General features: G+C 56.9%; 82 protein-coding genes, 1 tRNA gene and 2 pseudogenes (1 of these 85 running past the window's edge). 61 read left to right on the top strand and 24 right to left on the bottom strand.

Annotation, left to right across the window (positions count from 1 at the left end; all coding sequences use genetic code 11):
* Positions 1–392 carry the 3' end of a DUF4012 domain-containing protein gene (locus tag CSQ86_RS08830; RefSeq protein ID WP_100494768.1) on the top strand. It extends 1,849 nt beyond the left edge of the window, so the window shows 392 of its 2,241 coding nt (coding positions 1,850–2,241); the start codon falls outside the window, past its left edge; the stop codon is at positions 390–392.
* 31 nt (positions 393–423) lie between these two features.
* On the opposite strand, the gene CSQ86_RS08825 is transcribed toward CSQ86_RS08830, so the two are convergent.
* Together CSQ86_RS08825 and CSQ86_RS08820 are read right to left on the bottom strand one after the other, a co-directional pair.
* Positions 424–1,569 (bottom strand): acyltransferase family protein, encoded by a 1,146-nt coding sequence (locus CSQ86_RS08825; protein ID WP_100494767.1) that lies wholly within the window; start codon positions 1,567–1,569, stop codon positions 424–426.
* Between the two features lie 24 nt (positions 1,570–1,593).
* Entirely contained in the window at positions 1,594–3,444 is a 1,851-nt protein-coding gene (locus tag CSQ86_RS08820; protein ID WP_338069986.1) for a DUF6541 family protein, read from the bottom strand.
* A gap of 158 nt (positions 3,445–3,602) precedes the next feature.
* Here CSQ86_RS08820 and CSQ86_RS08815 point away from each other — a divergent pair, with 158 nt between their 5' ends.
* The 13 genes from CSQ86_RS08815 (at position 3,603) to CSQ86_RS09740 (ending at position 19,165) form a co-directional block, all read left to right on the top strand.
* Complete coding sequence (locus CSQ86_RS08815) at positions 3,603–6,785, top strand: RICIN domain-containing protein (RefSeq protein WP_165773823.1); 3,183 nt, start codon at positions 3,603–3,605, stop codon at positions 6,783–6,785.
* Between the two features lie 282 nt (positions 6,786–7,067).
* The gene (locus CSQ86_RS08810) at positions 7,068–7,784 is read left to right on the top strand and encodes a glycosyltransferase family 2 protein (protein WP_100494764.1); all 717 of its coding nucleotides are present in this window, start codon (positions 7,068–7,070) and stop codon (positions 7,782–7,784) included.
* Positions 7,785–7,920: 136 nt separating this feature from the next.
* Entirely contained in the window at positions 7,921–8,940 is a 1,020-nt protein-coding gene (gene rfbB / locus CSQ86_RS08805) for a dTDP-glucose 4,6-dehydratase (RefSeq protein WP_100494763.1), read from the top strand.
* An 88-nt stretch (positions 8,941–9,028) separates the two neighbouring features.
* Positions 9,029–9,187, top strand: coding sequence for a hypothetical protein (locus tag CSQ86_RS09790; protein WP_165773822.1), 159 nt, complete (start codon positions 9,029–9,031; stop codon positions 9,185–9,187).
* Between the two features lie 206 nt (positions 9,188–9,393).
* Positions 9,394–9,741, top strand: coding sequence for a GNAT family N-acetyltransferase (locus CSQ86_RS10145; protein WP_420838166.1), 348 nt, complete (start codon positions 9,394–9,396; stop codon positions 9,739–9,741).
* A 23-nt stretch (positions 9,742–9,764) separates the two neighbouring features.
* Entirely contained in the window at positions 9,765–11,219 is a 1,455-nt protein-coding gene (locus CSQ86_RS08795; protein WP_100494761.1) for a sugar nucleotide-binding protein, read from the top strand.
* A gap of 114 nt (positions 11,220–11,333) precedes the next feature.
* Positions 11,334–12,224 carry a glucose-1-phosphate thymidylyltransferase RfbA gene (rfbA, locus tag CSQ86_RS08790; protein ID WP_100494760.1) on the top strand — a complete coding sequence of 297 codons (891 nt, stop codon included), beginning with the start codon at positions 11,334–11,336 and terminating at the stop codon, positions 12,222–12,224.
* A gap of 156 nt (positions 12,225–12,380) precedes the next feature.
* Entirely contained in the window at positions 12,381–13,157 is a 777-nt protein-coding gene (locus CSQ86_RS08785; protein WP_207761572.1) for an ABC transporter permease, read from the top strand.
* Between the two features lie 2 nt (positions 13,158–13,159).
* Positions 13,160–14,410 carry an ABC transporter ATP-binding protein gene (locus CSQ86_RS08780; RefSeq protein ID WP_207761571.1) on the top strand — a complete coding sequence of 417 codons (1,251 nt, stop codon included), beginning with the start codon at positions 13,160–13,162 and terminating at the stop codon, positions 14,408–14,410.
* A gap of 2 nt (positions 14,411–14,412) precedes the next feature.
* Entirely contained in the window at positions 14,413–15,582 is a 1,170-nt protein-coding gene (locus CSQ86_RS08775; protein ID WP_100494758.1) for a polysaccharide pyruvyl transferase family protein, read from the top strand.
* 2 nt (positions 15,583–15,584) lie between these two features.
* Positions 15,585–16,832 (top strand): rhamnosyltransferase WsaF family glycosyltransferase, encoded by a 1,248-nt coding sequence (locus CSQ86_RS08770; protein ID WP_100494757.1) that lies wholly within the window; start codon positions 15,585–15,587, stop codon positions 16,830–16,832.
* Positions 16,825–17,823, top strand: a complete 999-nt coding sequence (locus CSQ86_RS08765; RefSeq protein WP_100494756.1) for a glycosyltransferase family 2 protein — start codon at positions 16,825–16,827, stop codon at positions 17,821–17,823. The genes CSQ86_RS08770 and CSQ86_RS08765 overlap by 8 nt, the downstream gene beginning before the upstream one ends.
* Before the next feature lie 28 nt (positions 17,824–17,851).
* Complete coding sequence (locus CSQ86_RS09740; protein WP_133119278.1) at positions 17,852–19,165, top strand: hypothetical protein; 1,314 nt, start codon at positions 17,852–17,854, stop codon at positions 19,163–19,165.
* 159 nt (positions 19,166–19,324) lie between these two features.
* Here CSQ86_RS09740 and CSQ86_RS08755 read toward each other — a convergent pair whose 3' ends face one another.
* Complete coding sequence (locus CSQ86_RS08755) at positions 19,325–20,356, bottom strand: glycosyltransferase family 2 protein (protein WP_100494754.1); 1,032 nt, start codon at positions 20,354–20,356, stop codon at positions 19,325–19,327.
* A 389-nt stretch (positions 20,357–20,745) separates the two neighbouring features.
* On the opposite strand from CSQ86_RS08755, the gene glf reads away from it, so the two are divergent.
* Positions 20,746–21,924: a UDP-galactopyranose mutase gene (glf, locus tag CSQ86_RS08750; protein WP_100494753.1), complete on the top strand. Its 1,179-nt coding sequence runs from the start codon at positions 20,746–20,748 to the stop codon at positions 21,922–21,924.
* A 137-nt stretch (positions 21,925–22,061) separates the two neighbouring features.
* Here glf and CSQ86_RS08745 read toward each other — a convergent pair whose 3' ends face one another.
* Positions 22,062–23,420, bottom strand: a complete 1,359-nt coding sequence (locus CSQ86_RS08745) for an RNA-binding domain-containing protein (RefSeq protein ID WP_100494752.1) — start codon at positions 23,418–23,420, stop codon at positions 22,062–22,064.
* A 296-nt stretch (positions 23,421–23,716) separates the two neighbouring features.
* Here CSQ86_RS08745 and CSQ86_RS08740 point away from each other — a divergent pair, with 296 nt between their 5' ends.
* Both CSQ86_RS08740 and CSQ86_RS08735 read left to right on the top strand, forming a co-directional pair.
* Positions 23,717–24,316, top strand: coding sequence for a DUF4190 domain-containing protein (locus CSQ86_RS08740; RefSeq protein ID WP_100494751.1), 600 nt, complete (start codon positions 23,717–23,719; stop codon positions 24,314–24,316).
* A gap of 107 nt (positions 24,317–24,423) precedes the next feature.
* Positions 24,424–25,245: a fumarylacetoacetate hydrolase family protein gene (locus CSQ86_RS08735; RefSeq protein ID WP_033889922.1), complete on the top strand. Its 822-nt coding sequence runs from the start codon at positions 24,424–24,426 to the stop codon at positions 25,243–25,245.
* A gap of 221 nt (positions 25,246–25,466) precedes the next feature.
* Here the strand turns inward: CSQ86_RS08735 and CSQ86_RS08730 are convergent, their stop codons facing one another.
* Positions 25,467–26,396, bottom strand: coding sequence for an AEC family transporter (locus tag CSQ86_RS08730; protein ID WP_100494750.1), 930 nt, complete (start codon positions 26,394–26,396; stop codon positions 25,467–25,469).
* A gap of 263 nt (positions 26,397–26,659) precedes the next feature.
* Between CSQ86_RS08730 and clpB the strand changes: the two genes are divergently transcribed.
* From clpB to CSQ86_RS08715, 3 genes are all read left to right on the top strand, one after another.
* Positions 26,660–29,329 (top strand): ATP-dependent chaperone ClpB, encoded by a 2,670-nt coding sequence (gene clpB / locus CSQ86_RS08725; RefSeq protein WP_100494749.1) that lies wholly within the window; start codon positions 26,660–26,662, stop codon positions 29,327–29,329.
* A gap of 364 nt (positions 29,330–29,693) precedes the next feature.
* Positions 29,694–30,707: a tRNA glutamyl-Q(34) synthetase GluQRS gene (gluQRS, locus tag CSQ86_RS08720; protein ID WP_165773821.1), complete on the top strand. Its 1,014-nt coding sequence runs from the start codon at positions 29,694–29,696 to the stop codon at positions 30,705–30,707.
* Positions 30,708–30,814: 107 nt separating this feature from the next.
* A complete protein-coding gene (locus CSQ86_RS08715; RefSeq protein WP_100494747.1) occupies positions 30,815–31,924 on the top strand; it encodes a glycerophosphodiester phosphodiesterase family protein in 1,110 nt (369 codons plus the stop codon).
* Positions 31,925–32,071: 147 nt separating this feature from the next.
* On the opposite strand, the gene rlmH is transcribed toward CSQ86_RS08715, so the two are convergent.
* The 6 genes from rlmH to CSQ86_RS08685 all read right to left on the bottom strand — a co-directional run bounded on the left by rlmH (position 32,072) and on the right by CSQ86_RS08685 (position 38,002).
* Positions 32,072–32,551 (bottom strand): 23S rRNA (pseudouridine(1915)-N(3))-methyltransferase RlmH, encoded by a 480-nt coding sequence (rlmH, locus tag CSQ86_RS08710; RefSeq protein ID WP_100494746.1) that lies wholly within the window; start codon positions 32,549–32,551, stop codon positions 32,072–32,074.
* Positions 32,552–32,871: 320 nt separating this feature from the next.
* Complete coding sequence (gene upp / locus CSQ86_RS08705; protein ID WP_100494745.1) at positions 32,872–33,513, bottom strand: uracil phosphoribosyltransferase; 642 nt, start codon at positions 33,511–33,513, stop codon at positions 32,872–32,874.
* A gap of 112 nt (positions 33,514–33,625) precedes the next feature.
* A complete protein-coding gene (locus CSQ86_RS08700) occupies positions 33,626–35,128 on the bottom strand; it encodes a ferric reductase-like transmembrane domain-containing protein (protein WP_165773820.1) in 1,503 nt (500 codons plus the stop codon).
* Between the two features lie 19 nt (positions 35,129–35,147).
* Positions 35,148–36,026, bottom strand: coding sequence for an FAD:protein FMN transferase (locus CSQ86_RS08695; RefSeq protein ID WP_100494743.1), 879 nt, complete (start codon positions 36,024–36,026; stop codon positions 35,148–35,150).
* Between the two features lie 37 nt (positions 36,027–36,063).
* The gene (locus tag CSQ86_RS08690; RefSeq protein WP_100494742.1) at positions 36,064–36,603 is read right to left on the bottom strand and encodes an FMN-binding protein; all 540 of its coding nucleotides are present in this window, start codon (positions 36,601–36,603) and stop codon (positions 36,064–36,066) included.
* 358 nt (positions 36,604–36,961) lie between these two features.
* Positions 36,962–38,002, bottom strand: a complete 1,041-nt coding sequence (locus CSQ86_RS08685; protein ID WP_100494741.1) for a LacI family DNA-binding transcriptional regulator — start codon at positions 38,000–38,002, stop codon at positions 36,962–36,964.
* Positions 38,003–38,335: 333 nt separating this feature from the next.
* Here CSQ86_RS08685 and CSQ86_RS08680 point away from each other — a divergent pair, with 333 nt between their 5' ends.
* The 4 genes from CSQ86_RS08680 to CSQ86_RS08665 all read left to right on the top strand — a co-directional run bounded on the left by CSQ86_RS08680 (position 38,336) and on the right by CSQ86_RS08665 (position 43,840).
* Positions 38,336–39,586, top strand: coding sequence for a sugar ABC transporter substrate-binding protein (locus tag CSQ86_RS08680; RefSeq protein ID WP_100494740.1), 1,251 nt, complete (start codon positions 38,336–38,338; stop codon positions 39,584–39,586).
* An 83-nt stretch (positions 39,587–39,669) separates the two neighbouring features.
* Positions 39,670–40,893, top strand: coding sequence for a carbohydrate ABC transporter permease (locus CSQ86_RS08675; RefSeq protein ID WP_100494739.1), 1,224 nt, complete (start codon positions 39,670–39,672; stop codon positions 40,891–40,893).
* A gap of 1 nt (position 40,894) precedes the next feature.
* A complete protein-coding gene (locus tag CSQ86_RS08670; protein WP_100494738.1) occupies positions 40,895–41,749 on the top strand; it encodes a carbohydrate ABC transporter permease in 855 nt (284 codons plus the stop codon).
* 63 nt (positions 41,750–41,812) lie between these two features.
* Positions 41,813–43,840, top strand: a complete 2,028-nt coding sequence (locus tag CSQ86_RS08665; RefSeq protein ID WP_100494737.1) for a glycogen debranching N-terminal domain-containing protein — start codon at positions 41,813–41,815, stop codon at positions 43,838–43,840.
* Positions 43,841–44,276: 436 nt separating this feature from the next.
* Here CSQ86_RS08665 and CSQ86_RS08660 read toward each other — a convergent pair whose 3' ends face one another.
* The 3 genes from CSQ86_RS08660 to CSQ86_RS08650 all read right to left on the bottom strand — a co-directional run bounded on the left by CSQ86_RS08660 (position 44,277) and on the right by CSQ86_RS08650 (position 48,656).
* Positions 44,277–45,110: a hypothetical protein gene (locus CSQ86_RS08660; protein WP_100494736.1), complete on the bottom strand. Its 834-nt coding sequence runs from the start codon at positions 45,108–45,110 to the stop codon at positions 44,277–44,279.
* Entirely contained in the window at positions 45,100–46,227 is a 1,128-nt protein-coding gene (locus CSQ86_RS08655; protein ID WP_100494735.1) for an NUDIX hydrolase, read from the bottom strand. Before CSQ86_RS08655 ends, CSQ86_RS08660 begins: the two co-directional genes overlap by 11 nt.
* Before the next feature lie 191 nt (positions 46,228–46,418).
* On the bottom strand, positions 46,419–48,656 hold the full coding sequence (locus CSQ86_RS08650) for an RNA degradosome polyphosphate kinase (protein WP_100494734.1): 2,238 nt from the start codon (positions 48,654–48,656) through the stop codon (positions 46,419–46,421).
* Between the two features lie 711 nt (positions 48,657–49,367).
* On the opposite strand from CSQ86_RS08650, the gene CSQ86_RS08645 reads away from it, so the two are divergent.
* Positions 49,368–50,669 (top strand): metallophosphoesterase, encoded by a 1,302-nt coding sequence (locus CSQ86_RS08645; RefSeq protein WP_100494733.1) that lies wholly within the window; start codon positions 49,368–49,370, stop codon positions 50,667–50,669.
* Between the two features lie 312 nt (positions 50,670–50,981).
* Here CSQ86_RS08645 and CSQ86_RS08640 read toward each other — a convergent pair whose 3' ends face one another.
* Positions 50,982–51,797 (bottom strand): IclR family transcriptional regulator, encoded by an 816-nt coding sequence (locus CSQ86_RS08640; protein ID WP_165773819.1) that lies wholly within the window; start codon positions 51,795–51,797, stop codon positions 50,982–50,984.
* A 292-nt stretch (positions 51,798–52,089) separates the two neighbouring features.
* On the opposite strand from CSQ86_RS08640, the gene leuC reads away from it, so the two are divergent.
* Both leuC and leuD read left to right on the top strand, forming a co-directional pair.
* On the top strand, positions 52,090–53,493 hold the full coding sequence (gene leuC / locus CSQ86_RS08635; protein WP_100494732.1) for a 3-isopropylmalate dehydratase large subunit: 1,404 nt from the start codon (positions 52,090–52,092) through the stop codon (positions 53,491–53,493).
* Between the two features lie 13 nt (positions 53,494–53,506).
* Positions 53,507–54,202, top strand: coding sequence for a 3-isopropylmalate dehydratase small subunit (gene leuD, locus CSQ86_RS08630; protein ID WP_100494731.1), 696 nt, complete (start codon positions 53,507–53,509; stop codon positions 54,200–54,202).
* Positions 54,203–54,242: 40 nt separating this feature from the next.
* On the opposite strand, the gene CSQ86_RS08625 is transcribed toward leuD, so the two are convergent.
* Both CSQ86_RS08625 and CSQ86_RS08620 read right to left on the bottom strand, forming a co-directional pair.
* The gene (locus tag CSQ86_RS08625) at positions 54,243–55,892 is read right to left on the bottom strand and encodes a PH domain-containing protein (protein WP_100494730.1); all 1,650 of its coding nucleotides are present in this window, start codon (positions 55,890–55,892) and stop codon (positions 54,243–54,245) included.
* Positions 55,892–56,515: a PH domain-containing protein gene (locus tag CSQ86_RS08620; protein ID WP_100494729.1), complete on the bottom strand. Its 624-nt coding sequence runs from the start codon at positions 56,513–56,515 to the stop codon at positions 55,892–55,894. Before CSQ86_RS08620 ends, CSQ86_RS08625 begins: the two co-directional genes overlap by 1 nt.
* A gap of 208 nt (positions 56,516–56,723) precedes the next feature.
* Between CSQ86_RS08620 and CSQ86_RS08615 the strand changes: the two genes are divergently transcribed.
* From CSQ86_RS08615 to CSQ86_RS08600, 3 genes are all read left to right on the top strand, one after another.
* The gene (locus tag CSQ86_RS08615) at positions 56,724–60,383 is read left to right on the top strand and encodes an Ig-like domain-containing protein (protein WP_165773818.1); all 3,660 of its coding nucleotides are present in this window, start codon (positions 56,724–56,726) and stop codon (positions 60,381–60,383) included.
* A 240-nt stretch (positions 60,384–60,623) separates the two neighbouring features.
* Entirely contained in the window at positions 60,624–62,228 is a 1,605-nt protein-coding gene (locus tag CSQ86_RS09940; RefSeq protein ID WP_243387792.1) for a CPBP family intramembrane glutamic endopeptidase, read from the top strand.
* A 193-nt stretch (positions 62,229–62,421) separates the two neighbouring features.
* A complete protein-coding gene (locus tag CSQ86_RS08600) occupies positions 62,422–63,528 on the top strand; it encodes a beta/alpha barrel domain-containing protein (protein ID WP_100494721.1) in 1,107 nt (368 codons plus the stop codon).
* 332 nt (positions 63,529–63,860) lie between these two features.
* On the opposite strand, the gene CSQ86_RS08595 is transcribed toward CSQ86_RS08600, so the two are convergent.
* Positions 63,861–65,219: an NAD(P)/FAD-dependent oxidoreductase gene (locus tag CSQ86_RS08595; protein ID WP_100494720.1), complete on the bottom strand. Its 1,359-nt coding sequence runs from the start codon at positions 65,217–65,219 to the stop codon at positions 63,861–63,863.
* 279 nt (positions 65,220–65,498) lie between these two features.
* Between CSQ86_RS08595 and murA the strand changes: the two genes are divergently transcribed.
* Complete coding sequence (gene murA, locus CSQ86_RS08590) at positions 65,499–66,824, top strand: UDP-N-acetylglucosamine 1-carboxyvinyltransferase (protein WP_100494718.1); 1,326 nt, start codon at positions 65,499–65,501, stop codon at positions 66,822–66,824.
* A 58-nt stretch (positions 66,825–66,882) separates the two neighbouring features.
* On the opposite strand, the gene CSQ86_RS08585 is transcribed toward murA, so the two are convergent.
* On the bottom strand, positions 66,883–68,286 hold the full coding sequence (locus tag CSQ86_RS08585; RefSeq protein ID WP_100494717.1) for an MFS transporter: 1,404 nt from the start codon (positions 68,284–68,286) through the stop codon (positions 66,883–66,885).
* Positions 68,279–68,938, bottom strand: a complete 660-nt coding sequence (locus CSQ86_RS08580; RefSeq protein WP_100494715.1) for a TetR/AcrR family transcriptional regulator — start codon at positions 68,936–68,938, stop codon at positions 68,279–68,281. Before CSQ86_RS08580 ends, CSQ86_RS08585 begins: the two co-directional genes overlap by 8 nt.
* Positions 68,939–69,224: 286 nt before the next feature.
* Between CSQ86_RS08580 and argS the strand changes: the two genes are divergently transcribed.
* From argS to CSQ86_RS08555, 6 genes and pseudogenes are all read left to right on the top strand, one after another.
* Positions 69,225–71,063, top strand: a complete 1,839-nt coding sequence (argS, locus tag CSQ86_RS08575; protein ID WP_100494714.1) for an arginine--tRNA ligase — start codon at positions 69,225–69,227, stop codon at positions 71,061–71,063.
* Between the two features lie 105 nt (positions 71,064–71,168).
* Positions 71,169–72,779, top strand: a complete 1,611-nt coding sequence (locus CSQ86_RS08570; protein ID WP_100494712.1) for a diaminopimelate decarboxylase family protein — start codon at positions 71,169–71,171, stop codon at positions 72,777–72,779.
* Positions 72,780–72,877: 98 nt separating this feature from the next.
* Entirely contained in the window at positions 72,878–74,194 is a 1,317-nt protein-coding gene (locus CSQ86_RS08565; protein WP_100494711.1) for a homoserine dehydrogenase, read from the top strand.
* 131 nt (positions 74,195–74,325) lie between these two features.
* Positions 74,326–75,058, top strand: a pseudogene (locus CSQ86_RS08560) (homoserine kinase); the annotation flags it as partial.
* A gap of 83 nt (positions 75,059–75,141) precedes the next feature.
* Positions 75,142–75,432: pseudogene (locus tag CSQ86_RS10160) on the top strand (homoserine kinase); the annotation flags it as partial.
* A gap of 261 nt (positions 75,433–75,693) precedes the next feature.
* Positions 75,694–77,154 carry a Maf family protein gene (locus CSQ86_RS08555; RefSeq protein ID WP_100494707.1) on the top strand — a complete coding sequence of 487 codons (1,461 nt, stop codon included), beginning with the start codon at positions 75,694–75,696 and terminating at the stop codon, positions 77,152–77,154.
* A 31-nt stretch (positions 77,155–77,185) separates the two neighbouring features.
* Here CSQ86_RS08555 and CSQ86_RS08550 read toward each other — a convergent pair whose 3' ends face one another.
* A complete protein-coding gene (locus CSQ86_RS08550; protein WP_100494705.1) occupies positions 77,186–78,133 on the bottom strand; it encodes an AraC family transcriptional regulator in 948 nt (315 codons plus the stop codon).
* A gap of 205 nt (positions 78,134–78,338) precedes the next feature.
* Between CSQ86_RS08550 and CSQ86_RS08545 the strand changes: the two genes are divergently transcribed.
* Positions 78,339–81,683: a DUF5107 domain-containing protein gene (locus CSQ86_RS08545; protein ID WP_100494703.1), complete on the top strand. Its 3,345-nt coding sequence runs from the start codon at positions 78,339–78,341 to the stop codon at positions 81,681–81,683.
* A gap of 84 nt (positions 81,684–81,767) precedes the next feature.
* On the opposite strand, the gene CSQ86_RS08540 is transcribed toward CSQ86_RS08545, so the two are convergent.
* Positions 81,768–82,997: a CdaR family transcriptional regulator gene (locus CSQ86_RS08540; protein ID WP_100494701.1), complete on the bottom strand. Its 1,230-nt coding sequence runs from the start codon at positions 82,995–82,997 to the stop codon at positions 81,768–81,770.
* A gap of 171 nt (positions 82,998–83,168) precedes the next feature.
* On the opposite strand from CSQ86_RS08540, the gene CSQ86_RS08535 reads away from it, so the two are divergent.
* The 6 genes from CSQ86_RS08535 to CSQ86_RS08510 all read left to right on the top strand — a co-directional run bounded on the left by CSQ86_RS08535 (position 83,169) and on the right by CSQ86_RS08510 (position 90,912).
* The gene (locus CSQ86_RS08535) at positions 83,169–84,365 is read left to right on the top strand and encodes a glycerate kinase family protein (RefSeq protein ID WP_100494699.1); all 1,197 of its coding nucleotides are present in this window, start codon (positions 83,169–83,171) and stop codon (positions 84,363–84,365) included.
* 204 nt (positions 84,366–84,569) lie between these two features.
* Complete coding sequence (locus CSQ86_RS08530) at positions 84,570–85,823, top strand: ABC transporter substrate-binding protein (RefSeq protein ID WP_100494698.1); 1,254 nt, start codon at positions 84,570–84,572, stop codon at positions 85,821–85,823.
* Positions 85,824–85,834: 11 nt separating this feature from the next.
* On the top strand, positions 85,835–86,839 hold the full coding sequence (locus CSQ86_RS08525; RefSeq protein WP_240542303.1) for a carbohydrate ABC transporter permease: 1,005 nt from the start codon (positions 85,835–85,837) through the stop codon (positions 86,837–86,839).
* Between the two features lie 74 nt (positions 86,840–86,913).
* Positions 86,914–87,747, top strand: coding sequence for a carbohydrate ABC transporter permease (locus CSQ86_RS08520; protein WP_100494800.1), 834 nt, complete (start codon positions 86,914–86,916; stop codon positions 87,745–87,747).
* 102 nt (positions 87,748–87,849) lie between these two features.
* Positions 87,850–90,141 (top strand): beta-galactosidase, encoded by a 2,292-nt coding sequence (locus CSQ86_RS08515; RefSeq protein WP_165773817.1) that lies wholly within the window; start codon positions 87,850–87,852, stop codon positions 90,139–90,141.
* Between the two features lie 99 nt (positions 90,142–90,240).
* Positions 90,241–90,912 (top strand): HAD family hydrolase, encoded by a 672-nt coding sequence (locus CSQ86_RS08510; protein WP_100494799.1) that lies wholly within the window; start codon positions 90,241–90,243, stop codon positions 90,910–90,912.
* A gap of 143 nt (positions 90,913–91,055) precedes the next feature.
* On the opposite strand, the gene CSQ86_RS08505 is transcribed toward CSQ86_RS08510, so the two are convergent.
* Entirely contained in the window at positions 91,056–92,000 is a 945-nt protein-coding gene (locus CSQ86_RS08505; protein ID WP_100494695.1) for an AEC family transporter, read from the bottom strand.
* A 378-nt stretch (positions 92,001–92,378) separates the two neighbouring features.
* On the opposite strand from CSQ86_RS08505, the gene dapE reads away from it, so the two are divergent.
* From dapE to CSQ86_RS09935, 5 genes are all read left to right on the top strand, one after another.
* Entirely contained in the window at positions 92,379–93,584 is a 1,206-nt protein-coding gene (dapE, locus tag CSQ86_RS08500; protein ID WP_100494693.1) for a succinyl-diaminopimelate desuccinylase, read from the top strand.
* A gap of 255 nt (positions 93,585–93,839) precedes the next feature.
* Positions 93,840–96,728: an Rne/Rng family ribonuclease gene (locus CSQ86_RS08495; protein ID WP_165773816.1), complete on the top strand. Its 2,889-nt coding sequence runs from the start codon at positions 93,840–93,842 to the stop codon at positions 96,726–96,728.
* Between the two features lie 216 nt (positions 96,729–96,944).
* Positions 96,945–97,253: a 50S ribosomal protein L21 gene (gene rplU / locus CSQ86_RS08490; RefSeq protein ID WP_033891261.1), complete on the top strand. Its 309-nt coding sequence runs from the start codon at positions 96,945–96,947 to the stop codon at positions 97,251–97,253.
* A 22-nt stretch (positions 97,254–97,275) separates the two neighbouring features.
* Complete coding sequence (rpmA, locus tag CSQ86_RS08485) at positions 97,276–97,527, top strand: 50S ribosomal protein L27 (protein WP_033891262.1); 252 nt, start codon at positions 97,276–97,278, stop codon at positions 97,525–97,527.
* A gap of 433 nt (positions 97,528–97,960) precedes the next feature.
* Entirely contained in the window at positions 97,961–99,547 is a 1,587-nt protein-coding gene (locus tag CSQ86_RS09935; protein ID WP_117434551.1) for a DUF5011 domain-containing protein, read from the top strand.
* Positions 99,548–99,952: 405 nt separating this feature from the next.
* On the opposite strand, the gene CSQ86_RS08475 is transcribed toward CSQ86_RS09935, so the two are convergent.
* The gene (locus CSQ86_RS08475) at positions 99,953–100,906 is read right to left on the bottom strand and encodes a CTP synthase (RefSeq protein ID WP_217625228.1); all 954 of its coding nucleotides are present in this window, start codon (positions 100,904–100,906) and stop codon (positions 99,953–99,955) included.
* A 302-nt stretch (positions 100,907–101,208) separates the two neighbouring features.
* Between CSQ86_RS08475 and obgE the strand changes: the two genes are divergently transcribed.
* From obgE to rplA, 12 genes are all read left to right on the top strand, one after another.
* Positions 101,209–102,918: a GTPase ObgE gene (gene obgE / locus CSQ86_RS08470; RefSeq protein WP_100494692.1), complete on the top strand. Its 1,710-nt coding sequence runs from the start codon at positions 101,209–101,211 to the stop codon at positions 102,916–102,918.
* A gap of 81 nt (positions 102,919–102,999) precedes the next feature.
* Positions 103,000–104,133, top strand: coding sequence for a glutamate 5-kinase (gene proB, locus CSQ86_RS08465; protein ID WP_100494690.1), 1,134 nt, complete (start codon positions 103,000–103,002; stop codon positions 104,131–104,133).
* 184 nt (positions 104,134–104,317) lie between these two features.
* Positions 104,318–105,526, top strand: a complete 1,209-nt coding sequence (locus tag CSQ86_RS08460; RefSeq protein WP_100494795.1) for a pyridoxal phosphate-dependent aminotransferase — start codon at positions 104,318–104,320, stop codon at positions 105,524–105,526.
* Positions 105,527–105,645: 119 nt separating this feature from the next.
* Positions 105,646–105,721, top strand: a tRNA-Trp gene (locus CSQ86_RS08455).
* A 39-nt stretch (positions 105,722–105,760) separates the two neighbouring features.
* The gene (gene secE, locus CSQ86_RS08450) at positions 105,761–105,988 is read left to right on the top strand and encodes a preprotein translocase subunit SecE (protein WP_100494688.1); all 228 of its coding nucleotides are present in this window, start codon (positions 105,761–105,763) and stop codon (positions 105,986–105,988) included.
* A gap of 29 nt (positions 105,989–106,017) precedes the next feature.
* On the top strand, positions 106,018–106,863 hold the full coding sequence (gene nusG, locus CSQ86_RS08445; RefSeq protein WP_100494687.1) for a transcription termination/antitermination protein NusG: 846 nt from the start codon (positions 106,018–106,020) through the stop codon (positions 106,861–106,863).
* A 785-nt stretch (positions 106,864–107,648) separates the two neighbouring features.
* Positions 107,649–110,378 (top strand): MSCRAMM family protein, encoded by a 2,730-nt coding sequence (locus CSQ86_RS08440; RefSeq protein WP_100494685.1) that lies wholly within the window; start codon positions 107,649–107,651, stop codon positions 110,376–110,378.
* Between the two features lie 77 nt (positions 110,379–110,455).
* Positions 110,456–112,078 (top strand): SpaH/EbpB family LPXTG-anchored major pilin, encoded by a 1,623-nt coding sequence (locus tag CSQ86_RS08435; RefSeq protein ID WP_165773815.1) that lies wholly within the window; start codon positions 110,456–110,458, stop codon positions 112,076–112,078.
* A 104-nt stretch (positions 112,079–112,182) separates the two neighbouring features.
* Positions 112,183–113,112, top strand: a complete 930-nt coding sequence (locus tag CSQ86_RS08430; protein ID WP_100494684.1) for a class C sortase — start codon at positions 112,183–112,185, stop codon at positions 113,110–113,112.
* Positions 113,099–113,548: an HTH domain-containing protein gene (locus tag CSQ86_RS08425; RefSeq protein ID WP_100494683.1), complete on the top strand. Its 450-nt coding sequence runs from the start codon at positions 113,099–113,101 to the stop codon at positions 113,546–113,548. The genes CSQ86_RS08430 and CSQ86_RS08425 overlap by 14 nt, the downstream gene beginning before the upstream one ends.
* Positions 113,549–113,805: 257 nt before the next feature.
* Positions 113,806–114,237 carry a 50S ribosomal protein L11 gene (gene rplK / locus CSQ86_RS08420; RefSeq protein WP_025222166.1) on the top strand — a complete coding sequence of 144 codons (432 nt, stop codon included), beginning with the start codon at positions 113,806–113,808 and terminating at the stop codon, positions 114,235–114,237.
* A 15-nt stretch (positions 114,238–114,252) separates the two neighbouring features.
* A complete protein-coding gene (gene rplA / locus CSQ86_RS08415; protein WP_100494681.1) occupies positions 114,253–114,945 on the top strand; it encodes a 50S ribosomal protein L1 in 693 nt (230 codons plus the stop codon).
* Positions 114,946–115,343 lie beyond the last annotated feature (398 nt).

The following is a 115,343-nucleotide window of genomic DNA, read 5'->3' as shown; positions in this document are numbered from 1 at the left end:
AGTACATTTCGTTCGACCAAGATTGGATTGAGCCTGGCGAAGAGAAAACGATAGCGTTCACCGTCCGCGTCAAGAACACGGCTACGCAACCACTGAATGTGATTACCACGCCGATTGTGAACAAAGATGGCATTGAAATCGGTTCGAACGGAAAGGTCACTGACGAGTGCCCGGCCCAGAGCACTTCCACTGGCGATGATTCCGCGAACGCTGACGCAAACGCTGGCCAGGATCAGTCCAACTCCGCTGGTCAATCTGGCACGAGTCAGCAGGATTCAACGGAGAACAGCAACACCAATAAGGACCTTACCGGTAGCTTGGATTCGCTGGATCAGATTCGTGGCCAGCTTTCCTGCCCGGTGGATATTAAGTCCATCGCATCCATAGCGTGAGCGTGATCGCGGCGGCTCTATGTCGGCTTAACTATGCGAGCAAAGCATTTGCCGCACGTTTGGCGAAACGAATGCTTGGGCGTTCCACCAATGCATAGAACACCGCCGCGAATACGATTGAACCCGCAACAGCTATCGCCATGGGAACCAGTGAGAATGCAATGCCAAGCTTGCCGGTGATCATGCGCATTGCTGAAATGCAGAGGAAATGGGTCAGATACAGGCTGAATGAAATCCGGCCGAGATAATCAATCGGACGTGTGGAAAGGAATGCGGAAAACCAGCCTGGCATCGCCGCCACGATGACTAGCAACGCCCCGCCGAGGCACATCAATGTATTGGCTGTGGCATTGAGCAGCTGATGCTGAGCAAGACTCTGGAATGACCCCACTATCGCCGGCAATTCAATGGCCAGCAAGGCCAGAAGCAGTAGGACGGTTACTGTGATGAATGAATGCTGCCGATTGCGTATGGTCTCAATATGCTTGGCGATGATCACGCCGAAGAAGAAGACGGTGACGAATCGCAATGGGAAATACCCGGAGACGAACGAAACGAAAATACAGACCGTCACCAATGCGCAAGCCAGCCAGTCTCTCGTGATATGCATCGCGAGAACGATGACGAGCGGCAGTATCAGGCTGAAGAAAAACTCCCATGTCATCGACCAGACAGGGTAGTCGATGCGGTTGGATGGCGAACCGCCAACAGTGGTGACGCCGTCGGATGCGTTGAAGATGAAATCGAATTGGGATAATACGGTGTACAGCCATTGCGCTGGACTGTTGCCATTTTGGGAGAAGCGCAGGCCGGCATATGTTGGATTGTTCTGCCCGACTGTATTGGCCACGACGATACCGACAAGCACTGAAAGCAATGTTGCCGCAGCCGTGGGGATGCCGAGTCGCAGTACGCGGCGAGGATAATATTTCGTCCACGAATATGCGGAATCGGCCAGCGGCACAACGCAGAGCACCACGCCCGAGAGAATGAAAAACATCATGACTGAGGGGATGCCCGGGAAGAGATTACGCGCCGCTGGAATGCCTGAGACATGGAAACATACCACGGACAATGCTGCAACGCCGCGCAGCCCATCCAGTGAGATGATGCGTCCGGATGTTGCCGATGGCGCTGCAGTCGTTATGTTCGCGGTTGCCTTGCTATGTTGTTCCATGCTGCCTCTCCTTGATAGGGTTCCTCAGTCGCCGCAGTTGAACTGGTACAGGGCCCAATCTTTGGTGTCCGAGCCCACTGAGCTGTAGTCTTTGACCTTGGTGAGCGTGCCGTTGTTCACGTACCCGTTGATGGTGGCGGCATCATGGAACGTATCGTATTGGGCCTTGTATGGGAAGGACTGAAGACTGTCGGCTTGCCCGCCCATGGTCAAGAAGTACTCTGGTTCCTTGGGATTGATGGGGCACACCGTCGTAAGCAGCCGCTGAGAATCGCCTGAAGCGAATGCCTGCTCGACGTCGGCGAAAATGTGGCCTTTGCCGCTGCTCTGTGGATTCATAATCGGGTACAGCATGGTTGCGTCGTACAGCGAAGTGGCATACATCGAACCGTTCATCGGATCGGAGATGATGGTGGCGTCAGTGCCGGTTCGAGTTACCACATTCTTCAGCACTGTGAGCTTCTCTTCGGTAAGCTGCTTGATTTCCGAACCATCGGATCCGGCGACGGTGGTTTTCTCCAATACATGGGTGGCGACTGTTTCGCGAGCGGGATTGACATATTGGGCGCTGATGGTGACGGCGACTAATGCGATACTGCAGAGCGCTGCCAGGCCGATAATGATTCGAGCGCGTGCGGATTGCGCCCAATGATTGACGTATGCCGTTGACGCGCGTAGCGTTTGGGTCGCACATGCCAGCAGTGTGCCAATGCCATAGATAATGAGTGGAACGATGGCCAGCGGAATCATGGTCACGATGCGGTTTTCATCCCGGTACCATGGTGCGGAAATGATGTTGGGCAGCGCCCCCACAAAAGTCACAGTCAGCACATAGACGAGTGCCACCAACAGCAGGGCGATGATAAGCGCGATGGCGTTGCGACGGGCTGATTGTTTGGTAAGCGCCACACTGGCTGCGGCGCAGATCAGCAGCAGTGCGCAGAAGACGATACCCACCATGCCATCCAATCCGTTCTGGAATACGAACAGCAGTGCCTGGCTCAAGGTCTTCGAAGGTTGATGCGAATGGAACCACGTCTCCGGGTGCAAATAACGCTCGGATTTAAAGGTGATGAGCATAAACGCCGCGAATGCGCCGCCTGCGCACATGATGACGGCGAATGCCGAAACGATGAATTTCCATGGCAGTCTCAGGATGATGAACGGCAGCATAAACAGTGCGTAAGTGAATGCAATGCGCGGATGGGCGAGCATCAGCACCAGACCGGTTGCTGCGGTGACGCACAGTTGTATGACCAGATTCCTGACATGAAAAGGTTTCACCATAATCGCGTCGATAAGCCGCAGCGATGCATACATCAGATAGGGAAGCAGCGAAGTGGCAAATCCATAGGCGATGAGCGGGCCCGCATCCAGCAGCGTGTAGGGGTGGCATGCCGAAGACACCGAGAGCACGGGGACGATAATGGTCAAGGCCACGCGCGCTGCGATAGGCAACTCAAGATCATGCAGAACATATGAGGCCAGCAGCAGCATGCCAAGTGGGAACAGAATGCCGGAGGAAATCAGCCAAGCAGCGCTGAACGCGGCATAGACGCTGATATGTGCTCCAAACAGGGAAGCGACAGCGGCTATGGATGAGGCAAGAATGTGAAACAGCGGTGGGTAGAATCCGCCATGAGGCCAGAGATGCATGGCGGCGCCAAGGCCCTGTTCGGATAGTTTCTCGATGAAATAATAGTGTGCAGGCGCATCGGAACTTTGCAGCGGCATCGACCATACGCTGTTTGGCATCCATGTGTAAACGATTGTCGCCGCGATACAGATTCCTATCAGACTGCTCAGTGATAAGGCAAGGCGTCGGCGGCCGGTATGCGTGATTCTTGTTCCCACAGTATTGCTCACTGAATTCATGGTAATGATGAGGTCAGAGAAGCGGAAGACCGCAGTTGCATCGGTAGCTTTGCAGGGCAATCAGTTGAGGGCGCTCGCTAGACTGACGGGATAAAAGCATATTGCGGGGATTGAAGAGATTGCAGAAAGACGTGTATCGGATGGCTGTGAAGAAGCATATGGATAAAGGTTGGGTGGGCTTTGTAGCTGCTGCTGCGAGCATTGCGATGCTTGGTGCGATTGGTATTGTGCCGGCGAATGCGGTGAATGACGTGAATGCTGACACTGCGGAGGCTGCTGCCGGCCCGTTCTCCACGCAGGCCGTTGATGATACCGCTGCGGATGCCATGCCGGACAATCCGAATGCCGCGTTGCCGGATAAGGTGTCCACCAATATCGCCGACAACGACACTGTTGTCTCCGAGAACTATGCAGTGAGCGGCAACGGCGAGCTGAAGGATATCGAAACCGGTGAAACGGTCACCGATGCGAAGCTGGTGGGTACTGAAGATCAGCAACCTGATCCGTTGGCCAAGACCGATGGTGAGTCGTTTATTCCTGTGCAGGCCGACGAGGTCAAGCAGAAGGTCGAGGAAGTCAAGGGTGCCGCTGCTGTTGACGGGGATGTGACGGCTGATTCGCCTTCGGCCGATTCGTCTGCGGCTGATTCGTCAAACGATGCAGCCGGTGCCGCCGGCTCGAATGGAACCACTGAAGGTGAGGGCGCCGCCGCCGATGATGCCGCAGCATCCGGTGCTGCCGGAACCGTGAGCGATAAGCGGTCTGCGAAGAACGACAAATCCGCGCAGCCAACCGTCAAGCTCGCTGCGCTGCAGAACAATGATTATGGCGCGCATTGGGGCACCTATAACGATACGGCGGCTTTCTTTAATGCGAATAACAGTCTGTTTGTGCAGCAGGCCAAGGGCGTGATTGATGTTTCCGTGCATCAAGGAACCATTGATTGGCAGGCTGCAAAGAACGCCGGCGTGGAAGGCGCGATTATTCGCATCAGCTATGGTTCGGGCAACGGTTTGGACGGCCAAGCGTTGCGCAATATTAATGAGTGCAAGCGTCTGGGCATCCCGTTCGGTATCTACACCTATTCATATGCCTATGATTCCGCTCTTGCAGCCGATGAGGGCAACGATATCGTGAGCTTGCTGCGTCAGACCGGCGTGAATCCTGGCGATTTGAGCTACCCAATTTTCTACGATCTGGAACATTGGACTTGGACCGGTCACTCCGTGCCGACCGATCCGAATGTGTACGAGGGCATCGTCAATACGTGGTACGGCAAGCTGAGGGCGGCCGGCTATACCAATCTTGGTGTGTACTCGTACACGTCATATCTCAATTCGGCCCTGAACAAGGCGAGTATCCACGCCAAGACCCGCTGGGTCGCGCAATACGGCGGCACGATGGGCTTCACCAACTGGTCCACCAACGACCGCGGATGGCAATACACCAGCGGCGGTTCGATTGCAGGCATCAGCGGCCGTGTGGATCTGAATGCGTTTGGGTACAGGGAATATGATTCTAAGCGCGACGATGTCATTAAGACATTGACGCGCTTAGATGACATTGCAGAAGGGGACTATTATCTCGGCTCTACGTTGTCTGGCAAGTATGTCGAAATTGCTGGAGGAAGTACCGATAATCTTGCTAATGTGGTTATTGGAAAGCCGACAAATGGATCCAACCAGTTGTTCCATATCAAACCTGTTGGAAAAGGTGCGTATACAATCGTCTCTAAGGCATCGGGGAAGGCTATAGACATTGAAGCCGCATCGATGAAAGATGGCGCTTCAATCATCCAATTCGATTCCAATGGTGGGGATAATCAGAAATGGTTTTTCTATCGGAATTCTGCTGGATACGTGTATATCGTCTCTGCCTATGGTGACGTACACAACAAGGTATTAGATGTTACAGCTGGTAATACTGCTGAAGGGACACGTCTGGAATTATGGACGGCGAACGGCGGTTTGCAACAACAATTTCGTTTGATGCAAAAGGTGCAGTTATCAGGAAACCAGTCTGTGTCTAGTGTTTACTCCTCAGGAAAGAATCTAGATGTGAAAGCGGCGAGTGTATGGGACGCAGCGGACATCGATGTATGGGCTTCATCGGGTGGCTTGAACCAGCGCTTTTTGTTTGAAGACAAAGGTAATGGACTATTTGCGATTAAGGCTGTTCATTCAAACAAATATTTGGATATTTACGGTGCCGATGCTGGAGATGGAGGACGAGTTATTCAATATCGGTGGACCGGCGCTTCAAACCAACTATGGTATCTACAAGGAGATCGCAAGGGTGATTACGCTATTCTTAGTTTGCTGAGTAATAAAGCTCTTGATATCAAAGGAATGAGTAAGGACGCAGGAGCAGCGGTTATTGCTTATCGGTATAAAGGACAAGAAAACCAGAAATGGTCAATTAAGCAGAGTGCTTCCCGCCCTGCTTCCATTAACTGGTCCCGTTATGGTAAGAAGTCAACAGATGTTGTCGATGGCGATTATTTTTTGGAATCTGCGTTGACCGGGCATTATGTTTCTACGATGGGCAATAAAGTGGTCATTGGCCGAGCGAAAAACAACTCGAATCAACTGTACCGCATAAAGAAAAATTCAAACGATACATATACATTGATTTCCAGGTCAAGCGGCAAAGCGTTGGCAGTATCCTCTACGAATGTCGTAAATGGAGATTCCCCTGTATGGCAGGATGTTAATGCTTCTGACTCGCATCAGCAGTGGCATATGTACAAAACATCAAATGGTTTGTACTACATTGCTCCGGTTCTTTCTGAGTCGAATGGCAAGGTTCTAGATGTGCCTGCAATGAACACTAAGGATGGTACTGAGCTAGATTTGTGGGGAATCAATGGCGGATCCCAGCAGCGTTTTCGTTTATTACAACAGGTCAAGCTTGATGGCACTCATGTGATTTCTAGTGACTTTGCTCGAGGTAATCGATTGGATATCAAAGCGATGAGTCCTTATCCAGGCGCGGAGGTTGACACTTGGGCCCCAACGAAGGGCAAGAATCAGAGGTTCTCCTTTGTCTCTAAGGGGAATGGACTGTATGCTATAAAAGCACGTCATTCGGGATTGCTATTGGATATACGTGCGATGGCTGATGCAGATGGGGCTACGGTTATTCAATATCCGTGGACCGGCGGTAACAGAAATCAACTGTGGTATTTGCAGGGTCATGCTGATGGGTCATACACCATTCTCAGCTCGATGAATGACAAGGCTCTCGACATATATGGTATGCAAACCACGCCAGGTGGCCATATCATCACTTATCGGAACAATGGACAAGGCAACCAGCATTGGAGAATTGAAAAGGAGTAGCGTTCTGGCTTAATACTCGTCCCGATTCGCATTTATGTAGTATAGGGCCTAGTTGTGATGTAACTAAGATTAGACCATATCCCTGTCTAATACGTTGGAATTACTCCGTCTAGAGCACTGCTGATGCGGGTTTCTTCCCGATAGCGTTTATTAGGTTCTTTCGCCATTGGATGCTTGTATGAAAACTGTCGCCATGGTGGCCGTATAGCTACTGGAACGGTTCTTATGGCATTGGTTGTATATTAAAAATGAGAGAAAAATGTCATTGAAGAAAGAGAAGTCATGCTGGATGGTAGAACCGTTTCTCTCGTTATGCCTTGTCGTAACGAGGCCTCGTTTCTTGAGGTACTTATTGATGAGATTCCAGATTTCTTTGATGAAATAATCTGTGTGAGCAATAAATCCACTGATGATACTGTTGAGGTAGGAACTCGCATACAAGAACGTGTTCCTCGGTTCAAGATGTTGCAGGATAATCGCACTGTTAATGGCATTGGCTATGGTTATGCGCATATGACGGGTATCGATGCCGCGGAAAGCGACATTATTGTATGTGCTGATTCTGATGGTACGTATCCAGTTGAGGATGTCCCTCGCTTATGGCACATGATGCAAGACAAGGACATATCTTTTGTTTCTTGTACACGCTATCCTGACAAGCAGATTCCGGCGAAACTGCAGCTCGGTGTTAGGGCGTTGAATATCGAAATTGCCTTGCTGTACGGTTTGCGAATTCATGATTCGCTTTCCGGCATGTGGATTTTCACTAAGGATGTCGTGGCGCAGCTTCATTTGACCGAAGGTGATTGGAATTTATCTCCGCAAATCAAGTTAAATGCTTACGAAGCTTTAGGAACAAAATTTAAGGAACTGAAGATTACGCAGAAAATGCGTTATGGAGAGACAAAGCAGAATTACTTTAAGACTGGCTTAAGGCATCTGTTTTGGATTGCGCGGAATCGATTTGTAAAAAGAAACGGCATTCAACCGTGTGATTAGCATGAAGTCATGCATTGATTGTTCGCCATCAGACGAATGTGATGATATCTAAAGAGTTTTGCCTACAGGAATTAGTTTATGAGAGAATCATCTAGGCAGAATTCATGTTTTCTTGTCGTTGACATAACATGATTGTATGTCTGAAGAATTTACTCCTCGTAATATTATTGTGACCGGTGGCTGTGGTTTCATCGGTTCGAATTTCGTTCATTACGTGTATAACAACCATCCGGATGTGCATGTCACGGTCCTGGACGCGTTGACGTATGCGGGCAACCTGGAGAACATCAAGAACATTCTTGGTGATCGGGTGGAGTTCGTGCATGGCAACATCTGTGACGCGGAGCTCCTGGATCGTATCGTGCCGGGTCATGACGCGATCGTGCATTACGCTGCGGAGTCGCATAACGATAATTCGATTGCGAATCCGGAGCCGTTTTTGAAGACGAACGTGGAGGGCACGTTCCGTCTCCTGGAGGCGTGCCGCAAGTACGACGTGCGCTATCACCACGTGTCCACGGACGAGGTGTACGGCGACCTGGCGTTGGACGACCCGGCGAAGTTCACGGAGGAGACCCCGTACCATCCCTCCAGCCCCTACAGCTCCACGAAGGCGAGCTCGGATCTGCTGGTGCGTGCGTGGCATCGCACGTTCGGCATCCGCGCCACGATTTCGAACTGCAGCAATAACTATGGCCCGTATCAGCATGTGGAGAAGTTCATTCCGCGTCAGATCACGAACATTCTGGAGGGGTTGAAGCCGAAGCTGTACGGCAAGGGCGAGAACGTGCGTGACTGGATCCACACGGACGACCATTCCACGGGCGTGTGGACGATCCTGACCAAGGGTCGTATCGGCGAGACCTATCTGATCGGCGCGAACGGGGAGCGCAACAACCTGACCGTGCTGCGTGACATCCTGACGGTGATGGGCAAGGATCCGGATGATTTCGACTGGGTGAGGGACCGTCCGGGCCATGATCGCCGTTACGCGATCGATTCGACCAAGTTGCAGACCGAGTTGGGTTGGAGGCCGACGCATACGGACTTCCAGAAGGGCCTGGAGCGGACCATCCAATGGTACACGGACAACCGTGCCTGGTGGGAGCCGGCGAAGGCCGCCACCGAGGCCCGGTACAAGCAGCAGGGACAGTGAATGGCATGGTGGCTGGCGGAGTTTGCCATCCACCATGCATCCGGTAGATGGACGAGGGTACACTGATGCATATCGAAAGGAGGAATTGATGGCGTCGTTGATTGATCTTTATTCGGTTGATGAGGGTTCTGCTGAACAGGATTATCTCCGTATGTGCGATGCGCCACTTCCTCAAGATGTGATGGAGTATCTTCAGGCTGACGGGGAGGAGTCCTTGGAGGATTCGGCTCGTTTGCTATACGCCTGAACTGAAGGTGTTTGCTATGCCGGACGGGAATTCCATTGTCTCTTTTCGCTTTGTGAGCAAAGGGGATGAACGGAAGTTCCCGTCTTTCACATGCACGGTTTCGGTTCCACGTAATCGTGAAATCGATGGACGTTGGGTTAAAGGCGAGTCCTTGCACCCGTATCCTTGGGAGCTCTTGGTGCAACGGCTGATTCGGCATAGCGCAATTGTATTTGAGCTCCGATAATTGGATTCGTCTAGGCGTTGCGGATGACGGCGAAATTGCTACGTATTGCGCTGTGGCAAGGAGAGCTCCTGATGTATTTGAAGTCGCGCTTATCGCAGTTGCGTCATCATATAGGGGCCGTGGTCTCGGGCGCGACGCGTTGGCTGATGCGATACGGTGTGCTCGTGCACAGTCCATTCGACAGGGACGAGAGGCTCATTTCGTGGCGTATATCGACATCCGTAACGAGCGGAGCATGAAGCTCTTTCATGATTTCGGATTTGAACAAATAAAACAGCTGGCTCCTGACCGGCGCGGTAACGTGTTCGTGATTTGGGCTCTTCGGTAAGGCTTGACGGAAAGGATTGATTCATGTCGTTTGAGTTTGAGAAGGATTTGAAGGTCACCGAGACCAACATCCCCGGTTTGCTGGTGTTCGACCTGCCGGTGCATGGTGATAATCGTGGCTGGTTCAAGGAGAACTGGCAGCGCGCGAAGATGACCGCGCTTGGTCTGCCTGATTTCGGCCCCGTGCAGAACAACATCAGCTTCAACGCGACCAAGGGCGTGACGCGTGGCATTCATGCGGAGCCTTGGGACAAGTACATCAGCATCGCCGCCGGTGAGATCTTCGGCGCGTGGGTGGACCTCAGGCCGGGCGACTCGTTCGGCCAGGTGTTTACGACGCGTCTGGACCCGTCGAAGGCGATCTATGTGCCGCGTGGCGTGGGCAACAGCTTCCAGGCCTTGCAGGATGGGACCGTGTACACGTACTTGGTGAACGCGCATTGGAGCCTGGAGCAGAAGAGGACGTACACGTTCGTGAACCTCGCCGACCCGGAGCTCAATATCCAGTGGCCGATCCCGTTGGAGGAGTCGGAGCGCAGCGAGGCGGACCTGCATCATCCGATGCTCAGGGACGCGAAGCCCATGGCTCCGAAGCGCACGCTGGTGACGGGCTGCAACGGCCAGTTGGGCCATGCGATCCGCCGGTACGCGGAGGCCCATGGTCTGGAGGGGTTCGAGTATACGGATATCGACGAGTTCGACTTCTCCGATCCCGCCGCGTACGACAGGTATGACTGGAGCCTGTACGGCACGATCATCAACGCTGGTGCCTATACGGCCGTGGACAGGGCGGAGACCGCGGAGGGACGTCCTGTCGCGTGGAAGGCGAACGCGCAGGGCCCGGCCCTGCTGGCCAGGGTCGCGAAGGATCATCACATCACGCTCGTGCACGTCTCAAGCGATTACGTGTTCGACGGCACGCAGGAGGAGCATACGGAGACGGAGGACTTCGCCCCGTTGGGCGTCTACGGCCAGACGAAGGCGGCCGGTGACATCGCGGTGGCGAACGCTCCCGAGCATTACATCCTGCGCTCCAGTTGGGTGATCGGCGAGGGCCATAACTTTGTGAAGACCATGATGGCCTTGTCCAGCCGCGTCAATGATCCGGAGGACAAGCTCGACCAGGTGACCGTGGTGGACGACCAGTACGGCCGCCTCACCTTCACCAGGGACATGGCCGAGGCCATCTTCCACCTCTTGGACAGCCACGCCCCGTACGGCACGTACAACCTGACCGGTTCCGGAGCCGTGAAGTCGTGGGCGGATATCGCGGCTGAGGTGTTCGACCTGACCAATGGCAACGGAAGCAAGGTGAAGCCGATCAGCACGGCGGAATACTTCGCGAACGCGAAGAACCCGGTCAGCCCGCGTCCGACCCATTCCGCATTGGATCTGTCGAAGATCAGTGAAGCCGGCTACACGCCTGCCGATTGGGAGGACAGCCTCAACACATACGTCACCAAAGAACTCAATAAGTAAGGAATCGTTGATTCCCGTGTGAAAACCGCACAGAAGACTCTGTGCGGTTTTCTGTTTTGCGGCGGTATTGGCTAAGCTGGATACGCTTGTATGAATATGGAGAAAGCAGGTCTCATGAAGGGCATTATCCTCGCTGGCGGTTCGGGCACTCGACTCTATCCGCTCACGACGGTGACGTCGAAGCAGTTGCTGCCGGTGTATGACAAGCCGATGATCTACTACCCGCTGAGCGTGCTGATGATGGCGGGTATCCGTGACATTCTGATCATCTCCACGCCGAAGGACCTGCCCAACTTCGAAAAGCTCCTTGGCAATGGTGAGCAGTACGGCGTGCATTTCAGCTATAAGGTGCAGCCCAGCCCGGACGGCCTAGCCCAGGCGTTCATCCTCGGCGAGGAGTTCATCGACGGCGAACCCTGCGCCCTCGTGCTCGGCGACAATATCTTCTACGGCAACGGCCTCGGGCGTACGCTGCGTAAGGCCGCGTCCGTGGAACACGGTGCTACCGTGTTTGGCTATTATGTCGATGATCCGGAGCGTTACGGCGTGGTGGAGTTCGACGAGAACAAGAAGGCCGTCTCCATCGAGGAGAAGCCCTCCCAGCCGAAGTCGCATTACGCGGTGACAGGCCTGTACTTCTACGACGAGCGCGTCACCGAGTTCGCCAAGCAGGTCAAGCCCTCCGCCCGTGGCGAGCTGGAGATTACCGACCTCAACAAAATGTACCTCGAGAACGGTTCCCTCAACGTACAGACGCTCGGCCGCGGTTATGCCTGGCTGGATACCGGTACGATGGATTCCCTGTACGAGGCGGGCGAGTTCGTGCGCACCGTGCAACGCGCCCAGGGCCTGCCCATCGCTGTTGCTGAGGAGATCGCGTACGAGAACGGCTGGATCAGCAAGGACGAGCTCCTCGAATCCGCCGAGCGCTACGGCAAGAGTCCCTACGGCAAGCACCTCAAAGACGTCGCCGACGGCAAGGTCATTGTAAAGCGTCAAGATTGATTTTGACTGTGATATGTGGGCAGTTCGATAAGTATTGAAGTATCGCTGTAACAATCTGTTTCGGCAGGGTTACTAGTAGGGTAAGACTACTATGCCAATGCTTCAGGCCTGTTGCACAAGGGAGGAACGTTGAAGCTGTTTAGTAAGAGGAACCGTGTGCTATTGCATGAGCTGACGGTCACCGATTTCAAGTTGCGCTATCAGCAGTCTGCACTCGGTTACCTGTGGTCAATTCTTAAGCCACTCATGCTTTTTGCTGTGATGTACGTAGTGTTTGCCAAGTTCTTGGCAATGGGCGGAGACATTCCCAATTATGCTGTTTACCTGTTGGCTGGTATCTCGTTCTGGACGTTCTTCGCTGAAGCAACGACACAAGGTCTTCAGGCTATTGTGTCGCGTGGTGATTTGATCCGTAAGATTAACTTTCCTAAGTATATTATCGTTCTTTCTGGAACGATTTCAGCGCTTATCAACTTATTCTTTAACCTTCTTGTGGTGCTCGTATTCGCGGTACTGACAGGAGTGAAATTCCGCTGGACTATCTTGTTGCTTCCATTCAACATTCTTGAAATGTACTTACTCGCATTGGGCATTGGCCTATTGTTGGGATCTTTGTTTGTGAAATATCGTGACGTAGGATATCTCTGGGAAGTGGCCCTGCAGCTGTTCTTCTATGGAACGCCTATTATTTATCCAATTACGATGGTAAGTGCTACGCATCCGTTTATGGCAAAGTTAATGATGCTGAGTCCGATGGCGCAGGTTGTTCAAGATATCCGATATAACTTAGTGACGGATTACACACAAACGTTGTGGTCTATGTGGGGGACTCCACTGATTGGCTTGATTCCTGTAGGTATTGTGCTGATTGTATTAGCTTTTGGAGCTTGGTACTTCGGAAAGAGCTCTAAAAAGTTTGCTGAGGTGATGTGACGATGTCTATCGATTCTAAGAATAATAAAGAAGTTGCAATCCAGGTTTCTCACGTTTCCAAAAGCTTTAAACTTCCGTTGGAAAAAGCATCTAGCTTGAAACAGGCTATTTTTAATGCAATAAGTGGGAAAAAAGGATACGAGGAACATCAGGTTCTTCGTGACATTAGTTTCACCATTAACAAGGGCGACTTCATTGGTATTGTCGGCAGGAATGGTAGTGGCAAGAGCACGTTGCTGAAACTGATGGCACAGATTTATTACCCGGAAAAAGGCGATATTACCGTTAATGGTGTTCTCGTGCCGTTCATTGAGCTTGGTGTTGGTTTTAGCCCTGAACTTACTGGTCACGATAACGTCTACCTCAATGGTGCTTTGATGGGTTTTTCCACAAAGGAAATCGATGCTATGTATGACGATATCGTCGATTTTGCTGAGCTGGGCGAGTTCATGGAACAGAAAATCAAGAATTACTCCAGTGGAATGTTAGTCCGTCTTGCGTTCTCCATGGCGATTAGAGCTCAATCAGACATCCTTCTACTCGACGAAATTCTTGCTGTTGGAGATGAGGCTTTCCAACGCAAGTGTTATGCGTATTTTGCTAAGCTTCGTCGCGAGAAGAAAACCGTTATTCTTGTGACACATTCCATGGATTCAGTTCAGCGTTTCTGCAATCGTGCAATTTTGATTCACGATGGTGATTTAAAAATTGATGGATCTCCACTGGAGGTTGCTCAAGCGTATCAAGAGCTCAATAATCAACGTCTTGATCTTGCGGATTTGGAGTCGCAATTCTCTGGTGCTAGTGATGAATCAGGACGTAATCATGAGCTAGAAGAAGCTAATCGGCAGCGTCGAGAAAATGTGGATATAGCCGTTTCTCATAGCATTAGTGCCGACAAGCTTATATTCGATATTGATTTGATGCCGAAGCGTACTTTGGAAGATGCCGTGCTGACGTTTGTGATTAATAGTGAAGTGGGTGAAATTGTTTTTCGTGTGGCGTCAGATGATAAAAACGTCAATCAACCTATAGATTTCACTGAAGGCCACGATTCGCACGTTCATCTTGAAGTCGATAATATCTTCCCCAACGGAATCTTTTCCGTACAGGTTGCCGTCAAAAAAGCGGACCGTAGTGACAATTATCTGATGGCGAATAATGTGCTTCTTTTTGAGGTGCATGCACCTGTTGATGTCAGCCAGAATTGGAAGCCTCCTTTCCAGTTCGCTGTTACTCCGAAAAAGGACTGATTATGAAGTACGGCCTTTTCTCTTATGAGACCGAAAACATCGGTGATGAGATTCAGAGCATTGCAGCCAGAAGATTTTTGCCACGCGTAGATAGTTACGTTGATCGCGATTATGTAGGTCAATGGGAACCGAAAGATGATATCAAAATCATCATGAATGGATGGTATATGCATTCTCCATATGCATGGCCGCCTAAAACTTCGTCAATAGACCCATTATTGATTTCGATGTATATTGATCAGGCTGATCAACGAGTGGGTGATGCATTTTTCTCAAGTGAAAGTATTGCTTATTTAAATAGTCATGGACCTGTTGGCGCAAGAGACCTGTCAACGTTGGATTATCTGCAGAAGCATGGTATCGATTCGTATTTTTCGGGTTGCATGACGCTGACCTTGCAGGCTGATCCTCAAGTAAAGAAACAGGATTTTGTCCTAGCGGTTGATTTGCCGAAACCGGTCGTCGCAATGTTGCGGAAGAAGACGAATCGCCCTGTAATCGAGTCCTCTCCATATTTTGATGCCAATATGAGCCGAGATGACCGTTTTCAGTTGGCGGAGTATTTCCTATTCCTGTACCAGTCTGCGCATGCAGTTGTCACTACTCGTCTTCATGCCATGCTGCCATCGCTTGCTTTGGGAACACCTGTTTTTTTGATTATGGATCATCTCAAATATGATCCTCGACGGTATGCAGGGCTCGATAATCTTGTTAATAAAGCTACAGATGTGGATTATTTGAATAATTATGAATTATTCAATGTAGATAATCCGCCAGCAAATCCTGATGAATATCTCTCATTGCGAGAGAAACTAATAGCTAACGCGTCTGCCTTCACCGGCTTTAACAATGATATAACATTCCGTACGGTCGACTTCTCAAACATAGCGACCAATACAGCATATGTGCGTCTTTTTACGCGTGGTTTCCATTCCCTGAATGAGGCATTGCTATTAGCAGGAGATAAAGCTTGGTTGCGAGAAAAGTATGCTGATTTGCAGACCCGCTATGCTGATTTGCAGGCTCGCTATGATATCTTGCAGCAGCGCGATGCGAATGAGAGCAGTATGCTACGGGCGCAAATTGATGCGATTTACCAATCTCGAACTTGGAAAGCAGGGCGGATGGTATCAGCGCCCATTCGTTTTGCCAGAAAAATTATTGGGAAGTGAATATGAGATATATTGTAGCTTTTTTCCAGTATCTTCGACATAATGGGCTAAAAGTAGCAGTGGCTCGTACTTTTAGTTTCGTCAAACGTAAAATCAAACGTACTCCCGTGGTCCAAAATGTTGTTGTCAAGCGTCCTATTGACGTGATGACGTCTGCTGAGGATGTTGTAGCAGCAGATTTTGTCGCTCATCCGTATCAAGCGCCTGCCAAGGTAGCGAAAGATAAACTCAATATCGGTTGGGTATTGTCTCCTATCAGCATTGGCAGCGGCGGTCAGCATACCATTGCGCGTTTTGCCAAGTCTCTGCAAGAACGTGGCCATAATGTCACATTCTTTATCTATGAGAGCATTGCTAAGCAGCCTGCAGAATACTCGCATCAGCTACTCAAAGAGCATTTTGATATTGATGTGAAATGTGTGCCGGTTAAAGATATCGACAAGATTGATCTCGACGTATTGTTTGCCACCGGCTGGGAAACCGCATATCCGGTATTCAACATGAAAACCAATGCGCACAAGATGTATTTTGTGCAGGACTATGAGCCGCTCTTCTACGGCATGGGATCTAAGTCAGTCCTTGCTGAAAACACCTATCGCTTCGGTTTCTATGGCGTAACTGCTGGCCGTTGGCTGACCAAGAAGGTCGGTGAATTCGATATGCCAGCTGATTATTTCGATTTTGGCGCAGATCTTGATATTTACAAGCCGAAGAGCCAAACATCTAAAAAGAAGCAGATCTGTTTCTACGGCCGCCCGGTTACTGAGCGTCGTGCTTTTGAAATCGGCGTGCTCGCATTAGCTAAGTTCCACCAGATGCATCCCGACTACAACATCGTGTTCTTCGGATGGGATGTATCTGACTACGACATTCCGTTCCCCTACGAGAATCGTGGCATCGTCAACCCGACCCAGCTTGCACAGATTTACCATGAGTCTGAGGCATGCCTTGTGCTTTCTCTGACCAACGCGTCTCTTCTACCGCTTGAGCTGCTCGCCGCAGGCTGTGTGCCGGTAATGAATGACGGCGACAATAATCGCATGGTCATAGGCGAGAACCCGGATATCGTATATACGCTCGATTCTCCGATTGAACTGGCTCACGGACTCGATGAGGTTGTTAACGATCCAGATATTGAAGCCCGTTGCAGGCGCATCTCCAAGCGAGCGGAAAGCTCCTCTTGGGATGCCTCGTACGATAAGTTCGAACAAATAATTCTCCGAGAGGCCACCACTCAGCATCATGACTGATATCAAAGCCACTGTTTTTATTCCCACGTATTACGGCGAAGACAATTTGGATGAGTTATTCACCGCGCTGTCCACGCAGAAAGTTGGTTTCGAATACGAAATTCTGGTGATTGATACCAGTTCCAAGGACCGTACTCCTGAGATTATCAAGTCTTGGGAGCCAAAGTTCAAACATTTCCGGTATGAGACCATTACCAAGCCGGAATTCTCGCATGGCCGAGTACGCCAGCAGGCGGCTGAGAAGGCTCGTGGCGAATATGTTGTCTACCTCACTCAGGATGCGACGCCAGCTCATGACCGATGGCTGTATGAAATCATTCAGCCTCTAGAACGTTTCCCCCAGGTTGTTGGTGTCATGGGCAAGCAGGACCCCCGTACTACTGCGTTGCCGCTGCTGAAAGAGGAAATCATTCGTACCTTCAAGCAGTTTGGGCCGGACTTTGGCACTACGCTGTTTTATGAGGATGATTTTATTGATTCGCAGCAGCTGTTCGATTTGGTAACGTTCTATTCCGACGTGAACTCCGCCGCACGTAAGTCTGTGTTGCTTGGTGATGTGCCGTATCAAGACATTCCATATGCCGAAGACCAGAAATTTGGTGAAGATCTTATTCGTCATGGTTATATGAAAGCGTACGCGCCGCGTGCAAACGTATGGCATACGAATGAAATCAAACTTCGTGACTATAAGAAGCGTATGTTCGACGAAATTGTTGGTGTCCGTCGTGTGGGTAAAACGATGGATCCGATTTCTATCCTGTTTGTCATTAAACAAGTCATTCGAGCTGTAACACTAGGAAGTCTGTTCATTCTGAAAGATCACCAGTATACGTGGAAGCGCAAGCTCTATTGGTTGGCTCTCAATCCGCTGTTTGTTATTGAAAAGTGGAAAGGCGTCCGTGCTGCAATTGCCGTTGATCTGGACGATGAACAAACGATTGTAAAGCAGTCGTTGGAAAGTAATGAGGCAATTGCTCACGGGAAGCAATGATTTCGTCGTGATGAAAAGGATGAGGATAATGAAAAAACTTGATAATTTCCTCAGGCGGTGGCCCATAACGGTTTTACCACTATTATGGGTACTATTCTCAATACTGAATGTGCTTGTAAATTGTATTCCAGATCGGTTGGTAAAAGGATCTATTGCGTCAGGGATCGCCCAGATAAAAACAGAAGGGGCACACCCATGGATTTTCTTCACACCGCAAAGTCAACTTGATAGTTTTACTGATAGCATTATGCTGCAGCAGTCGCAAAGAACGAGTAATTGGAATGCGGTAACAGCATATTTTACTAATCGAGAAAAATGGGTGAGTTTGGAAAGTAGCGCTATGCATAATCCGGTTTATGCCGCTTTCGCAAATCAAGGATATCCCAGATACTGGCACGGATATGCTATTATTTTAAAACCATTACTAGTTTTTTTCAATTATAGTGCTATCCGTATTATTTCTTTTATTATTTTAGCTTTCTTAATTTGTATTGCTTTTGGCGTTGTAAAAGAAAGATTCGGAATCATCGCTGCTCTTTGTTTTACAACTACGCTGTCTCTGATTAATATATTTGTTGTACCGATGTCGTTGGTGTTTAGTCCTGTTACATATATTACATTGTCTAGTATATGTATGATTCGGATTTTTGATTCACAAGATTATCGTGTTCTTGCTTTCATGGTAGTTGGTGCAATCACCAACTATGTTGATTTTTTGACATTCCCTCTTCTGACACTTTGTATTCCGCTCATTTTTTGCGTGATGCATGATGCGTTATATGCTACAACAACTTCATTCCGTCGTTTCTTTACAGTTATTTATTCTAGTTTAATGTGGCTAATTGGATATTCTTCAACATGGATAATGAAATGGGTTATTTCTAGTCTTGTTATCCGTGAGAATGTCATTTCAGATGCAATTCACAGTATTATGGTTAGAAGTGATACCGGTGGAGTTAATGAGGCTCATGGTGTGACTTTTAATAAAGTGGAGATTATTCAAAATAACTATAACTGCATTATGAGTAACGTGCCGAAAAGAATGGTTTTCCTTTTCTTCTTTGTAATTGTTTCTCTGCTGTACCTGAAGTTCATAAAAGAAGGGGGCAATATTAGAATATTTGGAAGTAATATATTGTCAGGGCTTCCCGTTCTGCTTATTGGTGTCGCTCCTATTGTGTGGTATGCAGTTTTAGCAAATCATTCCGCAATTCATATGGAATTTTATGCATATAAAGATTCTGCAATTACTGTCATGAGTCTTTTAATGTTTATTGTTCTCATGTTTGCTTCTCCGAAAATAAAGAATCAACATCAAGATATTAACTTTAAAAATGGTTGATATTTATATAGGGATGTTGCTTTATAAAACTTGTTAGAGTTTGGTAAAAATTTTATAATTTGCGATTCCTATTGGGGCTGATTTTCGTACATAAGATAGGTATTGTATAAGATAGGTATTATGTAATCATGGAGTGATTGTGCAATACCTATCTTATGTTTATTTCATATTCTTAATTCGCCTATCGTAAATGGCTTTTTCCGATAGGCGAATTTGGCGTATCATTGCGCATTTGATTCTGTTTGAATTAGAGAGTTGTCTAATAAGCTCTTGAACAAGAATTTTATCGGATTCATATTGCTGATGATTGTGCGGTTCTTGTATGTGTGGAGCCTTCGCTTCGGCGTGGAATTCACTGACTAGTGTGTAGTAGCTGCGCATTGGTGGTACATCATGATCGAGACAGAGTCGGAAATTCTCGGTTGCGGCAGTGACATGGTCATGATGGAAGGAGAAGTCGCGTTTCTGATGCGTTACAGACTCTGAGCGCTGCAGCCAGTTATAGAGATTAATATCGATGTCCGCGACCGTATTCATCCGAACGTATAGCTTTCCTGCAATCGCTGTATCCTGTGCGTACATGCCTTCCGGGAAGCGAATGCCGTCCCACAGTTCGCGCTTGTACAGGCGGCACCAGTTGGCTTCGTTGAAGTAGCGGGCCTCGGTATTGCGACCGAGTTTATCGCCAATCAGACGCAGGCTCTTGCAGAATACAGTTTGGTAGGCGGCGAGCGGATGCTCGAACACGGTGATCTTGCCGGGCGCTTCAGCGCCGGATGCGGCCTCCTGAGCCACGGTTTCCAGCTGGGAGACGCCGAACTGACGCCAGCGGGCCTTGCTCATATCAGCTCCGGTGCTTACGAGTGCGTGCAGCAGATACTCGATGTTGCGGCGGTCGAGGATGTCGTCGTTGTCCGAGAATGCGATGTATTCGCCATGCGCCGCGTCTAGGCCGGCGTTCTGCGCCTTCGAGATGCCACCATTCGTCTGGTGAATCACCTTCACTCGTGGATCCTTCGCGGCGTACGCGTCGCAAATGGCAGGGCTGGAGTCCTTGGCCCCATCATCCACCAGAATCACTTCCAGATTCGTATACGACTGCCCCAGAATCGAATCCACGCAGTAATGCAGGTAATCCTCGGCGTTATACACCGGCACAATAATGGAGACGAGCGGTTGGGACTGCGGCATAAGTTCCTCTGGTAATTCTCTGTTGATGTGGACATTCTCAGTATCGCACGATTATTCATCGTGATGTGTTTTGGCAATATAGGATGTAATGCCGCGGTGCAGCTGAGTTTGCGTCGTTTAGGTCCCGGCGTTACAAACTACTGTCTATTGCAAATAATTGACATATATGGCAAATATATTTAATAGAACCGCTATGTGCGCTTGATTTTGTCATCGTAGATGGTGTGGTCGCAATCCTTGGCTCTGCCATTCACCATTTCCAGATTGTGTGTGGTTGCCTAGGATTGAATCCGTTCGACGTGTATACGAGTAGTATTGATATGACTTGTGTTGTGAATGCTGAATATGCGCATCACTACGGAGGCTTTGACTTTAAAGGGAAAACGAATATGACCGAATCAATCGAATACCCAGATCTGGTAATTGTCGGTGCGGGACTGTTTGGCCTGACTGTGGCGCAGCAGGCGGTGGAGCATGCGGGCGTTCGCGTGCACATCATCGACGTGCGCGACCACATCGGCGGTAACGCGTACTCGTACTTCGACCCGGAGACGGGCGCGGAGATTCACCGGTACGGTGCGCACCTTTTCCATACATCCAACAAGCGCGTGTGGGAGTATGTGAACCGCTTCACCTCATTCACCAATTACGTGCACCGCGTGTACGCCACGCATGACGGCGAGGTCTATCCGCTGCCGATCAACCTCGGCACCATCAACCAGTTCTTCCACGCGCATTACACGCCGGCCGAGGCGCAGAAGCTGATTGCCGAGCAGGCTGGCGAGCTGGCCGGTACCGACCCGGAGAACCTGAATGACAAGGGCATTCAGCTCATCGGCCGTCCGCTGTACGAGGCGTTCATCAAGAACTACACGGGCAAGCAGTGGCAGACCGATCCTGCTGAGCTGCCGGCCTCGATCATCAAGCGACTGCCGGTCCGCTTCAACTACGACAACCGTTATTTCAAGGACACGTGGGAGGGCCTGCCCGCGGACGGCTACACCAAGTGGTTCGAGCGTATGATCGACGATCCGCGCATCACCGTGGAGCTCGGCGTGGACTTCTTCGACGAGTCCCAGCCGTACAACAAGAAGGCCCTGCAGGCCGCCGGCATCCCGGTGGTGTATACGGGCCCGATCGACCGCTACTTCGACTATGAGCTCGGCGACCTCAAGTGGCGCACGGTGGACTTCAAGGAGGTTCGTTACGACGAGGGCGATCACTTCGGCTGCCCGGTGATGAACTTCTCCGACGCCGACGTGCCGTACACCCGCGCCATAGAGTTCAAGAACTTCAACCCGGAGCGCGCGGATCAGCAGAACCCGGACAAGACCGTGGTGTGGGAGGAGTACAGCCGCTTCGCCGAGCGCGGCGACGAGCCGTACTACCCGATCAACACGGACGCGGACAAGACGCTGTACGCGCAGTATGAGGCGAAGACCGCCGCTGAGCCGAAGACCGTGTTTGGCGGGCGTCTTGGCACGTACAAGTACTACGACATGCACCAGGTCATCGACACCGCCCTGACCGCATACGAAGAACAAGTCGCCCCGCTGCTCGCGAAGTAGTCTGGGCTGATTAGGCGCACTCTATTCACTCTATTATTGAACGCGCCTAGTCAATACGTCGTTTTCCGGGGGCGTCGCTAAACAATGAAGTTTGCGTGGCCCCCAGAATTCATCGTAGAAAGACCTGTTGCGCAGATTCAGCAAACGGACTGATAACTCGTATGCGGCCCGTTCCCTGTACGTGTCAGCAGTTTCTTGCCGACTAGGGCGTTAATGATCTTTATTGCAGTCGATTGAGAGACTCCGGTTACCGACTGCGCCTGTCTGCGAGTAATGCTGCCATGCTCTTTGGCGTAGTCAAGAATCTGCTGTTGCTTTATTGGCAGATTCGCAGTTCGTGTCGGAGTGACTCCTTGCGTAATGGCTTGTGCAGATGAAGTTTGCACTGGGCTGACAGCATTGTCACGTTGATGCTTAGGAAGAATGAGCCGGAATGCGTGGTCGCTGATATCGAACGCGGGTTGGATGGTTTCGTTCTTATAGTCACCCATAATTCTGCGAATGCCAGTGCCATATGCTTCAACTAGCTTGAGGCGATAGAAAACGTTGGCCAATTTGGGATTGCGCTGTGAGGAAATTCCGTTCATCATGTCCGCGCGGGTAAAGTTCTCGGGCAGCCCACCAAGGTTCATAAACTCCATGTGGTTGCTGAAAACGCTAATAAGAGCCGGGCCTGAAAGGCCATAATCGCGGTGAACAATGAGATTCAGTATTGCTTCGCGTAATGCCAGTGGTGAATACTCGTAGTTATCTACACGCCGCATAGTCGCATCCATATATGAATGCACCGCATTGTGTCGCGATATGAATTCGCTGACTTGGCCGAATTGGGTAAGCAGCGAGCCTGTGAATTCTTGCCTGTTCAGAAAAACTTCCTTGACTTCGTCGGCAAACACGGCTGCTTTGATTGAAGCAGTGCATTGATCGGAGAGCAACCAAGCCAGATTGGTATAGACTCCATCTGCATTGATCATCCCGAGTGTTCGTTGCGCTTGTGGCGTAAACGGTAGTGCCGCATCGGCGAACGCTGCCTGAGCCGCGGTGAAAGTAAGCTCCTGGTTAAGGGAGACTGCGTTTTCAAATGAGTCGCCCGCTGTCTGTTTGATCATGTCGATAATGGCCGTCTCAGAGGCGGGGATGGATGCAGCCCCTGAACGAATATATACGCCAGCGGGTCGAATCCCTTTATCGGCTAGATAATAAGGGCGGTGGGCGCCGCGTTGTATATGCACGGCTACGACTGGTGTGTTGCGGATGCTTTCGTTCTTGACGGAGACGAAACTCATTACGTCAGGTCGAATGCCGTCAGAAATTGCTTGTGTTGCTCGACGCATGGTCTCGTCGATGTTGCTGACTCCAGTCACATCTCCGTTGTCCTCAATGCCGATGTAGATGGTTCCTCCGTCAGTGTTGGCAAATGCGACGGCCGATCGCTTGGCCCCATCGACCCATGTGCGCTTGAATTCCAGATGTGGGCCTTCGACTAATCCTGCCATCGTAGTGCTTTCTGCCAGTATCTTATCGCTATCTTCTATCTTATCGTATCTTATCTTCTATCTTATCGCGAGAGAGTGTTAGATACGGTAGATGCGCTGGTGGGGATTGGGGGACGCCTATGTCCCACTATGATTTGTGGTGTGCTGTAATTCGTTGCCTTGTAAGTATCTAATTTCAACTGTACTTACAATTGTGAGCTTTTATGGCGTTGGGTATGCTGGTGCTGAATGGCGATTGCGCACAAAGAAGCGCGGCGATATGAGGTGCCGGATGTGTTTTATGGAAGGGGAATTCGATGAGCGAGCTGAATGAGCGTGAAAACTTGGGCGAGACTTCTGGCGAAGGGCGTCAGGCCGAAGCTCAGAATCCGCAAAGCGAAGCAACTGCGAATAGTGCATCTCCGCAAGCGGGGCAGTATACGAATCCGGGTATGCCGCAGGGTAATCCGTACGTTGATCCGTACAATGCTTATGCCAATCCCCGCATCGCCCAGCGATACAACAGCTTTGCCGTGGGCGGTTTCGTTGCGTCATTCTTTGTCTCGATAATCGGCATTGTGTTGAGCGTCATTGGTTTGAGTGAAATTAAAAAGCAGGGCGGCAAAGGCCGCGGACTTGCTATTGCCGGAATAGTCATTGGCACGGTCAAAATCATCGCTGAAATCATTCTGATTATTGTTGTGATTATCGGCGCGGTTTCCTGGATCGAGCAAGAGTCTCGCAACGGTGGGCTGGATGGTTACTCATATGAGTACAACTTCGGGGATTTCGACAATGGCCATAACGGCAATCGTGACCACAGTACCGATGGACATGACCACGGTGATTTTGATGACTTTGATGATCTGTTCGGATATCAGTATCAAGGTGATAACACTGCTGCCGCTTTCGCATAAGCGGCGAACTGATTTGTGCTTCTGTGCTTTGCGATGCGGGGCAATAAAAGTACGTTTCGTGCAAAATTCGTCATGCCGGCCCGAAGTGCCGTAGTAGTGTTGGCCCTATGAGACTCGCACGATTTTCTTTGAATGATGCGCCGCGCTATGCCTTCGTGCAGAAGGACCCGGTTGACGGCAAGGATTACCTCATCGAACTGGACGGTCACCCGCTGGCCGGCGACCAGGTCAAGCCCACGGGCAATCGTTACGCGGTGGATGCGGACGGTGTGCGCCTACTCGCCCCGGTCATTCCTTCCAAGGTGTACGGTCTGGCCAAGAACTACGAGGCACACGCGCAGTTCATGCACGAAGCCGGCCACTCCGAGATCGCGCACGCGCCGGAGAACATGGTCATCTTCACCAAGCCGTCCACCTCGGTGATCGGCCCGGATGACCCGATTGTGTACCCGGCATGCTCCAAAGACATGAACTTCGAGCCGGAAGTGGCTGTGGTGATGGGTCGCATCGCCAAGAACGTGCCGGTTGAGAAGGCTATGGATTACGTGCTTGGCTTCACCTGCGTCAACGACGTGACATTGCGCGACCTGCAGGGCCTTGACCCGACCTGGACCCGCGCCAAAGGCTTCGATACGTCCTGCCCGCTCGGTCCGTGGATTGTGATGCGCGACGACCTCGACTGGAAGGATGCGAAGATCTCCTTCACGCTGAACGGTGAGGATGTGCCGATGGCATCCGGTACCACCGCGAACCTGATTCACGGCATCCCAGAGCAAATCGCCGCGATTTCCTCGTTCTCGACGCTGCTGCCGGGCGACGTGATCATGACCGGTACGCCGAATGCGTCCGGACATCTCGACCCGGGCGACGAGACCATCGTGCATGTGGAAGGCATCGGCGACCTGCGCAACGTGATCGTGCGTGCCTAATTTTGTTTGCCCGTATGGCATCGTGGGCGGCTTAAGGGGCAGTAGCTGCGCGTCCGAACGGACGTGGTGTGCAGTTACTGCCCCTTTTGTGTGCTGAACAGGCAGCAACTGTGCGAGGGACTCGTCAATCCGCGCAGTTACTGCCTGAAAGAGGTCTGGAATCGGCAGTATCTGCGCGTGGGTTGTGTCCGCCCGCGCAGATACTGCCAGCCAGCCGTCCGTTACGCCCCCGGCAGCACCGCATGCAGGGCGGTCATCACCACCAGGCTGATGATGGCGGTCACGGTGAGTGAGAAACCGGCGAGTTTGGCGTTGCCGGTGAGTGAATCGGTGAACTTGGTGGAGAAGATCGTGATCGGGGCGAAGGAGCCCAACACGATGATCTCGCGGATGCGCATGTCGAACGGCAGCAGGAACCAGGCGGCCACGGCGATGATCGCGCCGAAGACCATGCGCCAGCCAATCACTTTGAGCAGTTCCATGCGATCCTTGCGGTTGTCCGGAATCTCCATCATCAGGCCGATCATCGCCATCGCACAGAAGGCGTTGGCATTGGCGAACGGGGTGATCAGCGTCACGATAGGCTGCGGGATCGTGATGTGCAGGAACATGAACACCAGCATCAGCATGTAGATATCGAACGAAATCGAACCCAGGAAATCGCGGGCGATATTGCGGATGCGCAGAATCATCGGCAGTGATTTGAAATTTTCGTCCATCTTGAGCAGCGTGCGCGTGATGGTCAGGGATCCGGCGGTGGCCACGGTGGCGTTGCCGATATCGAGCATGATGATCGGCAGGCCGGCGCTCGCGCCCATGAATGTCTGCACCACGGGCAGGCAGAATGCGCCGAGGTTCAGGCCTGAGGCGTTGAGCATTTGGAAGGCGCGATAGTTGCGTTCGTCGCCATGCGAGCCGAAATACACGATGAACAGCGGAATCGCGCAGGCGAAGAAGCCAAACAGCACGATCCACAGCATGCGCATGTCGTGCTTGTTGGTGGCGAACGAGAGGATGATCGCGCACGGCAGCGTCAGATTGAATACCAGGCCTTGGGCCACCTTGTAGCTTTGCTCGGTGAACACGTGGAGGTGCTTGAGCAGATAGGGGCCGATGATGGCGAGCAGCAGCGCGCCGGATTGGAAAATCATGAAGCTTCTTCTTGTCCCTCGGAAAAGAGTGCGCCGCATGCCGTTGCTGGTGCGGATACTGACGCGCGAACGATGCCCACAATAGGAGCTGCCGTGCTCAATTCAAAACTTGAGTCACCTTCACTCAAGTTTTGGGAATAGAATAGGGCGTAGGTCGGTTGAACGAATCAGAACATGACACGAATGCTTGCCTGCTGGTGCGCAGCGGATGTTGATGCTGTCACCGCAGGCGGGCATACAAGAAGACTTTGGAGGAACACATCATGGAACAGAAGTTCACCACCATGGCCCAAGAGGCCGTCGGCGACGCGATTCAGAGTGCGTCCGCCGCTGGAAACGCGCAGGTTGAGACCCTGCATGTGATGGATGCGCTGCTGCGTCAGGAAAACGGCGTGGTGCGCTCGCTGATCGAGGCCGCAGGTGGCAATGCGCAAGCCATCGGTGCCGCCGTGCGTAACGCGTTGGTCGCACTGCCGAGCGCATCCGGTTCCACTACTTCGCAGCCGCAAGCCAGCCGTCAGCTGACCGCCGCCATAGCCCAGGCTGAGAAGGAAATGCAGCAGATGGGCGACGAATATGTCTCCACTGAGCACCTGCTCATCGGCATCGCAGCCAGCAAGCCGAACCAGTCGGCTGAAATCCTGGAGAAGAACGGTGTGACCGCAGCCGCACTGCGCAAGGCTGTGCCGAGCGTACGCGGTGGCGCGAAGGTCACCAGCCCGGATGCGGAAGGTTCATACAAGGCTCTGGAGAAGTACTCCACCGACCTGACCGCCGCCGCCAAGGAAGGAAAGCTTGACCCGGTGATCGGCCGCGATCAGGAGATTCGCCGTGTGATTCAGATTTTGAGCCGTCGTACCAAGAACAACCCGGTGCTGATCGGCGAGCCTGGCGTGGGCAAGACCGCAGTCGTGGAAGGTCTGGCCCAGCGTATCGTGGCCGGCGATGTGCCGACTACCCTGCAGGGCAAGAAGCTGATTTCGCTCGATCTGGGCTCGATGGTGGCCGGTTCCAAGTACCGTGGCGAATTCGAGGAGAGGCTTAAGGCCGTCCTGAACGAAATCAAGAACGCCAACGGTCAGATCATCACGTTCATCGATGAGATTCACACCATCGTGGGCGCGGGTGCCGCCGAGGGCTCAATGGACGCCGGCAACATGCTGAAGCCTATGCTGGCCCGTGGCGAGCTGCGCCTGATTGGTGCGACCACGCTGGACGAGTACCGTGAGAACATCGAGAAGGACCCGGCTCTGGAGCGCAGGTTCCAGCAGGTGTTCGTGGGCGAGCCGTCCGTGGAAGACACCATCGCCATTCTGCGTGGTCTGAAGCAGCGCTACGAGGCGCACCACAAGGTCACCATCGGTGATGATGCGCTGGTCGCCGCCGCAACGCTGTCCAACCGTTACATTTCCGGCCGTCAGCTGCCTGATAAGGCCATCGATTTGGTCGATGAGGCCGCCGCACACCTGCGTATGGAACTTGATTCCTCCCCGGAGGAGATCGATGAGCTTCAGCGCAAGGTGACTCGTCTTGAGATGGAGGAGATGCAGCTCAAGAAGGCTGAGGATCCAGCATCCAAGGAGCGCTTGGGCAAGCTGCAGGCCGAACTCGCGGACACCCGTGAGAAGCTCAGCGGTCTCAAGGCGCGTTGGGATGCGGAACAGGCCGGCCACAACAAGGTGGGAGACCTGCGTGCCAAGCTCGATGACCTCAGGGTGCAGGCGGACAAGTTCACCCGTGAAGGCAACCTAGCCGAAGCCTCCAAGATCCTCTACGGTGAGATTCCTTCCATCCAGAAGGAACTTGCCGCTGCCGAGAACGCGGACGCCGAATCCAAGGGTACTGGTTCCACCGACCCGGCTCAGGAGCCGATGGTCCCGGACCGTGTGGACGCCGACTCCGTGGCTGAGATCGTGTCCGACTGGACAGGCATCCCTGTGGGCCGTTTGATGCAGGGCGAGAACGAGAAGCTCCTGCACATGGAGGACTACCTCGGCAAGCGCGTGATTGGCCAGAAAGAGGCCATTCAGGCTGTGTCTGACGCTGTGCGTCGTTCGCGTGCCGGCATCTCCGACCCGAACCGCCCGACAGGTTCGTTCCTGTTCCTCGGTCCGACCGGTGTGGGCAAGACCGAGCTGGCCAAGGCGCTCGCGGACTTCCTGTTCGACGACGAGAAGGCCATGGTGCGTATCGACATGTCCGAGTACATGGAGAAGGCGTCCGTGTCTCGTCTGATCGGTGCCGCGCCTGGTTACGTGGGTTACGAGCAGGGCGGTCAGCTGACCGAGGCCGTGCGTCGTCGTCCATACTCCGTCGTGTTGTTCGATGAGGTTGAGAAGGCCAACCCGGAGATCTTCGACGTGCTGCTGCAGGTGCTCGATGATGGCCGCTTGACCGATGGCCAGGGCAGGACCGTGGACTTCAAGAACACGATCCTGATCATGACCTCCAACCTGGGCTCGCAGTTCCTCGTGAACGAAGACCTGGACGCGGACGCCAAGAAGAAGGCCGTGATGGACGCGGTCCATATGAACTTCAAGCCGGAGTTCCTCAACCGTCTGGACGACATCGTGATGTTCCATCCGCTCACCCGCGAGGAGCTGGGCGGCATTGTGGACATCCAGGTCAACAGCGTGGCCCAGCGCCTGACCGATCGTCGTATCACGCTCGACGTGACCGATTCGGCTCGCGAATGGCTCGCCAACACCGGCTACGACCCGGCGTATGGCGCTCGTCCGCTGCGCCGCTTGGTGCAGACCGAGGTTGGCGACCAGCTGGCACGTATGCTGCTGGCCGGCAAGGTCCACGATGGCGACACCGTGCTGGTTGACCAGACCGGCGGCGAGCACTTGGAGCTCTCCGCATGGGCCAGCGATCAGATCATCGGCGATGACCCGGACGTCAAGGTCGGCAACGTCTCCGAAGACAAGTGACGCTGACATAAGTCCTCAGAATGGTGGTTGCGGGTTGCCGCAGCCACCATTTTTTCATGTGCTGTGCGATATCTCGCTTGGCAGGGGTACTTTTCGTGTTGTAAGAATATCTATCTGCGTTGCAAGGGGTACTGCCTTAAGTATTCATCGTCCCCTAATGGCGAAATGACGTTAAGGCGACGGTGTTGATAGATGAGATTCTATGGTTGCGGTACCCCTTACAACGCAGATAGATGTTTGAAGAGTGCGAAATGTACCCCTGCCAAACGAGATAGCATGTATTCCCGCAATGCGTCGGCCAGTACGAGCCTATGAATACTGTGGTCGGGGATTCGAAAACGCTTCGCATGAGAGAGGGATTGCCGTGACCGGACGATTCGCGCCTACGCCTTCGGGTCGCATGCATATTGGCAACGTGTATGCCATGTTGGCAGCATGGCTTTCCGCTCGTTCCCAAGGCGACCGCATGCTGCTGCGCGTCGAGGATGTGGACAAGCCGCGTGTGATTGCAGGCGCGGACCAGCTGATGATGGATGACCTGCGTTGGCTGGGATTCGATTGGGATAATGCCGCCTCACCGATGTATCAGTCCTGCCGCACCGAGCGCTATGAATACGCGTTGGAATGCTTGCGCTCGCAAGGCGTGCTCTACCCATGCTTCTGCTCGCGTACTGATATTCGCGCCGCATCTGCGCCCAATGAGGGCGACGGGTTCATGGTGTACCCCGGAACGTGCCGCCGACTGCTGCACGAACAACCCAAGGAAGTGCAGGCGCGCCTGGCTCGCGGCGACCAGCATTCCATGCGCATTGCCATGCCGCCAAGCTCACCAGACCGTAATGTGTATTTCGATGATTGCGTTTACGGACCGCAGCAATATGATTTGCCGCGCGAAGTCGGCGATTCCGTAATTCGTCGCGCAGACGGATTATTCGGCTACCAGCTCGTCGTAGTCGTTGACGACTTGGACATGGGCGTTGACGATGTTGTTCGCGGGCGTGATTTGCTGCGATCCACCGCACTGCAGATGTGGATTCGGCAGTGTCTACTGGCAGGTGGATTCGAGCCGGAATGTGGCACTGCGATTGCCGATCCTGAATATGCACATCTGCCGCTGATTGACAACGCGGCCGGCCGCCGCCTCGCCAAGCGCGAAAGGTCGCTGGACATGGGAGCCTTGCGCGCCCGTGGAGTCACGCCTGAGCAAATCATTGGCTTCTGTGCCTGGCTGCTGCGACTGCGCCCGACTTCCGAACCGGTCGCTGCATCCGGGCTTTTGGATGATTTCAGCTGGAATCCGTTGCGAGCCAATCATCCCGATCGCGCGCTGGATCCCACGGACCCCAACACTCCGCAGTGGCTGGCGGACGCGCTGTAAGCCGCTGAGTCAATTTCACAGTCACTTTCACAAGAAGTTCATGGACAGCCAGCCTCACGAGGCACCTGTACCGCGGTAATCTGATACCACTAACGGGAAGGATTCCTATGTCTTCAAAACTGTTGAGAAATGTTGTGCTGGCAGGCGTTGCAGCTGCCGGCGCCGCCGCATGGGCTGTGGCTCCACGAACCTTCAATGACAAACGCCGCAACTTCGTGCCGTCCATTCCTGAGGTCTGGTACGCGCACCGCGGCCTGCATGATGCCGGTTCCGGCCTTGTCAATCCGAGCGATGTAGAGGATTACTCCGGCGATAATCCCATCAGTGCCGAAGCTGATAGCGCAAGCAACTCCATCGCCGAGAATGCCGATTACGTGGCGCTGGCCCGTCGTATGGCTATGAAGGCCGGCTATGGCAACCCGGATGTGTCCGGTCCGATTGCGCCTGAGAATTCTTTGGCTGCATTCGCTGCCGCTTGCGAAGCGGGCTATGGCATCGAACTTGATTTGCAGTTGACGCTTGACGGCCAAGTGGTTGTGGTCCACGACGCCGATTTGCTGCGCGTGGCCGGCGATCCGCGCCGCATCGAGGATCTTACTTACGATGAGCTGACTCGTATCCCGCTGTTCCCAGGCTCCAAGCCTGGTGATTTGAAGGCCAAGCCGTTGCCGGGCGCAGACGCGAATCCGCCGCTGGTGGTCACGCCGTCCACTGCACCGGACGGCTACTACCAGCATGTGCCGCTGTTCTCCGACGTGCTCAAGGTGGTTGCCGGCCGTGCTCCGTTGATTGTGGAATACAAGTTCAGCAACAACAGAGCTTGGGACGCTCGCACTGAAGAGCTGATGGAGAAGGGCCACGCGTTGCTGGAATCGTATGACGGCCCGTATGTGATTGAGTCCTTCCACCCTGGTGCTGTGAACTGGTACAAGGAGCATCACCCGGAGGTATGCCGTGGCCAGTTGAGCTGGCCGGCCAAGTTGACTAAGGATGGCCCGGTGGAATGGGCGGCGGGTCTGCTGGCGTTCGATTGGCTGTCTCGTCCTGATTTTGTGGCTTATGACTGGACCGGTGGCGCGTCTCCGCAGGTTCGTCTGGCTCGTGCGATGGGTGCTATGCCGGTGTCTTGGACCGTGCGCAGCAGTGATGAGCTGGCCCAGTGCGATCAGTACTTCGACCGCCACATCTTTGAGGCGTTTGTTCCTGACGCGCAGTGATTCATAGTGCTTGCTACCACAAGCACACTTCCACCGTGTGACAAATCCTCCACGTTGCGGTAATGCAGAATGGCTTTATTCCGACAAAATGGCGTTATGCTACTGCCCTGCAAAACCACACGGTGGAGGAATTGCCACACCGTGGGATCACTTGTGGTACGGCTCACCGGCGTTGATTTTGTAGGCGCGGTAGATCTGCTCAAGCAGAATCACGCGCATCAGCTGATGCGGGAACGTCATTTTCGAGAAGCTGAGTTTGAAGTCGGCGCGGCGCAAAATTGCATCATCAAGGCCGATGGAGCCGCCGATGATCAGTTGGATATGGCTGGTGCCGCGCAGTCCTAAGTCGTTGATTTTGGCGGCAAGTTCCTCGCTGGTGAGCTGCTTGCCTTCGATGGCCAGCGCGACCACGTAGGCATTATCGCGCAAATGTTTGGCGATACGTTCTCCTTCCTTGGCTTTGATTTGCCGTTCGACGCCTTCCGAGGCGTGCTCTGGAGTCTTCTCGTCCGCCACTTCGATGATATTGAGCTTGCAATAGCGGGAAAGACGTTTGGAATACTCGTCGATGGCATCGCGAAGGTATCGTTCCTTCACACGCCCCGGCGCAATAATGTCTATTTGCATACAGTCCTTGAAAACAGGAGACTCCCCTCAGTGAGGGGAGTCAAGTCAGATGTGAACTAGGGGAAGCGTTAACCAATCACGTAGCGGAGTCGACTGATGTGTGCGGAGGCCGACGTTCGAAGCCGAAGGCGCATACGGTTTTTCATAACGAGGAATTGATTAATGCGTGTGTCCTCAAGGCGCATCGAAGGAAGCGGTACAAAGGTACCGCGACTGAGGAGCTGTGCTCAACGCACAGCCTTCGCGGCACAGCCGCTCACTTCGCCTACGGAAAGTCCACAGGACTTTCCGTTTAACGGCTCAGCGCCGAGGACACTCCATTAATCAATTACTCCGTAGAGGCGATCGCCGGCGTCGCCCAACCCCGGCACGATGTAGCACTTGTCGTTGAGCTTCTCGTCGACCGCGCACACCACGACCTTGAAGTCGATAGATGGGTCGATGTGCTCCTCAACGTACTTGATGCCTTCAGGGGCGGCGATGATGTTGATTGCGGTCACATCCTTGGCGCCGCGCTCGGCCAGATAATGCGTGGCGGCGACCAGAGTGCCGCCGGTGGCGAGCATCGGGTCGATCAGGAAGCACTGGCGGCCGGAGAGATCATCAGGCAAACGGTTCGCGTAAGTGATCTGCTGGGTGGGGTGTTCCTCGTCACGCTTCATGCCGAGGAAACCGACTTCAGCGGTCGGAATCAGGCGGGTCATGCCGTCGAGCATGCCGAGACCTGCGCGCAGCACCGGCACGATAATCGGGCGCGGTTCGGCGAGTTTCTTACCGGTCATTGGAGCGACCGGGGTTTCAATCGGCGCAGCTACGACGGTCAAGTCGCGGGTAGCTTCGTAGGCCTCAAGCATCACAAGCTCGGAGACGAGCTCGCGGAAAGTGGAGGAGGGGGTGTTCTTGTCGCGCAGCACGGTGAGCTTGTGCTCGACCAGCGGATGATTCAAAACGTGAAGTTCCATAATTCCTAAGCGTAGTCCATGATTGCCGACCCGCCGAATCAGCGTCAGTACGGTAGTTGTCGGCCAAAACTGTAGGCCATCGACGCGAATGATACCGTCATCGATGTTGCGGTCACATCGCGAACGGCTCGTAATAGATATCGTCCGCGTGCACGCCATGCTTGAACAGCACCTCGCGCACGGCCTCCATCATCGGCTGAGGCCCGGCGATGAGATACGCGGCACCGGGGCGGATCATTGGCACAATGGTCGCTTCGTCGGCCCGTCCGGCCTGTAGCCGTACGCGCGTGGCCGGTGTAGTGCGACCGAACTGCTCCAGTTCATCGCGGTAGATGAAATCGCGTTCGGATCGCACGGTGTACAGGAAATCGACCGGACGATTGCCGTCCGCATACGCGGTGAGTACGCCGAGCAGTGGCGTGATGCCGATGCCGCCGCCAATCAGTACCAGCGGCGTGCGTTGTCTTCTTGCCGCAGCAACGTTGCGCCCCTGCTGCATAGCGATTTGGTCGGCCTTGGTGGTCGCATGGCTGTCGTGCTCCCGAATGAACTCGGCATAGCGGCCGTACGGCGGCACGATGCGTACGGCATCGCCGGGCTTGAGCGAGGCGATGCGTGCGGTGAAATCGCCGTCCGCACGAATGGCGAATGCCATCGTGGGGGAGTCGGGATGCGGCATGGTGATGGTGGTGCCTGCCACCGACGTGGTGTGCACAGACGTATTGGCATCTGTCGCAGTGGAAGCGGCGAATGAGGCACTTGCGGGCGCGGGGTAGGAATTCGTAAGCGAGAACGGATGGAATTCATGCATGCCATGTTTACCGGGGAAAGCGATGAATGCGAAATCACCGGGATTCCAGCGAATGTTCGCGGTGCTCTGGCCGGCGTTGGCGTGGGCGTTGGCGGGCGTGCCTGCAGTGCCGTCAATCGCTACGGTCAGCTCAGTGACGCGATCGGCCAGAGGGCGCACGGACACCACGCGGCCGCGAATCGCAAATGCCTCACGATTCACACTGCTCCAGATGTAGTAGGCGAACACAATGATTGTGGCCGCATCGAACAGGAAGATGAACGGCTTGATGGACGCAATGTAATCGATCACATGCACATGAATCACAATCAGCACGATGGCCACGATGTTCAATCGATGCAGCCACACACTCATCTCATGGCGGAATACCTGCTCAAGCGCACGCTTGATTGTTGCAAGAACCGGCACATGCGCGGTAAGCCAACCGGCCATAAACACCAGCGACCACACCGCCACCGCCATAAACAGATACAGTCCCAAGTGGCCGGTGAGTCCGATAAGCTCGCCCGCACCGGGCAGCAGGGCCTGATGCACGAAGGCGAAGGCGATGGCCAGAATCGCCAGCACGCCATGAATCATGTACATATGCGGCAATCCGACCGTGCGATCCACCCAGCGCGGGCGGCATGCGAGATACACGGCGGTGAGCATCCAGGTATAGGCGATGACGCCGATTTCCGCGCCAAACATCGAGCTGCTATAGAGTGCCGGGAAGCCGGAGACGAGCGTGGCCAGGAAGGGCAGTGGGACGATGAACAGCACCACGGCCCATGCCAAGGCGATATGCGAGGAAATATGTTTCATAGTGATTCCTGATGATTCCTTAGTGTGTATGGCTGAGAGGTTTGTCGTCGCCGGAGCCGGGCATGAATTGGGTGACGCTGCCATCCGGGCGCACGAATACAGCCATGAGATTTGACTGTGCGACGGGATTGCTGGCGACGATGCCGCGGAAGGTCTGTTCGCCTGCACTGATTGCCGTGGTGGCCCACATGTCGGCAAAAGTGAGGTGGTCGTCCACCACGGTGGCTTGGGCAAGGTCGTGCGCGCTGCGGGTGATGTGCTCGCCGCGTTTGCTGGTGCCTGATGTGGCGACTGCACCATTGCGCAGGGTGATGGTGCGCAGTGTGGCGTTGGGGTTGGCGGGATCCTGCACGCCGATATGCCAAGTGAAGTCACTGTTGCTGGCTACTGCGGTTTGGATATCACCGCCACCGCCAAGAGCCGCTGCTTCGCATACGCCGGTGTTGATTAGCGGCATCAGGAAGCGCTGATGTGCCTGTTCGATGGCCCAACCTTTGACGATGCCGGTGGGGTCGTATTGGCCCGCGTGCATCGGGTCGAAATGCCCGTGTGTCAGTTCTTTGGCTTGCTGGACGAGGGCGTAGATTTCCGCGAAATCGGTGTGTGGAAGTTGGTGTGAAGCGCCGCGTGAAACGCCTTGTGAAACATCATGCGCATTGTTATGCGCAGTTTGCGTGCTGAGCAATGCACTCCAGTCGCCTCGGCGGGCTGCAGAGACTTGGGAATCGGCGCGAAATGGCGAAAACGTGGCTTCGATGTGATGCAGGTAGTCGGCGATGCTGGGTGTGACTTCGTCAATAACCGTGGTGAGCTGTACGGCTTGCTGGGCATTGCCCGCTAATTGCACGGTAAACGGAATGGTCATCGCGTGGATGACGCGCGCTTGTATGACGGTCACGATGATTCCTTTCGATGCTTTGCCGTTGTGCTGCTGCTTACTTGCCGGCGTTTAGCGATTGGTTGATGGTATCCTGCAGCGAATTGACGAAAGCCGTGGAGGTTTCCGTAGCGCCAGAGACAAACTGGATTTCCGAGCTTTGCGCAGTGATGGCGCGTTCGGTAAGCGCCGGAATCGCTTGCGCGTTTACTTGCTGCGAGCGGCCGGTGGACGGTGCCTTGAGTGTGGTGATGGTGGTGATTTTGCCGCCGGAAACCGTAATCTGCAGCTGCACTTCGCCGTACTGGTTCTGGGTGGCGACACCGGTGTAGGTACCGTCGGTGAAACCGGAGTCGTTTGCTGAGCTGGAGTCTGAGCTGCTTGTAGAGCTGGAATCGGAATCGGAGTTGGCCGAGGAATTGCTGTCGTCGCTTTTATTGGATCCTGAGCTTGAGGAGTCGCTGCTCCCGGATGCCAGAGCGGTGCCGCTGGCGGCTGGCTGCTGCACAAAATGAGGCTTGACGAAAAGTAGGAATGCATCGCCGATGATGGCCAGTCCGGCCACTGCGGCGATGATGCCGCGCGTCACAGTTTTCATGGTCACTCCTGGAATGTTTTTATTTCGTATTGGTGTGGTGGCGCATCGGTGGAATACCGCATGCCGATGCGCGCATGAAAATCCCCTGCTACCACACGAAGATATCCGCCCAATGCTGGCGGCTGAGTAAACAATTTCTGAAAGCCCGCTGAAAACCGACGATTCTGTGAGGTATCTCTCACCTCACCTCATCCATCTCATCCCATCCACCTCAGCAAACGTACGCTGAGTGACCGTAAGCGTACGTTTGCTGAGGTAAGGACTCATGTTCCCTCACTTTTCGTACGGTGACGGCCATTCAGCGTACGTTTGCTGAGGTGAGGGTGCCGGAGCAGTGTGAAAGCGCCGATTCGGTAAATTACCGAATCACCAAAGTGGGCTTGAGCAGTACGTGCTGGTCATCGGTCGAGGCATGGGGGGCAGCACCGGGTCTATGCGGGCCGCCGCCAGCCGACGCGGGCGCCGATCCCGCGAGCTGCTCTTGGGTGATGCGCACGATGTGCCGTGCGCTTTCGATTAGCGGCTGTGCGATGCTGGACAGTCCCATCGAGCGTGCGGAGACTGTGTCATCGAAGCCGGTGATGATGATATCCGTATCGTTCGGTAGTACGGTGGCGGCGCCGATGGCGAGCGTATCGCTGACGCATACGATGGCGTCGATGTCAGGGCGTCGGTCCAGCAGCTCGATGCAGGCGGTTTGGCCGGAGAGAATGTCGTTCTTGGCTTCTTCGTACAACTGATCGAGCTCATCCGCGTTGGCCATGCGCGCGTCCAGCATGCTGCTTCGCCAGCCTTGATATCGGTCCATGCCGGTACCTGAAATGCCGGGCCAGCCGATAAATCCGATGTGTTTGCGCCCGTGCAGGATGAGGTGTTGGGTCATTTCGGCGATGCCATAGTGGCCGTCCACGTCCACCCACGGCGTGGCCGGATCGTTCATGATGCGGGCTCCCCAAGGGCGGCCGAACAACACGAACGGCTGATGATGCTCGTGGAGCCAGGCCAATCGCGGGTCGTCGTGCGTGGTGTCCGTGAGCACGAAGGAATCCACGTCGCCTCGGGAACGCAGGGCGTCGAACTGACGGATCTCGTCCTGCTGGGAATCGGTTTTGTAGAGGATTACGCGGATGCCGTTGGCGTCCGCCTCGGTGACGAGCGCGTGCAGGAACCGGTCGTAGACCTGCGAATAGCTGACCGGTGCGATGCCGATGCCGATGGTGTTGCTGCGTTGGGTGCGCAGGCGGCGCGCGGAGGCGTTGGGCGTGTAATTCAACCGGGCGATTGAGGTCTCGACCAGCTTGCGGGTGGCTGGTTTGACGATGGCGGGGTTATTGATGCAATTGGATACGGTTTGCGGCGAGACACCGGCGTCTTTGGCAACGTCTTTGATGCTGACCATGCTGTGTTCCTTCGTGCAATTGGCTTTGCTGCAAAGCCGGGGCGTCAGTGCCTGCCGTTTGGCTGCGGTGATTGGTTCGTTCCAATGATCGTACCGGATTTGACAGATCTTATTGTTGTTGTTTATTATATAACCACTTATTAGAACGTAAAAATCCTATCGGTCGGTAACCAAAGGAGATGCTGATCTATAGATTTCCCGAGTATTGATTTGTATAGCTTGAAAAGCTATAGGTGATACTGCGGGAAATAATTTGAACGTTCTAATGGGGGTAAACGAACAATGGCGATGACGACATGGACGTGCATGACGCTCGGAAGAAAGGACTCGACGATGAGGAACAGGAACAAGCTCACGGCGCTCGCCGCGGCCTCGGTGGCCGTAATGACCCTGCTGGCCGGCTGTGGCGGCGGCAGCGGTTTTGACGATACCGCCAGCTCGGATAAGCCCACCAGCGACAGCTCACAGGAGCTCACCGTACTGATCGGCTCTTCCGGCGATACCGAAACCAAGGCCGTCAAGGACGCCGTGGCCGCATGGTCCAAGAAGTCCGGCACCAAGGCCACCGTGCAGGTGGCCAACGATCTGGCCCAGCAGCTCTCCCAGGGCTTCGCCGGCGGCGACCCTGCGGACGTGTTCTATCTGGCGCCCGAGCAGCTCGCTGGATACGCCTCCAACGGCTCCTTGCTGGCCTACGGCGACCAGCTCAAGAACAAGAGCGACTTCTACGACAACCTCCTGCAGACCTTCACCTATGACGGCAAGCTCTATGCCGCGCCTAAGGACGTGTCCACGCTGCAGCTGGTCATCAATACCGACATGTGGTCCGAGGCCGGTCTGACCGACGCGGATTATCCGACTACTTGGGACGAGCTGGCGGATGTGGCCAAGAAGCTTACCAACAACGATCACGTCGGTCTGGCCTTCAACGGTGAGTATGCCCGCATCGGCGTGTTCCTCAAGCAGGCCGGCGGCGGCCTGGTCAGCGACGACGGTTCCACGGCCATCGCCAACAGCAGCGAAAGCCTCAAAGGTCTGACGGAAGTCAAGGATCTGCTGGACACCGGCACCGTCAAGTACGCCTCCGATCTCGGCACCGGTTGGGGTGGTGAGGCCTTCGGTTCCAAGAAGGCAGCCATGACCATCGAAGGCAACTGGATCACCGGTGGCCTGTCCGCCGACTACCCGGACGTCAAGTACAAGGTGGTGGCCCTGCCCGAAGGCCCGGCCGGTAAGGGCACCATGCACTTCACCAACGGCTGGGGCATCGCGGCCGACAGCAAGAACCAGCAAGGCGCCATCGACTTGGTCGAATACCTGACCAGCGATGACGTGGTGATGGGCTTCGCCAAGGCGTTCGGCATCATGCCCGCCACCAAGACCCTTGCGGACACCTGGAAGGGCGAATTCCCGGAGCTCGCCACCTTCATGGATGGTCTTGATTACTCCGTGACCGTGCCCACAGCCAAGGGCGCCGCCGACGTGGTGACCGACTTCAACGCCCAGCTCGAAGGTCTGAAGACCGGCGATCCCAAGACGATCCTGGACAAGACCCAGACCAACCTGGAAGCCATTCTGCAGTAATCCCGCGTGATTGGCTCCCCTCTTTCCGGCAAGGAAACAGGGGAGCCAATCATTGAGACCCCAATCAACAAAGGAGTTGAAGCATGTCTGCATCACCGGCGGCAACCCCGCGCAAGGGGCGGGCGCGGAAAATCGAACGCCAGCACATCGACCGCAAAGGCCAGGAGATTTCCGGTTGGCTGTTCTGCCTGCCGATGATCGTGATCCTCGGTGTGTTTATGTTCATCCCCATCCTCATGGCCCTGTGGGTGAGCGTGTCCGACTGGACCGGCCGCGGCACCCCGTTCGGAGGCAACGTGAACTTCGTGGCCGGCGAGAACTACGCTGACGTGCTTGCCAAGCCGGGCCTCGCCCAAAGCGATTTCGGCACGGCACTGCGCAACAACGCATGGTACACATTGATCGTCGTGCCGCTGCAGACGCTGCTTTCCTTGGCTCTCGCGGTGATGTTGAACCGCAAGATCCTGAAGGCCCGCAGCTTCTTCCGTACGGCCTTCTACTTCCCCTCGGTCACCAGCTCTGTGGCCATCACCGTGCTGTGGCTGTTCCTCTTCAACGCCGCAGGCCCGATTAACGCCATACTGAAATGGTTCGGCGTGAACGGTCCGAACTGGTTCAATGATCCGCAGGGCATCATCCATATCCTTCTCGGTGCGTTCGGCATTAAGAACGGGCCTGCAGTGCTCACCGAGCACAGTTTCCTGGGCGTTAGCGCATGGGACTGGCTGGCCGGCCCGTCCGTGGCGATGTTTGCCATCATCCTCATGGTCATCTTCACCACCTCCGGCACCTACATGCTGATGTTCATCGCCGCCTTGCAGAGCATCGGCGAGGCCACCGAGGAGGCCGCGATCATGGATGGCGCCACACCGTGGCAGCGCATGTGGAAAGTCACCGTACCGCAATTGAAGCCCACGATTTTCACCGTGGTGACGCTGGGCATCATCGGCACCTGGCAGGTGTTCGACCAGATCTACACCGGCACACAGGGCGGCCCGGCAAAGACCACGCTCACCACCGCATACCTTTCGTACAGTGCCGCATTCAACAGCCAGGAATGGGGGCGTGGCGCCGCAATCTCCTTCATCCTGTTCGTCATCATCATCGTGATGACCTGGATTCAGCGTTGGGTGATGAAAGACAAGAAACTGTCCCGCCGTAAACTCGCCGAGTATGAGGCGATGAAGGCCGAGGCCCGATCCATGACCAAAGCCGAAGTCATGTCGCTGGGCGCGGGCCGCTCGGGCAAGGCCGCTGCTGGGATAGCCGAAGCGGTAGACGCAACTGTTGTTGGAAAGGAGCGTTGAGATGCATAAGACCCAAGGTTCCTGGTTCAAGCGATTCCGCGATAGCGGCATCATCCTATACCTTATCCTGATTGTGCTGGCGCTGATCTACATCATGCCGTTCATCACGCAGGTGGCCACCTCTTTCAAAACCGATGCAGACGCCACAGCCAACCCGATCTCGCTGGTGCCGGAGATCTGGACCACCGCCGCATATCAGAAATTGTTCCTCAATTCGGACTTCCCGGTCTGGTTCAAGAACTCGTTCATCGTCACGATTGTGGTGACGCTTGGCCGTGTCTTCTTCGATTCGCTGGCCGGCTATGCGCTCGCGCGTATCGAATTCCGCGGTCGCAACCTTATCTTCAACCTGCTGCTGGCGGTGATGAGCGTGCCGATGGTGGTGCTCCTCATCCCCAAGTTCCTCATCATCAAATCCCTGGGAATCTACGACAGCTACGCCGGCATGATTCTGCCGCTGCTGATTGATGCGGCAGGCGTGTTCATCATGAAGAACTTCTTCGAATCGATTCCCCGATCCGTGGAAGAGCAGGCGATGATTGACCGTGCGGGTACCTTCCGCATCTTCTGGTCGATTGTGCTGCCGATGGCCCGCCCGGCGCTGGTGACCATCTCGATCCTGTCTTTCCAAGGATCGTGGAATGAACTCTCCCATTTCATCGTCTCCACGCAGTCCTCGTCTTTGACCACCTTGACCAAGGGTGTGGCGTCGCTTGCCAGCGGCCAGCTCTCGCAAGGCAACCAGTATCCGGTCAAACTGGCGGCCGCCGTGGTCATGACCATCCCTGTGGCTGTGCTGTTCTTCGTCTTCCAGAAGCAGATTATGAACAGTTCCGAAGGCTCCGTGAAGGAGTGACGCCGGCCGGCGAGAGCCCAATCAATACCTCGATTCTTTGCTCAATTTTTTGGAGAACCAACTATGACTACATCCCAGCAGATCCGCCAGCCGTGGATGCACGACATGCGTCCGATCCTCACTGCGCCAGCCCAGCTCTGGGCCGAAGCCGACGGTACGGTGGACGCATCCGCCGCTCATGCCGGCGCAGCCAGCCTGGCCGGCTACTACGTAGGCGATACCCGCATCCTCTCGCGCATTGTAACCCGTGTGAACAGCGAGGCTCTCACGCCAATTTCCTGGCGTTCCACCGCCGCCGGTCGCAGTATTACCTCGCTGGTGGCCCGCAATGTCGAAGGTCCGACCGTGGACCCATCCGTGCGCGTCAGCGAAACCCGCGAACTTACGCCGACGACATTTGCCGAGCGATACGCAATCGCCAGCGTGATCACCGAACCTATCGAACTGGACTTTGCCGTAACGCTGCGATTCGACATGGCCACAATGCAGGAAATCAAAGGTGGCACACCGTCCACGGCTGCGGCAGGCGGACAGATTGCGATTACGCGACCAGTCAATGGCGAAGCCCCCGCCGTGCAGGTTGCATACGGCAACATCATCGTTGATGTGACTGCGGATGATACGAATGCCGGTGTTCCTGTGATCGATGTGGATGGGCTTGACTGCACCTTGCGCTGGCATCTGACGGTGCCTGCGCGCGGCAGCGCCACGGTTGGACTGAACATCGCCGTGGATGCCAAGGCCAATGCGGTGACCGCCGCCGCTTCTGTAAGTCCGTGGGCCAATGTTGCGGTTGAGGCCGCGGACAGCCGTGTGGCCGACTGGGTTAACACCTCGCTGCGCGATCTCTCCGGTTTGCGCATGGCCATCCCCGCGCTGCCGGACGATGAGTTCCTGGCCGCCGGCGCCCCCTGGTTCTTTACGCTGTTCGGACGCGATTCGTTGTGGGCCGCGCGGTTCATGCTGCCGTTGACCACCCGTACCGCCATGGGCACGTTGCGCACGCTCGCGCATTTCCAAGCCCAAGAGTCGAATGCGCAGACCAACGCGGACCCCGGCAAGATTATGCACGAATTGCGCGCGGAGACGTTGGTGCAGACCGGAGCATTCGATGATGGCATGCGCCTACCGCCGCTGTATTACGGCACTATTGATGCCACGCCGCTATGGATCATCCTGCTCGGCGAAGCATTGCGCTGGGGTGCGCCTGAGGAAGAGGTACGCGCGCTGCTGCCCAACCTTGAGGCTGCGCTCGCTTGGCTGCGCGACTGGGGTGACTGCGATGGTGATGGTTTCCTGGAATACATCGACCGTTCCGGTCATGGTCTGAGCAATCAGGGCTGGAAGGATTCCGGCGATTCCGTGCGTTGGAATGACGGGCGCATCGCCGAGGGGCCCATCGCCCTGTGCGAGGTGCAGGGATATGCTTACCAGGCTGCCGTGATTGGTGCGGATTTGTTGGAGCGTTTCGGTCGCCCTGGCGCTGATGCGTGGCGCGAGTGGGCCGCCCAGCTCAAGACCCGATTCAACGAGCTGTTCTGGGTGGATGATGGCCGAGGACGCTATCCCGCCATTGCGCTGGACAAGGATAAGCGCCCGGTCGATTCGCTGACCAGCAACATCGGCCACCTGCTCGGTACCGGAATCCTGGATCCCGAAGGTGTGGCTGCGGTGGTCAAGCGGTTGGCCAGCAATGACATGCTTTCCGGCTATGGCGTGCGCACGATGAGCGCACTTGCCGGCGGTTATTGGCCTGAAAGCTACCATTGCGGCTCGGTGTGGGCGCACGACAGCGCCATTGTGATGAATGGTCTGCGCGCGGAGGGCTATGTTGCCGAAGCTTTGCAGGTGGCTGAGGGATTGGTGCGTGCTGCCGCCGCATTCGATTATCAGATTCCCGAGCTGTATTCCGGTGATGCGGGAGAGAGTGGGCCTGCGCCGTACCCGGCTGCCTGCCATCCGCAGGCATGGTCCGCAGCCTCCAGCGTATCGGTACTTGCGTTGTTGCTCGACTTGGACCCTGATGGGTCCTCGTCGCCGGTTGACTCGCCGCTTGCCCAAGGTTTGCAGATCATGCGCGATGCAGGATGAGGCAATGAAGGTTGAGGAATTAGCCGCCTTTACCTCAGCAAACGTACGCTGAGTGACCGTAAGCGTACGTTTGGTGAGGTAAGGGTGCCGGAGAAGTGTGAAAGCGTCGAGCCGCGAAAGCGCCTGTCGGCGCAAGGGCTGGAGCGTTAAGCGGACAGCACGGTGTGCTGTCCGTAGCGACAGCCTGAGCGAGGCAATAGCCGAGCGAAGGTGATGTTGAGTCTTCGCGTAAGCGAAGTCCTTAATTGCAGGACCGGAGGGGCTCGCGGCACTTGCGGAATTGCTTGGATGATGGAAAATGAAGCGTCGAGCCGCGAAAGCGCCTGTCGGCGCAAGGGCCGCTCGCGGCGGCAAAAAATGGAGCCCGGGGCTTAAGCACGGCCCGACGCGAATCCCTAGTATAGCGTGCCGACTGATATTGGCACGCCGGCTGCCACTACTCCAGTCGCCCGCGGCGCCAGAGATGCGCGCCTTGCTCGAATGTGCGCGCGGTGGTCATCAGATTCGCCGATGTATGCAGCAGACGGGCCGCTCGAGTCGCGGGATGCGTTGTCCCCGAGCTCGGTGCTGACCCTGCGGCCTGCTTTGCGGACAATTCTTCGCCGACGGCGGCGCTCCGCTTGGCAGCCACCCGCAGCCCGAGCGCCACCACATCGGTAAACGCTGCCGCACGCTCCAGAGCCACGGCGAAATCACCCACGAATGCACCGGAGAGAATCGAATCAGCCAATCGTACGATGTCATCTTCGGTAGGTGCCTGGTCTACGCCGGCAATCGCCGATGCCGTAGTGGCCACCGGCTCCCCGAGCCGCCACAGCTGTGCAATCGAATCACGATTATTGCGCATCCATGTGCGCAGCATATACAGTCGCCACAGCACACCTGGCAGCGAATCCGGTTCGGCGTCGCTCCAGAGCTCCGCGATTTCGTCTACGCCGACGGTTTCCACCAAAGTCAGCACGCGCTGCACGACTTCCGGATCTTCGCTATGACGCACACGATCCAGCAATGCTGCAGCAGAGAGATGACTCATCTCGCTGAGGGCCTGTGGATCCATGCCGCCGGCCAACCCGTCGGCCACTGCCGGGTCGAGCTGAGCCGGGCGCGATGGGCGCGCCGAACCCATGCGGGCCGGGCTGAACGCAACACCGGCTGCACGCAATGAACCGAATCCCGGTCCTAAGCCAGACCCACCATGCGCGGCGGCATGAGCCGCTGCCGCAGCCGCGGATGAATTGGATGAGTCGGGGAAAGCAGGCCTAGTAGACAAGCGGTTGAACCTTCTGAATATCGATGATTTCCGGACCATCCGGAGTACTGACAACGAATAATGCTACCGCTGTGCCGGTGGGCATGAACGGCGTTTTCGCGATAAGCCGCTTGCCGAGCGCCGCCGGCCGGCACATGCCGCGCAAATGCTCGAACATGCCGCCGATCACCGGCCGGTGCATGCAGATCACTGTGCCCTGCTCGCGTTCAAGAGCGAAGTCGATTTCGCTGAGCGTGCACTCCCACGCGCCCTCCGGATTGGCAGCAAAAGCATCTTCGGTGAGCTCGTTCAGCTTGACCATTTCGCTGTTGGTTTCCCAAGCGAAGGTTTCCAACGTCTGCTGGCAGCGAATCCATGGCGAAGTGGCCAAACGAATGGGATTGAAACATGCGAGCTCGGGATTCAGCGCATAAGCGGCCGCTGCGCCGCGCGGGGTGATCGGACGATTGGCGTCCGTGCCCTTCCACATTTTGCGGGCCTCGGCTTTGCCGTGGCGCACGATGATCACCGGTTGCGCCTTGAGCGCGCCTTCCTGCACCCGGTCGACAAACAGCGCCAGGACGTCCTTATCCGTGGAATGCGTCAGTTTTTTGCGTGCCTCAAGTGGGGTGAGCCAGAGCACCTCGTCGATTTCGCCTTCGTCCGCGCGGTGCACCGGGCCGAATGCATGCGTGCGGCGCAGATTATCGACTGCGCTGATCGGATGCGCCATCCAGAACAGTACATGCTTGCCATCTTCGGAGATGTTCTTGGTATGCCGGTGCTTGGCGCCTTCTTCGGAGATGGGATAGGTGACCTCACCCAAATATGCGCCAAGCGCTACTGGCAGTCCGCTTTCCTCGCCCATCTCTCGCACGGCAGCATGCCTATGCGATTCATTGGGATCGAGCTTGCCCTTCGGCCAGCTCCAATCGTCATACTTCGGACGGTGCACTATGCACAGTTCGATTTGACTGAGTACGTTGTGCGATGAATCCGACAGCGCCTGCGCGTTCGCGGCATCGTAGGATTCGTCGGATTCGGATTGTTCCCGGGTGCTGAGCGTTTGCGTGGCAGAGCTCTCGGCGGTCTTCCACCGGTAGATGATTCCGCCGGCGGCTTCGGTGACATGCCTCATATTATTGCTACCCATCACTGGTTATTGTAGGGCAAATCTGCTGCCGCTACGTAGTTTGTGCTTACAAAACGACGATGCCCGGTTTCCTGCGGGAGTGCAGGAAACCGGGCATCAATCACTATCTGTCCGCTAACAGTCTACCAGTGTTTTTGTGTTAGCGTTCACACATGGGTGTGCATGCGCGGGGCATGTCAGTTGTGGGCGGCGCGGCGGCGGGAGTGCTTGCGAATCAGGTACTCCTGGCTGTCCACTAGCGGGCGACCCTCGTCATCCTTGGTGTGCAGTACATAGGTGCCGTCCGGCTGCATGTGCCAGCTCACGGTGGAGTCGGCCATCTGCAGGTCCACATACTTGATGAGCTCGTCGATCTGCTCCGGAGCGGTGATACGCACCAGAGCCTCCACACGACGGTCGAGGTTGCGGTGCATTAGATCAGCGGAACCGATGTACACCTCAGGGCCGGAAGCCGGGCCTTCGCCGATCTGCGGGCCATCGGCGTTGCAGAAGGCGTAGATGCGGGAGTGCTCGAGGAAGCGGCCGAGAATCGAGCGCACGCGGATGTTCTCGGACAGTCCCGGAACACCAGGCTTCAGCGCGCAAATACCACGTTCGACGATGTCGATCTTCACACCGGCCTGAGAAGCGCGGTACAGGGCATCAATGGTCTTCTCATCGACGATGGAGTTGACCTTGATCTTGATCCATGCTTCCTTGCCGGCGCGAGCGGCATCCTCCTCGCGGCGGATGCGCTGAATCAGACCAGTGCGCACGGTACGAGGGGCAACCAGCAGGCGGTGGAAGCTGGACTTCGGAGCGTAGCCGGAAAGCTGGTTGAACAGGCGGGTCAAATCCTGGCCGACCACCGGGTCGCAGGTCAGCAGACCCAAATCGGTGTACAGACGTGCGGTCTTCGGGTTGTAGTTACCGGTACCCACGTGGCAGTAGCGGCGCAGACCGTCGGCTTCCTGACGCACGACTTCGATGAGCTTGCAGTGCGTCTTGAGGCCCACGATGCCGTACACCACGTGCACACCTGCGCGTTCGAGCTTGCGGGCCCAGGCGATGTTGGCATCCTCATCGAAACGAGCCTTGATCTCCACCAGTGCGAGCACCTGCTTGCCAGCGTGTGCGGCATCGATCAGTGCGTCGATGATCGGGGAGTTGGAGCTGGTTCGGTAGAGCGTCTGCTTGATAGCCAGGACCTTAGGATCCGCCGCAGCTTGTGCCAGAAAGGCCTGAACCGAGGTGGAGAAGGAATCGTAGGGGTGATGCAGCAGGATATCGCGCTCGCGGATGGCGGCGAAGATGTCCTGTGCGCGGGAGGATTCGACTTCTGCGATCTGGCGGTTCGTAGTCGGCACGAACGGGCGGTTCTTCAAATCCGGGCGATCCACGCCACCGAGTTCGAAGAGCACGGTCAGGTCCAGCGGGCTGGGCAGACGGTAGACCTCGTCCTGGCTCACGCCGAGCTGGTCGGCGAGCAGCTGGGAGAGGAACGGGCTCGTGGTATCGGTGATTTCGAGGCGGATCGGCGGTCCAAAGCGACGACGCAGCAGTTCCTTCTCCATGGCGTTGAGCAGGTTCTCGGCGTCGTCCTCTTCCACGTCGATGTCTTCGTTACGGGTCACGCGGAAGGAACGGGCTTCCTTGATGATCATGCCCGGGAACAGGGATTCGAGGTGTGCGGCGATGAGCTTCTCCATGGTGATGAAGCCGTAACGCTCATCCTTGGACTCTTCGTCGGTCATGTCGTCCACCGGAACCAGGCGCGGCAAGTTGCCAGGAATCTTGACGCGGGCGAAGTGGGACTTGCCGGATGCCGGGTTCTCCACGATCACGGCGAGGTTGATGGAACCGCCGGAGATGTAGGGGAACGGGTGGGCCGGATCCACTGCGAGCGGGGTCAGCACCGGGAAGACCTGCTGGCGGTAGTAGCGGGAGAGACGCTCCTGCTCGGATGGGGTGAGCTTATCCCAAGTCAGCAGGACGATGTGCTCCTTCTCCAGCTCAGGGAGAATGGTGTTGATGGTGTAGTGTGCGTGCTCGTCCTGCAGACGATGCGCGGTCTCGCTGATGGCGCGCAGCAGCTGGCGTGGGCTCAGGCCCGCGGCGGAGGGCACGGCGATGCCGGAATCGATACGGCGCTTCAGGCCTGCTACGCGGACCATGAAGAACTCATCCAGGTTCGAGGCGAAGATCGCGGAGAAGTTGGCGCGCTCAAGCAGCGGCACATCTTCATCTTCTGCCAGCTCGAGTACGCGCTGGTTGAACTTGAGCCAGCTCAGTTCGCGGTCGAAGAAGCGATCCTTGGGCAGTGGGGCTTCGCCTTCCTTATCGACGCGGCGGTCGTTCTTATCTGTTTCGGCAATATGCTCTGCGATTTGGCTGCGCAGAATTGCCTTTGAGGGTGCGTCAAATATCTGTGCCATAGCTTACATCGTAGGCTTTGGTGTGGCCGGATTCCGGGGTTACGCGCCAGAGTTCAGACTCCGTTCATGTTGGTGTTGAAGTTGTGTGCGACACGCCGGTGGAAGACTGCAATCGCACGGAAGCAAACATCGTACGGGTTCGAATCGAACGCAAGCATTCGTTTATTGGATATATCTAAGTTCGATTGAACAGTTGCGATAAAAACCGAACAACCGTGGTGCTCGGCTTGCGGTATCGAGGCTACGTGAATAGATTATGAACTACAAGAACAACTGAACAGAGCAGAGCCCACAAATAGTGTATGGTCACGAGGACTGTTACGTTGGACGGGCATTGGAAAGACTTACCGTTGCAACGATGATGTTGTGCAGAGATTCTGCTCGCGAGGTTGAACTTGTAGAAAAGGCCCACTTCGGTGGGCCTTTTCTTTTGCTCAATCACAGGTGATGGGCCCTGGGTGATGGTCATAACGGACTGTAACTGCGCGTCCGTCCGTACCTCTCGCGCAGTTACTGCCTGTATTGGGCCGCTAATCGGCAGTATCTGCGCGGTGCAACGAAGGCCTCGCGCACATACTGCCGATTGGAGCCTCATTTCCGGCTGTAACTGCGCGGCGGATACGTCAGAGCGCGTACATAGTGTCTGTTCACAACCTGTTTTGCCTGCGTGACCGCCGCCTGTTTCAAGATTGCATGTGTACAGTGGTGTGCATGACGGAAACACAGCGAGCTCCCGAGGGTTTCAGACCCCGTATCAAGCCGGCCGAAGCCGGTGATGACCGCCCGGTTTCTATCTCCGCGCGGCTTGGCCGGCTGCAATTCCATACGTCTGGCAAATTCCGTGTGCTGCAGGTCGCGGATATTCAGGACGGTCCGAAAATCGCCAAAGACACGATCGCGTTGCTCGAAGCGAGCCTTGATGCCACGCGCCCTGACCTCGTGATTTTTTCCGGCAATCAGATTGCCGGATTCGGGCCCTCGTTTGCAGGGACGTTCCGCAAGCGCCGCTGGAGCGAGGAGTCCATCAGCGAAAGTGCACTTGAGAAAACTCGCACCATGGTGCGTGAGGCGACTGCCCAGCTGGTGGCTCCATTGGAGGTGCGCAAAGTGCCGTGGGTGGTGACCTATGGCAATCACGATTTCCAGTGTGGGCTGAGCAATGCCGAGCTTGAGGCCATCTACCGTGAGTTTCCTGGCTGCATCAATGCCGCCGATACGTTGTTGCCTGATCAAACCATATACGATTGCGAACCGGGCACATTGGCTCTACCGGTGCGTGATGTGGAGAACAATCGCAATGTGTTTGGCTTGGTGATTCTTGATTCTGGTGATTATGCACGCGGTGGCGGCTTCGGTGTACCTTCTGAGTGCGCGCTTGATTTTCTGCGCAAAGTGCCGGGATTGCTCAGTAACCAGGGCGAGCGGAGTGACCAAGATGGTGCAGTGCAATCGATGGTATTCCAACACATGCCGTTGCCCGAATACTACGATGTGCTCAAGCCGGTGCCGGCCAATACGGCTTATGCGATGCAAGGATATCGCAATCATGCCAATACCTATTACATTCTCGACGAGGAACGCACGCAGCCGGGCAGTTATCTCGGCGAGGGCATCTCGTGCCCCGATCAATCAGATGAATTTGCGATTCTGCGCGATACCGGTGGCTACTTTGCTGTGGCTGCAGGCCATGATCATCGCAATGGATTCGTGGGGAAGCATCAGGGGATCACGCTAATGGCCACTCCAACCTGTGGTTTTAATACCTATGGCCCGGCGCCGGCGAAGCGTGCGACACGACTGATTGAGTTTGATATCCGTCACCCATATGAGCCGCGTACGCAGCTGCTGGAGTTCGGCGAGCTGGTTGGCAAGCCCAGTTCCAAGCAGGCGTACACCTATGCGCTGAACCAGAGTGTGCCCGGTGAAGGCGAGGGGGACGATTTGCTGCGGAAGCCATCGATTTGGAGCAAGGTGGCTGACGTGTTCCACGACATCGCCATCAACTTGCCGTGAGTCACGATCTGTGACATCTTGCAGTCGTTTAGCCTGGAAAGAATGGACTGTAGGTTTTTGAACAAAGACTGTAGGAATTTAAATAAAGACTGTAGGTTTTTGAACGAAATACGTTAGGAATCCTACAGTCGGTGTTCAAAAACCTACAGTCAGGATTGAAAAACCGCCAGCCGGTATTCAAAAACCTACAGTTGAGGATATGAAAGATGGTTGGCACAGCCATATAGTCAAATATGTAACAGAAAGGGCTGTTCACTGGGGATATTTCAGTGAGCAGCCCTTGAAAGTAAAGCTGGTTGTTTGCTGAGCGGATTAGCGAACGGCCTTAACCAGTGCTTCGGTCAGATATTTGCCGGCGGCCATGACCAGCGGCGCATAGCGGCGGCCGGGGGCTGCGCCCATACGGCCGGTCGGGCCGGAGATGGAGATGGCGGCGATGACCTGGCCAGAGGCGTTGCGAATCGGAGCAGAGATGGAGCACACGCCCTCTTCGCGTTCGTTCACGGACTCGGACCAGCCACGCTTGCGGACGGCGGCTAACTTGGTGGCGGTGAACTTGGCGTGACGCAGACCCTGATGCAAGCGTTCGGAATCCTCCCATGCCAGCAGAATCTGAGCGGCCGAGCCGGCTTCCATGGAAAGCATGGCACCTACCGGAATCGAATCGCGCAGACCGGAGACGCGCTCCACGGCGGCGATGCACACGCGCTGATCGCCCTGGCGGCGGTAGATCTGTGCGGATTCGCCGGTGCGGTCGAGTAAGGTCTGCAGAATCGGGCCGGCGGCGGTCAGCAGGCGATCCTCGCCGGCTGCGGCGGCGAGCTCGGCGAAACGGGAGCCCAGTACGAAGCGGCCATGCTGATCACGCAGCACGAAGCGATGGCGCTCAAGTGCAATAGCCAAGCGGTGCGCGGTCGGTCGGGCCAGACCGGTAGCGGCCACGAGCTGGCCGAGCGTGGACGGTCCGGACTCGAGTGCGTCAAGAATTTTCACGGTTTTATCAAGCACGCCAACGCCGGAATGAATCTCCCCGTCGGATGCAGGAGCAGATGCTGCTGCGGGGGTGGTCTCAAGCGGCTCGGGCACGGTAGCGCCGTCTTCTAAAGGTTCTTCTTGGGAATCAGTCATAATACATGTGATTATGCCATCTCACATAGTGAAATACCAAATCGAGGAAGTGTCTCACTTGGTGGTCGCTGTTCAAAACATCATCCACGATGTTAGAAATTACTGCATACGCACAACTTGACACAGTATATAAGGTATCCACGGACAGCGTGCAGTATGGCGAAAACAAGTATTAACGCGGTTATCTCAATATCCGGCCTGAGCAATGCCGAGCCCAACATGACCACATAGGCTTATACCACGAACAAGGCGCGAACACAATACTTCGCGCAGAATTTTTTGGAGGAACACTATGGGAACGACACTGGCCGAGAAGGTCTGGGCCGATCATCTGGTGCGCAAGGGCGGCGACGGCGCTCCCGATCTGCTGTACATCGATTTGATGCTCATGCACGAGGTCACCAGTCCGCAGGCATTCGAAGGCCTGCGTTTGGCCGGTCGTAAGCCGCGCCACGTCGATCAGCTCATCGCCACCGAGGATCACAACACCCCAACCGTGGATATCGATCGTCCGAACCCGGATAAGACAAGCGCCCTGCAGCTGAGTACCTTGGAGAAGAACTGCAAGGAATTCGGCGTGCGACTGCACCCGCTGGGCGATGCCGACCAGGGCATCGTGCACGCGTTCGCCCCGATTCTGGGCCTGACCCAGCCGGGTATGACCATCGTGTGCGGCGATTCGCATACCTCTACTCATGGTGCGTTCGGCGCTTTGGCGTTCGGCATCGGTACCTCCGAGGTCGAGCATGTGATGGCCACACAGACTCTGAGTCTGAAGCCGTTCAAGACCATGGCTATCAACGTCAACGGCAAGCTGCCGGCCGACGCCACCGCCAAGGATATTATTCTGGCGATTATCGCCAAGATCGGTACCGGCGGCGGCCAGGGCTACGTGATCGAGTACCGCGGCGAGGCCATCCGCAACCTCACGATGGACGAGCGCATGACCGTGTGCAACATGTCCATCGAGGCTGGCGCCCGCGCTGGCATGATTGCGCCTGATGAGACCACGTTCGAATATCTGAAGGGTCGTCCGCATGCTCCGGAAGGTGAGATGTGGGACAAGGCCGTGGCGTATTGGAAGACGCTCAAGACCGATGATGACGCTGTATTCGACAAGGTGGTGGATATCGACGCCACTAAGCTTGGGCCGTATGTGACATGGGGTACCAACCCTGGCCAAGGTCTGCCGATTACCGCTGACGTGCCGGACCCGGCCAAGATTGCCGACGCTACTGAGCGTTCCGCCGCCGAGCGTGCGATTAAGTACATGGGTCTGAAGCCCGGCATGCCGATCAAGGACATCGCTGTGGATACCGTGTTCATTGGCTCCTGCACCAACGGTCGCATTGACGATCTGCGCCAGGCCGCTGCAATCATGAAGGGCCATCACAAGGCCGATTCGATTCACCGTGTGCTGGTCGTGCCAGCATCCTCCCGCGTGCGTCTGGAAGCGGAGAAGGAGGGCCTTGACAAGGTGTTCAAGGACTTCGGTGCCGAATGGCGTAACGCCGGCTGCTCGATGTGCCTGGGTATGAACCCCGACAAGCTGGTGCCGAATGAGCGCTCGATTTCAACGTCGAACCGTAACTTCGAAGGCCGTCAGGGCAAGGGCTCTCGCACGCATCTGGCCTCGCCGGCCGTTGCCGCCGCCACCGCTATCCGCGGTACGATTTCCAGCCCGGCTGATCTGTAAAGGACGTTAGATTATGGAAAAACTCACTACTTTGACCGGCGTGGGCGTGCCACTGCGCCGCTCCAATGTGGATACCGATCAGATTATTCCGGCCGTGTTCCTGAAACGCGTGACCAAGTCCGGCTTCGATGACGCCCTGTTCTACGCATGGCGCCGCGACCCGAATTTCGTGCTGAATCAGCCGGAATACGCCGGCAAGGGCCAGATTCTGGTGGCCGGCCCGGAGTTCGGCATCGGTTCCTCCCGTGAACACGCCGTGTGGGCCTTGCATGATTACGGCTTCCGTGTGGTGATTGCACCGAGCTTTGCTGACATCTTCTACGGCAACACCGCCAAGAACGGTGTGCTGGCTGCGATTATGCCGCAGGAATCCGTCGATCTGCTGTGGAAGCTGCTCGAAGAGGAGCCCGGCCGTGAAATGACGGTTTCTCTGGAAACCCGTACTGTGACCTGCGGTGACGTGACCCTCCCGTTCGAGGTTAACGACTACACCCGTTGGCGTCTGATGAACGGCTACGACGACATTGACCTGACGCTGCAGCATGAGGACGATATCGCCGCCTACGAGAAGATGCGCGCCGAAAAGTTCCCATTCAAGCCCAAGACCATTCCTGCCAAGCACTGGCCCGAAGAACAAATCCAGTCCGCTCGCGAACCGGAAGATGACGGCAGCTGGGCTGGACCACTAGCTGATCGCGGCATTATTTGATGTATCCCATGTGGGCTCTTCTCTCGGGAAGAGCCCACAGTCATTCCATCCACTGCTGTAGCACCTCGGCATCGGCGCGATGCAGGAACATGAATCGTAATTCATTGATGCCATTCATTACAAACAATGACATCTGCACACGTTCGATGCCGCGCGACTCGCGCCACAATGCCGTGTACCGCGTGATCGATTGCACCCGTGCCTTGCGCGTCACCAAAACGAATCTGGTGAGCCGAAGCGCTCCAGTAACAAGAATGCGCGATGAACAATAGGCGTCGGAATCATTGGCGCCGAGTAGTGCGAATCCTTCATTCTGAGCTTTGAGCAAACGGCACACCATCCACCACAATCCCAGTGCGATCGGCACAATCATCAGCCACCAAGGCCAACCTAAGCCCGGAACGGCGCACCAAGTGCGCAATGCCACTGCGGCATGCGTATCGGAACCCAACCAAACTGCAACAGTGATCGCCAATGATGCAATCACCGGCAGTGTGAGGTAATAACGCAGCAGATCGCGCCCGGTATAGCGCAGTTGCGGCACATATGTAACAGCCCTCGCGCTTTGCTGTGCGTGCGATGACGATGCAAACCAGCGCTGCCCAAGCGCAGCAGACACTTCCGGCAGACCCCACTCCGGCAATATCTCGTGCAACACCACATACACGCGCCGGGTACTGATTACTGGCAAAATTTGCGCCGCTGAAGTCCCACTTTCCTTGCTTTCATTGTTGGCGGTTGAGGAGCTCAGCCCCAATCCAACCGAACAAAGATGGAATGGCCGACGCAACATCGACTGGTGGATGGTCACCGTCTGAATACGACTGACCGGAATGGTCGTGGTATGCCGAGTGAATAATCCACGAACCACCACCAAATCGTCACCGCGACGCCATACCTCGAATCCATAGAATCTCAGCAGCGAGGTGACGATGCTCACCGCCATCAGCAGCATCACGCATGCCACTATCAGTACGATGACCGAAAGTAGCCCACCGGTGAGCGCGGTCTGTACTGAGCGCTCGGCCTCATGCATCATGCTGCGCGGTAACACATCCTGAACCTGCTGCACAAAGCCATACACTACAAGCGCTGCGGCCAGAAATCCGATGTCCGTAATGGCGAACAGCAGGATATCGCTTACCGAGGCGCGAAATAGAGGTGTTTGCGATGGGTGGCTGGTTGTTGGCGCTGGAGCCTGTGGAGCCTTTGCCAAGGTGACGTTCGAATCTGCCGCCGTGGGCTGCGACAATGCGCGCAGATGTTCCAATTCAAGTTGCAATGCAGCTGGCACTGCATCCAATCGAATATCGGTATCTGCTGCACCTGCTGCCGAAACAGTAAGTCGTACTACTCCAAACGGTTGCAAATAGATAGGTTGCGAGCTATTGATGGCATGAATCGAACCATAGCTAATCGTTCGATTCTTGCGAAAGAACAACCCCGATTTGAACGCAAGCTTGTCAGGCCCCAACTGATATCGGGTGGTCAACCAATTGATGACGGGCTGGCAGAGCGCGACGCACAGCACGCTGAGAAATATCAGTGCGATGGTTATGGCAGACAGCTCCCTGCGTGCAATGAACAGCAGTGCGAAGAACAGTCCGATGACGCCTTTGGCGGTTTCCACCACGCCGATGATTAGAGAAGCTGGGTGTAGCCTGCGCCAATTGGTGTTTTCGGTGTTCATCACAGATCATCCTTGGCTGCGGCCACTCGCTCGGTGATCAACGACACCAACCGCTCGGCCTGTGCGGTGTCCAGCGCGGCGATCTCATGTTCGTCGGCTGCGGTATGCACCACTACGGTGGTCAGGCCAAAGTGACGCTGCACTGGGTTCTGCTTGGTATCCACATGTTGTACACGCGTATACGGCGTAGTGGTGGAGCGACGGAACAGCCATCCTTTGCGCGTGGCAAGATCGCGCTCGCCGATGCGGAATCGGGTGAATGCATACAAATACTTGGTCTGCAATGGCTGCGAAGCGAGATCCAGTATCGAGTATGCTGCGGCCAGTGTGACAATCAATCGTTGCCAGAACCCCCACCAGTCGTTTGCCATACATATGGCTGCGACCACGGCACAGACTGCCAGCCAAATAATGCACTGGATTGATTCGTTGATTAGCCAGACAGTACGGACGCGCGATGGTAGTGGATGCCAATCCTGATTATTGGTGGCGTGAGATGCTGTTTCGGTATTGCCGTTTACGGCCGAGTCACTGGAGCCATCGGCAAAAGCTGTGGTCTCTTGTGAGCCAGTACCGGACTGATCCCCATGCAGCGCCGGTCGAACCGTGTGATGATCATCCATCGTGACTTTCCCCCCCTGCGTTGGTGTATTTCCACTGCACTGAACATGAATGCGTCCAATGAGAGGATTCTATTCTTAGGATAAAGGACTTTTCGAGGGAGGGAATATTTTTTCCCTACATCAACAGTCGGCCTTATACTTGGTCCCATATGCAAAGATGCCTCGGTATACTGGCCGAGATAATCGTGACATAGGTTGGAGAGAGACGATGTCGAAGAACATCACACAACGATTGGGTGGAGTAATAGCTGCCGTGGCGAGCCTCGCCATGCTGTTCTGTGCCCTGCCTGCACAGGCGGTGGATTATTCTAGCGTGGGCTCGGAAGCCACAGCAACGGCTAATGTGATTCAGGCCTTGGAATATGTGCAGGATTTGAATACGCTGCGTGCACGTACGGATCGTCGTCCGTTGACTGCACAGCAGATTATCGACGCAATTAATGCTGATGAGCATGCCAATTACCCATCGAGTTACGTTGACGGCAAGGCTGCTGACGGTAGCGCAGTTTCGGCGCTTAAGGTTAATGATCAGCTGATGTCTTGGGCTCAGACACGTGCCAACGAGTTGGCGAAGCGTGCTGAGAGTGTGAGCGATACTGAAAGCCCGCTCGATGGTCATGCCAATACGGCTAATGGTCGTCCTAGCTGGGCAGTTGATACTTTGACATACGCGCCAGGAGTTCAGCCGGGGACGTTTACTTTTGGTCCAGAAGCGTTGGCGATTGGATACCCTGATTATGACCCGAATATGGCACCGGTTGCTGCCTGGTATAGCGAATTGAATGCTGAGAATAATCTCGAAGAGCTTCGTAAGCAATATCCGGGTTGGACGGATGCCGATATCCTGTCGCAAGAGCGTCAAGGCTATGGCCATTACCTCACAGAGGTAAATCCTTATGCTGATATTGCCGGATTCGGTGTGGCAAAGGTTTCCAGCGGCAGGTGGAAAGGCGCTTTGGTATCCGTGCTTGAGGTCGGCAATAGCTGGAATGCTAAGGGCAATACTCAGAGTGTTGAAGAAGCTCTTGCCGGATTGCGCAGCATTCAGTCGGTTATCAATCCTTCCGCAAAGACGGTGGAGTCCGGCACGGGTACTCCTGCTGGTCTGCCGACCACTGTGGGCGTGAAGTATACCGATGGCTCCACGGGTCAGGCTGCTGTGACGTGGAGTGTTCCGAACGACTGGAATAAAGAACGCAAGCAGCATACGCTGACTCTGACCGGTACGGTTGCCGGTACTCAATTGAAAGCCTCACTGGAGCTTACCGTCAAGGCGGCCACTATTACCGGCGCTACTGCCGATGGCGCTACTGCAGTGACTACGCCTTCCGGTACTAACCCGGAGAGCAAGCTGCCGAAAACCGCCACCGTTGCATGGTCGAACGGCAGTGAAGACAAGAACGTTGCCATTAAGTGGGAATCCAACGATACCTACAAGCAGCGCGCTCCTCAGCCGTACACGCTTACGGGCACTGTCGGTAAGACCGGCAAAACCGTGACCGCTACCATCACTGTAAAGCCGGCTACCGTATCCACAGTTGATCAGCCTGCCAAGGCTTCCATCAGTAAGGGAACCAAGCCGACAGTTCCGACTAAGGTCAAGGCACACTGGTCTAACGGCGATACCACCGATGCCACTATCACTTGGAATAATGGCAAGAATCCGGCTGATGCATCCTTTGATGCCATTGGCAAGCAGACCTTCACTGGTACCGCTGAAGGCAAGCAGGTGACTTGGGAAGTCGAAGTCGTAGCCGCAAAGGTTGACAAGGCTTACAATCCGGCTCCGATTGCTACCGAAGCTGGCGTCAACCCGACTTCTAAGCTGCCCAGCACGGTTCAGGCTGATTTTGATAATGGTCAGAAGAAGCAGAATGTATCCGTTGCGTGGGAAGAGTTGCCGGAGACTTGGAAGAACTACCAGGGTGGCACCATTACGCTGAAGGGTACCGTGAACGGTCAGGCCGACAAGACCGTGACTCTCACCATTACCGTAAAGCATGCCATCATCGAACCGCAGACTCTTGCCGGTGCGTCTGTTCCGGCTGGTGTGAACCCGGCTGACAAGCTTCCGAAGACTGTGACCATCACCTGGTCTAACAACACTGGCACCAAGAGCAATGTGACAGTCAATTGGAACAAGATTGCCGATTCCGCGTATGCCGAAGTTGGCGCATTCAACGCTACCGGCACGGTGAACGTGGAAGGTCAGACCGGTACGGTTACGGTTCCAGTCACCGTGACTGATCCGATTGCGATTAAGGTTGCTTCGACCAAGGCCGAGGTTGAGACCATCGCCACGCATGCGCCAGATCTCAGTGGTGTGAAGGCTGTCGTCACGTACTCCAACGGTTCCACTAAGACCGTGGATATCGCTTGGCCTGCGGATATTGACGTCAGCAATGCTGGTACTGTGCCGGTGACCGGTACAGTACAGGGCGTCACCATTAACGGCAAGGCCGCTACGGTAACGCTGAACGTTACCGTCAAGCCGCGTGCGATTACTGCTGTTGCTCCATCGACCGATGCAATCAGCATTCCGACCGCCAAAGACACCGACCCCAAGCCAAGCGTTACCGGCAAGGTGACGGTAACTTGGAATGATGGTGCAACCGAGGTTCGCGATGTTGTGCTGACCCTACCTGACGGATGGAACCACGACATCGCCGAGCATACGATTACCGCTATAGGTCGTACTGATGGATGGGCGAAAGATATTCCATTCTCCGTCACTGTTGAAGCGGCTTCTGCCGAAACGGTTGAGAACCCTGCCGATCTCAGTACCCCGGTCAAGCTGGTGCCTACACTGCCAGCTGCTGTCAAGGTCACTTGGAGTAATGGTCAGACCACGAATGAACAAGTTTCCTGGACCAAGCCGGCTGACTCCGTATATGATCAGGTCACCCCTGAAGATGCACCTATCGTGGTTAATGGCACAGTGAAGGGCTTGCCTGTTAGCGTACGTATCCGCGTAGTTGCGGCAACTCTCACTGGTGTGGATGCTCCGGAAGGTGTTTCCACTGAAGCAGGTACCGCTGCTGCGCTTCCGTCCACTGTCACCGCTCATTGGTCCAACGGTTCCACCTCTCAGGTGGCTGTGACCTGGAAGACTGACGGCGTGGACTTCTTCAACCGTTCCGGTGTCGACAAGACCGTGAAGGTAAAGGGTTCGGTGCAGGGCTGGAACAGCGGTGTCGAAGCTATCGTCACTGTGCACAGTGCTGTAGTAACCAATGCTGTGGTCAACGGTAAGACTGTCATCACTACGGATTCCGGCAAGAATCCGTCCACACAGTTCCCGAAGAACGCCAAGCTCACCTGGAGCGACGGCGGCGCAGACTCCACCGAGAACATCACTTGGGAGAAGTTCACTGGCTATACCAAGCGTGAGGGTGGCCTGTTCACCGTAAATGGCACCGTGAAGGGCAAGACTGTTGCCATTCAGGTAACCGTGAACCCAGCGGTACCGGTCAAGGTAGTGGACGATACCATCATTCAGGCGATTCAGGTGGGTGGCAAGCTCGATCTTCCCGAACAGCTTGATGTGGTGTGGTCCAATGGCGACAAGGTTGCCACCGCCGTGACGTGGGATAGCTATGACGCCAAGCTGCTCAACAAGGTTGGTTCCTTCAAGATCGCCGGCAAGGTCAACCCGACCGATGACGTGGAATACACGGTTGTCGCCAAGGTGACGGTGTCTGCCAAGCAAACAACCGTTGAGCAGAACAAGACCGCGGATGAGAATGCTAACAAGAGCGATTTGACCGCCACCGGTTCGAATATCGCGACTGTTGCTGTAGCTGCAGTTGTGCTTCTTGCTCTGGCCGTAGGTGTGCTGGTCATCTCCAAGAACAAGCGCACTCTGTAGTGAATGCTCGAAGCGCATGAATCATATGACGGTTACTGCGCTATGAGCTCATGATTGCTATATGCTCGACATAAGGCGGGTTGCAGTTCGGACTAGTCTGAACTGCAACCCGCCTTATGCATTGAGTAGCATTTATCGGCCATCCATGGATTTGTATGTGATGCGGCAGGTTGATTGTATTCGTCAATGTTTGTGGACATCATCACATTTTGTTCAGGAATGGCGGATAGGTTGAGCAGCATGAGCATGAATGAGCAGCAACCGGGGCAGCCGCAGGGACGGCAGCCACTTGAACAGCAGCAGACATATGAGCAGGCGCATCAACCGCAGTCACAGTCGGGGTACAACGATCAGCAGGTGAAGGTGCCTCAATCACAGTCACAGGTGTCCCAGCCGCAATCGCAGTATTCGGCACAGCAGACGATGTCGATGCCTCCGGTCCCTATGGCTCCGGCTCCCCAATATCCATTTCAACATCCGCAGTACTTGCAGCAGCCGCAGTATGTGGCTTCACAAGTTCAGCCACAGCCGCAGTACCAACCGGTTCCGCAACCGCAGCCATATGCCGCATCGTCTCGGATAGAGGTGCCGCAACAGGCGGCGCAAGCTCAGCCGTTGCCATACGCGATGCCGCCATACTCGACTACTCAGCCGGCCGCGTTGCCTCAACCGCATCACTATGCCGCTGCACAGCCACAGTACCCAATGGCACAAAATCAATTCCAGCCGCAGCCGACTCCTGCACGGCCTGCCACACCGCAATATGCTGCGCCCTATCCTCTGACTTATCCAAGGTTGCAACCTCAGCCTCAGTCACAGCCCTACGTATATGCGCCCCCGCAGCCTCCGGTCATGGCGATCAACCCACGTCAATTGTGGAAAACCTGGCGCAGACGCGTGGTCAATCGTGCTATGGGACTTGCCTTCATCTATGAAGCCATGATGTATGTGGGCAGCATCGTGGCCGTCATTGCGCTTGGCGTTATCATGCCCAGCTGGTCGGATTCCACGAGAGGTGACGGTATCATCAGCCTGACTTCGCTGGTGTTCGCCATGGGATTCCTGCTGATCATGCGTAACCGCGACATTCTGACCCGCGAATTCTGGCTCGGCGGCCTGCATCGGGATACATATGGCGAGCCGAATCAGCTCGGGCGGATCAGCCAATATGGCGGCGGGCGCATGCGGGCGCAATGGTTCCTGATATTCATCCTGCTCGGCCTGGGTGTGCAAAGTGTGGTCACCTTGGCTCAAATGGGTGTCTCCATGTTCGGGGGCGACCTGGTTTCACCCACGTCTGAAAGCCTCGACGAATCCTCCAATACCGTGACCATGTGGCTATACGTCGGCCTATTCGGGCCGATTTGCGAAGAGGTGATGTTCCGTGGCGTACTGATGAAGGAGCTCAAGCCGCTCGGCAAGAATTTCGCCATCGTCACCTCGGCCCTCGCATTCGGCCTGTTCCATGACGACTTCGTGCAGGGCACGTTTGCTTTTCTGTTCGGTTTGATTCTCGGTTTTATCGCTATGGAATATTCACTGGTCTGGGCGATTGCTCTGCATATCTTCAACAACGCTATTCTTTCCGGCGTTATCGATACATGGTTTGCTGGGCAACTCAACGATTCGCAATACGCGGTGTACACGATAGTGCTTACGGCGATCGGCGTCGTTGGCGCTGTGATGGCGCTGGCGCTCTATGGTCGCGGACTGAAGCAGTATCGCATGCAGAATCGCAGTATTCCGGATACTTACGTCGGGTGGTCGTCCCCGGTGTTCATCGCATTTGTGATGGTGAACCTCGGCATGGCCGCGTTGCTGCTTACGGAAGCGTTGGCTTCTTAGCGAGACCTGATTTTTTGAGGCGTGGCCCGAGGCTCAAGAGCTGTCGGTTCACTGGATTGACTGTAGGTTTTTGAACATCAACTGTCGGGTTTCTAACGTATTTCGTTCAAAAACCTACAGTCAGTGTTGGAAATCCTACAGTCAAGCGGATGACGGCGGCAGAGACGTTCGCGGCATGGCTTATCGTTGGAATATGAGTGATTTTGAGCCGTTTTACGATGTGAATCGTACGTACGAAGACAATTACGCGCAGGGCCCGTTCGGAGCGTTTGCCGAAACGCTGAAATCCGGTACTGCAGTCGAAGAGGAATCCGGAAAGACCGGCGGATCGTTCCTCGGGCAACCGGTGAATCTGGCATTCGGCATTCCGGCAGGTCCTCTGCTTAATAGTCGCTACACCACGGCGGCTTTCCGTATGGGTTTTGACTTGGCTACTTATAAGACCGTGCGCTCGCGTGCGTGGGGTTGCAATCCGTTCCCGAACGTGCTGGCCGTGCACCCTGCTTCTACAGACGGTTCGCTGACCCCTGGCAGTGCCGAACTAGATGAGGGCGTACTGGCCGATACCAATTATGAGCAGCCGATTTCCATCTCCAATAGTTTTGGCGTGCCCTCCCAGGAGCCCGACGTATGGCAGCCGGACATGCGTGCCGCCATCGCTGCTGCCGCCCCCGGTCAAGTGCTGGTGCCAAGCTTCCAGGGCTCCCGCGTCGAAGGTATGAGCGAGGAAGACTATATTGCCGATCATGCAACCACCGCACGTTTGGTCAAGGAAACCGGTGCAAAGCTGATGGTGATGAACACCAGCTGCCCAAACGAGGGACATAACCGTTTGCTGTGCCACAATCCGCTGCTTGTGGGCCGTATCACTGAAGCGGTGAAGAACGAGATTGGTGATACCCCGCTGATGATCAAACTGGCGTTCATTCCCAGCGATGATGATCTTGAACTGATGGTGCGTTCCACCGTGGGCCGTGGCACGGTTCAGGGCTTCAGCACGATTAACACGATTTCCGCGCGTTTGGTGGACAAGGATGGGAATCAGGCGCTGCCCGGTGCCGGTCGCGATCGCTCGGGCGTATGCGGTAGCGCAATTCGTGGAGCAGGTCTGGAGATGGTACGTCGATTGGCTGCACTGCGTGAACGTCTGGGGCTTGATTTCGCAATCAACGGTGTGGGCGGCGTGGTTTCGCCCGAGGATTATGCAGCCTATAAGGCAGCCGGTGCGGATTCGGTGATGTCCGCCACCGGGGCCATGTGGGATGCTGAATTGGCTCACAAGATTAAGGCAAGTCTATAGGCCTTGAATGTGGATTTGATTGCAGGATGCGCAATCTTCTATGGTTTGCCCCGACTGAAAGAACTATAGTCGGGGCAAACTCGTTTACAAGGGGTTGATTTAGCAATGTCGGAACATCTATCTGCGTTACAAGGGGTGCCTTTGACGCGAAACTGTGAATAGAATCCGTATTCTCACAACGTCATTTCGCCATTTTGGGGTTGTTGCTACTTGGACAACAACCCCTTGTAACGCAGATAGATGTTCCGGTGACCCGGGAATCGACCCCTCGTAAACGAGATATGCCCTTTCCAAGGGGATATGAACAGTGCTGAGTGAGTCCTTCGCGTGAATCACGCTTCGGCAGCGGCCTTCATGGCCACGGCACCAACGTAATAGACGGGCTTATCGAAGTTGGGCTGGAACAGGAAGTCCACGTTGGCCAACTGGTCGATGGTAAAGCCGGCCTGAATCGCCATGGAAATCACGTTTGCGGCACCGGAGATATCAGCCTTGGAGCAGAACTGGCCGCCCTTGACCTGGCGGGTCTCCTGATCCCAGGTCAGAATCGAGGTGACCGGGGTGGTGGTGAGCATGAAGTCCGGGCGATAATCCTCAGTGAGCTCGGTCTCGTTTACGGTCAAGCCACGGCGCTCAGCGCCGGCCTTGGTAAGGCCCGAAGCGGCCAGCGACAGGTCATAGAGCTGCACAGCGGATGTGGCCTGCGTACCCATGTACTTCACGGTGGGCTTGTCGATATTGCGGCCAACGAGCAGACCCTGTCGAACCGCGTTGGTGGCCAGCGGAATGTAATCATGCTTGCCGGTTGGGTTATAGAACACGGTGGCGGAGTCGCCGGCGGCATACACATTCGGCACGGAGGCCTGCATGTAATCATCAACGATGATGGCGCCGTTCGGCAGCATATCCACCTTGCCCTTGAGCAGGTCGGTGTTCGGCAGGAATCCCACAGCCAAAATAGCCATTTCTGCTGCGTATTCACCCTTTTCGGTGACCACGGTCACGGTGTTGTCCGGATTGTCGCGGAATTCCACGACCTTCTGACCGAGAGCCAGCGTCACGCCGTGCTCTTCGAATGCAGCAGCGACCTGATCGGTGATGGACTTATCGAAATTGTTGGCCAGCGGGCGGTCAAGGCCGTCCACCAGCGTGGTCTTGACGCCGGTCAGACTGAACTGCTCGGCAATTTCAGCGCCGATGTAGCCGGAGCCGATCACCACCGCGGACTTGGCGAGCTTCGCCTTCTCCTTGATGGCGATGGCATGATCCCAGTTCTTGCACAGCAATACGTGCGGGCTGTCGATGCCGGGAATCGGCGGAATCACAGGGCGGGAACCGGTGGTCACGACGAGCTTGTCGAAGGCAAGCGTCTCCTCAGGTGCGTCGGCATCATCCGCACCGCCCTCCAGCGAACGATAGGTAAGCGTCTTGCCCACCGGGTCCACGGAAGTCACGTCGGTGCGCATGTGCATGGTCGCGCCGGCCTTGGCCAGAGCCTCAGGGGAGGAATAGAACATCTTCTTCGGGTCAGAGACATGGTCGCCAACCCACAATGCGATGCCGCAGGAAAGGAAGGAGAGCGTACCATTGCGCTCAAAAACGTGAACGGTCCAATCCGGATGCTCGGTGAGAATGGAAGTGGCGGCGAATGTGCCGGCATGCGTGCAACCGATAACGGCGACGGTGGTCATAAATGCTCCTTTGCTTGTGGCCTAGGCGTCAATTGCCCTGCATCGAATCGTAGCGTAGGGGGCTGGAGAATGCTGCGACGATACATGTGACGTAGATTACATTTGTGATGTCGGTTGGTAATGTTCGTGGGCGTTGCCGGCATCGAAGGCAGATGTTCACGAAAGCTCTGCAAAGTTTGGCTTCAGGCGCATTTCACCGAGTGCGCACATGGGTTATGGCAAACTAGACTCTAGCGATTTTGAACCGCATGACCGACGTTATGTATATAGGAGAGTGGCGTGGCTGAGAATACGAATGATGTGCTGCATGTTGAGGGCGGCAAGCCGCTGAACGGCACCATCAAGGTGCGTGGCGCGAAGAACTTCGTGAGCAAGGCCATGGTGGCCGCTTTGCTCGCGCCTGGCAAGTCCGTGCTGAAGAATGTGCCGGAGATTCGCGACGTGCACGTGGTGTCTGACCTGCTGCGTTTGCACGGCGTAGACGTGGACGTGGATGGCGCGAACGGTATCGTGACCATCGACGCCTCCCACGTGCAGCTGGCCGATGTGGCCGACGTGGACACGCTGTCCGGTTCCTCCCGTATTCCGATCCTGTTCTCTGGCCCGCTCGTGCACCGTCTGGGCGAAGCGTTCATTCCGGCGCTCGGCGGTTGCGCGATTGGTGGCCGCCCGATTGACTTCCATCTGGAGACCTTGCGCAAGCTCGGTGCCACGGTGGATAAGGAGCACAAGGACGGCATCCATATCACCGCCCCCGACGGCCTTCACGGCGCGAAGATCCACCTGCCGTACCCGTCCGTGGGCGCTACCGAGCAGACGCTGCTTGCTGCCGTGCTAGCCGAGGGCAAGACCGAGCTTTCCGGCGCCGCGATTGAGCCTGAGATCATGGACTTGGTGGCCGTGCTACAGAAGATGGGTGCGATCATCTCCGTGGACGTGGACCGTACGTTCCGCATCGAGGGCGTCAAGGAGCTTAAGGGCTTCACGCATACCTCGCTGACCGACCGCATCGAGGCCGCCTCCTGGGCATCCGCCGCGCTCGCCACCCATGGTGACATTTTCGTCAAGGGCGCTACCCAGCCGGAGATGATGACCTTCCTCAACGTGTTCCGCAAGGTCGGTGGCGAGTTCGATGTGACCGACAAGGGTATCCGCTTCTGGCATCCGGGCGGCGACCTGCACCCGGTGGCCATCGAAACCGATGTGCACCCTGGTTTCATGACCGACTGGCAGCAGCCGCTCGTCGTGGCACTGACCCAGGCGAACGGCCTGTCGATTGTGCACGAGACCGTGTATGAGAACCGTTTCGGCTTCACCAAGCCGCTCGTGCAGATGGGTGCCACCATCCAGCTGTACCGCGAGTGCCTCGGCTCCCTGCCGTGCCGCTTCCAGCAGCGCAACTACAAGCACTCCGCCGTGATCTTCGGGCCGACCCCGCTGACCGGTCGCGACATCGACGTGCCGGATCTGCGCGGCGGCTTCAGCCATCTGATTGCAGCGCTTGCGGCCAAGGGCCCGTCCAACGTGCAGGGCATCAGCCTGATCGACCGCGGCTACGCTGACTTCCGTGGCAAGCTTGAAGCCCTCGGCGCTGATTTCGACTAATACATGGGGCTGAATTGATTCCGTGGCTCTCTTCGAAAGAAGAGAGCCACAATTGTATTCAGTCAGCGAATTGCTTGGCGAGCCTTACTGAAACCACAGCCCCAATTCCAAGCAATCCCGCTGAAATCAGCAGCACTGCAGCTGCCGGCATATGATCGAACGCCCAGCCGTATGCCATCTGGCCCAATGGTTGCGCACACATGCTGATGGCGGCCACCATCGACATCACCTTGCCGGTCATCGCGTCCGGCGTATTGAGCTGAATGGTGGGCAGTGCAATCAGATTCGAGAAACAGCTGGCGATCATCGTGCCGAACGTGAAGCCAACCAGCACAATCAGCTTCACCCAAGCGGACACAGGCAGTAGGAATACCAAGCCTTGCGGCAGCAGCGACAATGCCAGAGCGACCATAGACAACGGGAATATGCGCATCGTAAGTTTCGCGGCAAGGAAGCCGGCGACAAACGCGCCAACCACCCCGGAAACGCCAACCAAACCATCGGCGACACCATATACTGTGGCGTCAAAGCCGAGCACAGTGCGAATCACATAGGGGAATCCGACTGCGGAGTTGCCGATAATAACGAAGTTCAATCCTGCGGCGAACAATAGCAGCGCGAACACATTCGGACGATCCTTGATAAGGAATCGGATGCCGGACTTGAGATCTTCGAGCGGTGTCGGCAGCTCTTCGTCGCCGCGGTCGGGCGCAGCCAGCCGAATAAAGCATTCGAGCGTGGCGGCACCGGCGAAGCTCACGATGGCGATAGTCATCATTGGTTGGATGCCGGTCAGTGAATACAGCACGCCGCCAAGGAAACTCGGCAGTAGCGAGCCGAGTTGCTGCACCTGATTGACGACCGCCATCGCCTGGCGCAATGTACTTTGCCCGTGTTCGCGGAACATTTGGGGGAGTGCGGCTTGTACGGTCGGGGTTTCGAACGCACCGAGTATGGCGAGCAGCACTTGCATCGTGCCGATGGCCACGAGGCTGAAACCGATGGAGACGAAGACGATGGCGCTCGCCAACACGAGTACGGCTGAAATGGCGTCGAGCGCCACCATGATGGTGCGGCGGTTCATGCGGTCGGCCAGCACGCCACCGAAGGGGGAGAGGATGATGGTCGGCACGACGGAGATGGCCAGAATCGAGGCGAACACGGTGGCGGAACCGGTTTCATCCAAGACCCACATGGCCATCGCGAAGCGCAGCATCAGGTTGCCGAACAGCGAAATGCCCTGGCCGGCGACGAGAAGGATGAAGTCGCGGCTAAAAAGCGTGGAGGCGCACTTTTCGCGCGATTCGTGCGCTTCTGGGTGGGGTGTGCGACCCTTAAGCGTACTTTTCGCGCGATTCGGTTGTTTCGGGCTGGATTTAGGGGTCTGAAACGTACTTTTCGTGCGAAAAGTGCGGTGAATGCGGGAGAAAGGGGAGTGGCGTGGGATGTTGGGATCAGTCATGAGGGTCCTGCTTATCGAATTGGGCGTAGAAGTCACAAGTTTGGTCGATGAGCTCATCGTCGAAGACCGGAATGTTGATGGCGCTGAGCATTGTGGCAAGGCACTGGATGCGATGATGTAATTGCGCTCGATTGGCCGGGTAGAAGCGGGTGAGCAGCCAGTAGTTGGCGAGTAGTGAGATGAGCTCGGCGGCTTCCTGCGGATATTCGGTGGGGATGGAGCCGTCGCGCATGCCTTCCTCGATAATCGGCAACCAATGCTTGGGCAGTTCGGTGGCCCAGAAATTGAGGTTCGACGCAAGCGTGGTGGGGTCGTCGAGGAAGGGAAGCCCCGCTTCATTGAGCTTCCGGTGCTCTTCATTGTTGATGGCGACGGTGAACAGCGCGCGTAACTTCTGCAGCCCGTTGAGATCGTCGCGGGCCATGATATGGTCGCGCTCGCCTTGGCTGTAGTCCCAATCCGCGCTATTGAGCCGGTCGAGAATGGCTTCTTTGGATTTGAAGTGATGATAGATCGCGCCTTTGGAAAGGTTGCCGAGACGGTCCACGATGTTTTGGATGGAGGTTTTCTCGTAGCCCTGTTCCATGAACAGGTCGCGCGCGGCCTCCAAAATGCGCCGCTCGGTGACCTCCGGATGTGCGTTACGCGCCATATGCAACCTCCTCTATTGTGTTGTTCTGGCTCGCACTATACATACCGTCGGTCGGTATGTATATGGGTGCGGCGAGCCTCTGCTCGGTGCAATGGCTCGGGAAAGGCGATAATGAGGCGGTATGTATAAGCGAAGGAATGGCACGGCGAATAAGGAACAGTTCAAAGGCGACTGTTGCGCTGTTGGCTTGCTCGGTTCGTTCATGAGGCAGCGATGAGTCTGAGTGTTCTTATTCATTCGACTGAGGGGTGCGGGCACTGTCTGTGTTCTCGGTATCCTTAGAAGAATGAGCCCTGAAGCGTTAAGTGAACTGATTTCCAAGATTGCCCACAACCTCGTCGCAGCTGGTCAGGCCGGTACGTTGACCGACGAGCTGATTCCGCCCGTCGAAAAGCTGACCGTGATGCGCCCGAAGGACCGCGCACACGGCGACTGGGCCTCCAACATCGCCATGCAGCTGGCCAAGAAGGCCGGCATGAAGCCGCGCGACCTGGCCGAGCCGTTCGCCGCCGCGCTCGCCGAAGCCGATGGCATCAAGTCCGTGGAAGTGGCTGGCCCCGGCTTCATCAACATTACTCTTGATTCCGCCTCCGCCGCAGCCGTGGTCGATCAGGTGCTGAGCGCACCCGCCGACGAGCGCGGCATCTCCACGTACGGCCGCAACAATCACCTGTCCGGCAAGACCCTGAACCTCGAGTTCGTTTCCGCCAACCCCACCGGTCCGATTCATATCGGCGGCACCCGTTGGGCCGCTACCGGCGACTCGATGGCCCGCGTGCTCGAAGCCAACGGTGCCAAGGTGGTGCGCGAATACTACTTCAACGATCACGGCGAGCAGATCAACCGCTTCGCCAAGTCGCTGGTTGCCGCCTGGGCGCATGACAACAACTTGGGCGAGGCCGGTTATCAGACCGAAACCCCGTTCGACGGCTACAAGGGCGCGTACATCGACGAGATCGCCCGCCGCGTCGAGGCCGAAGCCAAGGCCGACGGTGTGGATCTGACCGCTCTGCAGCATGAGGACCAGGGCCTGAACGCTGATGGCGAGCCGATTGGCGAGTCCGATTCCGAAGTGCGCGAGGAGTTCCGCAAGCGCGCTGTGCCGATGATGTTCGACGAAATCCGCAAGTCCATGAAGGACTTCCGCGTGCACTTCGACGTCTGGTTCCACGAGAACAGCCTGTACCAGGACGGCGAAGTTGATCGCGCCATCGAAGTGCTGCGCGAACGCGGCGACATCTACGAAAAGGATGGCGCCACTTGGTTCGAATCCACCAAGCACGGCGACGACAAGGACCGTGTGATTCTGAAGTCCAACGGTGAATTCGCCTACTTCGCCGCCGATATCGCCTACTACTGGAACAAGCGCCATCGCGCCACCGATCCGGCCGACGTGGCGATTTACATGCTCGGCGCCGACCACCACGGCTACATCGGCCGAATGATGGCCATGTGCGCTGCCTTCGGCGACAAGCCCGGCGAGAACATGCAGATCCTGATCGGTCAGCTGGTTAACGTCTTGAAGGACGGCAAGGCCGTGCGCATGTCGAAGCGCGCCGGCAACGTCGTCACCATCGACGACCTGGTCGAGGCCATCGGCGTGGACGCCTCCCGCTACTCGCTGGCTCGCACCGACTACAACTCCCCGGTGGACATCGATCTGAACCTGCTCGCCTCTCACTCCAATGACAACCCGGTGTACTACGTGCAGTATGCGCACGCCCGCTCCTGCAACGTGGACCGCAACGCCGAGGCAGCAGGCATTTCGTACGACGGCGCTGATCTGAGCCTGCTTGATACCGAGGCTGACGGCGAGGTACTCGCCGCGCTCGCCCAGTGGCCGGCACTGGTGACTCTGGCCGGTGACGCTCGCGCTCCGCACCGCGTGGCCCACTACCTTGAGGATCTGGCAGCCGCCTACCACAAGTGGTACAACGTCGAGCGCGTGGTGCCGATGACTCTGACCGATCCGGAAACCCGCGGTGACGACGCTGAAGCCGTGCGTATCGCCAAGGCTCCAGAGCCGGCTCGTGCTGCTGCTCGTCTGAAGCTCAACGATGCCGTGCGCAACGTGATTGCCGCTGGCCTTGACCTGCTTGGTGTTTCCGCCCCTGAGAAGATGTGATGGCCTGACGGCCATCGCAGTATTCCGCGACGCTCACGACGCTATCGCTGTTCGCTGCTATGGACAGTCCACAGGACTGTCCGTCCCGAGAAGATGTGATTAATTATGCCTATTACTCCAATTTGGCCGGCTGCTACGGCCGTCAACGCTAACGGTGCCATTGAATTCCATGGCCGCACCGCCGAATCGCTGTTGGGCGAGTTCGGCTCACCGCTCTACCTCATCGACACCGATGAGGTGAATGAACGCGCACATCACTTTGTACGCGCGGCAGCCAACGCCTTCAATAACTCCACCACGCACGTGAGCTTCGCCGGTAAAGCCTTCCTCTCCAAGGAAATCGTGCGACTCGTGCTTGCGGCTGGCATGTATGTGGACACCTGCACGATGGGCGAGATGAAAATCGCCCTCGCCGCAGGCGCTCCCGGCCGTCGACTGGTGCTGCATGGCAATAACAAGTCCGACGAGGAAATCGCACTGGCGATTGAACAGGGCTTCGCCAAAATCGTGGTCGACGAGCCCGAGGAACCTGAGCGCATCGCCGCCATCGCTCGCAAACTCGGCAAGCGTGCGCGTGTGATGCTGCGCGTCACCGTAGGCGTGCACGCGGGCGGTCATGAATATATTTCCACTGCGCACGAGGACCAGAAGTTCGGCGTACCGCTGCTGCCAGCCGGTGCTGATGCCGCAGTACTGGATACTGCGCTCAAGAATCTCGCGGACGTGACTCCAGCAGTCACTAACGCTCGATTCGCTGAGCATACAGATGCTGCTGCCGATGCTGCCGAGGCAGCCGGCGCAGTCGGGCATAAAGGCGAACGCAAGCTGCAGTACGACTTGAAGTACCCGTACGACCTCTCCCACGAGCAGGTTTCCGACAAAGACAAGGCGCTGGCCGAAGCGATGACCGCCATCGCGGACGGTCCGGCCATCGCCGTGCTCAAGACCATTCTGACCAATCAGGATGTGCTCGAACTGGTGGGCGCGCATTCGCACATCGGCTCCAACATCCACGACGCGGACGCCTTCATCCAAGCCGGCAAGCGCATGATGCTGCTGCGCAAGACCCTGTACGCCACCGATGCGTTCACGCTGCCGGAAATCGACCTGGGCGGCGGCTACTCCGTGGCGTACACGGACGGCGAGGATTCGATGGATATTGACGTGGAGCTCGCCCGTCTTGCCGACGCCGTGGCCTCCACCAACCGTGCGCTCGGCATGCCCGCACCCGCGATCAGCTTCGAACCGGGCCGATATATCGTGGCTCCGGCCGGCGTGACCTTGTACCGCGTGGGCACCATCAAGCATGTGCACCTGAGCGATGCCAAGGATTCCGCAGGCAATCCGATCAGCGAACGCGTGTATGTGTCCGTGGATGGCGGCATGTCCGACAACATTCGTCCGGCGCTCTATGGTGCCGACTACACCGCTCGACTGGCGAATCGCAAGGGCTCCGATGAGACGATGCTGGCCCGCGTGTGCGGCATGCACTGCGAATCCGGTGACATCGTGGTACATGAGGTGCGTCTGCCTGCCGATCTGAAGCGCGGCGACATTCTCGCAGTGCCGGTGACTGGTGCATACGGCCGCACGATGGCCTCCAACTACAACCAGGCGCTGATCCCGGCTGTTGTGGGTGTTTCCGAGGCCGGTGCGCATGTGATGCTCCGCCGTCAGACCATCGACGACCTGCTGGACCTTGACGTCAGCGAGTGAGACCGAAGCCCGAGGCGAATGGACGATTCCCGGCCGCTGTAGCAATCAATCCGTACAATGGCCGTGGGATATAGCAGCTTGTTTTGGAAGGATTTGAAGTGGCAGAACAGAACGAAACCCCGATTCGCGTAGGCCTGCTGGGCGCTGGCACGGTCGGCTCCCAGACCGCCCGCTTGATCGTTGAGCAGAAGGACGAGCTTTCCGCTCGTATCGGTCGTCCGATCGAGCTGACCGGTGTGGCATGCCTCGACCCGAAGGAAACTGAGAAGTTCCCGTGGATCGACCAGTCCATCGTCACCACCGATACGATGAGCGTGGCCACCAACTCGGATATCGTCATCGAATTGATTGGCGGCACCACCGTGGCTCGCAAGTTCGTGCTCGCCGCCATCGAATCCGGCGCATCCGTGGTCACCGCGAACAAGGCGCTGCTGGCCAAGTATGGTCCGGAAATCTACGCTGCGGCTGAGGCCAAGGGTGTTGACATCTACTTCGAGGCTGCTGTGGGTGGTGCTATCCCGTTCCTGCGTCCGCTGCGCGAATCCCTCGTGGGCGACAAGGTGACCAGCATGTTGGGCATCGTCAACGGCACCACCAACTACATCCTCGACGAGATGACCACCAAGGGTCTCCAGTTCGACGATGTGTTGAAGGACGCTCAGGCCAAGGGCTATGCCGAAGCCGACCCGACCGGCGACATCGAAGGTTACGATGCCGCGAACAAGGCCGCCATCATGGCCACGCTCGGCTTCCATACCCCGGTGACCATCGACGATGTGTCCGTCGAAGGCATCACCAAGATCACCGCCGACGACATCGCCGCAGCCACCGCTGAAGGCAAGGTCATCAAGCTGCTTGCCGTGGTGGAGAACGGTGAGGCTGGCGTTTCCGCACGCGTCTACCCGGCGCTGATTCCGGAAACCCACCCGCTTGCCTCGGTACATGGTTCGTTCAACGCGATCTTCGTCAAGGCCGAAGCCGCCGATGATCTGATGTTCTACGGCCGCGGTGCCGGTGGCGCTCCGACCGCTTCCGCCGTGGTGGGCGATGTGGTGACCGAAGCTCGACACATTGCAGCCGGTTGCACGGGCCCGTCCATTCCGCTGTACAAGGACCTGCCTAAGGCTCCGATCAATGCATCCAAGGCCGCATTCGCCGTGCGCTTCCTGATCCACGACAAGCCGGGCGTGCTGGCTGCCATCGCCGCCGAGTTCGCCAAGAACGGCGTCTCCATCAACGGCGTGAACCAGGATTTGAAGCCCACGATGACCGACCCCGGTTACGACGGCGAGATCCAGCAGCTGCGTGTGGTGACCCACCTGACCGACGAAGAGACGCTGCGTGAGACCGTTAAGGCCGTGCAGGCGCTTGACTTCGTGACCGGCGAACCGTCCATCCTGCGCGTGCTGGACTGACTGAAAGCCCAGTGGGCCTTCAGTAGCAGCGAGCAGCGATAAACGTTGTATGGAGTGTGATTGCTGGCGCTGATAGCAATGGCTCCCTCTGATGAGGGAGCCGCCAACGAAGTTGGCTGAGGGAGAGACCAATGAATCCAATCTGTTCACAGGTGCGCGTTCGCGTGCCGGCCACGTCCGCCAACCTTGGTTCCGGTTTCGACACCGTGGGCTTGGCGCTCGATTACCATGACGAGCTCACGTTCACGCTGAATCCGGATCCGACGGACGGCATCGCCCACGTGTTCATCCACGGTGAGGGCGAGGATACGCTGCCACGCGACGAAACGCATCTGGTGGTCTCCACGTTCCGCCGCGCCTGCGCCACGTTCGGTCTGGGCCGTGTCGGCTTCACGCTTGAAGCCACCAACAACATTCCGCAGGCTCGCGGCATGGGCTCCTCCGCCGAAGCCATCGTTGCCGGTATCGCGGCCGCGGCCGCTTTCGCGCAGCCCGGTGAGCTGAACCGCCCGGCCATCTTCGATATGGCCGCACAGATCGAAGGTCACCCGGACAATGTGGCTCCGGCCGTATTCGGCGGACTCACGGTCTCTTGGGATTTCGCCACGGCCGAGGGCGTTGGCTCGGTGGCCATCCCCGGCGGCGAACCGCTGCACGGCGGTTTTCATACCGTCAACTATCCGGTCGACCCGGCCATCACTGCGGCCGTATTCGTACCGGACTATGAGCTGTCCACTGAAAAGGCACGTCAGGCGCTGCCTAAGGAAGTGCCGCATAAGGATGCGGTGTACAACGTCTCCCGCGTGGGGCTGCTGCCGGCTGCGATGAACCCGGTGGTGTTGGCACAGGCCGAGGCTCAGGGCGGTGCCGATGCGCTGGGCGGTGCTGCTGCCGGTGTTGCGGGCGCGGGCACCGCGAATGCCGCTCAAGTGACTCCGGCCGCATTCGCCACCGCGGCGGCACAGGCCAATGCGCTGCTGTTTACCGCCACGCAGGATCGACTGCACCAGCCATATCGCACCCCGCTGATGCCGCCGTCATCCGAATTGATTGACATGTTCCGTGCCAAGGGCTACGCCGCCGCCGTTTCCGGTGCCGGCCCGTGCGTGCTCGTGCTGCACTACGGCAACGCGCGCGAGGCAATCGACCAGGTGGCCGCCACTCAGCTGGCGTCCGGCCACTGGCGTGTACTGCACCTGCCCATCAACACCAAGGGCGTCGAAATCGAACGCCGCTAACCATTCGGTAGCGGTTCTGTAGTCACCATGAGCGTGACTTTATCGTTAAACAAACACTATGTATGCGGCTGGACGAAGCATCCGCATACATAGTGTCTGTTTTGGTATGAAAATCCTCATTATGTATGCGGAACCATGGTTTGGGCGCATACTTGGTGTCTTTTGTGGGTGCGAGTGGGTTCTGCTTGCGGTGGGCGTACGTTCCGCAATGCCCGCGCCCATCCATACAATGCAAGGTAGTAACCGAAGCCAGGAGGGTATATGTCTATTCCGCTGATTCTTGCGTCTCAGTCCAAGCCGCGCCGCGATGTGCTGTATGCGGCTGGCATTTGCCCCACGATTCGCGTTTCCCATGTGGACGAGCCGGCAGCGCTTGAAGCCGCGGCCGCCAAGACCGGGGTTACTGTTGATGATCTGACTGTGGAACAGCGGGTGATGATTCTGGCCGAGGCCAAGGCGCAAGCTGTACATCGCGCATATCGTGATGTAGCCGATACCGCGGCCGCAGCAACCGGCAATCGTGTGATCGCTTACCCACTCAGGGCTGCGGAAGTACAGGCTGAGGACGCTGAGGCAGCTCCAGATGCCGACGCTGCCTTGAATGCTTCTATTGATTATTCTTCCGACCGCATCGCCACCACCCGCGACTTCTCCGGCGTGGATATGCCGACCGTGACCGAGCCGATTTCCAACATCATCGCTCTACAGCCGGGACTCACGCGATCCACGGTCGGTCCACTGATTATCGGTTGCGATTCGATGTTCCTGATGGACGGCGAATGCTACGGCAAGCCGCACAGCGCCGAAGTTGCACGCGAACGTCTGCGTAAGATGCGCGGCAATAGTGGCGAACTGTGGACTGGCCATTGCATCATCGACTTCGCCACCGGTCGCGTGGCACGTGGTGCCAGTCATGCCATCGTGCACTTCGGAGACTTCTCAGACAAGGACATCGAGCGCTACATCGCCACCCGTGAGCCGTTGGAAGTGGCTGGCTCGTTCACGCTGGAAGGCTTCGGCGGCGCGTTCATCGACGGCATTGAAGGCGACCCGCACGGCATCATCGGCATCAGCCTGCCGCTGCTGCGTAAGCTCGCCGCCGAACTGGGCGTCGAATGGACCGATTTGTGGAACGTACAACGCGGCGAAATCGCGCCGGAATCCGCGGATGCTGCCGGCATCGCCATGGCGGGAAAGGACAATCTGCCACCTGTGGAAAATGTACATCAGCCCGGTGATGGCTGGGTGGACTGCGCATGCGGTCGCAAGCATTGGGGCACGAATGGTGCTTCGGGCATTTTGCTGGCACGCCGCGACCCGACTACCGGCAAGGTCACTCACGTGGTGATGCAGCATCGCGCGGCATGGAGCGCGGAAGGCGGCACGTGGGGCATCCCCGGCGGTGCCACGGCAGATGGTGAGTCGCCGATTGAGGGCGCACTGCGCGAAAGCTATGAAGAGGCGAACATCACGCCTGAGGACATCGAAGTGGTCGGCTCTTACCGTGAGGATCACGGCAACTGGGCATACGCCACGGTATTCGCGTTCGAAAAGCCCGGCCACCACGTTGACCCCAAAGCCAATGATGATGAGAGCATGGAAATCTGCTGGGTTCCGATCGACGACGTGCCCGACCGCAAGCTCCTGACCGCCATGAAAACCGACTGGCCCCGCTTCGCCGCCCGTCTCAACGAGTTGACCGAGGAATTCAACTGCAGATAGTTTGAAGCTATCCGCATTGGGCGCGTAGACATTAGCTTCGTCGAATTTCGCTTTGCTTGCGGAATTCCATGGGGGAGACGCCGTTTTTGCGCTTGAATGCGGCGCAGAACGAGCTGGTATCGGTGAATCCGCACTCCTCACAGAGCTGCCGCAGTGAAATATCCGAATTAATGAGGCGATATTTTGCCGCATGCATGCGGGCGTCCAGCACGTAGGCATAAGGTGTGTACCCGGTCTCTTTTTTAAAGACGCGAATGAAGTGGTACTCACTCATATAAACCAGTCCGGCCAACTCTCTCACGGTGAGCGGCTCGTTCAAATGATTGGCGATATAGGCCAGTACGCTTTCAATGGCGTGCGGTCCGCGGCGGGCGGCAAGCCCCGACGCTCCGCCGCCAGCCAATGTCGCCGAACCACCGCGTGCGGCTCCAGAACCTGCGGCACCAACTGGAGCGGATGCCGCATCATCCGCGCCCAATGCAAACTCGGTAAGCACGTCCGTAATGTACTTCGCCATCAACGGTTCCGAAATACGTGCGGCCATATGGAAGGTCTCATAGATTTTCGTCAGCTGCGTGATTGCATACCCTGGTTCACGCAAGGAAAACACCGAGCCAAGCCGCTCGTGAATCAGCTCGTAATAGGCGCGTGCGGTAGGGCCGTCGAAATGCAGCCACAGCACGTCACTGTCTTCGGATGTGCTGTAGGAATGATGGGCATAGCAGTCAACCAGCACAAAGTCGCCGGCGGAAGCATGCTGTGCACTCTCGCCGAACTTCGACACCACATCGAACGAACCGGAGCGGATCGCCATGATTAGGAAACTGTCGAACGAGCTGCGCTCCTGCCGGTAGCCGGCCTCGTAGTGGAAGAATCCCGCACGCAGCGGATGCAGGAACGTGCGCAACGCCGTTTTGCTGGGCGTATAGATATAGAATTCCGAGCCTTCGTTCCGGATGCCATGTTCCGCCGGTTTCATTGCCGCCTCCTTGCGCCAAGCTGTGTCGAGCAGTCGTATCCAACATCAGCTTTCGAATAGCAATTATTTCATATTGAAGAACAATTACTCTAGATGTCAACACTATTTTCGGCCATAGACTAAAGGCAATCAATCAAAAGATTGTGGTTCGCAAGAACCAAGAAGAACGCAACAACGGTAAACACTACAACGAAGTGGAGCAATCATGGCCGTTACCATTCAAGACACCGTCATCACCATTCCGACCTACGGGATCGGAGCTGCGGACAAGAACCCGCAGTTCATCGAAAAGCGCGTCTACCAGGGCAGCTCTGGCCGCGTCTACCCATACCCGGTGATCGAAACCATCAGCGATGAGAAGCATGACAAGGCCTACAAAGCCGTGATCATCGAGAACGAATACCTTGAAATCACTGTGCTTCCCGAACTCGGCGGTCGCATCCAGTACGCCAAGGACAAAACCAATAATTATGACTTCGTCTACCGCAACGATGTGATTAAGCCGGCGCTCGTGGGCCTGACCGGCCCGTGGATCTCGGGCGGCATCGAATTCAACTGGCCGCAGCACCACCGTCCGACCACCTACTCGCCGGTGGATTACGACATCAAGGACCTGCCGGACGGCGGCAAGGCCGTGCTGTGCCACGACACCGATCAGATGTACGGCACCCAGGTGGTCACCACCATCGCCCTGCACCCGGGGAAGGCCTACATCGAAATCACCGCTCAGTTGTACAACGGTACCGCACTGCCACAGACCTTCCTGTGGTGGGCCAACCCGGCCGTGCCGGTCAACGAGCACACCAAAACCGTGATGCCGCCGGATGTGACCGCAGTCATGGACCACGGCAAGCGCGACGTCTCCCGGTATCCGATCGCCACCGGTACCTACTACAAGCATGACTATTCGCGCGGCGTGGATATCGGCCGCTACAAGAACGTGCCGGTGCCGACCAGCTACATGGCCGCACATTCCGACTACAACTTCGTCGGCGGCTATGATTTCGGCGTGGGCGCAGGCATCCTGCATGTGGCCGACCACCACGTCAGCCCCGGCAAGAAGCAGTGGACTTGGGGCAACGGCGACTTCGGCCGCGCCTGGGATCGCAATCTGACCGATGCGAACGGCCCTTACGTGGAGCTGATGACCGGCGTCTTCACCGACAACCAGCCTGACTTCACTTGGTTGAAGCCTTACGAAGGCAAGACCTTCACCCAGTACTTCATGCCATACAAGGCTGTGGGGCAGGTCAAGAACGCGTCCATCAAGGCCGCGGTGAACCTGGAAATCGGTCCGGAAGATACATTTGGTGCCGCAGGTGAGATCGAAGGCATCGAAGCACAGGGTCTGAAGGCCGGTCAGGGTCGTGTAACCGTGTACGCCACCAGTGTGTACGAGAACGCCACCGTAACCGTGACCACTAAGAGCGGCAAGACGCTGTATTCCTACACCGGCACCATCAGCCCAAACGATATCGTTCGCGCCGAATTCGAAACCGGTGAGGCTCCGGCCACCGACATCACCGCAACCGTAGCGGACGCCAACGGCACCGTACTCATCGACTACACCCCACAACCAAAGAAGATCGACAAACTGCCCGAGCCGGCCAAGGCCGCTGACGAGCCCGCAAAGATCGCCACCAACGAGGAGCTGCTGCTCGCCGGTCTGCACTTGGAGCAGTACCGTCACGCCACCTACATGCCTGACCCGTACTATCTCGAAGGCCTGAAGCGCGACCCGCAAGACGCCCGCATCAACAATGCATACGGCCGTCTGCAGTTGCGCCGCGGTGTATTCAAGTGCGCCGAAGCCCACTTCCGTACGGCAATCAAGCGTCTGACCAAGCACAACACCCAGCCGTATGACTCCGAGCCGCACTACAACCTCGGCTTGGTCCTGTTCCTGCAGGATAAGTACGACGAGGCATTCGACGCCTTCTTCAAGGCAACCTGGGATGATACGCAGAAGGAGCGCGCCTTCTTCTACATGGCCGCCATTGCTGCCCGCCGGGGCGACTTCACGGATGCGCTGGAGTATGTGAACAATGCGCTGACCCGCAACACGATGAACATCAAGGCCCGCGGTCTGAAGGCTTACGTGCTGCGCAAGCTCGGCCGCGCGGATGAAGCTGCGGCGGCGCTCGCCGAGAACCTTACCATCGATGAGTTCGATTTCGTCTCCGGTTATGAGCGAGTGCTCGCCGGGGGAGAGGCGGCCGAACTGGAACGCCTGATGCGCGGTTTCTTCGAAAACTACCTGCAGGCCGCTCGCGACTACGCGCTGTTCGGTGCGTACGAGGAAGCGCTGGCTCTGCTCGCCAAGGCTGATCAGTCGAAGCCGATGGTCAAGTACTATGAAGGCTACTATCTTGCTGAACTCGGCCGCGAGACGGAATCCAAGGCCGCGTTCGAAGCCGCCGAGGCCGCGCCGAGCGACTACTGCTTCCCGAACAAGCTGGAGGATATCGCGCCGCTCGAGAAGGCCATCGAGGTAGTCGATGGCGCCAAGGCTCCGTACTACCTCGGCTGCCTCTACTACGATAAAGTGCAGGCAGACAAGGCCATCGCACTGTGGGAACAGTCGCGCGACCGCGATCCGGAATTCCCGACCGTACACCGCAACTTGGCGCTTGCCTACTACAACAAGCGCGGCGACGCGGCTGCCGCCAAGGTCGAAATCGAGCAAGCCTACGCGCTCGACGAATCCGATGCCCGTGTGTTCCTGGAAACCGACCAGCTGCACCGCAAGATCGGCTGGACCTACGCCCAGCGCCTCACCGAGTTTGAGAAACATCTCGACGTGGTGGCCAAGCGCGACGACCTGTTCATCGAATACCTGACCGTGCTCAACCTGACCGGCAACTACGCCAAGGCCTACGAGCTGATGGGCCAGCGTCGCTTCCACCCGTGGGAGGGTGGCGAAGGCAAGATTACCGGCCAGTATCGCATCGCACTGACCCTGCTTGCCAAGGATGCTATGGCGGCCGGCGACTGGGCCAAGGCCAAGGATCTGCTGGTCAAGACGCTCGTCTACCCGCAGAACCTCGGCGAAGGCAAGCTCGAAGGCCAGAAGGACAACGACATCCACTACTACCTCGGTGTGGTGGAACGCCAGCTCGGCAACGAGGAGGCGGCTCGCGCCGAATTCCGTCAGGCCACCATCGGCCCGGACGAGGTGAAGGGTGCGATGTACTACAACGACCAGCCCGCCGAAATGATTCTGTTCCAGGGCCTCGCCCACAAGGCGCTCGGCGAGGAAGGTCCGGCCAACGCCCGCTTCTACCGTCTGCTGGACTACGGTGAGCAGCACCTCGACGATCAGGTCAAGATCGACTACTTCGCCGTCTCGCTGCCGGACTTCCTTATCTTCGAAAACGACTACACGAAGATGAACCGTGTCCACTGCGAATACCTGATGGGACTCGCGAACATCGGCCGAGGCGAACATGAGGAAGCCGAGCGCTTCCTCACTGAAGCCCTGGCTGCAGACCCCAGCCACATCCAGGCCAACCTCTTCACTGATGAGGTGATGAATCGTCACATCCTGTGACCTCTTTGGTCCGCTCCGCGCCGGCTTCTCCCTCTTCCGGAAGCCGGCGCTTCCTTATGCAGCAATATATTCAATATATTGAAGTCACGGCGTGGTCCACCAGAACTTCAGCAGTCGTCGCAGTGCGAATGCTAAAGCCAGTAACGTGTAATCGCTTAAATCGCGCGGATTGTAGCCGGTTGCGCGGGCGATTTTATTTAGCCGATTCTGCACGGTGTTCTTATGCAGAAATAGTTCCTCGGCGGTGTGTCCGATGCTGCCGTTGTGCCGCGTATAGGCATCGAACAATACAGCTGCCTCGTCCTTCTCCTCCTCGGTGAGCCCGCTTAATACTCGATTCGAAAACCGTTCGGCGGTGGTGTCTTTGATCGCGCACAACGCCATACCCAGTGCGGTATCGTCATACTCAAGTGTGCGTGGGTGATTGGCATCGGCGGTATGTTCGATTTCGGCCTGAGTCTCAGCATTATGCTGTTGATGCAGAAATGCCAGCCAAAGTTCGGCACTGCGGGCCTGCAGATACGCCTCTCGGTAGTCGGCGATGGCGTGCACCGGCTCGCTGATGCCAAACACCAACGGGTAGCCAGTGGATTGTGACACCGCCTGTGCAATCCGATTGAGCACCTCCCACTGTGCTGAAGTGTCAGGATCCGTAGCATTGCCGTTCGCGGCGAGAATCAAACGAAATTCGCCACCATAAATCGAATACAGGCTGTGCGGTTGATTCGCCATAAGCCGGTCAACTATGTCGTAGGTGTTATCTTGCGCAATGCCAACGCGCTGTACGGTCTCGTTGCGTAGCTTCTGCGGCATATGCAGCCGCCCCACAACCACCACGCGCGGCACGGTGAGATCCACGTTTAGCGTGTCCGTCAGATAATCGATAAGCCCGGTATCCGGCTGCGGTGCGATAAGCAGGTTCGTCAGGTTCGCGGCCATCATGCGCCTGTCGAATCGGGAAACCTGTTCAAGATTCTCGCGTACCAGGATTTCGGTCATTTTCTTGATGACATTGCCGAACGGCTCCACCTCGGCGCGTTCGCCGGTGATGCCGATGACGGCGATTACCGCGTCGCCTTGCATCACTGGCACATTGATGCCGTCGCGCGCGCCGGCGAATGGGTGCTCGGCATCCACCGCCACGCTCTGCCCGGTGCGAGCGGCGATGCGCGCGGCTTCATGATCGGTGTCCACGCGCGCTGGATCGGTGCTGGCGATGATATGACCGTTGGTGTCGAAGAAGTTGATGTCGTGGCTCAATGCGCCTTTGATGTTCTCCACGATGGTGGAGGCGATGCGCGGATCGATATCCATCTGCGGCTCCTTTGCCTGATTGCTATATCGCGACTCTATATGTTACGCATACTATGATAATCGGCTAATTGTTCAGTATTCATGGCCTAAAGATGGTTGTATGTACCATGCGACATCGGCGATACTGGTACCGTCCAACAACAAGGGAAGCAGTGCAAGGGAGGTGCTCAGGTGAAGTTCGCAATCGCCCCTGATTCGTTCAAAAACTGTATGACCGCCCGTGAGGCGGCCGAAGCCATTCGCTCCGGGCTTGCCACAGTGTTCCCTGATGCCGAATACGAGATGGTGCCGATGGCGGATGGTGGCGAAGGCACAGTGCAAGCGCTGGTGGATGCCACCGGCGGTGCACTGCGCCAAGCCGAAGTGCTCGACCCGCTGCAGCGGCCGGCGCTTGCAACCTACGGATTGCTGGGTGCTGACGGCGACGCTACCGGTGACGCATCGACCGCAGTCATCGAAATGGCTGCGGCTTCAGGTATCGGCTTCGTAGACGAGTCCACCGAAAATCCGCTGATCGCCACCACCTACGGTACCGGTCAGCTCATTCGCGCAGCCCTCGATGATGGCGCCCGCCGCATCATCATCGGAATCGGTGGCTCGGCCACCAACGATGGCGGTGCAGGTATGGCCGAAGCCTTGGGCGTCAGATTCCTTGACGCCCGCGGCAATGCCATCAAGCGCGGGGGAGGTGCGCTCAGCCAATTGAGCGTCATCGATACCGCCGGGCTCGACCCGCGCCTAGAATCCACGGAAATCCTCATCGCCTCCGACGTGGATAATCCGCTCACCGGGCCGCAAGGCGCGTCAGCCGTGTTCGGCCCGCAAAAAGGCGCCACGCCGGCGATGGTCAGCCAACTCGATGCCAGCCTTGCCCACTATGCCGCCATCATCAACAGCCAACTAGGCCGTGACGTGGCACAAATGCCGGGTGCGGGCGCAGCCGGTGGACTTGGTGCAGGGCTCCTGGCGTTCACCAACGCGCAGATGAAATCCGGTGTGGAAATCGTTGCACAAACCGTACGGCTTGCACAACGGGCCGCCGATGCGGACTACTGCATCACCGGTGAAGGTGGCATCGACGCGCAAACCCAATATGGCAAAACGCCGATGGGAGTCGCCAAGGCCGTGCGCCAAGGCAATCCAAGCATTGGCGTCATCGCCCTTGCCGGGCACGTTGGCGGCGATATCGGCCCGCTCTACGACCTTGGCATCGATGCGATATTCGGCATCGTTCCTGGAGCAACAACCTTGGAACAGGCGCTTGCCGCAGGGCCGCGCAACCTCGCGCGAACGGCCGAAAATGTTGCGCGGCTGATTGCCATAAGCGGCAATCAGAGCAGCAATAATATGCCCAACAATCACCTATAACCAATAGCAATAATTTCATATTGGCGCGCAATTTATGCCGGTAAATCAAGCAAATAGCGCAATAGTATGAAATCAATAACAACAAAGCGACAACGAGAACGAAGCAGTTCATCCGTCGCTTTGCCACACACCTTTAGCGTGATGTGCGCCGAATCCCCCGACTCACAGGCTTGGCGCAAGCATGCTCTGATGAAAGGAACCATCATGAAGAATACCTGGCAGACCATCGTCGGCGCCGGTGCCGCGATTGCCATGATTGCCTCCCTCGCAGGTTGCGGATCAGGCAGCGCCTCCGGCAAGACTGAGCTCACGTTCTTTGCGAACAATACGCAGGACGTCTACCAGCCGGTGATTGACGCATTCGAAAAGAAGAACCCGGACATCAAGATCAAGTTCAGCACCACCAACGGTTCTCAGGCAGGCTATCAGCAGACGCTGCAGACCCGTATCTCCGGCGGCCAGCTTGCCGACGTGTACGTGGCGCCACCTGAGCAGCTGAGCGATCTGGTGAAGAACGGAGCAGCCAAGGATCTGACTAACGAATCGTTCATGAGCCGCATCGGCGACACGAACAAGGCGCAGGCCAGCGTGAACGGCAAGGTATACGCCATGTCGATCACCGCATGGACCAACGCTTACGCTTACAACAAAGACCTGCTCGCCAAGGCCGGCTACGATTCCATTCCTGAGACTTGGGATGAATTCATCGACATGCTCAAGGCTCTGAAGGATGCTGGTGTGGAGAAGCCCTACCTGGAGCCCAAGGCAGGCCTCGGCGCTCTGGTGGAAGGCTGGATCGGTTACGATTCCTCCAAGCAGTCCAAGAGCGTCGACCAGCAGATTGGCGACGGTGACTCCACCTTTGCCAAGAGCTACACCAAGTACTACAAGCAGTGGGCCAAGCTCTTCAGCGCAGGCGTGATGGGTTCCGAAGTCACTGGTCTTGCGGATGATCAGGTTCGCTCCGAATTCGCAGCAGGCCGCCTGGCCGTTATGCCGTCCGGATACTGGGATGTGAACACGTTCAAGGACGCGGGCATCAACTTCGCATTCGGCAGGATGCCGATGCTGCACAAGGGCGATACGCCATACGCCCCGGGTGCCGCCGACTCCGGTTACGCCATCAATGGCAAGATCGATGGAGCTAAGCTCAAGGCCGCTGAATCCTTCCTCGACTTCCTCTCCTCCAAGGAAGGCCTGAAGCTTATCCAAGACAACATCGGTCTGATTCCGTCCACCAAGAACTACACGCCGGACATCGACGAGACCTTCAAAGAGCCGTACGACCTCTACCTGAAGACCGGCAACGTGTATCTGAACACGCTCGGTTGGCCGGCCAGCGGACGCAGCGCACTGCGCGCCGAAACCTTCGCCCAGCTGCAGCAGGTGGCGCTCGGTTCCATCACTCCGGCTCAGGCCACCGCCAACCTGGACACCAAGCTCAAGACACTGTCCTGAAGGTGAATGACATGTCACAGGCAACCGCAATAGTCACCGCGTCCGCCCTTCCTGAGGCGGGCGCGGCCCCGGCCCGAGCCATTGCCGGCTCAGCCCAGGACTTCGAAGCTTCACACACCCGCGATCGCAAGCGCCGCAATCTCATGGAGAATCTCACCTCCGTGCGATTCCTGCTGCCGCTGCTCGCGGTGTACATCATCATCGTACTGATCCCATTCCTCCAGAGCATCGTCTTCAGCCTTACCGACTACGACGGCTACGATTTCGCCAACGCCAAGTTCGTGGGAATCGCCAACTACCAGGCGATCTTCCAAGACCAGACCCTGCTCGCCGGTCTCGGTTTCACGCTGCTGTACACTGTGGCCACCACCGTGCTGATCACCGCCATCGCCTTACCGCTGGCCGTCACCCTGAACCGGAAGTTCTTCGGACGCAACTTTGCGCGCTCCCTGTTCTTCTTCTTCTCGGTGCCATCGATGGCTGTGCTCGGCCTGGTGTGGCAGTACATCTTCTCCCCGCTTGGCACCGGTGCCGTCAACACGTTCCTCGGCAAGCTCGGTGTGAGCCCGGTCCCGTGGCTCTCCGACCCGGCGCTCGCCAAATTCTGCGTGATCTTCATCGCCGTCTGGGCGCAGGTCGGCTGGCATGCCACCCTGTACCTGGCCTACCTGCAAGCCATTCCAGCCGACCTCTATGAACAGGCTTCGGTGGATGGTGCCACCCGCGGCCAACAATTCGTGCACATCACGCTGCCGCAGATGGTTCCCGCCATGGGCGTCTCCATCTTCATGCTCCTGACCGGTGGCCTTAAGGTCTACGATCTGCCATTCACTTTGACCACCGGTGGTCCTGGCAATGCCACCTACACCGTTACCCAATCCATCATTGTCACCGGCATCGGTTCTGGCCGCTACGGCATCGGTTCCGCACTTGGTGTGATGTTCTTCCTGTGCTGCGTGGTTCTCGTGGCACTGCAGCAAATTGTCACTTCGCTGATTGAAAAGAGGCTGTCATGACAACGCAGCACACTTCTCCTGCCGCGGCTGTTGCCGGTGCTACCGAGCCCGGTTCCGCGCCGGCCGCCCGTGGATTGTCCTTGAGCCAGCGCGAACGCATTCGCTCCGCCATCCGTTCGGTTGTGGTCATCGCCATTGCCCTGATCTGCGCGGTGCCGCTGTACGTTGTGGTGATCAACACATTCAAAAACTCCGGTGACATGGCCGCCGACCCGTTCGGCCTGCCCACGCACTTCACGCTGGAGAACTACACCTATGCGATGGAGAATCTGCCGATAGTTCAGGCCACGATTAATACGTTGATTGTGACTGTAGTGGGCGTGTTCTTCATGGTGATCATCGGCGCGCTCGCCGCTTATGGCATGGTGCAGAAGCGTAGCAAGCTTACGGCTGGCATTGGCGCCTTCCTGATGCTCTCGTTCGTGATCCCCGGTCAGACGCTGCTGATTCCGCAGTACAAAATGGAAGCGCAGTTCGGCTTGGTGGACAGCCTGCTGGGCCTGATTGTGCTCTACCTGGGCGGTGCCACGTTCTGCTACTTCCTGATTGTGCAGTACATGCGCGGGCTTCCCGGCGAACTGTTCGAAGCCGCACGCTTGGATGGCGCAGGTCCGTTCCGTATCTTCTGGCAGATCGTACTGCCGTTGATTCGCCCAATCTTGATCACCGTGGTGGTGTTTGAAACCATGTGGACATGGAATGACTTCATGACCCCGAACATCTACATCTCCTCGACTGAGAAACAGACGCTGGTGCTGCAGGTGTTCAACGCCATGGGCCAGTTCAGCACCAATTGGCCACTGTTCATGACCATCACCACCATCGCCCTGATCCCTGTATTCGTCTTCTTCATCTTCTGCCAAAAGTGGATCGTCGCTGGCCTGGTTGCCGGATCCGTTAAAGGCTAAATGCTCCACCTTTGCCGGGTGTATGGTACTTCGTCACTTACCAAACACCCGGCCTCCTCTCTTCCACATTGCAATACCTCATGTTTTTCGAAAGGTAATCCCATGAATCACACGCTTGACCTGACCGGTTTCAAACCGAAGGCCATCACACCGTTCTCCATCACCCGCAATGATTGGGGCGTGGCGCCGGACGGCACCGCAGTGGATTTCACCAACTACTACATGACCTTCGACGGCAAGCTGTTCTACGGCGTCTGCGGCGAATTCCACTACTCGCGCATGAACCCCTCCCGTTGGGATGAGCAGCTCGCCAAAATGGCGGCCGGCGGCGTGAACGTCATCGCCACCTACGTGTTCTGGAATCATCATGAAGAGCATGAGAACCAGTGGAATTTCAACGGTCGCCGCAATATCCGTCGATTCATCAAACTGTGCGCCAAGCACGGGCTCAAGGTCATTGTGCGTCTCGGACCGTTCGATCACGGCGAAGTGCGTAACGGCGGTATCCCGGACTGGATGTACGGCAAGCCCTACGAAGTGCGTTCCGTGGACCCCGGCTTCCTCGACAAAGTCCGCGATCTCTACGCGCACGTCGCCGCTCAGCTCGACGGCCTGTATTTCAAGGATGGCGGCCCGATTGTCGCCGCTCAGCTTGACAACGAATACATGCACTCCTCCTCCCCGTGGGAGATGACCACCGGCATCACCAACGAATGGGTGCCCGGCGGCCATGACGGCTTCGCCTACGTGCATGCGCTGCGCCGCATCGCCGAAGAGGAGGGCATTTCGGTGCCGTTCTACACCAACACCGGTTGGGGCGGCTCCCCGGTGCCGGATGACGTGCTGCCATTATGGGGCGGCTACGCCTATCGTCCGTGGCTGTTCTATGCTGGCCCCGGCGAGCATCCGGTCACCGACGAATACGTGTACCGCAACTTCCACTCCAACGACTGCCCACGCGGCGAGGAATTCGCACCCACCTATGAGCCGGAAACCAAGCCCTACGCCTGCTGCGAGATGGGCGGCGGCATGTTCAGCTCCTACAACTACCGCTTCGTGCTGCCGATGAAGTCGGTGGACGCCATGTCTAACATCAAGATGGCATCCGGCTGCAACTTCCTCGGCTACTACATGTTCCAGGGCGGTTCCAACCCGATCGGCGACGGCATTTACCTGAACGAAAGCCAGCTGCCGAAGATTTCCTACGACTTCCAGGCTGCGCTTGGCGAATTCGGCCAGACGCGCGAATCCTACCGTCGTATGAAGGCCGTGCACTACTTCGCCTTGGCGTTCGCCGACCGACTGTGCCCGCTCGGTGTGGCCGCGCCGGAAGGTCAGGAGTCGATTGCGCCGACCGATATGGAGTCGCTGCGCTGGTGTGTGCGTACCGATGGTGAGCGTGGCTTCGTGTTCCTCAACAACTTCCAGGATCACGCCAGCATGCCGGCCAAGCATGGCGAATCGGTGTCGGTCACCTTGGCTTCCGGCGAAACCGTGACATTCGACGGCATTGGTCTGGCCTCCGATGAGAACTGCATCCTGCCGTTCAACATGGATCTCGACGGTGTGACGCTTACCGCCGCCACCGCTCAGCCGGTTACTGTGATCGCCCCGGCAGGTGCTGATCATCGTACCTTCGTCTTTTTGAAGCCCGACGGCATGGACGACTGCTGGTTCCGCTTCGTGGACGGCACCGTGCACCATGTGCCGGCTGAAGCGAAGATGGAAACCTTCCCGGCCTCGGATGGCAGAGGCCACACCGTGGATATCATCTGTGTGAGCCGTGCAAAAGCCGATTCAATGACCGTGGTGGCCGACGGCACCGCCTTGGTCTTCGCCGGCGATGCGGTCTCCCAGGATGCTGCTCATCCGAGCATTACCAACAATGGCGCTGCCGTCTACGAACTGGATGGTCACATCATTGTGGAATCCACCGAAGCCACCGTTCCTGTGACCTCATACCCAGCCGAGTTCCTTGTCGAGCAGAGCGTCCAGTACAAGCCAGTTTCCGTGAGCCCGAGCGTGCAGAAGCTCTCTGACACCCGATATGTGATCGATTTGCCCGACGATTTGCTCGCCGCCGATGGTGTTGCCGATATGCGACTGCGCGTGCGCTATTCCGGTGATATTGGTTGGCTGTGGTGTGGCAGCACGCTGGTGGACGATAACTTCTGCAACGGCGATGTGTGGGAGATTGGTCTCAAGGAATACGTGCAGCTGCTCGAAGACCATCGGGGGCAGTTGGTGCTCACCATTACGCCAATTAAGGAAGGTGCCAACGTGAACGTGGAGTCCGCAATGGCGGCTCGCATGGAGAACGTTGATGGGCAGCAGGCGGGATTGGAATCTGTCGAGTTGCAGCCGGTATATCAGACTGTGTTGCAGGCGGCATGATTGCCGGGTAGTCGCGCGATGATGGGATTGGTCCTCGGCGTATGCCGGGCCAATCCCATCATTATTGCCGGCAAGGCTAGGAGAAGGGGAGTGGCTTCCATGAATCATGGTGTTGACATATTCCGTAAGTCCAAAGCGGTGCTCTGGGACCTGGACGGCACACTGATCGACTCCGACCCATACTGGGTGACTGCCGAGCGCACATTGCTGGAATCATATGGCGGCACTTGGGATGATGCGCTCGCCAAAGCGATGCAGGGCGCTTCATTGCCGGTGCTGATCCGGTTGTTGCATGAGCGCGGGGTTGCCTTGCCCGCCGACGAGATTGTGCAGAGGCTGACTGACGAAGTCATGCGTATGGAATCGGAACATCTGCCATGGGTGGAAGGTGCGCGTGAACTGCTGACCTGGTTGGCCGCTGAGAGAATTCCCTCCATACTAGTGACCGGCTCGCCGCGCGTCATCGCGGATAATGTGCTGGGGCAAGCGCCAGCCGGCGCATTTGTTGGCGCAATCAGCGGGAATGATTATCTGCCGCCGAAGCCAAGCCCAGAACCTTACTTACATGCCGCTCGAATGGCTGGTGCCGACCCTCATGATTGCGTCATTTTCGAGGATTCCCTGCCGGGACTTACCGCTGCGCGCGCATCTGGGGCTTATGTCGTTGCCGTCACCGGCCATGCGCGCGTGGATATGACCGGCTGCGGACTGTATGACTGTGCTATCCGCGATTATCGCGAATGGAATCCCGCAGCGAATGATTCTCAATAAGAAGTGTGCGGGGATTCGTGCGGGAGAATCACACATGGATCTTCGCGAAATGGCGGACTGGCGCGAAATCGTGACTGCGCGATTTGTGCGGAAGTGTGCGTATTCCCCGCACGTTTCTTATTGAGAATCATTCGCTGCGGGGTTTAGCTCAGCAGGAATGCGATAATCGCAATGAACACCGGGCTGGTCATCGTACTGAACAGAATGCCGTCGCGCGCGAAGGTGAGACCCACGTTGTAGCGGGCCGCGTAATTGTAAACGTTCTGGCCGGTCGGCAGTGCGGCGAGCACCACGCAGGCGTACAGTTCCGGCCCACGGAAGCCCATCATGAAGTAGGCGAGCAGGAACGCGATAATCGGCATCACAATGTTTTTCAAGACTGCCACGGTAAAGATGGCTGGAATATCGCCCTTCTTTTGCAGCGGTTTGGTGCCGTGCAGTGACATGCCGAATGCCATCAGAATCATCGGCACTGCGGATTCGCCAATCATATTGATTGGGTCATAGATGAAGTTCGGCACCGGGAACCAGCCAAGCTTGGCGTTCAACGCAGAGACCACAATACCCAGCAGCGAACCGATGAGCAGCGGCTGATGCAGCGGCTGTTTGGCGATTTCCTTGACTGATACCTTGCCCTTGGTCGTTACGTCCAGAACCGTGAGCCCAATCGGCGTGAACAGTGCCTGCTGCATCACCAGAATCGGGGCGACCAGCGCACCATTGCCCAGAATGTAGGTGGCGACCGGCAGGCCGATATTGTTGGAGTTCAGATACAGGGAGTTCAGCGCGCCGATGGTGGCGTCCGGAGCCTTCAGATGGAAGAACATCTGATTGAGCACAAGGAACACAATGCCCACCAGCATGGCGGAAAGGAACGCCACGATGATCGACGGGTGGAAGATGTCGAAAATAGGTTCCTTGGAGAGGATCGCGAACATCAGGCACGGGCTGGAGACAAAGAATGAGAAGCGGTTCAGCACCATTTGCGCGGAAGGGCCGCCGATGCGCATGCGGGCCGCCACATATCCCACGAAAATCACGATGCCGATAACGCAGAAACCCTGCATGGCACTAATCAAACCGGTCATATTGTTGCTGATGCCTCCCTCTATCGCACCTAGTGTGGCACAGCTGGCTGTATATGGTGCTCAAATCTCACGGTGCGGGCCATATCGCGGACGCGAAGGTTTGTGGCGTGCCGTATGGGAGCTTCGTGTGCACTTCGCCGTGAACGCCGCATACTGAGCGTCAGAATTTCAGGGGATCAGCGGCTTCGCCCCGAATTTCGTACGCTTATGTCTGTTCAGTGTCCGAAATTCCGGAAGATGGCCCTATGCTCCCGAAATTCTGTCACTGACGGCGGCTCAGCGTCAGAATTTCGGGACGAAGCCATTGATTTCCGGAATTTCTGGCGCTACCCGAGACCATTCGGGCCACTCGCCGCCACGCGCGGTACGCTGATACACATGACGCTTGAATTGAACCGCACCACCTCCAAAAACGAGCAGCTCGCAAGCCTGCTGACCCAGATTATGGAGAACTTCTCCGTCTCCGATAGCGAAGGCCCTCTCGCCGATGAGATTGAAGCCTTCCTGAAGACTCAATCCCACCTGATCGTCCGCCGTCACGGCGATACCGTGGTGGCCTCCACCGACTTCGACAAGCCAAGCCGTGTGATTCTCGCCGGACACATCGATACCGTGCCGGTTATCGACAACTTCCCGCCCCGCTGGCTCGAGCCCGGAGACCCGCTGATTCGCCAAGACATCGCCAAGGCCCACCCGAACGAGCGCGTGCTGTGGGGCCGTGGTGCCACGGATATGAAGGCATCCGACGCGGTCATGCTCTACCTTGCCGCCGTACTCGACGGCCGCACGGTGGAGAGCGATCCCAAGGTCGACCTCACCTATGTGTTCTATGATCACGAGGAAGTCGCTGCCGAAAAGAACGGTCTGCGAAAAGTGGTTGAAGCGCACCCCGACTGGATCCAAGGCGATTTCGCCATCATCGGCGAGCCCACCAGCTGTGGCATCGAAGGCGGCTGCAACGGCACGATTCGCTTCGACGTGATTACCCACGGTGTCGCCGCGCATTCCGCCCGCGCATGGATGGGGGAGAACGCCATCCACAAGGCGGCCGAGATTTTGAACCGACTCAACGCCTACGAACCGGCCACGGTGAATGTGGATGGTCTCAACTACCGCGAGGGTCTCAACGCCACATTGATTTCCGGCGGCAAAGGCACCAACGTCATTCCGGATGAATGCCGCGTGCATGTGAACTACCGTTTCGCTCCGGACAAGTCGCTCGAAGAAGCCAAGGCACTGATGATGGGTGCGGATGCGGGGGCCGAACTCGGCAATGGCGAGCACACTGCCACCGGCGGCGTATTCGAAGGCTACGGCATCGAAATGAAGGACGAATCACCCTCCGCTCGCCCGGGCCTTACCGCGCCGCTTGCGCAGGATCTGGTGCGACTGGTCAAGGAGCGCACGGGGCACGATCCGCTGGCCAAGCTCGGTTGGACCGACGTGGCACGCTTCTCCCAGCTCGGCATTCCGGCGGTGAACTTGGGCGCCGGTGATCCACTGCTCGCTCATAAGCATGATGAACAGGTCCCTGAGTCCGATTTGGCGGCGCTCGCGGATCTGCTGCTGGACTGGCTGGTCTGACTCACGTGTGCCCCCCCTGCGCACGTCGTTGCCAAAAAGTGTGGCATACTGAAAGACGGTGGTTCTGCATGACCATCAGCGTGCGAAATGGCGTCGATCCCCTTGCGGCTCTCGAGAAAGAGACAACGCAAGCGCCGGTGTCCGCCATTTGCAGGACAGACTTGAGACGAAGTTGCCTTTACGCGGAGCGCGTTTTCGCGCGGCCATGGTGAGAGCATGGTGTGAGCGAAGCGTATAGGCCTGGATGGCGTCGCGATGCAGCGCGCCGCGAGGAGCATTGTGCCCACTGAAAACCCTGAAGGTTTCGTCAACGGCGAAACCGATAATTCAACCGTATCCAATGCCGGCTCTCAGAGTACGGCGAGCAATGCTGTGCCTGCTGCAGCGTCTGCTGCGACTCCGGTGACGCGTCGCCGTCGTGGTGGCCGCCGCGTAGTGCGTGGTACCGGTGCCGCCGGCGCATCGCTGGAACTGCAGGTTCAGGACCACTCCGCTCCGCTGTTCGAAGCTCCCGCGTTGCCGTCTGAATCCAAATCTGATACTGCTGCAGATTCTGCGGAAGCATCCGCTGATGCAGTGAAGACTGCTGCCGGCTCCCGCGCAAATGTGGCCTTTGATGACGAGGATGATCGCCGCCCGGTTCGTCGCCGCTCGCGTGCCCGTCATATTGACGACGATGATGAGGCGGATTTCGAGGAGCGTCCGGTTCGTCGCCGTCGCCGCACTGATGCATTCACTGATGATGATTCAGACGAGCGTCTGCTGGATGCCGTCGATTCGTTGCCTGAAGGGCATGATGCGGTGCGCCGCGGCAAGCCGATGACCTCGTTGCTTTTCCAGGAACCGGTTTTGCCCGCAACGCGCTACAACAGCCACAATGATGATGAGGATGACGACGATGACGAGCCCCGCCTCCGTCGCCGTGCTCGCTCTCGTCGCTTCGACGATGATGCCGACTTCGAAGAGCGCCCGACTCGTTCTCGCCGCCGCTCTCGTGACGATCGCGACGATCGCGACGCCCGCGACGCCGACCGCGAGGCTTCTGCGGACCGCAACGGCCGTCGCCGTAATGCCGATGCTGCCGGCAGCGGCAACACTAACGCCAACGACGCTCAAGCCCAGTCTGATACGGATACCGAATCCACGGATGATTCTCGTCGTTCGCGTCGCTCCCGTCGCCTGAATGCACAAGAGCGTCGTGCCGCAGCAGAGGTCGAACAGATTGAGGAAGACCTCGAGCTGGACGATATCTCCTATGCTCCGATTGCCGAAGAGGAGAACGATGGTGATGAGGAGTCCATGGACTCCACGCGCACCCGTTCCCGCCGTCGTCGCCGCCGTGGCTCGCGCGTCGAGGCATCGGCAGCCGATGGCGATTCCGCTGACAACAGCGAAGAGGACGGCGATGCCCGCCGCACTCGTGACGAGCACGACGCTCAGGAAGACGATGGCGAGCAGACCATCACGCGTCGCCGTCGCCGTCGCCGTGGCAGCAAGAACGCGGAGGCTGGAGAAGAAGCGCCGGCCGAAGAGCCGGTCATCCGCCGCTCCCGCAAGCAGCAGTACATCGACGAGATCACCGATGTCGAGGGATCGACCCGACTCGAGGCCAAGAAGCAGCGCCGCCGCGATAATCGCCGCGAACGCAGCCGCCAGAGCCAGTTGATGGAACAGGACTTCCTCGCCCGCCGTGAGAACGTGGACCGCCTGATGGTGGTGCGCGAACGCGAACATCACACCCAGATTTCCGTGGTCGAAGACAACGTGCTCGTGGAGCACTATGTTTCCGACATCCAGGAAGTGCAGACCGTGGGCAACATCTACCTCGGCCGCGTGCAGAACGTGCTGCCGAGCATGGAGGCCGCCTTCGTGGATATCGGCCAGGCCCGCAACGGCGTGCTCTACGCCGGCGAAGTCAACTGGGATGCCGCTCGCCTCGAGGGCCAGCCTCGCCGCATCGAGCTCGCATTTAAGTCCGGCGATCCGGTGCTGGTGCAGGTCACCAAGGATCCGATTGGCCACAAGGGTGCGCGACTGACTTCGCAGGTCACACTTGCCGGCCGCTTCCTGGTGCTCGTGCCGTCCGGCGGCATGACTGGCGTGAGCCGCAAGCTGTCCGAACGTGAACGCAGCCGCCTGAAGAACATCGTTTCCAAGATTGCGCCGAAGGACATGGGCGTGATTATCCGCACGGCTGCTGAAGGCGCTTCCGAAGAGGCCATCGTCAAGGATCTCGAATCCCTGGTCCGCCAGTGGGAGCGCATCAACGCCAAGCGTGAGGAATTCTGGCATGGCAAGCGCCCGAAGCTGCTGCAGGGCGAGCCGGACGTGGCCATCCGCGTGGTGCGTGACATCTTCAACGATGACTTCAACAAGCTCATCGTCGAGGGCGATAAGGTGTACGACCGTATCGAGGAGTACCTCGACACGATGGCCCCCGACCTGAAGGACAAGCTGGAGAAGTGGGACCCGGCCGAGCATGAGGGCAAGGACGTGTTCGACAAGTGGCAGATCGACTCCCAGCTCAGGAAGGGTATGGAGCGTCAGGTCTACCTGCCGTCAGGCGGCTCGATCGTCATCGACCGTACCGAGGCAATGACCACCATCGATGTGAACACCGGCCGCTTCATCGGCCGCGGCAAGTCCCTTGAGGAAACCGTGACCCGATGCAACCTGGAGGCTTCCGAAGAGATTGCGCGCCAGTTGCGTTTGCGCGATATCGGCGGCATGGTCATGATCGATTACGTCGACATGGTGATGCCCGCCAACCGCGACCTGGTGCTGCGCCGCTTGGTGGAATGTCTGGCGCGTGACCGTACCAAGCATCAGGTGGCCGAAGTCACGTCGCTGGGCTTGGTGCAGATGACGCGCAAGCGCATCGGCCAGGGCTTGGTCGAGGCCTTCTCCGAGGAATGCCCGACCTGCAAGGGCCGAGGCTTTATCCTGCACGATCAGCCGACCGTTTCGGCTGATTACGATGACCCGTACGCGCTTCGCGGTGGCGACCCGTTCGTCAAGACCAACAAGCACGGCCGTGGTACTGCTCCCGCTCCTGAACCGGCGGGATCCAGTGCCGACGTCAAGGCCAAGTTGGCGCAGATTGCGGCCGCCGCAGTGGCTGCGAACAACGCCGATGAGGAGTGAACGAGCATAGCTCGGGCGAGGCTCTATAGCACAGCATGAGACTTCAACCCCCGGGATGGCGCTTTTCCGCGCCACTTCGGGTGTGTCGTGCTTGACACGCTGGACAAAATCAGTTGATTTAGTCCGCGTGTAGGTGTAGATTCGAAACTCGGTGTCTGACCGCAGGCTCGGTGCGCGTTGGGCAAGGAAGCTTTCCAAAACATAAAAGGAATTACTATGTACGCGATTGTGAAGGCCGGTGGCCATCAGGAAAAGGTCGAGGTTGGCGATACCATCCTCGTGAATCGTCTCGACGCCAAGAAGGGCGACACCGTGGAGTTCCCGGTTGCTCTTCTGGTTGACGGCACCAAGGTTACCCTCGGCGCCAAGGATCTGGCTGCTGTCTCCGTCAAGGCTGAAGTCGTTGACGACGAGGCCAAGGGTCCGAAGATCAACATCCAGAAGTACAAGAACAAGACCGGTGTTGCTCGTCGTAAGGGCCACCGCCAGAAGCTGACCGCCGTCAAGGTCACGGCGATCGCCTGAGTCATAGAAAGGACCATGAATCATGGCACATAAGAAGGGTGCGTCCAGCTCTCGTAACGGTCGCGATTCGTCGCCTCAGTACCTCGGCGTGAAGAAGTTCGGCGGTGAAGCTGTCGTGGCCGGCAACATCATCGTTCGTCAGCGTGGCACCAACTTCCACCCGGGCCAGAACGTCGGCATGGGCAAGGATCACACGCTGTTCGCTCTTGCTGACGGCTCCGTGAAGTTCGCTGTCCGCCGCGACCGCAAGGTCGTCGACGTGATCGCCGCCTGAGCGATTCGCTAGACTTCTAGCAGACTTTCAAGAAAACCGCACTGTGCGCTTCTCCAAGCGCCGGTGCGGTTTTTGCATATGTGTGCGCCGTCTGCCGTGTCCAGCGGAGCGGGCCTGAACCGACTGTGCTTTGCCTCAAATACGGGCTGAAATGGACGTTTCGCGCAATTCGAAGCGCCGAATGGACGTTTTGAAGCCCCAAAGTGTCCTATTTCGCGCTGCGAATCGCCGGAAACGTCCATTTCAGCCCGTATTCGCGCGTCGCTTGCTCTTCGGGAACGGCAAGTAGGGGCGCTCTACCGGTACACGTTTCCGATTGCGTTCATCATTCAATACGGGAATGTCCAAATAACCGTCCTTCCCCCTAAGTAGCGTTGGTTTTCAAGTCGTCGAGTGGTTCGTGGACGAATGATTCGAGAGAATTGAGAGTGCGATGAACAATCGCAACAATAAACCACTGTGGCTTCGTCTGATAGGCGTGTTCGCCGCTTTGGCAATGCTATTGACCGGCATGGTGGCCACCGCCAATGCCGCCGAAACTGATGGCGCGGTAAAAGTTGTTTGGGGACGTAACGTCGGCCAAGAGTACGGATACGTCAAGGAAGCCATTAACGGCGTTCGCGATGGCGACGCTTGGACGCCCGATTTGAACTCCACCGATTACGCCTATGCCAATACACTGGTTCCTAGCGGAAATTTCTACGGATGGAACACTAAGGCGGATGGCACCGGCGATTGGTACTTCTTTAAGTCAACGTCTGCAGACCCGCAAAGTGCAATCGTGGTCGATCAGGCTCCGACATTGCCGAGCGGCAAGCTGAAGTACCCTGAAGGCGGAGTGCTATATGCCCAGTGGCAGACTAAGAAGCAGTTCGGTAAGGTTCAGCAGACAACGGTTCGTAAGGCCGATTTCAAAGATTTGTCCATTACGACTACCGGCTGGGGCGGAAGCTTCCGCGGTGCTTTGTACATTTCAGCGTGTGACTCTCCCTTGCATGATCTTGGCAATGGCGCATATGGCCAGTCCTGCCTGATGCGCGACGGGACTGTAGCAGCTTCTGGTGATTTGTGGGTAGCCAATTACAATAATTGGCTTTACGTCGGCGAGGGCGGAAATTCAAAGCCGTTCGCTTTGGGAAACGGCACGTATGACGATGCTGACCTTGCCAAGTTCGTGGATGCTGCATACGCAAATCCTGAGGTCAAGTACTTCAACGTGTATGTCGGTTATATCAACTGGGATGTAGCGCCGCAGGAGATTGGCACCATCGAGCTTGATCGTAGCGAGGCTCCCGCTCCGGATACCGCCGCTCCGGTGTTCTCGGGTGTTTCGGATGTGACGGTTGAGCAAGGGGGCACGTTCGATCCGCTGGCCGGCATTTCTGCGAAGGATGCGGTTGATGGCGACGTGACCAAGAGCATTACGGTCGCTCCGTCCGCCGTTGATACCTCCAAACCAGGCAGGACCACGCTGACCTACACGGTCAAGGACAAGGCCGGCAATACGGCCACCGCCACGCGCGTGGTGACGGTGAAAGCCGTAGCTCCGGACGCGGACAAGGATCTGACCGTCGATACGCAGGATGCCGATCTGGTCAAGCCGTCTACCGCGAAGCCCGGTGAGAAGCTGACCTTGCAGCTGCCGTCCGAATACGTGGGCAAGCAAGGTGACGTGTACGTGTACTCCACGCCGGTCACCTTGGCCGTGGGCGCGACCGTGTCTGATCAGGGCACCCTTGAGGTGACGCTGCCGGCGAACCTTGCCGCAGGCAAGCACCGCATCGTGTTCAAGCCATATGACGCGACGTTGCCGCTGGTGTGGGATTCGTTCACGGTCCCGGCCTCCTCCCAGCAGAACCCACAGCCTACTCAGCCGAGCACGAATAAGGGCAATAACAAGAAGCCTGCCGCTAAGAAGTCTCTGGCAGCCACCGGCTCCAGTGTGGCTGTGGCAGGTGTGGCCGTCCTGGTTCTGGCCGTCGCCGCCGGAGCTGTCCTGACCGTCCGCCGCCGCAGCTGAGCTGGGAGCAGCTAGACCGCACTGTACGCTTACCCAAGCGCCAGTGCGGTCTTTTGCGTTTTGTGCCGATGCGGCAGTCGGGGGGAACGGTGCAGGGGCGGGTTGTGTGGACATTCGGGCGAGCGTCTGTGCTTGAGCGTGCATTTTCTCTTTGAGGAGCTGCCAAATACGGGTTAAAATGGACGTTTCGCGCAATTCGAAGCGCCGAATGGACGTTTTGAAGCCCCCAAGTGTCCTATTTCGCGCTGCGAATCGCCGGAAACGTCCATTTCAGCCCGTAATTAGGGTGGAGCAGGCGTGCACAGCGAACGTCTGAACCCGAAAGACGAGCAGCATGGCGGTTGAACGGGGCGCGTTGGTGCAAACAGACCGAGGCGCAGTATTCGAAACTCCGCTCGCCTGCATTCAAGCATGCGGGACGCGTTTGGCGCGAAGCTTTGCGACCAACTGATTTGGCCTGTTGAGCTCGTCGTAAAACATGCGTACAACATCGACGTTCTGCCGTTCTAGACAGTGTTCGCGCTCGCGTTCCTGCGTTACGACTGCGCGGATATCCCGCCTCGAGGTCATTTCCGGATCCACATATTTGCGAACGCCGTCGAACTCGCCGGCGATTTTCGTGCCGTCTTCGCGAACCCAAAGAAAGTCAACACGATGGTTTCGCGAGGAGTACGTTAGGCATGGGAAAACAGTTTGAAGGTCATGAACCGGATAGCCGATTTCCGTTAACACCCCACGCGCTTCGGATTCCCCGCCGTTCTCGCTGCGCGCGTCGGCGAGAGAGAATGCGCGTAAAGCAGCTTTGCGATTCCTAACGTATTTCACCGTATGGGGATACGCCTCCAACACTGGTCGTTGCACAACTTGCTTGCGTAAGGCCGAATCGAGAATGCTCAGAGAGAAGCGTAACGGTAGTTTGGCCGCGCAGTCGAAGAGAGTGCGGAGCGGCACAGTAACGGGAACTCCGTCAATAACAGCTGTTTCGGGATATGCCATCGCATGATGAGCCAATTGCGCGGTATTGCGAATATGGGTGCCCGGTTTGGCGACGATGCATATTGGCAGAAGAAAACGATACGAGCAATCTAGTCCGTGCATAATCGCGGCGGTTGGCCCGCAGAAAACCCAGTCTGGGTGCTGCTGAGCCAAAGAGCGTACGATGTGGCGGATTTGGTCATGAGGATTGAGTGAATCCCAATACTGTTGTCGTGCGTAAAGGCCGCGATACACACGCTTTATTGTTCCTGCGTGCACACGGCGTGCAACCGCTTTGACGTCCGTGTCAGTGTGCGGCACTGCACACCTACGCTCCTGTTGCGCGGCATCGAAGAGTATTTCAAGCGAATGATGTGTCCCCATGCATCAAGTGTAGACGCTTGCGTTAAGCCTCAAGCGTATGGGGCGTTGCCTGTAACGAGTCGGGTAGGGTGCAGCCGGTGAAAATGCGGGCTGGAATGGACGTTTCCGGTGATTCGAAGCGCCAAAGGGACGTTTTGGAGCCCCGAAGTGTCCTATTTCGCGCTTCGAATAGTCAAGAACGTCCATTTCAGCCCGTAAGTAGTGGCTGGCTAGGCTGGAAACTGGCTCGCTTGCCGGCCGTCGATGCCGCGCGCCAGTTGAGCGCACCGGCCCATCACCCCCAATCGGTAGAGTGGAATGCTATGAGTGATTTTGTGGATAGAGTGACCGTCCATGTCAAGGGCGGAGACGGCGGCAATGGCTCGGCAGGCATCCGCCGTGAGAAGTACAAGCCGCTGGCCGGCCCGAATGGCGGCAATGGCGGCGACGGCGGTTCCGTGATTTTCGAGGCGACCCGCAATGCAACCAGCCTGTTGGACTACCGTTTCATCCCTCATCGCACCGCAGGCAGCGGCACGATGGGACTGGGCGACAACAAAGACGGCTCCAAGGGCGCCGACCTGATTCTGCCGGTGCCATGCGGCACGGTGATTTTCGAGGCCCGCGGCGCACAGGGCAAGCCGAAGCACCCCGGCGAGCAGCTCACCGATTTGCGCCACGAAGGCGACCGCTTCGTCGCCGCGGAAGGCGGCAATGGCGGCCTCGGCAACATCGCACTGGCCAACAAGACCCGCCGCGCCCCCGGTTTCGCCTTGCTCGGCGAGCCCGGCGAGGAGCGCGATGTGATTCTCGAGCTGAAGTCCATCGCCGACGTGGCTCTGGTGGGCTTCCCATCCGCCGGCAAGTCCAGCCTGATCGCCGCGATGAGCTCGGCCAAGCCGAAGATCGCCGATTACCCGTTCACCACGCTGGTGCCGAATCTCGGCGTGGTCATCGCCGGCGACTCCCGCTACACCATCGCCGACGTGCCGGGCCTGATCCCAGGCGCCTCCGAAGGCAAGGGCCTGGGCCTGGAATTCCTACGCCACATCGAGCGCACGGAAATCATCGCCCATGTGATTGACTGCGCCACGCTTGAGCCCAACCGCGACCCGATGTCCGACTACGAGGCGCTCGAAAAGGAGCTCGCCCTCTACGCGGACAAGCTGGAGCTGCCGCTCGGCGCGATCCCGATTCCGGAACGCCCGCGCATCATCATCCTGAACAAGATTGATGTGCCCGAAGCTAAGGAGCTCGCTGATTTCGTCAAGCCGGAGTTCGAGAAGCTCGGTCTCAAGGTCTATGAGATTTCCACCGCCTCCCACGCCGGTCTGAAGGAACTGAACTTCGCGCTGTCCGGCCTGGTCAAGGAGATGCGCGAGGAGGTGGCCAACCGCGAGCAGGCCGAGGAAGAGGCCCGCGTGGTCATCAACCCGCTCGAAACCGGCCGACGTCAGCGCCGCAATGCGGCCGGCAAGAACGGCACGCAGCTGGACTTCACCGTGGAACGCCGCGAACTCGGCGATGGCGAGGTGTTCTACGAGGTGCTCGGCACCAAGCCGGAACGCTGGGTGATGCAGACCAACTTCGACAACGACGAAGCCGTGGGCTACCTGGCCGACCGCTTGGCCAAGCTGGGTGTGGAAGACGAGCTGCGCCGCAAGGGCGCCCACCCGGGCGATGAAATTCGCATCGGCCGCGGTGCCCGCATGGTCGAATTCGATTGGGATCCGACCATCTCCGCCGGCGCTGAGAACCTCGACGGCTCCAACTTGGGCGCTCGAGGCAAGGATCTGCGACTCGAGGAGCAGGATTCGCGCGCCCGCCGCCGCTCCAACTCGGAACGCCGTGCCCAGTACCACGAGATGATGGATGCCCGAGCCGCAGTGCGCGAAGCCATGATGGCCGAACGAGCCGCCGGCCACTGGGCCGATCCGTCCATCGATGATGACCGTCACGATGAGACCAGCCTCTTCGGCCGCGGCGAGGAGCCCAGCGGCGAGCCCGGCGAGGGCGAAACCGATAACAACTAGGCAACTAGACTGGTATTGCCGTGCGATGCGCGCCGAGCTGTGCATCGCACAATAGCAATGGGAGCCAGTCAGGGGAGCATTATGAGCACACCGAGTCAAGCCGAGGTTCGTAGAAGTATTGCTGAGGCCGGCACCATCGTGGTCAAAGTGGGCTCCAGCTCGCTCACTCAGCCGAGCGGGCACCTCGACCCCGCCAAGCTTGACGCGCTGGCCGCGGCCTTGGCTCAGGTGCGACTGATGGGCGGCCGCGTGGTACTGGTCTCATCCGGTGCTATTGCGGCCGGCTTTGGCCCGCTCGGATTCGACGCTCGCCCTACCGATGTGGCCACGCAGCAGGCCACGGCGGCAGTCGGCCAGGGTCTGCTGATGGCCCGGTATGAGACCGCATTCGGCCGGTTCGGCATTCACGTAGGCCAGATTCTGATTACTGCTGAAGATACGATTCGCGCCACGCAATACCGCAATGTGCAGCGCACGCTGGACCGTCTGCTTGACCTTGGTGTGGTGCCGATCATCAACGAAAACGATTCGCTGGCATCCAATGAGATTCGATTCGGCGACAATGACCGGCTTTCCGCGCTGATCGCCAATCTGGTTCGCGCGGAAGCACTGGTGCTGCTCACCGATGTGGATGCGCTCTACACGGCACCGCCCTCTGATCCAGGGTCGCGTCGCGTGGACTATGTGCCCAATGTGATTGATGCGCTGGACGACATCACCGTTTCCGGTTCCGGCTCTAAGGTGGGCACCGGCGGCATGGTCACCAAACTGGAGGCTGCACGTGTGGCCGCCGTCTCCGGCATTCCGACCGTGTTGACCTGTGCGGCAAATGCTGGTCCGGCCATGATGGGCGACCCGGTGGGCACGGTCTTCGCGCCCGTGAAGGCACGAGGCTCTTCGCGCCGCCTGTGGATTGGCTTTGCCGCCGAACCGCGCGGCACTATCGTGGTTGATGCCGGAGCCGCCAAGGCCATCCGCGGTGGTCGAGCCTCGCTGTTGGCGGCCGGCGCGCTCGAAGCCCGAGGAGACTTCTCCGCAGGCGACCCGGTATGGATCGATGACGAAGCTGGCACGCATCTGGCCCGTGGCCTCGCCGGATTCGATTCCGAAGAGATTCCGCAGATGCTCGGCCGCAACACCGCACAGCTCAAGCGATTCCTCGGCCCCGAGTACGCGCACCCGCTGGTGCACCGAGACAATCTCGTGCTGGTGTGACATTTCCTCCACGGTGTGGCAAATCGCTCATAATGCAGTCTCTTAAAATGGCGTTATTCCGCCAATGTGAATAATGAGGGTTACCACACGATGGAGTATGTACAACACCGTGGGAGGGTGACTGGCTATCACGCACTCACCCTTGGCAACATCGTGCGTTCGGGCTATCGTGTGAACCATGACTATGGCTGAATGGCAAACACTTTCCGACCGTATTAACACCGTGGCCCCAAGTGCCACCCTTGCCGTCGATTCCAAGGCCAAGGCAATGAAGGCCGCCGGCCTCGATGTCATTGGTTTTGGCGCTGGCGAGCCGAACTTCCCGACCCCCGCCAACGTGGTCAAGGCAGCCGCCGACGCTTGCCTCGATCCGAAGAACTACAAGTACACGCCCACCCCGGGTCTGCCGGAGCTGCGTGAGGCCATCGCGGCCAAGGTGCTGCGTGATTCCGGCTATGAAGCCACCGCTGATCAGGTGGTGGTGACCAACGGCGGCAAGCAGGCCGTGTACGAATCCTTCCAGATCTTGCTGAACCCTGGCGATGAGGTCATTATCCCGACGCCGTACTGGACCAGCTACCCGGAGGCCGTGAAGCTGGCCGGTGGCGTGCCGGTCGAGGTGTTCGCTGGCGCCGATGTGAACTTCGAGCCGTCTCTTGAGGCTCTGGAAGCCGCTCGCACCGAGCGCACCAAGGCCATCATCGTGAACTCTCCGAACAACCCGACCGGTGCCGTATGGAAGCCGGAAACCGTGGAGGCCATCGGCCGCTGGGCTGTTGAGCATCACATTTGGATTATTTCCGATGAGATCTACGAGCACCTGAACTACGACGATGCGCACACCACCTACATCGGCGCGGCTGTGCCTGAGTGCCGTAACCAGCTGCTGGTGCTCAACGGCGTGGCCAAGACCTACGCCATGCCGGGTTGGCGCGTGGGCTGGATGGTCGCTCCGGTTGAAGTGGCCAAGGCCGCCACCAAGCTGCAGGGCCACATGACCTCCAACGTGGCGAATATCTCCCAGCGTGCCGCGCTGGCCGCTGTGGCCGGCCCGCTGGACGAGGTGCACAAGATGCGCGAGGCCTTCGATGTGCGCCGCAAGGCCATTGTGGCAGCGCTCAACGATATCGAGGGCGTGCACTGCCCGACGCCGACCGGCGCGTTCTATGCGTTCGCGGATATCACCGCGCTGCTGGGCAAGCCGCTCGGCCCGAACGGTACCGTCGCCAAGACTTCCGCCGATTTCGCCGCCGCGCTACTCGACGAAGCCCATGTGGCAGCCGTGCCCGGTGAGGCCTTCGGCGCCCCTGGCTACCTCCGCTTCTCCTACGCCCTCGCCGACGCCGACCTGGCCGAAGGCATGAAGCGCATGAAGGAATGGGCCGAGCAGTAGTCCACTATTCGCGACACGCGATTTGCGTTAATCCACCTCAGCCGTTACTATATCGACTTGGCGGTTTTCGCCATGGCGAAGCGTTCTCTACAGAACGCCAGCTGAGGTGGATGACACCTAGGGAAGTGGCGCAATTGGTAGCGCAACGGTCTCCAAAACCGTAGGTTGTGGGTTCGAGTCCCGCCTTCCCTGCCAAGTCTTTCTAATAATCAAGCAGCTGACGCGAGGTACGGAATGGCTAAGACGAGCAAGAATGAAAAGGTAGTCAAGCCGAATGTCTTCATGCGTATCGGTCTGTTCATCAAGCAGATCATCGACGAGCTTCGCAAGGTCGTTACTCCTACTGCCAAGGAATTGTTCTTCTGGTCTCTGGCTGTGTTCATCTTCGTGCTGCTGCTGATGGCCCTGGTCACTGGCATGGACTTCGGTCTGGGCAAGTCGACTCTGTGGCTGTTTGGCTGATTTCCAACAACCTAAGGTGAAACACACGCATGAGTGACGAACTGAATCTCGAGAACCTCGACGCCGTTCTGCCGAACGAGGAATCCGCTGCTGAGGCACCTGCTGCAGCCGAAGCTCCTGAAGCTGCTTTCGAAGCTGAAGCTCCAGTTGAGCAGCCGGCTCCGGTCGCATCCGTTGAGACTGCCGATGAGGCTCCCGTCGCTCTGGATGAGGACGAGGAAACCGAAGTCAACGAGTCCGAAGAAGCTGAAGGCACTGATGCCGGTCAGCAGGCCGTTGAAGAGTTCTCCAAGTCCCTGCGCTCCCTTGATGGCAAGTGGTACGTGCTGCACACCTACTCCGGCTACGAGAAGCGTGTGAAGACCAACATCGAATCCCGTGTGGCTTCCTTCGGCATGGAAGATCAGATTTTCCAGGTCGAGGTTCCGATGGAAGAAGTCGAGAAGCACACCGAGAAGGGCAAGAAGGTCATCACCCGTGTGCGTGTTCCCGGCTACGTGCTCATTCGCATGTGGCCTGACGAGAACGCTCGCCGCATCGTTCGCGAGACCGAAGGCGTCACCGGCTTCGTCGGCCCGACCAAGGACCCGGCTCCGCTCTCCCGCAAGGAAGTCGTCCAGATGATGGCCCCGATGATCGCTTCCGAAGCTCTCAAGGCTGCCGGCGATAAGCCTGCCGCCGCCAAGAAGCGCAAGGTCGAGGTCTCCTACGCCGTTGGCGATCAGGTCACCGTCACCGACGGCCCATTCGCCACCATGGAAGCCGTGGTCTCCGAGGTCGAGCCCACCACCCAGAAGCTCACCGTGCTGGTGTCCATCTTCGGTCGCGATACGCCAGTGGAGCTGGGCTTCAGCCAAGTCAAAAAGCTCGACTGAAATCCGCTGGCGGAGCGTTAACTTCGTTGCTCCTCGGTCGACGTACCTTCGTACGCCTTCCCTCGGTGCGCCTCGTTAACCGCACACGCCATCGAATTTCAGTGCCTGACGCACAATGATGGAGCGTCTTCTGCGTTGCTCCTCAGTCGCGGTACCTTTGTACCGCTTCCTTCGGTGCGCCTTGAAGCCGCACACATCATTGCACGTCAGTGTTTGAAAAACGTTGTTAAGGTCCGACTTTGGTCGGGCCTTTTTTTATTGCTGATTCTTGCACGAAGAAATGCATGATGCCGTTATCAATGGTGGTGCAGCTATGATTGCTGAGATGTTTTGGCCTCGATGGATTGGCGTCACGCTTCTCTGATATAGGGGGGTATGTGTGGGGAAGTGTGGGGCTGCACGCGGCGATGTTGCCGATGATGCGAAAGTGTGCATAGCACAGTATTTCCGTAATTGTTGAGACGATGAGGTCTCAATACATCTGTACCCGACTACTGCCTGAACACCCCAATAAATAGGGGGTAATTCTGTCATGGGGGGGGGTATTCGTTGCCCTTAGATCACAGGCGTTGGCATATGCCGGCACGCTGCCTCTTTCGATGACGCAAGAGTTGCAGAGGGATTGAGGGGTGTGTCTGCCGCTTGCACTTGTGGCCCGCGGCCGGTGCATGTGTGCTGGCTACTTTTGTCGAACGGTGTGAGAGAAGCGAGACGTCATGATGATTCGGGGGACTCAAAATTCAAATACTCGAGTAGGCAGTCGTTGGCTACGTCATGTATGGCAAATGCTGCTGGGCCTACTGCTCGCAGTGGCAATGCTGCTGGCGATGGCGTTGCCCCAGGGCCAGTGGAATCTGTTCGGCGCTGAGAAGGCTCAGGCGGCCACCGCCCAGGAAATGTTTGACGCCCTGCCGGATGCCAGCACGGTGCCCACCATGACCGAAGCCGAAAAAGCCCAAGCCCGCAAGGATTTGATGGCCGCACGTCAAGCATGGTGGGGAGCTGCCAATCCCAATAATCCAGTAGATACATCGATTGATACATCTCGCGGCGATGCTTTGGGTAGAGCTCTAACGGTGTACCCAAAAGGTGTGACTGCTGATGATGTGAAGCAGTATATTTATGCGAATTTCACCAAGCCAGCAGATTATGACGGGCCGGCTGGCGGCACCGTATGGCCGGATGCGGTTTGGCGGACCATATCCGCATGGGGTCAGGATTTCACACTGACATATATGGATGATGACGCTACTGAAGAAGTGCCAGTGGAAACAGCGGCTGATGTGGTCTGGTTCTTTGGATACTCAGCATATTACCGCGGAACGAATTATTACATTGTGCTGTCAAAACCACTGGACGGCCCATTGTACGGTATGGATTTGTTGCACTCATTCCAGGGCAGCATTCTGATTGAAGATTCGGGTATTTTTACCGGGCTTCAATTCCTGGAAGATGCCTATGATGCGATTGCGCAAAAATCAGGTGGGCGCGATACAAATGAGCATTCAATTCCGGCGTATTACACGCCTGTCACGCCATCTTCTCGTTCGGTGTATATGCCGCTTTTGACGTTGCCAAAGAAACAGAATGCTTTCAACTTCAATTTACCGCGTGTACAGGCACAGCTGAGGAATTTCAGTAGTACTCAATATTACCCATATGAGGGATACAAGGTACGCAGCACTGGTAGCACGAACGTGACGATTGATACGTTGATGCACTGGTATACGGGTGATCTCAATGATGCTAGTGAGAAAATCGATTTCAATAGCAAAATCAATCTGCCGGACTGGCTATGTACCAATCTTGAGTACTACACCGGATGCAGCATGCCGTATGTGAAACCGACGTTTGATAAAAATGCCGGTGTTAGTAGCAGCAATAGTGAGGGTGACCCGACAAATGTGGTGACTACGGAGTCGAACCGGATTAATATCGCCATTCCTGAGAACGGATCTGACGGTAACTATCAGGAAAAAATCGCATTCAGCCGTTTATATGATTACTATTCCAACACTGCTCTTCAAAGTTTTTCGATTGATTATTTCTTCCGTCTGAATATCACGTATTTGACTCCAATAGGCGTGGAATCGCCGACTGCGTTGTCTGGTTTCCGTTTCAAGAAGGTCGATGAGAACGATTCATCGAAAGGGCTTCCCGGCGCAGTATTTGAGGTGTATCAGAAGGACAGGTCGGGCAATGAAATTGCGCCGCGTCAAGCGCGACGTACCAATGGGAATATCCAATTCGATCAGAATGGCAATATTCAATGGGCTACCGGTAAGATTCAGGTCACTTCTGATGCCAAGGGCGAGGTGAACGTACCTGATTTGGAACCGGGTACATACTATTACCGCGAAATTCAGGCACCGTCTGATTACGAGTTGGACTCCACGACAGAGCATGAGGTAACCGTCTCGACGCCGACTGATGTGCCTTCTGGCTTGAAAGTGTCAGGTGGCGTCGGTGAATCCAAAGCTACGTTGCCGAATCAGGTTGGGCTGAAGTCAAACGAGAAGTCTCGTCAGGGCCTGAATTGGAATGATGCACGTTTGGGCCAGAACCTTCTTTTGGATGACAATACCAAGTTGGATACGTCGAAGGCTGAGGATTATGGCGGTGATGTATTCGCCACGAATCGTGACCGTATCACCGTCGATGGTGCGGATTCCGTACCGGATACATATAAGTATCAGGTAATTGGATACCAGACGAAGGATGATGCACTAGCCTCCACGAACGGGAAGGTGGAATATGGGGGTTCTGCGTCTTCTGGTGTGAGTTTGTCGGATGCTGTTGCATGGGTGAACACTCAGATTTCCAATAAGAACCTTGAGAATGTCTCTCCGATTCTGCGTTTGGAGCCGGTGAACAAGGTGGTGGTGGACGATTCGTACCTGACCGGTACCGCGCCCACCGTGACCAACAAGCGTGGGCCACAAGAAGTCAAGGGGTCACTCTCGTTTGCTAAGCGGGATGGGGATGAAACGTCGAAGGCTTTGGCTGGTGCCACATTCCGTCTGTTCGAATGCAAGGCTGGTGCCGGCAAGTGCGGCACTGGTACGTCCGCCAACGATGTGATCAATCCGGACAATCCGGGCGACGCCTGGAAGCAGCTGGGCTCGGATGTGACCAGTGGTGCCGATGGCTTGGTCACTTTCAACGACCTGACCAAGCCGGGCGAATACCGCTTGGTGGAGGTCGCCTCGCCTGCCGGATATGCGAAGCCCTCCGGTCAGTGGCGCGTGACGTACGCCGACAGAGACACCGTCGAGCCGAAGGTGGAAGCAGTGGGCGAAGCGCCCGCGTTCTTCCAGACCGCGCGTTCTGCCGCCTCCGTGTCTCCTGCGTCCACTCGTGCAAGCAATTCGATGCTTGCAGTGCCTAATTACAAGACCATCGCAGTGCCGTCTACCGGCGGGCGCGGATGGCTGATCTCTTCGTTGGCTGGTTTCGGCTTGTTGCTGGCCGGCGTAACGGTGTTGTCGGTCGAGTCGAGGAGGCGGTGCCGCTAGACACATGGCTCAAGTAGCAGTGAACAAATCCGTTATTTACCTAATGCAAGAAAAGATCAATGAGAAGGAGAGGGATTATGTCTCGTTCCATAACTAAATGCTGGGCCGCTGTTGTGGCGGTGCTGGCAATGCTGGTCGGCATGCTGGGCCTGCAGGCTCCGCACGCGTACGCCGCCGATGGGGTGACTTCGGCGTCGACTGGTTCGCTGACGATGACCGGTCTGGAAAATGGTGTGGCCGTCAAGGCCTACAAGGTCATTGATGTGAACTGGAATGACAAGACTGGTGAGCCGGCGTCGCCTCGTTACACCTGGAATTCCGATGTGCAGCAGTACATCAAGACGAACTTCGCGTCGTATATCGACAGCTCGAATAATGCGGTGACGGAAGCCTATTTGAAGGCGGATGCCAATAATTTGGCCACTTTCTACGACAAGCTGTCCACTCAGGCGAGCTCGCTGACTGCGGCCGGTACGGAAACTTCCACTGGCGGTACCGCTGGTACCGATAATACGGCTTCCGTGACGCTCAGTAACCTCAGGATGGGCTCCTACCTGGTGCTGGTGACCGGCGGCGAGTACGTGTACCGCGCATCGGTCGCCTCCATCTGGCCGAACCTGGATGAAAAGACGAATACCTGGAAGGTCGAAGACGGCACGCTTCAGGTGAAGCGCGACAACGTGGACATCGACAAGAGCGTCAACGAAGAGAATAACGATCACGTATCCGGCAAGGATGTGCTCGACAAGGGTACCGATTCCGCTGGCATCGGCGACACGGTGAACTTCGACCTGCGCGCCAAGGTGCCGACCTTCCCTGCCAACGCTGAGAACAAGCAGTTCTACCTGGGCGATAAGCTTTCCGACGGCCTCACCCTGGATGCCAGCTCCATCAAGGTGTACGGCGCTCCTGAAAAAGGTGCCGAAGTTCTGTTGTCCGGCACAGGTGCTGATGCCGCCTACACGCTGACCACGACCGGTGCTCAGCGCCCTGACAACAATGCAGCGGTCTCCTTCCTGGTGAACTTCAACTACGACCAGATCAAGCAGTACGCCAAGGTGCACGTGGACTACAACGCGACCGTGAACGAGAAGGCCGTCATCGGACCTGGCGGCAACCCGAACACGGTGACCCTGATCTACTCGAACAACCCGTACGGCGACAACACCTACAAGACCCACGAAGACAAGGTCAAGGTGTTCTCCTACGGCCTGGACGTGTTCAAGTATCACAAGGTCAACGGCAAGGAAGAAGCCCTGACCGGCGTGGAGTTCACCCTGAAGAAGAAGGGTGCCGACGATACGCTGAAGCTGATCAAGAAGGCTGACGGCCATTACCGTCTGCCTGCGAAGAATGAAACCGCTACCATCACGGATCTTGCTGTTGATGCGAACGGCAAGCTGAAGGTGGACGGTCTGGACGAGGGCGACTACGTGCTCACCGAGTCGAAGCGTCCGGCTGGCTACGGTGCCATCGCCCCGATCGAATTCACCATCAAGGATAAGACGGGCTCCAGCACGGTGGAGCACACCGGCGTCGAGCAGTCCTCGACCGCCAACGACGGCTACCACTCCATGAAGGTGGAGAACGTGCCCGGCCTGCCGAACACCGGTGGCGTCGGCACGGTGGTGCTGACCGCAGCAGGCGTGCTTCTGATTGCGGGTGGCCTGCTGATGGCCATTCGCCGCAAGCGTGCCTAAGGCGATTGCCGACTGAAGGGGAGCTTATGGCCATGGGCGATGAGCTCCCCTTCTTATGTATTTTTCTCTGATTGCTCGTATTCGTTTGCCGTGAAGGAGGGGGTATGGTGCGAGGTTCTCATGCGCGGCATAGTCGCTTCGTCGACCGACTGACTGGCCTCATCGCAGTCATTCTGGTGCTGGCGGGCGTGCTCACCATCGCCTACCCGACCATCGCCGATATGCTGGCGAACCGGCAGCATGAGAACGTCGTGAGCTCCTACACCCAGTCCGTCTCCCAGCTTGACCAGGCAAAGCGCGACGCCATGTTTGCCGACGCGCGCAAATACAACGAGAGCCTCAAAGGCGACCCGGTGCATGATCCATTCGTTCCCGGCTCGGGGTACGCGCTGCCCGACAATTACACGGAAGTGCTGAACCCGGACGGCGACGGCGTGATGGGTTACCTCAGTATCCCGAAAATCAATCTTCGTCTGCCCATCTACCACGGTACCGATGAAGACACCTTGGCTAAAGGCGTGGGCCATATGCGCCAAACCGCTCTGCCCATCGGCGGGGAAGGATTGCGGCCAGTGCTGACCGGTCACCGCGGACTGCCCAGTGCGGAACTGTTCACCCGACTGGACGAGCTCTCCAACGGAGATATCTTCACCATCAACGTGCTGGGCAAGAACCTCGCCTACCGGGTGGTGCAGATACAAACCGTGCTGCCAGACCAACTGGAGGAATTGCGCGCGATACCAGGGCGTGACTTGGTCACACTGGTCACCTGCACACCATACGGAATCAATACGCACCGCCTGCTGATCACCGGGGAACGCACCAAATATGTCCCCGAAAACAACGTTGCCTCAGCAGGTTCCCTCTTGCCCAGCCCGGGCAGCAGCCGTTGGATTCGCTGGATAAGCCTTACCGCAGCAGTCATCACTATCGCAGTGCTGCTCGCGGTACTGCACGCATGGCGACGCCGGCATGCAATCAGTACTACCCATCACGATGTTGTGAGTGAAGGTGCCACAGATGGCCAGTCGTAAATTTGATAGCAAGGAAATCCAGTATTTGAATTCGCTGATTGCGGTATCCTCGGCAAGCTCGACCCGCATCCGCTACACCGATGCGTTTCGGGACGAGTTTCTTCGCCGTGATATGGCCGGAGACTCTCCCACGGAAATTTTCCGCGATGCCGGATTGCCGCCCAGCCTGATCGGAGCCAAGCGCATCGAACGCGCTGCGGCTCGCTGGCGTGAAGAAGGTGCCAAATCCGTTGGCGATCTGGCTTCGGCGAAACTCGGCGATCTTGAACGTCTGGCCGAATACCAACGCGTCACCGATGGGCTTGCCCAGCATGTTCGCAATCTTGAACGCCAGGCCCAGCATGCCGAGCAGGACATCTACAACCTCGAGCAGCACATCATCCGCCTCGAGCAACGCATGCGCCTGCTAGAGCGCCACGTCGACGGCGACTCCTGATGTGCAGCGCAAAGTGGTGATTGGCCGCAATACTGTTTGTTTTTTGTCCAAACAGGCTCGCATAATAGGAAAGCTTGTGTCTGGAGGGAAGACCCGCTAGCACAGCACAGCAATTATAAGTTGCGGGAGGAGACCGGTCTCGGACCAGCAGCCTCAATCACACACGGATAAAAAATGAGTCAAGACCGTGCGCGATGGGCGACTGAGAATAGATTCGGCCACCATTTGAACCGCGTTATAGAAAGAAGAACCATATTATGGCTCCCAAGAAGAAAGTCTCAGCGCTGATCAAGCTGCAGATTCAGGCAGGCAAGGCCAACCCGGCCCCGCCGCTGGGTCCGGCTCTGGGTTCCCATGGCGTGAACATCATGGACTTCTGCAAGGCTTACAATGCCCAGACGCAGGACAAGATGGGTCAGGTCATCCCTGTCGAGATCACCGTTTACGAGGATCGCTCCTTCACCTTCGTTCTCAAGACCCCGCCGGCCGCAGCTCTGCTGAAGAAGGCCGCTGGCATCGAGAAGGGCACCGAGAACCCGCTGACCCACAAGGTCGGCTCTGTCACCAAGGCGCAGGTCCGCGAAATCGCTGAGATCAAGATGGAAGATCTGTCTGCTCGCGACATCGAGGCCGGCATGAAGATCATCGAGGGCACTGCTCGCTCGATGGGCATCACGGTTACGGACTGATAAGGAGATAGACAGATGGTAAAGCGTTCCAAGAAGTACCGCGAAGCCGCTGAGCGCGTCGATCGCAACAACCTCTACACCGCCAACGAGGCCATCGCTCTCCTGAAGAGCATGCCCTCCTACAACTTCGACCAGACCGTCGAAGCTGTGTTCCGTCTGAGCGTTGACCCGCGCAAGGCTGACCAGCTCGTGCGTGGTACCGTCAACCTGCCTCACGGCACTGGTAAGACCGCTAAGGTCCTCGTGTTCGCTCGTGGCCCGAAGGCTACCGAAGCTACCGAGGCCGGCGCTGACATCGTCGGTGATGACGACCTGATCGCAAAGGTTCAGGGCGGCTTCCTCGACTTCGACGCCGTGGTCGCCACCCCGGACATGATGGGCAAGGTCGGCCGTCTGGGCCGTGTGCTCGGTCCGCGTGGCCTCATGCCGAACCCGAAGACCGGCACCGTGACCATGGATGTCACCAAGGCTGTCAAGGACATCAAGGGCGGCAAGATCGAGTTCCGTGTCGACAAGAACGGCAACCTGAGCTTCCTCATCGGCAAGCTGAGCTTCGATGAGTCCGATCTGGACGAGAACTTCAAGGCCGTGGCCGACGAAGTCAAGCGTCTGAAGCCGACCACCGTGAAGGGCCGTTACCTGACCAAGGCAACCATCACCTCCACGATGAACCCGGGCGTTCCGGTTGACCCGAACACCCTGGCCTGAGCGAGGCTAGCTGAATAAGCTGAAAGCTACTAAGGGACCTTCCTACTGGGAAGGTCCCTTTTTTAGTTGAATCAGAGATGAATTTCGGCGACACTCCGATGAATAGATGATTCTGTTACTTCGCAGCAATGCGAAAAGGGATATTCTGATATCAGAACATCGTTTTAGAGCTGTTTGCGACACGCCGAAGGAACCGCGTCATGATGCCGATTCCTAGGGGTCTCATGCGCCCTGATTTGCGCGAATCACGATGACCGTGTAAGTTTATCTCTTGCTGCCGCTCAGCGAGTGGTTCTCTGGTTCAGAGAGCTTCTCGATGATTGTGTGGTGGTGGTTTGAGAACTCAAGAGCGTGTTTGTACTACTTCTTTATAGTCAATGATTGCCAGTCCATCATCT

This window comes from Bifidobacterium felsineum (genome assembly GCF_002802915.1).
Taxonomy (GTDB): domain Bacteria; phylum Actinomycetota; class Actinomycetes; order Actinomycetales; family Bifidobacteriaceae; genus Bifidobacterium; species Bifidobacterium felsineum.
This window is presented reverse-complemented; position numbering and strand designations above follow the sequence as displayed.

Bases quoted from the DNA above. Each gene is read 5' to 3' on its own strand.
- CSQ86_RS08825 (WP_100494767.1), bottom strand. From the start codon at position 1,569: ATGGAACAACATAGCAAGGCAACCGCGAACATAACGACTGCAGCGCCA.
- CSQ86_RS08820 (WP_338069986.1), bottom strand. From the start codon at position 3,444: ATGAATTCAGTGAGCAATACTGTGGGAACAAGAATCACGCATACCGGC.
- CSQ86_RS08815 (WP_165773823.1), top strand. From the start codon at position 3,603: ATGGATAAAGGTTGGGTGGGCTTTGTAGCTGCTGCTGCGAGCATTGCG.
- CSQ86_RS08810 (WP_100494764.1), top strand. From the start codon at position 7,068: ATGCTGGATGGTAGAACCGTTTCTCTCGTTATGCCTTGTCGTAACGAG.
- rfbB (WP_100494763.1), top strand. From the start codon at position 7,921: ATGTCTGAAGAATTTACTCCTCGTAATATTATTGTGACCGGTGGCTGT.
- CSQ86_RS09790 (WP_165773822.1), top strand. From the start codon at position 9,029: ATGGCGTCGTTGATTGATCTTTATTCGGTTGATGAGGGTTCTGCTGAA.
- CSQ86_RS08795 (WP_100494761.1), top strand. From the start codon at position 9,765: ATGTCGTTTGAGTTTGAGAAGGATTTGAAGGTCACCGAGACCAACATC.
- rfbA (WP_100494760.1), top strand. From the start codon at position 11,334: ATGAAGGGCATTATCCTCGCTGGCGGTTCGGGCACTCGACTCTATCCG.
- CSQ86_RS08780 (WP_207761571.1), top strand. From the start codon at position 13,160: ATGTCTATCGATTCTAAGAATAATAAAGAAGTTGCAATCCAGGTTTCT.
- CSQ86_RS08775 (WP_100494758.1), top strand. From the start codon at position 14,413: ATGAAGTACGGCCTTTTCTCTTATGAGACCGAAAACATCGGTGATGAG.
- CSQ86_RS08770 (WP_100494757.1), top strand. From the start codon at position 15,585: ATGAGATATATTGTAGCTTTTTTCCAGTATCTTCGACATAATGGGCTA.
- CSQ86_RS08765 (WP_100494756.1), top strand. From the start codon at position 16,825: ATGACTGATATCAAAGCCACTGTTTTTATTCCCACGTATTACGGCGAA.
- CSQ86_RS09740 (WP_133119278.1), top strand. From the start codon at position 17,852: ATGAAAAAACTTGATAATTTCCTCAGGCGGTGGCCCATAACGGTTTTA.
- CSQ86_RS08755 (WP_100494754.1), bottom strand. From the start codon at position 20,356: ATGCCGCAGTCCCAACCGCTCGTCTCCATTATTGTGCCGGTGTATAAC.
- glf (WP_100494753.1), top strand. From the start codon at position 20,746: ATGACCGAATCAATCGAATACCCAGATCTGGTAATTGTCGGTGCGGGA.
- CSQ86_RS08745 (WP_100494752.1), bottom strand. From the start codon at position 23,420: ATGGCAGGATTAGTCGAAGGCCCACATCTGGAATTCAAGCGCACATGG.
- CSQ86_RS08740 (WP_100494751.1), top strand. From the start codon at position 23,717: ATGAGCGAGCTGAATGAGCGTGAAAACTTGGGCGAGACTTCTGGCGAA.
- CSQ86_RS08735 (WP_033889922.1), top strand. From the start codon at position 24,424: ATGAGACTCGCACGATTTTCTTTGAATGATGCGCCGCGCTATGCCTTC.
- CSQ86_RS08730 (WP_100494750.1), bottom strand. From the start codon at position 26,396: ATGATTTTCCAATCCGGCGCGCTGCTGCTCGCCATCATCGGCCCCTAT.
- clpB (WP_100494749.1), top strand. From the start codon at position 26,660: ATGGAACAGAAGTTCACCACCATGGCCCAAGAGGCCGTCGGCGACGCG.
- CSQ86_RS08715 (WP_100494747.1), top strand. From the start codon at position 30,815: ATGTCTTCAAAACTGTTGAGAAATGTTGTGCTGGCAGGCGTTGCAGCT.
- rlmH (WP_100494746.1), bottom strand. From the start codon at position 32,551: ATGCAAATAGACATTATTGCGCCGGGGCGTGTGAAGGAACGATACCTT.
- upp (WP_100494745.1), bottom strand. From the start codon at position 33,513: ATGGAACTTCACGTTTTGAATCATCCGCTGGTCGAGCACAAGCTCACC.
- CSQ86_RS08700 (WP_165773820.1), bottom strand. From the start codon at position 35,128: ATGAAACATATTTCCTCGCATATCGCCTTGGCATGGGCCGTGGTGCTG.
- CSQ86_RS08690 (WP_100494742.1), bottom strand. From the start codon at position 36,603: ATGAAAACTGTGACGCGCGGCATCATCGCCGCAGTGGCCGGACTGGCC.
- CSQ86_RS08685 (WP_100494741.1), bottom strand. From the start codon at position 38,002: ATGGTCAGCATCAAAGACGTTGCCAAAGACGCCGGTGTCTCGCCGCAA.
- CSQ86_RS08680 (WP_100494740.1), top strand. From the start codon at position 38,336: ATGAGGAACAGGAACAAGCTCACGGCGCTCGCCGCGGCCTCGGTGGCC.
- CSQ86_RS08675 (WP_100494739.1), top strand. From the start codon at position 39,670: ATGTCTGCATCACCGGCGGCAACCCCGCGCAAGGGGCGGGCGCGGAAA.
- CSQ86_RS08670 (WP_100494738.1), top strand. From the start codon at position 40,895: ATGCATAAGACCCAAGGTTCCTGGTTCAAGCGATTCCGCGATAGCGGC.
- CSQ86_RS08665 (WP_100494737.1), top strand. From the start codon at position 41,813: ATGACTACATCCCAGCAGATCCGCCAGCCGTGGATGCACGACATGCGT.
- CSQ86_RS08655 (WP_100494735.1), bottom strand. From the start codon at position 46,227: ATGAGGCATGTCACCGAAGCCGCCGGCGGAATCATCTACCGGTGGAAG.
- CSQ86_RS08650 (WP_100494734.1), bottom strand. From the start codon at position 48,656: ATGGCACAGATATTTGACGCACCCTCAAAGGCAATTCTGCGCAGCCAA.
- CSQ86_RS08645 (WP_100494733.1), top strand. From the start codon at position 49,368: ATGACGGAAACACAGCGAGCTCCCGAGGGTTTCAGACCCCGTATCAAG.
- CSQ86_RS08640 (WP_165773819.1), bottom strand. From the start codon at position 51,797: ATGACTGATTCCCAAGAAGAACCTTTAGAAGACGGCGCTACCGTGCCC.
- leuC (WP_100494732.1), top strand. From the start codon at position 52,090: ATGGGAACGACACTGGCCGAGAAGGTCTGGGCCGATCATCTGGTGCGC.
- leuD (WP_100494731.1), top strand. From the start codon at position 53,507: ATGGAAAAACTCACTACTTTGACCGGCGTGGGCGTGCCACTGCGCCGC.
- CSQ86_RS08625 (WP_100494730.1), bottom strand. From the start codon at position 55,892: ATGAACACCGAAAACACCAATTGGCGCAGGCTACACCCAGCTTCTCTA.
- CSQ86_RS08620 (WP_100494729.1), bottom strand. From the start codon at position 56,515: ATGGATGATCATCACACGGTTCGACCGGCGCTGCATGGGGATCAGTCC.
- CSQ86_RS08615 (WP_165773818.1), top strand. From the start codon at position 56,724: ATGTCGAAGAACATCACACAACGATTGGGTGGAGTAATAGCTGCCGTG.
- CSQ86_RS09940 (WP_243387792.1), top strand. From the start codon at position 60,624: ATGAGCATGAATGAGCAGCAACCGGGGCAGCCGCAGGGACGGCAGCCA.
- CSQ86_RS08600 (WP_100494721.1), top strand. From the start codon at position 62,422: ATGAGTGATTTTGAGCCGTTTTACGATGTGAATCGTACGTACGAAGAC.
- CSQ86_RS08595 (WP_100494720.1), bottom strand. From the start codon at position 65,219: ATGACCACCGTCGCCGTTATCGGTTGCACGCATGCCGGCACATTCGCC.
- CSQ86_RS08585 (WP_100494717.1), bottom strand. From the start codon at position 68,286: ATGACTGATCCCAACATCCCACGCCACTCCCCTTTCTCCCGCATTCAC.
- CSQ86_RS08580 (WP_100494715.1), bottom strand. From the start codon at position 68,938: ATGGCGCGTAACGCACATCCGGAGGTCACCGAGCGGCGCATTTTGGAG.
- argS (WP_100494714.1), top strand. From the start codon at position 69,225: ATGAGCCCTGAAGCGTTAAGTGAACTGATTTCCAAGATTGCCCACAAC.
- CSQ86_RS08570 (WP_100494712.1), top strand. From the start codon at position 71,169: ATGCCTATTACTCCAATTTGGCCGGCTGCTACGGCCGTCAACGCTAAC.
- CSQ86_RS08555 (WP_100494707.1), top strand. From the start codon at position 75,694: ATGTCTATTCCGCTGATTCTTGCGTCTCAGTCCAAGCCGCGCCGCGAT.
- CSQ86_RS08550 (WP_100494705.1), bottom strand. From the start codon at position 78,133: ATGAAACCGGCGGAACATGGCATCCGGAACGAAGGCTCGGAATTCTAT.
- CSQ86_RS08545 (WP_100494703.1), top strand. From the start codon at position 78,339: ATGGCCGTTACCATTCAAGACACCGTCATCACCATTCCGACCTACGGG.
- CSQ86_RS08540 (WP_100494701.1), bottom strand. From the start codon at position 82,997: ATGGATATCGATCCGCGCATCGCCTCCACCATCGTGGAGAACATCAAA.
- CSQ86_RS08530 (WP_100494698.1), top strand. From the start codon at position 84,570: ATGAAGAATACCTGGCAGACCATCGTCGGCGCCGGTGCCGCGATTGCC.
- CSQ86_RS08525 (WP_240542303.1), top strand. From the start codon at position 85,835: ATGTCACAGGCAACCGCAATAGTCACCGCGTCCGCCCTTCCTGAGGCG.
- CSQ86_RS08515 (WP_165773817.1), top strand. From the start codon at position 87,850: ATGAATCACACGCTTGACCTGACCGGTTTCAAACCGAAGGCCATCACA.
- CSQ86_RS08510 (WP_100494799.1), top strand. From the start codon at position 90,241: ATGAATCATGGTGTTGACATATTCCGTAAGTCCAAAGCGGTGCTCTGG.
- CSQ86_RS08505 (WP_100494695.1), bottom strand. From the start codon at position 92,000: ATGACCGGTTTGATTAGTGCCATGCAGGGTTTCTGCGTTATCGGCATC.
- dapE (WP_100494693.1), top strand. From the start codon at position 92,379: ATGACGCTTGAATTGAACCGCACCACCTCCAAAAACGAGCAGCTCGCA.
- CSQ86_RS08495 (WP_165773816.1), top strand. From the start codon at position 93,840: ATGCAGCGCGCCGCGAGGAGCATTGTGCCCACTGAAAACCCTGAAGGT.
- rplU (WP_033891261.1), top strand. From the start codon at position 96,945: ATGTACGCGATTGTGAAGGCCGGTGGCCATCAGGAAAAGGTCGAGGTT.
- rpmA (WP_033891262.1), top strand. From the start codon at position 97,276: ATGGCACATAAGAAGGGTGCGTCCAGCTCTCGTAACGGTCGCGATTCG.
- CSQ86_RS09935 (WP_117434551.1), top strand. From the start codon at position 97,961: ATGAACAATCGCAACAATAAACCACTGTGGCTTCGTCTGATAGGCGTG.
- CSQ86_RS08475 (WP_217625228.1), bottom strand. From the start codon at position 100,906: ATGGGGACACATCATTCGCTTGAAATACTCTTCGATGCCGCGCAACAG.
- obgE (WP_100494692.1), top strand. From the start codon at position 101,209: ATGAGTGATTTTGTGGATAGAGTGACCGTCCATGTCAAGGGCGGAGAC.
- proB (WP_100494690.1), top strand. From the start codon at position 103,000: ATGAGCACACCGAGTCAAGCCGAGGTTCGTAGAAGTATTGCTGAGGCC.
- CSQ86_RS08460 (WP_100494795.1), top strand. From the start codon at position 104,318: ATGGCTGAATGGCAAACACTTTCCGACCGTATTAACACCGTGGCCCCA.
- secE (WP_100494688.1), top strand. From the start codon at position 105,761: ATGGCTAAGACGAGCAAGAATGAAAAGGTAGTCAAGCCGAATGTCTTC.
- nusG (WP_100494687.1), top strand. From the start codon at position 106,018: ATGAGTGACGAACTGAATCTCGAGAACCTCGACGCCGTTCTGCCGAAC.
- CSQ86_RS08440 (WP_100494685.1), top strand. From the start codon at position 107,649: ATGCTGCTGGGCCTACTGCTCGCAGTGGCAATGCTGCTGGCGATGGCG.
- CSQ86_RS08435 (WP_165773815.1), top strand. From the start codon at position 110,456: ATGTCTCGTTCCATAACTAAATGCTGGGCCGCTGTTGTGGCGGTGCTG.
- CSQ86_RS08430 (WP_100494684.1), top strand. From the start codon at position 112,183: ATGGTGCGAGGTTCTCATGCGCGGCATAGTCGCTTCGTCGACCGACTG.
- CSQ86_RS08425 (WP_100494683.1), top strand. From the start codon at position 113,099: ATGGCCAGTCGTAAATTTGATAGCAAGGAAATCCAGTATTTGAATTCG.
- rplK (WP_025222166.1), top strand. From the start codon at position 113,806: ATGGCTCCCAAGAAGAAAGTCTCAGCGCTGATCAAGCTGCAGATTCAG.
- rplA (WP_100494681.1), top strand. From the start codon at position 114,253: ATGGTAAAGCGTTCCAAGAAGTACCGCGAAGCCGCTGAGCGCGTCGAT.